We start from the raw sequence: 115,343 nt of genomic DNA on the forward strand, positions 1-115,343 counted from the left end.
AAGATGTTCCGAGGCCTGTATCATGTACAATCGCATGGCTCACCGCCTTCTACAGGGCGAAAGTTTAAGAGCAGCCATCCTGGCCGAGGTGGCGGGAAGTGAATACGAAGGTATTATTGAAGCACATCCGGATTGCCCGCCAAGCGGTTTTGTGGTACATACCTTCCGATGGGTACTGCATATTTTACTTCATGCATCAGATTTTGCAGGGGTTGTGCAGCAGGCGGCTAATCTAGGAGGAGATTCCGATACGATTGGCGCCATTGCCGGCGGGTTGGCAGGCATTCATTACGGATATGAGGGCATTCCTGTCCGATATGCGGAGGAGATCCTGATTAAGGAGAAGCTCGACCGGATAATTTTGCAGCTGTATGCATTGAGAAACGAACTCTAGTGCTCCAGCGTCCGTCCATTTGTGAGCCCAGCACTTCCTTGTTGCCGACCAGGTCAATGCCAATGACCATATAGGCCGCTTGGTTCACAATGGCTCCATCCTGTTTGACTTTATAGTGAATAGCGTCCATATAGACGGTAGAGGTCCACATCGGTCATCCAACCTATGAGTATTTTTATTCGACAGTTTTTATAGCACTATTTTCCATGGGTCAATTGCAACTGAGTTAGTTTGTCAAAGAAAGGCCTCTATTTGAATGCGGCTTCTTAAGTTTCAACATCCCTACGCAAAAATACATCTCCGAATAACCGAAGATGTCTTTAAAAAAGTGAAATGCTACTTTCCACAAATTCCAAGGATCAAATATATAAAGCTTTAACCGCAACAATCCAAAGTATAATTGCTTACAAAACGTTTTAAACAATCGGACTTTTCAGCAATATACATCATTTTATGTGATTTTTGGATAATAAATGCGAAACGACCAGTATGGTTAGTTTTTCCATTCCCACTAAAGCCAACAAATCCGAAGCCTCTTCAAATAGAGCAGTGCTTTTTTTATCGAATACCATATCATTAAATTTATCAGACAGTTCTAATGCTTTTAATGTGTAATGTACCGCCTCTTTATAGTTACCCTCTCTAAAGAGATATAGAGACATTTTATGATAGTATTTCGTTAAATGCCTTGTCATATTATTCTGATTTTCATAGTAAGAGATTGTATTTAAAACATCTGTCTTAAAGGATTGAATAACTTCATCTACATTAAAATTATGTCTTAATGCTGCTTCAAGAATTGTAATTAATCCGGGAAAGAGCTCTTCTGGCCTTGATTCTTTTAGAAATTGTACATAAGAATCTAAAACCTCAAGCTCCCCCTCAAGTAAACATACTGTGTACGAATTGCCTCTGGCGAATAATTTAAAGAATTCTACTTCCTCTTTAGCTTCTTTGCTGCCGTCGTCTAGCCAAGATAGATCAATATATTGTTTGATGCATTCTTTCGATTCTTCGAATCTCTTCATGTTGTAAAGGGCAATGCCTTTTGACATATGACTATAGCCCAAATAATAGACGATATGCCTTTTACGATCATCGAAAACATACCGTTTACCAGCTTCTAAAGCCTTTTTTTGTTTCGAGTATACTTTATTTGCTGATAGAAGGAGTTTATCCGATATTTGAAACATCTTACTCCATTCTTCCAAGAAGAAAGATGCCCGTATAAGATCAACTAAAGAATCAATTCTTAAATCGTCTAAATGCAAATCATCCAATGTACTCCCTCCACCTCGCACCATTTGCTTCGATTTTATAGCCTTACAATTTTTCATCCGTTGGTTTTCTCGCTTCCTCGCTACTCGATATGGGTAAAATAGCCTGCGATTTTATATGGAGGGGCGGACATTGATAAGCTGGTTAGCATCGCGATGACCTTGTGCTTCGCGACTTTCGCGAGTACTCATGCCCGCAGAGGCTACATGTCAAATCGCTCTATAGCGAAGAGCCGTTTTCTCATTGGTGTCTAATAAGGTTTAGTGTCCAACACCATGAGAATTGGTTGTAACTGTGTTAGTGTTTACGGGGACCACTAAACTAATTAACCCGAATGTGATCATCACTGATAAAAGTATTTTTTTCATTTTCCAATTCCTCCTTTAAAATATTGCTCATTAGGGCTACGTATCGTTGTTGCTGATCTACGCCTGCATAGCCCCGAAGCGACTCAAATAACGCTACACTTTTTCTAAACACTATTACATCGTTAAAGTTACCAGAAGCTTCTAAAGCTTTCAATGTATTATGTAATGCAGCTTCATACTGCCCAGTTTTAAAATAGTAGATTGAAAGCTTATAATAGAATTTTGCTACATAAATAGCTTCACCTTTTTTACTACAGATCTCAATAGCTTTCTCAATGTCGTTCTTAAATCGATCGAGAACCCCATTCGCGGAGAAACCATGGTCAATTCCTGACTTTAGGATAGTCTCCAAGCCAGGCAACAATTCTTCAATTCTGGATTCTTCAATGTACTGTACATAGGGGGCAAGATATTCCTGCTTACCGTCAAGAAGTGAAACAGTAAGGCTATTGCCCTTAGCAAACATTTTGAAAATATTAATCTCTTTTTCAGCCTCTTCTGTTCCATCATCCAGCCAAGAGAGATCAGTGTAAAACTTAATACACTCTTGTGCTTCCGCGTATCTTCCCATTTTTTCAAAGGCAGTTCCCTTCATCAGTTTGCTAAATCCAAAATAATAAACAATGTGCCTCTTCCCGTCTAAATAAATGTAGCGTTTCCCTGAATCTATTGATTTTTTCTGTTTTGAGTACACCATTTCGGCTGATAGAAGAAGTTTATCAGCAATTTCAATCATTCTACCCCAATCCTCAAGAGAGTAAGCAGCTTTTAATAAATCTACTAAGGAGTCAATTCTTAGATCCTCTAAGTATAAATCATCCAAGATCACTACCCCCACCTCACACCATTTACTCCAATTTTATAGCATTATTTTCCATAGGTCAATTACAAAAATTCGTAATATATTATTTTCGCAATATTATTGAAACTTATTCGAAAATGTGGTAAATAGATTTCCAATATGAAAGCGTGAAGTATGGGAACGGGACGGATAAATCTGTACTAGAATAACGGGAATCCTGGAGAAAGAACGCTAACTAATAGTCTCGTATATGAGTTATAGTGAAAAAATAAATCCGACTTTCTCCAGTCGGATTTAAAATGTGTTTCTTCCCTTTCGGATTATTCTTTTGGATTGCATGTACTTCTTAAAAGCAATCACGTTGATGATCGCAATGCCATACGAAAAAGAAAAACCGTTCCAAAAAAACGGAATTTAATGTGCTTGCTTACGCCACTCTTCAATGGTTTGGATAGAAAATCCGGTAGCCTGTGCAATAGATGAACTATCCATGCCCATCATGATTAACTGTTTAGCTACGGCTTCTTTGCCCTCTAGCTCACCGATTTGCTTGCCTCTTTGTTCGCCTCTGCGCTCAATGTCATCCAAGATCTTTTCCAGTCCCATGAACGAAACATCTCCTTTCACGTTTTGGATAAACTGCTGCAAGCTCGGTTCATTTTCCGGAAACTATCTAAATTATACGATCTTGCCCTTTTCTAAACAATGAATGGAAGGATGACGCAGCAAGCCGGATCAAACCGGCTGCATCACCTGCATAAATTTTCCCATCCGCTCCAAGGCCTTCTCCAAGTCGACAAGCGAGGTTGCATAGGAGCAGCGAATAAAACCCTCTCCCCCCGATCCGAAGACATGCCCCGGTACGACTGCCACCTTCGCTTCTTTCAACAGGCGCAGAGCGAATTGCTCGGATGACATACCGCTCGAAGCAATGGACGGGAAGGCATAGAAAGCCCCCTCAGGCTCGTGACAGGCCAGACCGATGGCATTCAAGCCGGCAACAAACAGCTTGCGCCGCTCATTGTAACTCGCCATCATCTCATCCTTGGCAGCAAGGCCGTGACGCAAGGATTCGAGCGCGGCGATCTGTGCAATGGTAGGAGCGCACATGGTCGTGTACTGGTGGACTTTCAGCATGCCTGCGATGAGCTCGCGCGGGCCGCAGGCATAACCTACCCGCCAGCCTGTCATGGCGAACGCTTTGGAAAAGCCGCTGATGACGATCGTATGCTCCTTCATGCCCGGTAAAGATGCGATACTGACATGTTTTCTCCCATAAGTCAGCTCAGCATAAACTTCATCCGAAATGACCACCAAATTATGCTTGATAACGAGCTCTGCAATCGGCAGCCAATCCTGCTCTGTCATCACTGCTCCGGTCGGATTACACGGATAATTGATCATCAAAACCTTGGAATAAGGCGTAATCGCCGCTTGCAGCGCTTGTGGGGTCAGCTTGAACCCCTCTTCGGCCGTAGCTGTCACCTCCACGATGTTACCGCCATGCAGATGGGCGATCGGTTCGTAGGCAATATAGCTTGGCGCCGGAATCAGCACCTCATCGCCGGGATCGATCACGGCCCGAAGCGCCAGGTCAACGGCTTGACTGCTGCCCACCGTCACGATGATTTCCTGCTCAGGGTCATAGGAAAGAGCGAAGCTGCTGGCAAAATAAGCCGAAATCTCTTCCCTCAGCTCCATCAACCCGGCATTTGAGGTATATTTCGTCTGACCTTCACGCAATGCCTGGATGCAAGCTTCACGTACCCTTTCCGGTGTAACGAAATCCGGTTCTCCGACGCCAAGGGCGATAGTATCTCCGCCAGCCGCATTCAGATCAAAAAAAGCGCGAATTCCCGATGGCCGAATCTCCCGTACACGAGAGGACAAAAACTGGCCTTTTCCCTCTTTACTAAACATATTGCACCATCCCCCACTCCCGTTTTCGTTCATGGAGCGAGCTGGCAATAATACGATCCAGCAGCTGTGTAAAAGTCATTCCTGCAGCAGCTGCGCTCTTCGGCAGCAGGCTGTTCACGGTCATTCCCGGCAAGGTGTTTACTTCCAGTACAAAAGGTACATCCTGACACAAAATCATATCAACTCTTGCATAAATCTTGCACTGCAGCAGCCGATAGCTGGCCAGTGCCGCCTCGCGCACACGCTGCTCAATAACGGGAGGCAGCTGAATCACCTTCTCCTCGGCTCCGCCGTCCTCATACTTTGCTTTATAATCGAACCATTCAGAATGCGCGGAGCGAATGCCGATGATTGGCAATACTTCGCCATCCACAATCGAGCAGGTAAGCTCTGTCCCTTTAATATAGGGCTCAATCAAGATCGTTTGATCCAAACGGCTAGCCTCCTTCACAGCAGGCAGCAGCTCTTTCTCATGCTGCACAAGCTGGATGCCGATGCTGGATCCCCCCATATTCGGTTTTACTATAACCGGGTAACCCAGCTGCTCCACTGCCTGCGGATCATAATCGTCCATCCCCTGCCAGTAAAGGCCCACAGGCGTATTCACACCCGCTGCCTTCAGCAGCATCTTGGAGAGCTGCTTATTCATGCATAGGCTGCTGGCCAGGACACTGCTGCCCGTATATGGAATGCCCAGCGTCTCCAGCGCTCCCTGCACCGTGCCGTCCTCGCCATATTGGCCATGCAGCGCCAAGAGCGCGAGATCGATATCTGCCTGCTGAACCTGTGTGATTAAATCCGCCCGCTGATTGATCACAATTGGAACGACCTCATAATGGCTGCGGTCCAAATGATGAATCATCTCTTGCCCTGTCTGCAGCGAAACCTCACGCTCAGTGGAAATCCCACCCATAATAACGCCAATCTTCATGATGACACCTCATTTTTCTTGAATTATCGTTGTACGGCCGCGGATTGCGTTTCCCGTTATGCCTTGAGAAAGCTGCGCGCCTGTTGGCCGATGATCCGAATCCCCCGCTCGATATGTTCATCTGTTACTCGTGAAAAACCAAGCCGAAATGTATTCGTCCCTTCGCCTTCCTGAATGAAAAACCTGTCTCCTGGTGTGAAAATAACCCCCTGATCTGTGCAAGCTTCCAGCAGTCGGCGTGTATCTACGCCTTCCGGGAGGGTAAGAAACAAATGCAAGCCCCCGTCGCCGGACAGCCGTGCCTCAGGGAGATGCGCTTCACAGCATGCTTTCGCAAGCTCATATTTGCGCTTATATTCCATACGTGCTTTTTTTATATATTTATCAAAGTTTCCGTTGAGCAAATATTGATATAATACGGATTGATCAAGTGTTGAAGTATGAATGGAACGTGCACGCTTAATGCTTTCCAGATGGTCGATCAGTGCCCGGTCTCCAAGCACCCAGCCCACGCGCAAGCCAGGGAACAGTACTTTGGAGAAGCTGCCGATATAGATGACCCCGTTCCCTTGCCCTGCTGTTGCTATTAGCGGCGCAACATGCGCTCCCGAGTAGCGCAGCTCCTCGTTGAATCCATCCTCGATCACTGGAATCTGATAACGCATCATCAGTTTCATCACCGCGCTTCGTTTCGCGGGCGACATGACGATGCCAGTAGGATTGTGATAAGACGGAGTTAAATAGGCCAGATCGAAGCGGTGCGGCTGCTTCTGCAGTACCGCCTCAAGCTGATTCACACCGATACCGTCGCGCTCCATCGGAATGCCAGTGACCTCATATCCTTGCAGCTTCAAATTTTTGATCGCTGTATGATGGGTCGGATTTTCACAAATTGCCGCTCCGCGGCGGGCAGATGGGCGCAATGCCGACAGCACAATATCAAAGCCCTCTGTAAACCCGCTTGTGATCAGCATATCCTTGCCGCTGATATCGACACCCTTATTTTCCATATAACGCATCAGGTAATCGATCAAGGGTTTGTAACCCTTGGCATAGCCATAGTTGAGCAGCACCTGCCCTTCGATGGCCATACGGTCCAGAAAGGCGCGCCTTACATCTCCCAGATCAAACAGCTGCTCATCCGGAGCGATGCTTGTGAACGAGATGGTTCCTTTTTTGGCGCGAATGCCCTGCTTCATCATATCCAGTTCTACAGCCGATACGGCATACTCGTTCATTCTTGTCTTCCAGTCGATCTGCCATGCGGCGGCGGAGCCATCAGCTCCTCCGTTATTTGGAGCCAACTGGCCGGACATAACAGCCACATAACTCCCTTTTCCTGGAATCGCATACGTAAATCCGTCGTCTTCAAGGCCTTCATAGGCTGCAATGACTGTATTGCGGCTCACCTTGAGCACATCGCTCATTTCCCGTGTGGAAGGCAGCTTCTGATCCGCCTGAAGCGCCCCTTTTATAATTAAACGTTTGACGTATTCTTTCACTTGTATCGCGACCGGGCGGTCACCGACAAGCTTGAAATCCTGAAACATCCTTGATCGCCCCCACTTGTAATGATGACACGGTAGACAAAAGAAAAAAAGAACCACCCTGCTGGATTTTTCATCCTGGGATGGTTCCTTCGTTTGGTTTAAATTTTCGCGTCCGATTGTTCAACCTCGAACAGATCCAGGAAAAACATAAAGATAGGAATACCGATGATGAGTCCCCAAATCCCCAGATAATGCTGGGAAAAGATAAGGACCATGAACGTGTAAAACATCGGGATCTTTGTTTTGTGTGCATACAGCCTGGGATTGAGAAAATACGTTTCAAGCGCATGAATGGCCAGAATCATGACGACCGTCCAGATGACAAGTGTTATGCCGCCGATCTGGAACCCGATGATACCGATGGGGATGAACGAAATGACTACACCCGCTACCGGAATGAGGCTAAGCAGGAACACCATGATCGTCAAAGCGAACAAATACGGGAATCCCATAATCCACAGTCCGATCATTGTCAGCACTGTGTTGAACAGCGCGATCAGCAGCTGTACTTCGATGACCTTGCCAAAAGAGGAGGTGAACTTGCGGCCAAAATATTCGAATTCCTTGTAAAGCCAGCTGATTTTGCTTGTGCGGAATTTTTCCGTGAAGGCAATGGTTTTCTTCCGCTGCAGCAAATAGAAGAAGCTGAGGAAAATGACAAAAAGGATGATCTCCAGCCACTTGCCCAATTTTGCAAGGTAGTCGATGACATTTCCCAGATAGTCCTCGTACTTGACATCCCCTTTATGGAGTGCATCGATCAGCCACTGAATGACTTGATTGTCGTTGGGAGTGGCAAGAAAAAGGGTGATGCTGTTAATCACGTCACTAACCTGGCGGATGAGCTTCGGAACGTAGTTTGAAATGCCGGTGACCAGCCCTGCCACGAGCAGCGCATACAAAATGATGACGACGACGGTCGGCGAAACGGGAAAAAGGCGGTTCAATTGCTTGGTGATGAATCCCTGCAGGCGTCCCATGACAAAGGTGACGAGGAACAGGAGAAGCAAAAGATTCAGCATATGCCGAAGACTGTACAACAGCACAACGACAAGCAGAAAAAACGAGATTCTTCGAACCCAGGTCTGGGCAAAAAAAGTGCGCAATGCTTCCATGAATTCCCCTCTTTACATTCATTCAAACCTCTATTACGGTGGTGAGCATCCTGGGTTGCATTTCTGCTCAAATTATTCCATCCGTTCTATGTTTGTTTAAGAATACCCCACTTCGAAACAAGAGGCAAGCCCGCCCTGAACTCCCGCAGAATTGAGGTCGGGTAAACCGAATCGGGAAATCCGTGACTGAGTGTAAAAAACATCGCCAGCAATTTGGCGATGTTAAAATTACAGCGTATCTGATATCATACTTCCATCGGTGCCCGTTCATTGGAAGCATCGAACTTGCGCACTTCATTCCTCATTTTGCTGCCCCATTTTGCAAAAAGTGCTTCTACCTTAGGTGTAGCCAGGTATGCGCTTAAGGCTTCCTGATCACGCCAGCGTTCCAGCATGATCATACTGCCTTCTTCAGGATCGTCAATGGCGCAGGAAAAGAATAAACAACCATCAGCAACAAGAGCATCCGGAATGGTCGCACGTGCCTCAGATACGAATGCCTCCAGTTCATCCGGGTTTACGTATACATGTCCAGCAATAATAATCATTAAATTTCAGCTCTTCTCACTATTTATTTGACTCATTAACTGTCCTTGCGCGGAACTTAATAGAGTGTTTTCAGCGCATCGGGCGAAAATGGACTCAACTCGTCGATACGGCCATCACGAATTTTACTTACCCAGGCGGGATCGGCCAATAATGCCCGACCAATGGCTACCAGATCGAACTCTCCCCGCTCCAGTCTTTCGATCAAGCCATCGATGTTGGTAGTACCCGCTCCCTTTCCTTCGGTCAAGAGAGCCATAAATTCACTATCCAACCCGACCGATCCAACGGTGATTGTCGGTTTCCCTGTCAGCTTCTTGGTCCATCCGGCAAGATTCATGTCAGAACCTTCGAATTCAGGCTCCCAGAAGCGGCGGGTGGAGCAGTGGAAAACATCTACTCCTGCAGCAGTCAACGGTGCCAGAAATTGCTCCAGTTCAGCCGGCGTTGTCGCCAATTTGGCTGAATAGTCGCTGCCCTTCCACTGCGAGAAGCGCAGCACGATGGGGAAGTCCGGTCCGACGGCACGGCGGCAAGCTTCGATGACCTCCACCGCAAAGCGGGTGCGTTCCACCAAATCACCGCCATAACGGTCGGTGCGAGGGTTTGTTTTATTCCAGAAAAATTGGTCAATCAAATATCCGTGCGCACCGTGAAGCTCGATCCCGTCAAAGCCGACCCGCTTCGCATCGGCTGCCGCCTGCGCAAAAGCTTCCACTATCTCGGCAATTTCTGCTTCCGTATAATCGCCGACATGGCCGCGGGCTCCCATATGCCAGATCTGCGGTATGATCCGTCCGCCCGCTTTATGTACCTCAGCCACTACGTTGGCCCAGCCGTTTAATGCCTCTTCCCCATAGAAGTGTGGCACATTTTCCTGATTGGACGAATCCGGATGATTGATGATCGTGCCTTCGGTCACAATAAGTCCGACTCCGTTTTCCGCTCTGCGGCGGTAATAGGCGGCTACATCATCCCCAGGCACACCTTCAGGAGAAAATTGCCGGGTCATCGGCGCCATCACGACGCGATTGGACAGAGTCATATTATTGATTGAAAATGGCTGGAACAAAGCCTGAACGGAATTAGAGTTAGTCATAACAACCTCCAGATATATTTTGTATGTTGACGGCAGCTTTTTGAATCTACAGTCAAGAAAATCCTAAAAAAATTTAATACGTTCTATATTCTTTAAGTATCACCTCCCTCACAGAATTATTGCATACGCACCTTTTTAACTACAATATCAGTTATTGACTACCTAGTCAATTATCACATGTGTAATTGGAAAATTCCTTTACAAGCATAACTGGCACCACGATCCTTCTCGCCTCGTATCCCCCTTCGATCTGCTCCATCAGCAGATTTACGGTCAGCCGGCACATTTCTTCCTCGTCTTGACGGACAAACGGTACGTTTGGCAGCTCCGGCGGATCGAAGCTAATCAACTCCAGATCGTCCGGTACCCGCTTGCAGATTGCAGCTGCCGCTTCATAGGCGCTTCTGCACAGCTCTGTATTGGCCATAACGGCACCGGTAATATCGGGGTTGTTTTCTAAAAATCCTGCGATCTTAACGACGGATTGACCCGATGCAATCGTTTCCAATGGAAGGAGACACCATAAGCTTTTGTCGATCGGCAAGCCGCGTTCAAGGAAGGCCTGCTCGAACCCTTGAGCCCTCTCGTCGGTTACCGTATTCGTAATTTCCGGCGAAATGAACGCAATGGCCGAATGGCCTTTGTCGAACAAATGCCTCACCGCTTCCTTTGTGCCATTTACGTTGTCTGAGCTTACACTGTAGGTCTTGATCTCTTTCAAAAAACGGTCGATCAGGACAAAAGGGAAACGGTCCAGCGACAGACGCAGAATGGAATCGTTGTACGTCTCGTTTTCAACCGGGAAAATAATCAATCCGTCTACACCCTGCTTCAAAAAAGACGAGATTACCTTGGTCTCTTCCAGTTGGGACTCGCGCGTAATTCTCACCATCACCTCATAACCTGCAGCCGTTGCATATTTCTCGATATAGTCCAGAAATCGCTGGTCCACTTTCGTTTTCATCGTTGGCAGCACCAGCCCGATACGTCCGCTTCTGCCCGGACCTGCAGTCCATTCGCCCAATTGCTCAAGCGTGGAAGCGTTCTCGGGTCTGCTCATGACAAACGTGCCCTTGCCTTGGATCCGCACAAGCAGGCCTTCCTCCCTCAGTCCGATCAGTGCGTTTTTGCTTGTAATTTGACTGACACGGTAACGTTCGGACAATTCCTTCTCCGATGGAACCCGGTCGCCTTCCCGCAGTTTGCCAATGGCGATCAGCCGCTTGATATCTTCCTGGATTTTTCTGTATAACGGCAATGATTTCAACGCCCACCACCACCTTTTAGAGGTAGTTCAAAAAGTCATCTTTTGATCACGAAGGAAGTCAGGGAGCGGACTCGACATCGAATCTTGAATTCAGCCGGGCCTAAGCTGATGCTTACGAAGCATGTTTCCTTCGGAAACATTTCAGGTGCTCACGTACCCTAAGTACGCTCCGCTCCTCAGTCCCTATCTTCATCCAATCTTCTCGGTGCTGAAAACCTGACTTTTTGAACACGCACTTTTATGATGAAAGTTATCATAATCATATTATTATAAGATGATTTTCCGCTTGTAAATATGAAAAACGGTCCGAACCAAGTCCAGACCGAGGGTTATTCCGTTTCGTGTTTTGAAGAAACGGCTTAAAGACTTAAAAATATCCTAAATTTAGTATATCTTATTTTGTACCGACTCGATACAATTCAATCTAGAAAGCGTTTTCTAAATCAGATTGGGAGGTACATTGCATATGAAACGGAACAAACGCTTATGGTTTAAACCGCTTTCCTTTGTCGTTATACTCGCGCTGGCTTTAACGGCAATTCCGCTGCCGGCGGCTTACGCCGCATCATCCGGTATAGCGTGGCCCTCGCAGCAGATTGCCATCTTCACTCCGCCTTCAGGAGGCGCATGGTACCCGAGGATGCTCATGCTTTCGCCGAGCGAGTGGCTTGTATCCTTCGACACCAACGCCGGTGGAGGCAATACGCGCGTTGCGGTTTCCAGAACGCAAAACGGCGGCTCCACCTGGAGTGAACCGGTCACGGTCGTCTCCAATGCGAGCGGCAATACGGCGAATGGCCAAATGCTCAAGCTGCCGAACGGCGAAATTTGGTTGGCCTACCGGCTGGTTGTGCAGAAAGGCTCAACCTATGAAACTCAGCTGAACGTTCGCAGAAGCACCGACAACGGCCGCACCTGGAGCGATTTGCCGGGCGGATTGATCGGGAGTTCGACCGCCGACAGCTTTAAGGGATTGTGGGAGCCGCACCTGGAAATGATCAACGGCAAAATCGTTGTGTTGTATGCGGATGACAGTCCTGCCACGGCCGGAACGACCGGGCTGCAAAATTTGTACATGAAGACGTGGAACGGAAGCGGCTGGGACAATCGTATCACAGTCAGCGACGGAGTCGCCGCCGGCTCCCGCGACGGCATGCCGGTCATCACGCGGATGAAGGACGGTCGTTATATCACCGTATTCGAAGCCTCGGATGTACCCGGCCACCCTTTTGTTATCAAATATAAAATTTCGCCGGACGGCTTTAATTGGTCGGGTCCCCGCCAAACACTGTACGTGCCGGCAGGCAGCGGCAAAAAGGCCGGCGCTCCATTCGTCGTGAAGCTCGCTGACGGTCGTCTTATGGCCTCCTTCCAGACGGATGAAAGCAGCGCTAATACGGGAGATGCCTATAGCTCGATGCATACGATGATCAGCTCCGATAACGGCGCGACATGGCAGGATAAATACAATGTATTCCCGGTCTCCGATACGAAGTCCGCCAATTGGAACGCCCTGATGACCATCGATTCTACCCGTGTTGCAGCCGTTACCAGCGCGAATTATCCATCGACCGGCATTTATTTGCGTTTTGGGTATGCCATGACCCCATCACAGACGAATCTTGTCAACAATCCCGGCTTTGAAACGGCGAATGTGGCGGGCTGGACCACGTACGGGGACGATTACCCCAACCGCATTCTTATCCATGGCGCAAATGATGGCGTCGGGCTGCCCGCGGCGGAAGGCTCCTACTTTGTCGGACTCGCGGGCACAAGCGGCCCTTCAACCGCATATGTCGGCCAGACTGTCACCGGTCTGGATAACGGTACATATACCATGCGGGCCCGCTTGCGCAGCAGCGGCGGCCAGAACAGCTGCGTTATGGAAGTGAAGGATTATGGAGGCAGCACGCTGCAAACGGCCTTCCCGGTTACGACTTCATGGACGCCTGTGACGATTCCGAATATTCAAGTGACAGCCGGCAAAGCGACGATCGGATTTTACGTATCCAACTCCTCCCCTTCCCAATGGGCGGATATCGATCAGGTCGAGTTTATCCGGGAATGAACGGGACTACATTACGGTGATTTCCGGTGACCGCCATGTTGCAGCCTTTGTGGAGCTGTATGCTGGCCGTTTATAGCTTATGGTATCTTTCCTCCCTTGGCACCTGAACCAAGGAAGCCGCGATTTCCGCGGCTTCTTTGCCGTATCACATATGTTTTGCTCACCGTCATTCCTCTCATTAACCAACATCACCAATTATCCGCCTATAAAAGTAATTCGTAAATCATTGTTGGCTTCTGCGTTTCATTTCCATAGTTCCTGTTAAATCGTCGAGATGACCCGCATTAAACCATAACGTTAGCTGCAAAGTAAAACTTTATTATAATTGGGTCTTATTACCTATTCACGTGGAAAATAATCCCTGGTAGATTCTTCTTAGATCAAAATTATTCAAATTTTCAACATTGAACGACAACAGCGGCCCATGAAAAGTGGGTACGCAAAGCTACACGGCCAAGTTGGCATATTAGGCCAAAAGGCCGCTCAGTTTCGGAATACGACGGAACCTCCGTCTATTCATATTACTTCACGATAGACAGGGGGGCTTGCGCAGATAAAAGCGGCATTCAAATTGCTGGTGAAGACGTTAAGCAGACATCCTTACGAGAGCTTTTGTTAAGAGACCGACATCTATGAAGGAGGCTAACAATGAGTATGGAAAGAGGAAATTACATCGACTCAACGGAAACGGTGAGCCTGTCTGAGCCAGTAAAGCCGTACAGCCAGTATGCGCCGGACATGCATGTATCGGTGGGCTGTATCCCTTGTACCAGAGCCCACTTGTCGGCGGTTTCTGCCGCGCTCAAGGCGGGCGATGCAGAGACAGCCCGGGAAGAGATCTCCGCTTTGCTGGAGTATGATTTGACACCGGACAAGCTGGCCGCCACTCCGGAGAAAGACCGTGAAGTTTTAGCCAAGTATGCAGAAGCTATTTCCTCTATTCAGCAAAAGCTGGCCGAACCCGTACCAGAGCTGACAGCAATAGCGGCATCCCTCAAAGAAGCGCTGCGCTTCGCCAGGGCAGACGGTATAGAGCATCCCGAAGTTCAAATACGGCTTGAGCGTTCGGAAGAGCATGCGAACGGATTGGAAAGAATTCGTTACGCCCCTGAAAATCTGCAGCAGTTAGACGAGAAGATGCGTGAGGAAATTAAACAGGTGCTGCCTGAGCTCCGTGAAGCGCGCCATAAACTTATAAATGGCATGGTTACACCGGATGATCTTGAATGGGTGGCAGCCCGTTATGCTCAAATCTCGCGTAGAGTCAATGGAGATCCGGATGCGGAGACCTTGGAACTCGCTCAGAAGGAAGCGACAGAACTGAACTCAAGATTTCGCAGGGATGTACTGAAAGCCTGGGGAGGCCAATCGTATGAGTCAACCAGACAATGAGAAAGTATATGAATTGGGTAAGGCCTGCAGTCTCGACGATCATCGCCAATGCCAGCTTTCCACGGTTGTCGGCATGGCGGCTGACATCAGTCAGCAGGAAGGCCTGAAGCTGCCGCCGCAGCTTCAGAGGATCGTGGAGACACAGACGGTGACTGTGAGTGGTTTGCAGTCGGCTCTTCGGGAATGGATGCATACCATTCCCGAGGATCAAAAGGAAGTTGCCGCAGACCTGCTTGATCTCGCTGTAAACGGATGATGTTTAAATCCGACAATAAAGCGACCGCTTAGGTGCGCAAAGCGCTGCACTGACTGGTTATAACGAACGCCAGATTATCATTCAGCCGCCTATTACTATGGAGGGGGCCGCCCCCCTCCTCCATTTTTTCTTATGTTAGACATCTGTTTTTTGCAGATCCATTAGTTGCTGTATAGTGAGCAGAACTCCATTTTCTTCATTGGACTTTGTAATAAAACTTGCCGCCTTCTTGGTATTTTCACATGCGTTGCGAACTGCAAAACTATACTTGGCAATATTCATGAGCTCTACATCGTTTTCCCCATCTCCAAAAGACATAGTTTCCTCAAAGGTTACGCCGAGCATGCTCTGAAGTGTTTTGACCGTCTCCCCTTTATGTGTATGAAGAGCCGTAATATCCAGCCATTTGGGCTCGGAATCTACAATATAGATTTGTTCCAGCAATGTAATTTCAATATATTTTCTTAGCTCAGAGCTTCTGCTTTCCGGGTCGAAGACCGTAATTTTAATAAAGTTACTTTCAATCTGGTGAAACGAGTCCATTTTAATCACTTTTTCATAAGAATGTTTAACTATGTTGAAAAGCTCATCATTTATTGCCGTAAGCACATAAGCAGCTTCGCTTGTACAAGCAATAATGGTGATTTCCGGATCAAATTGCTGGATGATGCTAATGGATTTTTGTGCCAAATTATTGTCAATTGTAAACTCCTTTATGAGCTTTCCGTCTTTTTTTATTTTTGCCGCACTGTCCCCCAATATCCAAATGCCTTTGCCATGTTCTGCAAACAGCTTCTCTACCCGCTCACACTGCTTCCCGGTACATGCTGCAAAAGCAATATTTTGCTTCTGCATATCAGCATACACCTGTTTAAATAATTCCGTATCAAATGTACCTTTGTTATTCAGAAAAGTTCCGTCCAGATCAGTTACGACGAGTTTAATCATATAAATCCTCCGTAATGTATTTAATATTGTACTGGTCAAATCGAAGTTTACTGTATGATATATCTCAGCTCTGATGCTCGATTGTTTTTATCCATTTGAATCGATTTACTTTAACGATCGCTACAAAGCATTTCAGGATCTGATCACTCTTAAGAATGATAAAGATGATGACGGGTGAAAAATCAAATACGAATGCTGCTATTAAAGATAACGGCAATATGAATAGCCACATAAAAATAAAATCATTATACATCACAAATGTTGTATCTCCGCCGCTTTGAATAATCCCCGATAATGCCGGCATTTGATAAGACGTTCCGATCACGGTTATGGATAGTATGGTCATAAACGCTACCGCAAGATTTTTTGCCTCATCAGAAATGGAATACAAAATAAGGAAGTAATCTTTTGTAATAAATAATACGATAGCGCTGCCTACACCAATCAAAATATATAGTACCTGAAGCGTTTTGCTATAAGCCTTAACTTTTTCCAAACTGCCCTCGCCTACTGTTTTCCCCATAATTACCGCTGAAGCGCTTGCAGAAGCATAGGTTATCACCGTAACAAACTGGAAGATCGTCGCTGCTACACTATTTGCTGCAATGGCTGCAGTCCCCATATGACCCAGAATTCCAGTTTGCACAGCCATGGCCCCAGCCCATGACAGACTGGACAATAAGATGGGAAAAGCAATTTTTACATACGGTTTCAGAATCGACATATCCAGCTTCAAAAAATCTGTTATCTGAAGTCGCAAAGTTAGTTTGGCTTTTAACATATAGGTAATGACGATGATACTTTCGATAATACGTGAAATAAATGTTGCTATGGCCGACCCGTTTTGCCCCAATTCAGGCAACCCCAAATACCCATAAACCAATAAATAATTAAGAGTGACATTAATAACCAGAGTACAGAGGGAAACCATTAGACCAATTTTTACAATTTCCATACTGCGCAGCGTAGCCAATAAAATATTGCTGATGGCGAAAAAAACATATGAACATGAAATGATCCTTAAAAACGCAGCCCCTTCTTGGATAATAACCTCATCTGTAGTTAGTGCTGATATAAGCCCTGAAGAGTAAAACATGGCCACAAACCACATGAGACAACTGATCAAAAGAGATACTGCCATACCGGTGCCCGCGACTTTTCGAATTGAATGTATCTCTTTGGCGCCCCAGAGGCGTGATGCCAAAATAATGACGCTTTGCGAGCAGCCTATGATCAGAAATGTTGCGATAAATTGAACCTGATTGGCAAGCGCTGCTGCCGAGAGAGCGGTCTCGCTATATCCACCAAGGATCAGGTTATCCGAAAGATTGACTCCTATTGTAATGATGTTTTGGAGGCCGATGATCAAAGTCAGACTGAAGAAGGCTTTATAAAAACTTTTTTCTTCAACCAAAAGCTTCATGGTTGTACTCCTTTACCCTATGTTTTGGGAGAGGAGGCTCGATCGCGCTGTGTCATCCTTATCACCTTCCCCCTGCTTTATTGATATTCGCTTTCTTTGTTTTTATAAATTATGAGGAAGTTTCGTTTCATTATTTTCTTTTCCAAGCCCGATAGGCTTTGCCGCTGGAGCCAGCAAACCAGCGATGGTTACAGCGATAAGCACAACAATTAAGGCACGAAGCAGGCCGACCGATTCGCCGATAACTCCCAAAAAAGGCGGTCCGACAAGGAATGCGAGGTAGCCGGCTGTTGATACTGCGCCTACCCTTGCTGCTACTCCGCGCGGGTCATCTCCAGCCGCGGACAGCCCCACTGGAAAGCCGAAGGCTGCGCCAAGTCCCCAAAGCACAATCCCAACCGTTGCAAAAGCGTAACTCTGCCCGAATATAACAATGAGCAGTCCAGCTATAGCAAAAAGCGCGGATCCCCGCAGAATGACAACTCTGCCGAACTGGTCAAGCAGCATACCGCCTGCTGCGCGGCCAATCGTCATGGCGGCCACAAATAAGCCAAAAGCGAATGAACCCATGGCTGGCGTAACCTTGTATCCGTCCACCATGACAAGCGGAAGCCAGTCGTTTGCAGAGCCTTCCGCAAAAGCCATGCCAAGCACAATGATGCCAATCAGAACCGTACGCGGCTCTTTCCATACGGCCATGCGTTCTCTGGCACTCATTGGCGGATCATTCGAATCCTGGCCAGTTTCTTTCCCGGTGCCCGCGGGCACGAGCCGCACTAAAAATATCACCGATAACAAGATAACAGCCACGACAAGCCCCATATGGACAGTTACCGGTATACCAGCTTTAATCGCAGCCGATCCTGCGACGGCGCCAAGCAGCGTACCCACGCTGAACGCGGCATGATAGCCGGTCAGGAGCGATTTTTGGACAGCTTTCTCAACTGCCGTCCCTTCCACGTTCATGGCCACATCACATATCCCGTTCCCGAAGCCGAAGACTGCCAATCCCCAAAATACCGTGATACCGTTAATCAGCCATGAGCCGCCAATACCTACAATGACAAGTCCAATCGTACTGACTGCCAGCCCGGCAGCCATAACAAAACGTCCGCCTTTATGTGCAATAAGATGACTGGCACTCAAGAGACCGATAATAGAACCCAGGGCCAATCCAAAAATAATCCAGCCCATTTGTGACGTTGAAGCTCCCAGCGCATCCCGAATCGTTGGCGTACGCGATACCCAGGATGCCATGGAATATCCGGGCAGTGCAAAAAAGAAATAAATAGCGATACGCCATAAATAAGTTTGATGACTGTTTAACGCTTGATTCATACATGTCCTCCTACGTCGAAGTGTTAAAAGCGCAACTTTGTAAATCTATTTTATAAAGTATATTTATTAAGTATGCAGCATTTTCTATCTTTGTCAAGAAGTCAATCAACAGAATGGCAAAACGAAACCCCTTGAATCGAATCAAAGGGTTCCGTTTTGGTGAACTTTTTGTAAAAGACCGTTTATTGACGGTCAAATTGCACCTGCATCTCTTGCCGAATAGAACGACGGATAAATCGGTCGATAATTTAATTCTTCTCTGATCCGTGTTGTATCGACAACCTGGTCCCATGGATGAAAATCCTGCTGCAGCGCATCTGGCGAAATTTCGCTATTATGAAGTTGAAGCAGCTCCGCAACGGAGATCGGCGCATCGTCGGCAACATTGTAGATTCGGCCGTCAATACCTGGTGCGGCAGCTGCAAGCATCAGAGCCTGACTTACATCCGCATGGTGTGCCATATGGATTCGTTTGGCCGGATTCCAATTACGAAAAAACGGCAGACTTTCCGTGATGTGAGGATCCCGTTCGCCATAAACAAATGGAAGCCGGACGATGCGTACTCCCAATCCCTGTTCACGATGAAGCTGCAGCAGCGCCTCTTCGGCATCGGCTTTCGATTGAGGATAAGGATGATAGGCAGGCCTCAGCTCGTCATCTTCACGGTTTGGTCTCGAATGATCCCCCGCACCGTATACATTATTGGTGCTGGAAAAAACAAACCTCGGAACATCCGTCTGTAACGCAGCGTGTGCCAGGGCTATGCTGCCATCGAAGTTTGAGATTTTGGTGGTATGCTCGTCTACCCCTCGGAACTGTGCTGCCAAATGAATCACAGCATCAGTGCCCCGGAGAGCACCAACATAATTGTCCGGCTGCAAAAGATCGCCTTCTAAAACTTCAGCCCCTTGCTGGTGAAGCCAATCCGCTTTTGCAGTGTCCCTCACTAACAGTTTAACGTGATGACCACGCTGTAACATACGCGGAACAAAACGGCTTCCTACTTTACCTGTCGCTCCTGTTACAAAAACGTTCATTCTTTCAGTCCTCCCAAGTTTTATTGATGTTATACGGGAAGTATAATAGAATGTGCAAACAGCTTCCCTCCTGCGTTTATCGTAGGATTGGGAGTGTCAGGATAAGGAGGAATTATAAGTGGAAGAGATTTCTTCCAGAGGTTCATTAGGTGAATTTTTGCGTTTGTGTCGAGAACGTCTTTCTCCGGAAGATGTAGGATTAGTATCTTATGGACGACGGCGGACCCCGGGGCTGCGAAGGGAAGAAGTAGCCCAGCTTGCCCATATTGGAACATCATGGTACACCTCTTTGGAACAAGGCAGAAGTGTCAATCCGTCGGAGGATGTACTGAACAACATAGCCAAAGCGCTGCGATTGACTGAAGATGAACGTCACCATCTCCATCATCTTGCAAGACCGTCTCAACAGGAGAAAGCAGAAGATCAGCAATTAAATGCAGGCTTGGAACGGACAATTAGAGCTCTTGAACCTCATCCGGCATTTGTGATTGGGAGGTATTGGGATATACTGCTTTGGAACAAAGCAGCTGAGCTAGTTTTCCGATTACCGTCATTTTCAACTCATATGCAGCAGAGGCTCAATTGGATGAGACATCTTTTGACAGGCGCCGGGCCAGGATCAGACATACAGGATTGGGAAGCCAGAGTACAAATTTTAATTGCACAGTTTCGTGCGGATTATGCGCACTTCCCTAATGATATGAGATTTAAGGAGCTTATTGAGGAATTTATGCAGAACAGCCGGCTGTTTCGCGAGATATGGCCGCTGCATCACGTTCAAGTCGTAACAGATCGCCATAAACAGCGGTACGATCCTCGTATCGGAGTGATGGAGTTTGAACATGTAACCTTGCAACCGCCAACCAACCCTGATCTGAAGATCATGATTTATACTGCTTCAACGGATACGGCTGCGCGTTTGCAAAGTTTAATAAGCATTGGAGAGCATTGATAGTCACTTATGACCTGCTCGACTTGTCATCCAGACCGTGTTACATGGCCCATTCAAAGTGGACCCTGTGGGAACCCTGTCCCATGACGAATCAGGTCGGGGTCCACGTGGTTCAGAAATGGGACAGAGCCGGCTCCAATTCTTTGAGTGTCAGCCAGCGCATGCCTGCTTCAAAATCCTGCTGAAATGTCTGCTGCAAAATCACATCAGGATAGGACGGCATGGGCTGCCGAATCTGATAAGAATCCCATGCGGGATTCCAGGTATCTGCCTCCACTGTGTCCTGATAGATCACTATTTTGTCCGGCGCGAGAACGGCATTGACGGTTTGAATGATTTGACATACCGTACCCGCAAACGTTGCCTTGTCCATCCCGCCATTCCAATCCAGATCCATGGGGAGAAACTTGATTTCACCGGCCATGCCGTTTTTGCCTTTGACTATTTTTCCATCCAGATAAATCCCCATCCCGGGCGGGTATTTTGTGGGGAAATAGATGCCAAGCACTATTTGTCCGTCATCCATTTCCTGCTGTGCACAATATCCAATAACCGCAGCATTCACGTCATTCTCCACCATCACAGGCAATCCAAATCGGGATTCAATTTCCTCAATCATACGAACACCCGTAAGCTCCCGATGACTGGTCACGGTTATTTCTCCATTGACTGCCTGCCCGGGAATGCCTATGCCAATCACTTTAATGGAAGGATACAGTGTGAGGAAATGACCGATAATTTCATAGAAGTGCTGCCGGTTAAAAACCGGCATTAAGTATTCTTCTTTTACCAAAATATGATCTTCCAAATTCACGACTGTTACGGAAACAAGCTCCTGTTCTTGTTTCTCCTTGATATAAATGACGAGCGCGAGACTGAAGTCATAATTATAACGATAGGTAAGCGCGGGTCTTCCCCCGTTCGATGGAACGATCTCATCTTCAAATAGCTCTCCAAGATCATGGAGCTCCTTCACAAGGGAATTGACTGTAACTACACTCAGATTGGTCAGTTTGGCCAGCTGTGGTTTGGTTGCTGTTTCGACTCGTTTCATCACCTGGCGCACATTGTTTAAATTGATTTCTTTCATTAGAGTAGCATTTGCTCTTTTCATGGTCCACCTCTAATGCAATACTATAACATGACCGAAAGATAGATCAACCAATCAGGCTTGGCTGACCTATCTTTCAGTCGCGAAAGTGCAAAATGAAATGACTTATGATTTACAGCGTGGATGCATCAATAACGAAGCGGTAACGCACATCACTGCGGAGCACCCGCTCATAGGCTTCATCTATCTGGTCGGCATGGATGACCTCGATTTTAGGGGCGATGCCGTGCTCCGCCGAGAAATCGAGCATTTCTTGAGTTTCGCGAATCCCGCCTACAAGGGACCCGGCGATGCTGCGGCGGCCCGTTAGCAAGGAAAACACATTATACTGATCAGGTGTGCCTGGTGCGCCGACATTGACAAGGGTACCGTCTATGCGAAGGAGCGATAAGTAGGCATCAACGTCAAGATTGGCAGACACGGTGTTTAGAATAAGATCAAAGCGGCTGGCGAGCGTTTTGAATGTTTCCGGATCGCTGGTTGCAAAGTAATGATCTGCGCCCAGGCTCAGTGCTTCATCCTTCTTATTCATGGAGCGGCTCAGGACCGTTACTTCAGCTCCAAGGGCATGCGCATATTGAATTGCCAGGTGGCCCAGCCCTCCAACGCCCAAAATGGCTACTTTTTTACCGGGACCGGCATTCCAGTGCTTCAAGGGAGAATACGTGGTGATCCCTGCACACAACAGCGGACTTGCTGCGTCCAGTTTCAGAGCGTCTGGAATTCGGACTACAAACCTTTCCGTAACCACAATTTTTTGGCTGTACCCGCCGTAGGTTGGATTACCATCGTAGTCCAGTGAATTATAGGTCTGCACTACGCCTTTTGTACAATACTGTTCCTCACCCTTAAGGCAATATTCGCATTCTCCGCAAGAGTCAACAAAGCAGCCCACACCAACGCGATCACCAACTGTAAATTTCGTAACTTCAGGGCCTACTGCTGCCACCACTCCGGCGATTTCATGACCGGGAACCATCGGGAAAATCCCCTCCCCCCATTCACCGTTTACGCTGTGAATATCTGAATGGCAAATTCCGCTAAACTTAATATCGATTAATACGTCGTCTGGCCGCAATGCTCTCCTTTCCATCGTGGTCTTTTCGAAGGGCATCTTTACGCCTGGGGCGCTAAGTACGCGTGTTTTACACATGTTATCTCTACTCCCTTGCTTGAAATTTGCTTGCCTTTACAGCATAAATGTTAAAGTGAACTTGAAGTCAAGGGTGTTTTTTTCTAAGATAAATCAAGTATAATTAAATAGGCTTCGGCTCTATATCGGTTAACCGCGAATATGAGCATTGTTCCCTACGTTCTTTATTGTCAATATTGTTTGGAACTATGTTAAAGTTTACTTTAATGAAAGCGGGGAGAGAAAAACATGCTAAGCATTAAAGAAGTCACTGAGATAACAGGAATATCTGCCTCCACACTTCGGTACTATGAAAGTGAACAATTGCTTCCTCATGTAAAGCGTGATGAAAATGGAAAACGTCTATATGACCAAGAAGATCTAAGCTGGATTGATTTTATTACCGCACTTCGGGCAACAGGAATGCCCATTGCCCAAATTCAGGAGTATGTATCTTTGTATAAAGAGGGAAACCAAACAATTTCTGAACGTAAAATGATGATGCTTAACCACAAAAAAGATATTGAGAAGAAAATCAAAGAACTCTACTATAATATGGATAAAATCAATTATAAATTAGCATTATACGATATTCTTGAGGCGCAAATAAACAATATAACAATTAAAATTTGATGAAATGCCCCGTATGTGCAAGCCCTTTTTGCATGATGTAAACGAAAAATCCCAATCTCTCAATATATGCTGAGAAATTGGGATTTTTATAAGCTTGGAACGCTTAAGTGTTACCATTATTTACACTCGTCAGCCCGCTGCGGAACGCGGCATCATCGCCATGCTCCAGACCGAACAGTACCTCCTGTAGGGCGAATGTTCCCGGCGACCCTCTTCAGAAGCTCCGCCTCCTTCCAGTAATAACATTTTAATCGAACCATTCATATATTTTAAGACCAAGAGATGAATGGTAATCCGGGAAAAAATGCTTCCCAACGACCAATAGGAGCGTGTTGCCTTCATGAATCCCAAAGAAATTCTATTTTCAAATTTATGCCCCATCGGAAAGGGGCGGTCTTAATGACCTCTAATCCGGACTCGAAAAGGCGGTTAAAAATTGTTCAGGTCATATCTCCGAGTGCGCAGCCGCTTCCCTCCCATAAAGGAGGGACAGAAAAGGCTGTTTATGAATTGACCGAGGAGCTGGTGCGGCGCGGCCATGATATTACGCTGTTTGCTCCGCCTGGCAGCAGAAGCAGAGCCAAGCTCATCACCTATCCTGCAAATCTGACACATGAGGGGCTTGCCGATTTTGTTTTGAATCGCCTTCCCAGAGACGTTGACGTCATTCATGACCATTCCTTCCGCTCATCGCTTGGGCTGAGAAAACCGAGCGTGCCTACCGTATGTACTATTCACCTCCCCGTCAAACAGCAGGTTGAACATCCTGTTTATGTGAGCAAGAGAGCGCGGCAGCTTATGGGAAACAATCGCGGATACTGCGTTTACAACGGCATCAACCCTGACGAGTACGAATATAGTGCCGAAAAACACGATTATCTGCTGTTTTTAGGACGGATCATCCGTAATAAAGGCATATTGCAGGCCCTTGATATTGCCGAAAAGACGGGAAAACGTTTAATAATAGCCGGTCCGATAAAAGCCCCCTCTTTTTTTAAAAAAGAGGTTGAACCCCGTATAGCGAGGAACCCGAAAATACGCTTTGTCGGGGCAGTGAACGGAAAAGAAAAACAGAAACTGTTGAAGCATGCCCAGTGTCTTCTGTTTCCAATTTTGTGGGAAGAGCCTTTCGGCTTCGTCATGGTCGAGGCGCTGGCATGTGGTACACCCGTGCTTGCCTTGAAAAAAGGGGCTGTATCTGAAGTATTGTCCGGTTTTCCTCAATTGATATGCAATTCGGTGGATGAAATGATTCAAAAGATTAAACGCCCAGACTACCCGGCACCTTCCGCCCTTCGGAAGTATGTAGTCAACCGGTTTACGAACAAGAAAATGACGGATGAGTATTTGAAAATATACCATGAAGTGATGGCCGGACGAAATGTGACAGCAAAACGGAGATTGACAGCAAAACGAAAAATAACAGCAAAACGAAATGTGGTGTCCAAGCGAAAGTTATCGGCAAAGCGAAGTATGAAAGTCAATCGAAAAGTTCCGGTAAGCCGGAAGCTAAGGACAAAACGGAAGTTATCGGACAAATTAAGTATGACAGCCAGACGGATAAGATCGGTAAGATGGAAGCTGACGGCAAAACGGAGGACAAAAAGATAAAAGATAAGCAGTGACCAAGTATCTCCGAATATTTCAACTGTAAAATTGATAAGGCAGTCTGATGATCAAAGTGATGTAGAAAAGCTGACCGACTGGTCAGCTTTTTTAATTGTTGTTTATTTGCTGAAATAGTGGCCCTGTTCAAGGTCCGCGATCAGTGCTGGATGCTCTGGACGCCAGCCCAAAAGCTCCTGGGTCCGTGCGCTTGACGCCGGGTTATCGGCTGGCACGAAGGAGCCAAGGAAGCTGAAATGGGCTTCCGCTTCCTCGGGGGAAATGCTGACCACCGGTACGTTCAGGTGGCGGCCGATGACTTCTGCAATATCGCGGAATGGCACACCCTCGTCGCCGACCCCGTGCAGCCGTGATCCTGCAGGCGCGGATTCCACCGCCAGCCGGAAGAGACGAGCCGCATCGAGACGATGCACAGCCGGCCAGCGGTTGGAGCCGTCGCCCACATAGGCTGAAACCCCCTTGGTGCGGGCGATGTTAATGAGGGTCGGCACGAAGCCCTGATCTCCTACGCCGTGCACGGATGGAGAGAGACGGACAACCGATGACCGCACTCCGCGTTCAGCCAGCGCAATAACCGTGTTCTCCGATGCGCCCCGAGGTATATCGGAGCTGATCAGGACTTCTTCCGTTCCGAGCTGCCCTGGGAGCGTCAAAGCGAGCATCAATGTACCCGAGGTGTTAACGAACGGTTTGCCAGTGCCCTCGAGTACATCTCCCATTGCCTCCACTGCACGTAAATCGGCTTTGAGCCCGTTGGCGAAATCTGAGAAGTCATGCTTAAACGCCAGATGAATAACGCCGTCCGCTGCGGCCGCACCGCTGCGAAGGCTGTCGAGGTCGTCAAGGCTGCCACGGTGTACCTCCGCGCCGGCTGCTGTTAAAGCCTCAGCGGATGAGTCTGAACGGGCAAGCCCGACCACCTGATGCCCTGCCCCGAGCAGTTCGCGGACAACGGCGGTTCCGACGAAACCTGTCGCTCCTGTTACGAAAATACGCATACTTATAATTCCTCCTTTGATTTTCCGGTATAGGATACTTGCTACAGGACAGATTATAGTACGAAAAGTTAACTAAGTAAACTATATTATATAAAATAGTTAATTATTTTTTTTATGTTAATTTGGTTTCAGTTATCAGCAATTTTCGATATAATAGGAATAATGAGTTTTGAAGGAGGCTTCAATCGGTGAGAAAACCCGTAAGCGAAGAAAAGTATCTGCAGAAAATTAAACCCGTTATAAGAACAATCAGGTTTAGTCAACTTAAAATAGATGAAATCGCAAAATATATGGACATTAGCAAAGTGACACTCTATAAGCATTTTTCATCCAAAGATGAAATCATCCAGAAGCTTGTAGATTATTCCATTAACTTCCTGGCAGAGGTTGATGATGTGGTGAAAGATGATTCCCTTTCTTATATCGAACGGTTTCAAAAAACGTTTCTGCAATCGCTGATATGTGTGATCTATCTATCTGACATATTCCTGCAGGACCTCAAGGAATTTTATCCTCCTCTTTTTGAGAAGCTTGCTGCTGCGCAGCAGAACAGAAACACAAATTTACAGGCTTTTTTTGAAGCGGGGATGGATCAGAACATTTTCAACAGAATGAATGCCGTATTGTCTATGGTGCAGGATGACGCTGTGCTGCGGCGCATCATGGAGCCGGCATTTTCTATTCAATATGATGTTACCTTGAAGCAGGCCATTTTTGATTATTACAAAATGAAACAGTATCAATTGCTTAAACCGGAATATCTGGATACTGTGGACGATTCCGTTGTTGAAAAAGAGATCGTCAAAATTCTGCAAACGATCCTGTAAGAAAAACGTCTATCGACGTACATTCAAGGAAGACAGACCGCACTTAGCGGAGGTTTTTCTTGAGATTATAGAGTTGTTCAGCTCCGCTGAAAACTTATAAACTCTATAATCATAAACACAAGATGGGTCAGCCAATTAAGCTTGGCTGACCCATCATTCTTTTGAGCAAATGTAAAATGTGTTCGAAATCTGAATGAATCAGATAACGCCCTGTGCAATCATGGCATCCGCCACTTTTGTGAAGCCGGCAATGTTCGCCCCAACGACCAGATTGCCGGGATGGCCATACTCAGCCGCTGCATTAACGGACGATGTGTAAATGTTTTTCATAATCTCATGGAGCTTCGCATCCACTTCTTCAAAGGTCCAGGAGTATCTCATGCTGTTTTGCGCCATTTCAAGGGCGGAAACAGCGACCCCTCCCGCATTTGCGGCTTTGGCGGGCCCAAACAGCACATTCGCTTTGTGGAATACCTCAATGGCCTCAAGAGTGGAAGGCATATTGGCCCCTTCTCCGATAGCCTTGACACCGTTCGCAACCAATATGTTAGCTGTCTGCTCATCAATTTCATTTTGTGTGGCACACGGGAGTGCGATATCACACGGAATGGACCAGATTTTTTCACAGCCTTCCACATAAACAGCACCCGGATGCTCCTGCACATATTCACTGATCCGTGTTCTTTCCACTTCTTTCAAATGTTTGACCGTTTCGAATTTGATCCCGTCCGGATCATAGACATAACCGTTCGAATCACTGCATGCCAGCACTTTAGCGCCCAGCTGCGTGGCTTTCTGCATGGCATAAATGGCAACATTGCCGGAACCGGAGACGACAACCGTACTTCCCTCAAAATGCAAACCTTTGGATTTCAGCATTTCGTTTACAAAATAAACCGTACCATAACCGGTAGCCTCCGTACGGCCAAGGCTGCCGCCGTAACCGATTCCCTTGCCCGTCAGAACACCGGCTTCATTGCCGCCGCGAATTCGTTTATATTGACCAAACATATAACCGATCTCCCGGGCTCCTACACCGATGTCGCCTGCAGGCACGTCGGTATCAGGGCCGATATATTTGTACAGTTCCGTCATGAAGCTCTGGGTAAACCGCATAATTTCCCCGTCTGATTTACCTTTCGGATCAAAATCGGAGCCGCCTTTCCCCCCGCCGATCGGCTGACCTGTAAGCGCATTCTTGAAGATCTGTTCAAATCCGAGGAACTTGATAATACTTGCGTTTACGGAAGGATGGAATCTCAACCCGCCTTTGTAGGGTCCGAGAACGCTGTTAAACTGCACGCGGAAACCCCGGTTTACTTGCACATCGCCCTGATCATTTACCCAAGGTACCCGGAAGGTGATCACTCTTTCCGGCTCAACGATTCTTTCCAAAATACCATGCTGCATGTACTTCGGATGCTTGGCAATAACAGGAACCAGCGATTCAAGAATCTCTTTAACCGCCTGGTGAAACTCATTTTCGTGAGGATTTCGTTTAACTACAGCTTCATATACATTCTGGATATACTTGTTTGCTGTCACTTCTGCTTGCTGCAGCGTTGAACTATGGGCCACGATCTTCATCCACCTTCGTCATCAAATTGTAAAAATTCCATACTCAATCCAAACCATGCACCACTATTTAGTTCAACATATTAATTGAAATGCCAACGAATTGGCAACTATTATTTACAATGGATGTTAAGTTTTTATTTTTTCAGGGTGATAAAACTTATTTATTGGAGTACCTCGCAATGACTCGAACGAGCTTGGCCGGGAACTGTTTCAGATTCGTAATATCACTGGGCGGCTGATAACGATCGGGTCGCGGATATAGACTTAAAAAATAAACAAGCCGCAAAAAATGCGACTTGTTTAAGGAGACTTAGCGGGCCTACGCTATCTTCTAAGGCTGGTGATTCCTGGCTTTCTCTTGCAAAATGGTGCGCAGCTCGTTCATCTCCTCCTCTGTTATCGACTGCTCCTCGAAAAACTGAACGAGCATCGATTTCATTGTCCCGCCATAAATTCGATTGAGAAAAGACTTCGCCTCGGCGATTTGACATTCGTTTTGCGTGTACAGCGGAATGAAGGCATACACCTTATAACTCTGGTTGACGCCAACCACCTCTTTTTTGACCAGCCGATCCAACAGAGTGCGAATTGTTTTTGGCTTCCAATCCGTCTTTTCCTGTAAAGCGTGAATCACCTCGCTTGCCGTTCGCGGAGCTTTTTCCCACAGCACGTTCATAACTTCCCATTCCGCTTCCGATATTCGCGGCACCTGGTGAGACATCTCCATCACTTCCCATCTCCATAAATACCCTTATCCTGCAAAATCTTTAATGTAATATCCGCCGCCGTACTTCCGTTTGAGCGATCCGCATTTTGGATATTCGCTGCAAAGAAGTAGGTGTTCCCATGGTTCTCTACAAAACCGATAAACCAGCCGTTCGTATTTTTATGATTTACAGCGCCTGTACCTGTTTTGCCGTAAAGAACCGCGTCCCCCTCTTCTTCCAGCTTGATTGCATTCTTCACGGTCTGAATATGTTCTTCCCCGAATCCGATTTGATTCGTATACATTGCCTTCAGCAATTGCACCTGTTCAACCGGCGATATTTTTAACGAAGAAGACTCCAGCCAGTACGTACCCGGCCCGCTGGAAATATCTGCGTTCCCGTAATGAATTTGTTTCACATATGCCTGTAAGACGCTGTGGTCAAGCTTGCTCTCCATCGACTGGAAATACCAGTTGACCGAGCTCTTCATCGCTGTAAACAAATTTTGATCCTTGTTCCACTCCTTATATGGATACCTTTGGCCGTTCCAAGCGATCGTGGAATTTTTGTTCGAAATAACGCCTGACTCCAGACCGATCAAAGCGCTGTAAATTTTGTAAGTGGAAGCAGGCGGCACCCTCCATGTGCTTTTCCGTTCATTGTAGATGTGATATTGATCCGCATGCATATCGTATAATACAAAGGCTCCGTCATAACCGGAGAAATAATCGCCAAGATCCTCATAGACGGTACGCTCTTCGTTAAAGGAATAACGTTGATCGCCGTCGCGGGCCAGCGCTGAAACGACCGGAAGCTGACTTGCAACCAGGGCGACTGCAAGCAGGACTACAGTAATGCTCTTGAACTTTAGCCCTTTTGATTCAGGACGAAAGCTCGCAATCGTTTCGATGCGTTTTTTGAGCTGGCTGGCTGGACTGACAAGCTGACTTGCAAGGGAGTAATTCGCGGGCCGTAACGCTCTGTCCGCAAAATTGATAATCGTATGGCCATATTCAATATGGCAGCGGTCATCCAGTAATTGCAGCACGGCGATATCGCAGGCGATTTCCCTATCCAGTCTCATTCTTCCAAATGCGATCCAAACAAAAGGGTTGAACCAGTAGATTATTTGAAATGCCACGATCGCATAATTCGTGATATTATCCTTGCTTTTCAAATGACTCAATTCATGCAGGAAAATATATTTGATTTCAACTAAAGAAAGCCAGTCCGAAAATCCGGCCGGAAACACAAAATACGGCTTGAACAAACCGGCCATCATCGGCGATTTGACCAACGGTGATTCCAGAACAACCAAGTTTTTATCGATGCCCAGCTGCCCCTTGCACTGCTCGAACAATTCTAAAACCTCTTGATTTGTTACCCGCTGGGAACCGGTCTTCAAGTCTTTGATTTTAAGCCAGGTGCGCATGGTCACTATAGCAAAAACGAGCATCCCGGCTGTCCAAATTCCGGCTGTTATGGTCTGAAGAAACGGCGGAGCGGTCCGATTTACTGAAACCGTAAAGTCCTGCAGCCAATTTGTATTCGCGGTCACCAGATCTCCCGAATCGTTAACAGCAACACCTGTTCCATTGGGCAAAATGCCATCCAGGCCGGAAAAATACGTTCCGAAATGGAAAAAATGAACCGGTAGTAGAGGAACCGTTAATGCAGCGAGCAGTACAAACCATATTTTATAGTGCCACTTCACAGTCAGCAGCTTGCGGAAGACGGTTTTGATCAGCATAATTCCGGCGGCGGAAATAGAAGAAACGATGAAGCTTGTAACCAACAGGGAAAAAAACATGCTGCTCCTCCCCTCCTTCCATCTTGTACAACCTCTTCTGAAGAATGACTACGTATGTAATCTGTTTTCAATACTACATTTGTAATCTATTAGTGTCAAATTTCAATGCCAACTTAGGTTTGGTAACGCAAAAGCCCCGCTCCAAGTTTGAGGGGGCAAAGTGAATATGCAGGAAGTTCCTTGTTAATTCGCTGGTTCAGTGACCTTTTCTTTTGTACGGTTTGTGCGAAAATTTCCCGACAGGTATAATCCCAGAAGCACAACAACGGTAGCTATAACGGCGTACCAGGTGATGGGCTCACCCAGTATGATGGCAGCCAGAATATAACCTGTGACAGGATTCAAAAGCAGCCAGTTATTCGCTCTGACGGCATCCTGCTTCAGCAAATAAAACCAGAGGCCCATACTGAAAATCGAGAGACCGAAAACTGACCAAAGAAGAAATACTGCAAGATGAAGATCCAGATGGACCGGTGTTCCCGACTCCAAGAACAAAGTTGGGATCAACAGAAAAATACCGCCGATGAACCCCTGCCACGCGTTTATTACAAGATTGGGCAGCTGCAGGTTGGCCTTTTTGTAAACCAGACTTCCGACAGCCATGGAGATCATTCCAAAGGAAAGGAACAAAATACCGGCTAGCGTGGCGTGACTATTTGCCAATGACGGGTAGGTCGCAATGAAAAGTCCGATGACGGACACCGCCATACCGAGCCATTCTTTCGCTCGAATATGTGTGCCCATGAAAAATAAGGAAAAAAGAGCAAACACAAAAGGACTTATGGGGAGAAAGAGATTGAATATCCCGGCAGAAATCGTTCGAATGGATAAGCTGCCGAGGCCCAGAAACAACGTGGTGTTCAATAAACCCAATAAGAACAAAATTTTCCATTCCCTTTTGTTAGGCAGGGGATATTTGCTTTTATTAAATCCGTAAATAAAAATAAGCAGCAGCAGGCCAGCGATAAGCAGACGCATTGTTACTAAAGTTAATGGAGGCGCCGACAGCAGGCCGATTTTCATTATAATAGCCCCCGATGAATATAACACAGTAAAAAGTAAACCGATTAATAATCCTTTCAAATTCATAACTTTGTACCCTTCTCTCTCTTAGTAGTTGTATTCCCCACTCCCAAATGGATGGTGTTGGTTACGGATTGATATTATAATGTATATTAAATTCTGAAAAGTACGCAGAATTTTATTATATAGTATTAAAAATAGAACTATTGGAGGGATAAGGGCTGTGGGCAACCGAGAGAATAAGAACGATGTCATTTCGGGTATGGAAGGACGCGGATGTCCTATTGAAACTACATTGGATGTGATCGGTGGGAAGTGGAAAGGAATGCTTCTGTATCATCTGATCGACGGTCCGCGAAGATTTAATGAATTTCGCCGTCTCTATCCGAAAATTACGCAATTTATGCTCACACTGCAACTCCGTGAGCTTGAGCGGGATGGCATTATTCATCGCGAGGTTTATAAACAGGTGCCGCCTAAAGTGGAGTATTCGCTTACTGAATTTGGCAGAACGTTGGAACCGGTCATTTTGTCGATGAGGAATTGGGGAGAGACTTATCAAAATACTGTTGAAGATATTCGATTACAATCGCAGCAGTCGGAAGAAGCTGAACATAATAACCAGGGCTGAAGCTGACGATCAATCTTTAATTGCCAATAATTTTATAGACCATTACACAAAAATTGATATAATGGATTGATTGTTCACGATGAACATATGTCAAGTCAACTGAGGGGGAGTTTAAAAGGAATGGCTGAGAAAAAGGTCACCTGGCTGGAGCTATTTTATGATCTTTTGTTTGTAGCAGCAGTCTCAAAAGCAACACATGTCTTATTGCATGCAGAGCATGGAATCATTCCCATGGAATATTTGTTTAAATTTATTTTGATTTTTGTTCCGATCTGGTGGGGATGGGTGGGACAAACGCTCTTTATCAACAGATTCGGACAGGATACTTTCATTCAGAGGATACTAATTATCCTGCAGCTGTTTTTTGTGTTAATCATGACAGCGAGTCTGTCCCCTGATTTTGATCAATACTATATCCCCTTCTTTATTGGATACATAGGTTCAAGAGCGCTGACAGCCATCCAATATTTTTGGGCACACAGAGCAAAAGCCGCTCATCAACAAGTGACGGCTTCCTATTTGGGCAAGCACTTTTTGTTCGGAATCTTGATATCCACCTTTTCACTTTTTTTTGATTCCTGGATTCGGTATGCCATTTTGTATTTGGGAATTGCCGTAGACATTGTACTTCCCTTGATTGGACGCCGGCATCTGGTGAAAACACCAATCAATACGCATCATTTATTTGAACGTTTTGCCCTGTTTACCCTCATTCTTTTAGGTGAATCCGTGATCAGCATCCTTGCTGTGCTGCAGTTCAACAACTGGGAGATGTCATCTGTTTTATTTATTGTATTTACAGCTTTGCTAGTCATTGCAATGTGGTGGCAGTATTTTGACAATATAGAAACCAAGGTGAGCAAAGACATACAAACTGCCGGGCAAACGATCATTTATGGTCACCTGTTCGTCTATTTATCCTTGAGCATGATCGCTGCTTCCATTCAATTGCTCTATCTAGAGCAGCTGGATTATTCATTTATGCTGATTTTTGTATTTGGATCTGTGCTGCTGTACTTTCTCTCTACATCTTTGGTATTTCACCGGTACAGGCACAAACATCTGCGGCTCAAACCCTATCATTGGGCGGTATTCGTGGGGATCATCGCTTGTTTTATCACGTTTGACTTGATTTATCATGTACCTAGCTATGCAATCGTAGGAGAAATCATGGTGTTCTTTGTCGCGTACGCGAAGTTAACAGCATAATGACCTGACAAACCATCCAGGAACGTTGAAATTTCCAGGATGGTTTTGTTTTTTTATGATGCTTAACCTTCTGTCAAATCAGCCCTCAAATCACTTGCCACTTCAATCATTTTGGGGATGACCGCTTCGTCGTAAATGGCTACATACAGATCCCCCATATAATGCCGAAAAGGAATTTTCATATCGCCGTGGCTCCACATGAAAAAGTCTCCATCGATGGACATTGTGCTAGTAGGCCCTGACACCGTATACACCGTTGAGTATGTAAAATCGGGCTTGGATGCAAAGTAATCCTTGCATTCTTCCAAAGTTATGGTTTGTTCCACTGAATTTTCCTGAAATGACCTGGTGATGCGAAACCGCTGGCTCATTAAGACTCCTCCAATATGAAATTTGTTATATGTTTTCCCTGCACATCATAATACTTGATTAAGTATTGGATTTGTGTCTATTATTAAAAAAAAGTGCTGAAAACATGCAGCTAAATAAGCTAAAGTCCATTGTACACTATTTCAGGAAAGTTTGGTGTTATTGCGATGCCTAAAGTGGATCGAAGAATACTTAAAACGCAAGAAGCGCTGAAGAAAGCCGTCATTGAACTGATGACCGAAAAAAGCTTTGATGAGATCACCATACAGGACCTTTCCGACCGTGCCAATGTGAGCCGAGGAACCATTTATCTGCATTATCAAGATAAATATGATTTGCTGGATAAGCTGATTGAAGCTCATATGAATGAGCTAAGGGAAATATGCTTGTCCTCAGCGGATTTGGAGTATGTTGAAGCCGAGCTCTTGTGGTTTGAATATTTTGAACGGCATTATTTGTTCTTTTCAACGATGCTGGCCAGCAAAGGCGCTCCCTTTTTTCGGACCCGGTTCCTTGAGCTCGTCGTCAGTGTCCTTCATGAAGATAGCTGCCAAACGGAAGGCAGAAATGAAGAGTTTCATTCAGATCTTGTTATAGAGTTTTTCGCCTCTGCGATTGTGGGAATCGTGGAATGGTGGTTCAAGAACGAAAAGCCTTATTCTCCCCAGGTTATGGCTGAACAGGTAGGCAAGCTTCTGGAGCGAAATCTCTAATAACAATTCAAAAAAGGATCAGCCATTGTTTGGCTGACCCCTCCTTTTGAAGATCATAGAATTTATAAGTTTTCAGCAGAGCTGAACAATTCTATGATCGCAAGAAAAACTTCCGCTAAACGCGGTCTGTCTTCTGTGAATTACGTCGATAGACGTTTTTCTTATTTTGTACTCAGTCATTACCGGCTTTGGCCTCGCTTGTTTGCGCCAGCTTTTCCTCAACCAGTTTCATTGGGGTCACATCATTTCCTTCAGGGTCGACGACGGATACGCTTAACAGGGTATTTTTAAATTGCCCCCGAATGATCTGTAAATAATCCTGCCGCAGTACAGCTTGTTCGGACTTCTCGTGTTCAGTCAGCCCTTCCCCACGCTGTTTTCTGCTCAGCTCATTGATTCTATCGAGTATTTGGATCATGGTAATGCCCCTCTTTCATAGTAATGTAGAATGCGGAAAATGTTTTATGTTTAATTATCTTGATATAAAGATATATGAATTTCATTCAATTGTCAATAGGTAAAGAGCAGCTCCCATGATTACATCTATTACACTATCGCACAACAATGTGCGTTCTTGTGAGGACATCGGAATTAAACTATGATTGATTCCACGGCAAGAACGTTATTGGGACTTTTCCCTGTAGCCGATTTATATTAAAGGAGCTGGATTTAATGAACCACAGTATAAAAAAAGAAGACGTATTGGCAGCCTTCGAATTTAGACATGCCACCAAGGAATTTGATCCAACAAAGAAAATTTCCGTCGAAGATTTTGATTTCATTCTGGAAACGGCCCGGCTCTCTCCAAGCTCGGTTGGCCTTGAGCCCTGGAAGTTTGTCGTTGTCCAGAATGCGGATTTGCGTGAGAAGCTGCGCACTGTAAGTTGGGGAGCACAAGGGCATATGCCTACAGCCAGCCATGTCGTATTAGTTTTGGCGCGCAAAGATGCAAGCTACAAGTCCGACTACTTCTGGCAGCAATTGACCGGGGTCAAGCAAATCCCTGCGGAGAACGTCAAAAACATGATGGGCCGCTACCAGTCTTTCCAGGAAGAAGATTTCAAGCTGATGGAGTCGGAACGCGCGCTGTTTGATTGGGCTTCCAAGCAAACCTACATTGCTCTCGGCAACATGATGACCAGTGCCGCCCTCATCGGCATTGACTCCTGCCCGATCGAAGGCTTCGATAGAGACGCAGTGGACGCCATTTTACGCGAAGAAGGGCTGCTGGAAAACGATCAGTACGGAATCAGCGTGATGGCTGCGTTCGGATACCGTGTCAAAGCTCCGCGTCCTAAGACAAGAAGAGAAGCGACTGACGTGATCCGCTGGGTTGAATAAGAAAAATAAAAGGAGTACAACAATTATGTGTAAAACTCATGTTCTGAGTGTTCCAGGTGCAAAAGCACCCTTTGAAAAAACAACTATAGAGCGCAGGGAATTACGGCCAGACGATATCCTGATTGATATTAAGTTCAGCGGTATTTGCCACACTGATATTAGCAACGCCCATGATGAATGGGGCGGCGGTATTTTCCCCATGGTTCCAGGGCACGAAATTGCCGGAATCGTTGAAGCGGTGGGATCAGAGGTTACCAAATTTACTGTCGGCGACCGTGTTGGCGTTGGCTGCTTCGTTGACTCTTGCGGAGAATGTGAATATTGCCTCAAGGGTGAGGAACAGTATTGTGCAAAGGGCGCAGTACAGACCTACAGTTCATTGGATTACGATGGCAATCCAACCTATGGCGGATACAGTCAAAAAATCGTTGTTAAGGAAGGGTTCGTAATCCGCATTCCGGATTCGCTGAAGCTGGATGAGGCAAGCCCTCTTCTATGCGCAGGTATCACGACCTACTCTCCATTGAAGCATTGGAACGCTGGTCCGGGTAAAAAGGTAGCCATTCTCGGAATGGGTGGGCTTGGCCATGTAGCGATCCAATTTGCCCACGCACTGGGCGCTGAGGTAACGGTCTTGAGCCGTTCTGCAAACAAGAAAGAGGAAGCTTTGAGTTTTGGGGCGGATCATTACTTGCCCACCAGCGATCCTGCAACATTCACTGAATTGGCTGGCCGTTTCGACCTCATCTTGAACACGGTGTCTGCCAACCTTGACATGGATGCGTATTTATCCCTGCTTCGCGTAGATGGAACCCTTGTAAATATAGGCGCACCGGCCGAGCAGAGTAAATACAGCGTGTTTTCCTTGCTCTTGGGTCGCCGCAGCCTTGCAGGCTCACTTGTTGGCGGTATCCGTGAAACACAGGAAATGCTCGATTTTGCAGCGGAGCACGGAATTGCCCCTAAAATCGAGGTCATCCGCGCAGACCAGGTAGACGAAGCATACGAGCGTGTACTGCGCAGCGATGTCCGTTATCGTTTTGTCATTGATATGTCTACTTTATAAAAACGGTCAAGTAAAAAAGATCAAACTTCCAGCGCGCACCGATTCTCTATTGGTGCGCGCTGTTTGAGTTTACCTGCTTTCTTTTTTTAATCTTTGGCCGTGTTAATTCGAAGCTATGGTTCACCATTTCATGAATTTCTTGCTCCGGTAGTTCGCCATCCAGGATAAGAGTATTCCAATGTTCTTTGTTCATATGGTATCCTGGCGTCACTTCTTTAAAGAGGGTGCGCAGAAAATCTGCGCGACTGGGTTCGCATTTAAGGTTGACACACAAATGACCGTCATGATGAAAGATCAGCGCAAATATTTTCTTATTTCCTTTGTGACGCATTACAGTCCACTCTTCTCCAAAAGGGTGGTCTTCATAAGAGCCTGGATATGACAGACAGTATTCAATAGTTTCATCTTTAGTCAATCGTACACCCTCCATAGACGAAATATGCCGTTGTTCCTCTTATAATAGCACATATGTTCGCTTTGAAAAAGTGGCGTGTGATTCAAGAATTACCCTCCCCTAACAAATCAAGCGCTCCCGTTTTACAAAACTCATATATGATCATGTTGTAATATACTCTACACATTGGAGTGTGAACTTAGTGAACAAGCGTGCTGATGAACCTCCCCTACTTACGCTTGTCTTAGAAGTAGGGGTTTCTTACCAGCCACACCGTTACTTTCTGCAAACAAATAGGTTGGCTATTTGCTTTCGCTGCCAGCAGCGGAAATCTAGCGGGGTGGTTCAGTAAGCAACACTTTTGCAAGTGGGTGGGAACTCACCGTCTACTACTTCTCGCTACACTACGCGATCCGTAGATACTTGATCGTTTTCGTTTCGCCCAAATATCGGATGTCTCCATGCAGATATTTGGACAATATTCCTTTGCTTCCATGTACGTCCCGATGTTCTTTATAGCCGCAGGAACAGGTATAGTTTCTTGTAGAAGTTTTTTTCCTTCTACCGCAACAAGGACATTGTTGACTTGTGTAGCTTTCATCCACCTGTTTCACGCTTGTTCCATGGGCTTCAAGCTTGTATTCGAGTTGTTTCCGGATCTTGCCGAAGCTCCAATTGGATAACTTTTGCGTGACAGTCTTGCTTCTCTTCTTTTTCGTATGGCGTTGGACACCCTCCACTTGGCCAATCACGACTTCCTTGACGCCATGTTCCGTACACCACTGCACAAATTGCTTGGTTGTTTTATGAATGACATCCTGGAGTTGGTGTTCGCTTTTGCTGAGGATGTAGGTTTTGGCTTTCTTGTACTTTTTCCATTGCCGACTGCCTTTTTGGCATTTGCTCATCCGCTTCTGGATTTCAGCCAGTTTCTTGTTGCGAAGCCGATGAATGCTTCTGGCTTTTCTTCCCGTGATCAGGATCGACTGGTTTGCGGTGGTTGTTGCCGCGATCGAGTGAATCTCTCCCAAATCCACACCTGCAACCTCGCTGCCCTCGTTGACTTTGGCCTCTTCCCCATCCTCATAGCAAAGAGAAACCATCAATTTTCGGTCATACACCAGTTCGATTTCTTTGATCTCGGCATCAGGCAAGTCAGCCACGACGATCTGAATCGGTTGTTGGCGCTTACCGTTCTGGATGCCTAAGCTTAATTGGATGGTGTTGCCCTCGATTTTGAACGATTGGTCTACCCATTTCGTGTTGAAAACCTTCTTCTTTTTATAGGGGTATTTGGTCTTCAGGCCTTGCCTCTTCGCTTGCCTTGCACTCTCACGGGCAAACAAATATTTATGACAAACAGCCTGTATAGATTGTGAATGCAGAGGGAACTTATTTTTTATTGCGGCTTGAAGTTTGGTTTGTCCAATCCATTTTCCATCGTGTTGCAGAAAATAGTTCTTGGCGATGGACAGACACTCATTCCAGACTTCGGCGGAAATCCGGTTGCACGCAAACAGTCGGTCCAGATCGGCTTTGGAAGTTCGGAATGCGGTTTTGACACAGCGAATCACTCCACTTTCACCTCCTTCCCTGGATGTTCAATATAGGTTTTCCATACTTCCAGAGGCGCGCCGCCCACGGTAATCAGACAGTAACTTTACAACCAGAAATATTCTTTCCACAGTTTCTTTTTTTACATCGGGGCGAAGGGTTACCGCCTTGACGAGAACGTATATTCCCATCATACCATACAATTACTCGACTAGAAAGCACGAGCCTTATACAATAGACAAGTGCATTTAGGCTTCGCCTAACCGAGATTCATCCCCTACTCAAAGTTTTGTGAGCGCTGCTTCCTGAATAAGCTTCGAACAAAACTCGCTTCGGAAGTATAGGCTCAGAGGAAGGGGACTTCTCACGGAAACATGTTAAATGAACATACAGGAAGTCAATGGGCGTCGGTAGTATACCGGCGTCCTTTTTCAATAATTATTACGGCAGCAATCCTCTTCCCTCCTTTTGACCCCTCCCTATCTCCTTCTGAACGTATGGATACAAAGTGGACAATTAATCCATCCTATCATACACTGTGAGTTGACTTTCGGTTTTAAAAAAACAGAAATTAGAAAGGTATCCCATTCATGTATAAAGTGGCCATATGCGATGATGAGCAGCAGCAAAGAGAGCTTGTAAAAAATATGCTGATTTCATTATCGGTCAAGACGAATTTAAACTTTGAAATTGAGATGTTCAGCTCCGGAGAAGAACTGGCTGCCTATTATGAGAACAATAACCCCTCCTTCCATATTTTAATCTTGGATGTTGAAATGAATGGCATCAACGGCATTCAAACCGCCAGAAAAATAAGGAGCTTGAAGAACGTGGATGAGCAAATTATTTTTTTGACCAGCTACCCTGAGTATATGCTGGAAAGCTTTGATGTGGTGACCTATCAGTATTTAATCAAACCGGTAGCACCCCATATTTTTGAAGAAAAAATAGTAAAGCTGCATCAGTACTTTCAATCTCTGGATCAAAAATTTCTTGTCATTAAGTCCGCTTATGAAGAAGTGATTTTAAAACATGATGAGATTATTGCCATTGAAGCTGCCAAAAGCTTAACGATAAAAAATAAATTGCATTTTGTAACCCAGAATCAAACCTATGAGAGCAAAGGCATTATTTCGAACTATGCTTCAGCACTCAAGGATTTTCATTTTCTGCAAATTCATCGCTCCATTATTATCAATCTGCTTCATGTCAAAAAATTTGCCGGAGGCAAGGTATTCATGTCAAATGCAATGGAATTGCCCATAGGGCGCTCGAAAATCAAGGAAGTAAAAGATACCTATACCAAATTTATGGTCACTGAGATGAGTTGATATGATGGATTACGGATTATTGCTGCTGAATTTTCTTGTTTCACTCATCATGTGCTGGCAGCTGAATTATTATTATAATTCGGTTTTGGGCAAGTCCAACAAGAAGGCCAACAGTATGGTGTATCTGCTTATTTTCGGGATACTGGATTTGCTGTACTTATGTATCGAATTGCCTGCTATAGTCTCTTCCATTTGTGCATTAATGATTATCTTCACTCTGGCTCAAGCTTATCATGTGGAATTAAAATTAAAGATCATTTTCTCAACACTTTACGCCGTATTGTTTACTCTGGTTAACTTTATATCTTCTTATATGCTATACGATGTGGAAGTTATATTCAGCAGTCTGCATAACATGAAAGAAGGACGATTGCTGTTTTCCAAAATTTCGCTGATCAGCAGCATTTTTATGTTTCCTCTTGTTCAGATCATACGCCTGATTGCCAAACGAAGAAGCTTCCCCATCCATGCCCGTTATTACCTGTTATTTCTGATCGTTCCGCTGGTGAGCATTTTCCAGGGCAATGTGTTGTCATTTTATAGTGAAAAAAACATGTATTATTTCATATCCATTCTCGGGCTTTTGTTATTAAATATATTGATTGTATATATATTTGATAATATTGTAGAGAAATTCCAATTGATTCACCAGAATGCCCAACTGCAAAATCAGATGGATTATCAGGATGCCAACTATGAGAAAACGGTGCACAGCTTTAAAAACATTAAAAGAATCATTCATGATACGAACCAGCAGTTTTTGTATATCGAGGAATGTATCAAAAGAAACGAGCTCGAACAGGCGCGTGAGCACATTAAAGTTACATTAAATAAAATTGAAGACGCCTATCATAGAGTGAATACTGGCAATCTGGTGATCGACGCCCTGGTTACGAATACGCTGAATATCGGACAGGCAAACGGCATTAAAATAGATACAAAACTCAGTTTAGCCATGCAAGATATTCATATTGAACGGTACGACTTATGTGTCGTTTTGGGCAACATGCTGGATAATGCGATAGAAGCATCCAAAAAGATCAAAATCGCGGATGACAGGTATATGCTTATTAAAATCCATTCCAATGAGTCTGCCCTCTTCCTTCACATCCTCAATCATGTGGAAAAAGAGGCCGCCCCTTTGCAGAGCCAAAAAGCAAATCCGGAATTTCATGGACTTGGCTTGACCAATATATCAAGAATATGTGATAAGTACGGCGGGAACATGACGATTGAGGTGAAAAATAAAGTATTTAATAACATGGTTGTACTGCCTTTTCATACGAACAATCCCTAAGCCTTCTGTCGTTTGGGGATTGTTTTTTGCGTTTGAGGGTCTTCTTGCCCTTCCTGCTCCTTGTTGAATGTATGCTGAAAGCAGCTATTCATTTAAGAGCATACAAGGAGGAAAAAGAAATTGAAAAAAATAGGGATTACACTTATCGCTGTAATGCTTGTGCTGCTGCAGGTGCCCTGGGCTTCTGGGGCTTCGGCCGAAGGCAATGATGATACGGTTGCAGAGAAAGCCCGCAAGCTGGCTGCGGCACTCATATCCGATTATGGGGTTAGTTCCGTTCAATATGCCATACTGGATAACGGTGCAATTACCTTATCCGATAGCGCAGGAGTAAATGGCAAGGAAGCCGATGATTCCATTAATAAAGATACGATGTATGCCATTGGTTCTGTCAGCAAGATGTATTCAGCTGCCGCAACGATGATGCTGGTTGATGCCGGCAAGGTCGATATTGATCAGCCGCTTACGACCTATATCAAGGATTTTAAAATGGCGGATGAAAGATACAAGCAGATTACACCGCGGATGCTGCTCAATCACTCGTCAGGTCTTTATGGTTCCCATTATAAAAACAGTATGTTATTCGATGACAATTCCACAGAAAAGCATGATGAGCTATTGGCAAAGCTGCAGTCTGAGCGTTTAAAATCGAACCCTGGTGAATACTCCGTTTACACCAATGACGGATTTCAGCTGCTGGAACTTCTGGTTGAACGTGTGAGTGGGTTGACATACAGCGAATTCCTAGCGACTCATATCAGTAAACCGTTGAATTTAAATTTCACCAAAACACCGCTTGATTCATTTGACAGACAGCAGCTGGCCAAAACATATTTTCCTGGAATTGAGGGTCCCCTGCCTGTTGAAAATCCCAATATTCTCGGGACAGGCGGTCTTTACTCTACAGCAGAAGAGTTGACCAAATTTTCTGAAGTCTTAATGGGCCAGAAGCCGGATATTTTATCCAAGCAATCGGCGGCTGCCATGGGAAGTCCCGAATACCGGAAAGGAGTCTGGGTTCCTGAAGAGAGAAATATTTATAATTACGGGCTCGGCTGGGATGCGGTTGAATTGGCTCCGTTCAGTGATTATGGCATCACTGCTTTAAACAAAGGCGGGGATACCATAATGTACCACTCTGCCCTGATTTCCTTACCCGAGCATCATTTGTCAATAGCAGTCATTTCTGCCGGCGGATCTTCAATTTATGATACGATATTTGCTTCTAATATTTTGCAGGAGGTTTTAAAGGAGAAAGGCATTATTAAAGATATCACTCCTCCAAAAACAGCTACACCTCCTGTAAAAGTGGATATGCCCGCAGATTTGGCCGCTAATTCAGGCTTATACGGAACCGTTGGTGCAACCATACATGTGAATATTCAAAACGGGGAGTTTGAGCTGCCTGGTCTGATGAGTGACATGATACCAGCCCAGAAATATGTTTATACAGGCAACAGCCGCTTCACCAGCAGTGACGGCAGTGCTGAAGTAAGCTTTGAGAAACAAACCAATGGAAAAACCTATATCAAAGCGAATGTGCTTTTGGACTTCCCGGGTTTGGGTCAAACTGAAGCGGTGTATTATGAATATCAAAAGCTGGACGATAACCCTGTAAATGATTCTGTGAAAAAGGCATGGGGAGATAGAAATAATAAGAAATACTATGCCCTGGATGAAAAAATAAATTCACTATTTTATTTGGTGCCTACAGCAATTTTAATAAAAAATATAGCTGTTGATACAGGTTATGCCAGCGGTACTAGAATTGTAGATGAAAACCATGCTGTCAATGCCGTCGAAATACCTGTGATGAACGGGAGAGATACATTTGATTTGAATTTTTACAAAAAAGATAACTCGGAGTACTTGCAGTCGGGTGATCAACACTTTATTCGTGAGGATGCTATTAAACCGCTGCCTGCTGCGGAAACATCCCAATATACAGTATCGTCCAATGGATTTGCGCAATGGTTTAAAATAGACGAAAGCACGGCGAATAAGACGATGACTGTTGACTTTTCAAAAACCGGCGGCTTCGCCGTCTATGACGAAAACGGAACGGTTGTACACTTATCAAGAGTAAGTTCTGAGCATTCCGTAACCCTTCCAAAAGGCGGTTTGATCGTATTTGTCGGCAATGCGGGAGATGTCTTTAAAGTGAAGTTGAACAATTAATTAGTTAAACGGGCGAACCGCCAACGCTTTCTTCCGCGTTGACGGTTCGCCCGTCTTTTGTCCTTTTGCAAGATGCACTTTCCGGGATATTTAGTTAAACCCGCCGTTTACACGAATCGTCTGTCCTGTTATCCAACGGGCTTTGTCGCTGACGAGCAGGTCGATCACATTAGCGATGTCCTCCGGTTCCCCGAGTCTTCCAAACGCGTTCATTTTGCGGAACGAATTAACCAGCTCCTCTGATTTGCCGTTCAGGAACAGCTCAGTCGCCACTTGTCCAGGCGCAACACAGTTAATGATGATGTCCTTCGGACCGAATTCCTTGGCCAACTGACGGGTCAACTGCTCGACCGCCCCTTTCGTTGCGGCGTAGACGCTGTACCCCGGGAGCATCGCACCTGACACAGAGGTCGAGAAGTTGATGATCGTCCCGCCTTGTGCCATATGCTTCATCGCTTGCTGGCAGGCGAAATAAGTTCCCTTCACATTGATCTCGAAATGGCGGTCAAACATCTCCTCTGTCACGTCAGGGATCGTCACGGTTTCCATAATGCCGGCATTATTGACCAGAATGTCCACGTGCCCGAGACGCTCAAGCGTTTCCGAGAATAAAGCTTCTACCTCACTTATCTTGCCTACATTGGCGCGAATGGCAACGGCGTCGCCGCCGGATTGCTCAATCTCCTTTACAACCTCGTCCGCTTTCCCTTGATTCGAGGAATAGTTGACGACCACCTTCGCTCCGGCTTGAGCCAGTTGAAGGGCGATTTGCCGTCCGATACCACGCGATGCACCTGTTACGATTGCAACTTTTCCATTCAAACTCATTATTGTTCTCTCCTTTATCTTCTCATTTCGGCCGATCAATTACCGCCGTGTTCGACCTTGCACATTCATTGTATTAAATACCGGAATGAATCTGTTAGAACATATCTGTTCGATCCTTGCCTAATTCTCTTCGGTTTCGTTAATATTAGAGTAACTATTACTTCTCCTGAAAGGAGTCGGCAAACATTGGACAATACGAATGAATCACTTCGCATGGAACAGGCCTTGCAGCAGTTGGCGCTCCTGATAAGCCGCCATGCTCCTTCGAACGGCACGCATCAAACAGCCGTGCCTTCTTTGAAGCTGATGTATGCTGCACAGCCGTCAGAGCCCATGGAATCTGTATATAAACCATCCATTTGCGTCGTGGCGCAAGGGGCGAAAATGGCTCTGTTAGCTGACGAAACCTATCGCTATGATCCTTCATCTTATCTGGTCACTTCCGTTGAACTGCCGATCATCGGCAGAATCATTGAAGCCTCCCCGGAAATCCCGTATTTAAGCTTGAAGCTCAGCTTCGACGCCGACGTCATCCTGGACATCGTGAAGGAGATGAATGATCCCGAACTCATTCCCGTGGAAGCCAGCCGCGGTATCACCGTGAGCAGGACGTCTCCCGAATTGCTCGAAGCCCTCGTACGGCTCATACAGCTGCTCGATGCACCCCAGGACATTCCGATCATTTCGCCGCTCGTCATCCGCGAAATTCTGTATCGGGTGCTGCAAAGCGAACAAGGCGTGCTCTTTCATCAATTCGCGATCAGCGGCAGCCATGCTCATAACATCGCTCAAGCGATCCAGCTGATTAATCGTCAGTACAACCGGCCGCTTCTGGTCGAGCAGCTTGCAAAATCCGTAAATATGAGCACGTCTGCGTTTCATAAGCATTTCAAGCGCGTCACGGCGATGAGCCCGCTGCAATACCAGAAAACAGTGCGCTTGCAGGAAGCCCGGCGCTTGATGCTGACGGAAAGCGTGCAAGCCACCGAGGCGGCCTACCGTGTAGGCTATGAGAGCCCGTCCCAATTCAGCCGGGAATATGCCCGCATGTACGGACGACCGCCGATGGTGGATGTTCAGGAGCTTCGCGGCACGATTGCAGGCACCTATGTGCTAGGCTGATTTTTTCAATGAATAACAGCCGGACCAAGCCTGCAGAGACAAGAATAGGGCTCTGACGATTGGCGTCGAGTCCCTGTTCTTAATATGTCCTGTTTATGTTCATTTACGCCCCAGTACCGAAACTACAGCTTTACGAATTTCTTCGTAACCGGTGCATCTGCAGATGTTGGACTGCAGCCAATCCGTAATCGTTGTCTGATCGGCATCAGGATGAATTCGTGCAAGTGCATGGATATTCATAATAAAACCCGGGGTGCAGTAACCGCACTGGAAAGCGAACTTTTCCACAAATTCTTTTTGAACCTCCGTATCGTGAAGCCCTTCAATCGTCGTCACTTTTTTGCCTGCTGCCTCGACAGCCAGCATAAGACATGATTTCATCGGCAGGCCATCGACGAGCACCGTGCATGTACCGCAGTCACCGTTCCGGCAGCCCGGTTTGGCACCGGTAAGACCAAAGGATTCCCGCAATGTATCCAACAGCAGATCGGCAGAACGGATGGTGGCGGTCCGCATTTCCCCGTTCACGTCCAGATCCAGCACAATGCGGGAACGATTCATATCTGTCATCTTATTCCGCCCCCAATGCTCTCAGCGAATCTTCCAAAGCAAGTTTCAGGATCAGCTCCCGATATTCCGCTGAAGCTTTAATGTCACTTAAGACAGGTGCCGGCAGCAGCGTGCTGACCTGATCAATCCTTTCTTTCAGAGGTATTCCACGTTCATTTAACCGGCCTTCTATGGCTGCGGAACGGAAAGGAAAAGCGCACACACCGCTGAATGCGACACGAATTCCGGAGTTTACGCGAATGGCAGCTATGGTTACGATCGGATAATCGATGGCTGCGACTTTTCGTTTTTTTATTGTTATATGGGGCAATCTCGCATAGCTGTCATCCGTGACCGATTGTACAAGAAGTTCTCCCCTTCGTAGCTGAAGAGTACGATCAAACACTTGAGCGATCGGCGCTTGCCTGATCCCGGCGGGACCGGCGATACGCACTTCGCTATCGGTCAGCAATAGAGGAAGCACTGCTTCACGGTATATGAACTGTCCGCAAATATTGCCGCCAAACGTAATTTTATTACGTGAGGTGCGGTCGGCAACACCGGCCCCTGTCTCTCCAAGCAGTGGAAACACCCTGGAATCGTAAAGCTCGGACAGCGTCAGCGCTGAACCGAGAATCAGCTTATGCTCCTGAACAGACATGGCGCGGCATTCGGGAATGCCTTTTAAATCAATCACAGCTCCGGTTACCGTTTTGTTGAGTCTGCCCATAGTGATGATTTCCGTTCCGCCGGACCAATAAAGCGGCATTTTACGCTGTATGTCCAATTGCTGAAAAAGGGTGACAGCTTCATGAATGGAAGCCGGCCTATAATATTCAAAGTCATAGGGGATCATTCGCAGCCCTCATTTTTGTTCTCCAGATCGTTTCCGGGAAAAGAGGCAATTGATTCAGCTGCACTTCTGTGGCTCGTGATAAGGCGCTGGCCAATGCGGCCGGTATTCCGATCAACCCGTGCTCGCCCAGCGCACGGCTGCCGAATGGTCCATCAAGGCACGGATTCTCGATAAATTCAACAACATACTCAGGGTTCTCACCATAACGGATTAGTGGGTAATCCCGAAGCGTAGGGTTATAAATGGCGCCGCTATCGCTGAACAGATATGTTTCCCGGTTGGCAAAGCTTAGCCCCATGGACATCGCGCCCATCACCTGGCCTAACGCCCCTTTCGGATTCAGCACCTTGCCCGCATCATTAACGGAAATCGCTTTGAGGAGCTTGTAGGAATAATCCCTTGTATCAAGCTCAATTTCCACAGCTTGGGCCCCCACGTTCCATTCCGGACCCGGCGTACCTTCACCGGTTACCGGATTCATATGATTCATTCGCCGCTGGATATAATGTCCTCGACCTATGATTTGTCCGCCGATGGAATTTCCGTTTGGATACGTGTAGCCATAACAAATGTCTCTTACTTTGACGTTAATACTCGGATCAGCCCGGACATACACATGCTCCCATCCAAGTTCCAGATCGTCCGGGTCTGCCCTCAGCACACAAGCAGCAATGTTCAGCAGCTGCCTGATCGCATCATCCGCTGCTTTGAGGACCGCACGGCCTGCCAGAAAAGTGCCGCGGCTTCCCACCGTTTTCCAATGCTCAGGGGTGATTTCGGTATTCACCTTGAATTTCACGTGGATTTTATCCGCACTCATCTTCATCCGTTCCGCCAGCATTTGCGCAAGAACTGTTTTAGTGCCGGTGCCAATCTCCACAACTCCCGTTTCCAGATTCAGGCTGCCGTCCGGATTGAAGGAAATGATCGCTCCCGAGGTGGCATTGGGGTCAAAAGAGGAATTTTTCCAAAAGCAGCTGATGCCCTTGGCCCGGATCTTATGCGCATCCACCTGCCTCACCTTCCATTCATCCCAGCCGGAAAGCGCATGCAAGCGCTGCATGCAGGTTTTGATATCCCCCAAATTGCTGCTAGTCAGCATATCTCTGGTGGGAGCGGTATCGCCGGGGACAGCGATATTGCGCATCCGCAGCTCCCAGGGGTCCATGCCCAGCTTTTCCGCCAACGTATCTATCGCTCTCTCTATCGCAAATGTCAGTTCTGCATGCCCGTATCCCCTGAATGCCGAGGCATAGGGATGGTTCGTGTAAAGTGTAAAGCAATCGCAATGCAAATGTCTGATCGAATATGGTCCCGAGCAGTCTGCCAAAGCAGCACGAGCAACGTCGCTTGATTTATCGTTATAGGCACCGCCGTCAAACCGGTATACGATATGGGCCGCGATGATTTTGCCTTGCAGCGTGCTGCCCAGCCTGATCGTGGCGTCAAGCCCGATATGTCCCGGCGAGGTCAGCATGTCTTCTTCCCGTGTGTTGATGATTTTGACTTTGCGGCCACCCACCGCCCGTGAGGCCAAATAAGCGATCAGCTCCAGCTGAATGGCAGCCTTGCCGCCATAGCCGCCACCGACCAACGGAGCGGTGACCACGATCCAACCGGGATCAATATTGAAAAACCTGCCCAGGTATTTCTTGATTGCAAAAGGGGCCTGAGTCGATGATTCGATATGTACGTGGCCTTCTGGCCTGATTTCTGCGATAGCGCTCCGCGTTTCCATCGCCGCATGGTCCGATGGCGTAAATGAAACTGAATTTTCGATAATCACTTCACTCGTTCTCCAACCCTCATTCAGGTCACCCTTGCGAAGCTTGTTTATACAGGCTATGTTGGTTCCAGGGATCGGTATAACCCCTTGAGCTTTTTCATACTGGGCTAATCTTTCGTGAATGAGCGGAGCATCTTGCCGTAAAGCATCCGCAGGGGAGTTCACCACCGGCAGCGGCTCATATCGGACCCGGATCGAATCCGCCGCGCGTTTGGCCTGCACTTCGGTATCGGCGATCACCACAGCCACGGCTTCTCCGTAAAATCGTACTCGGTCTCTGGCGAGGATAGGCCGATCGCGGATTTCTTCTCCTGTAAGAACATCGCTGGCCGCACCGGTCAAAATGGCCCGGACGCCCGGTACCTGCCTGGCTTCAACCGTATCTATGCCGATAATCCGCGCATGCGCGTACGGGCTGATTGCCATCCGGGCATGAAGCATGCGCGTATCCGTACGATCCCCCGTATATAAAGCGGCCCCCGTCACTTTATCCCATGACTCTTTTTTCGGAACACTTTTACCGATCACCTCCAAAGCTCCCGCTCCTTTCGAAGGCTATCCTGTGCAGTTTCCACAATACTGAATTATACGAACCAGGAAGATTCGTTATGCTCCTGAACGGAAAAAAGGCACTCCAATATGGAATGCCGGGAATTAAGACAATCGATGAAGCTGCTTAAGAAAAGCGGACGTTTCGGTATATATTGCTGCTGAATATCGTTGAAGTTCGTCTAGCTCAATTTGCATTGGCGGCGGCTCAAGCGAGGCAGCGGAAAGATCAGCCGCTTCCGGGGTTGGGCTGCTCCAATATGAGCCAATCCTTCTTAGGAAGTTGGCCCATTGTTTTCGCTCGGGTTCCAATAGCGTTCCTGTGGAGTTCCATTCTGCAGCAATAGTCACTGTTCTTTCCAAGCAGTCAGCTCCCTGCTTCATCAAGGCGACTCGATTTTGATTATTCTGCAGCAAAGAATGGCTAGATTGTGCAGTCAGATTGATCTTGGTGCTTTCATCTGCCTTCTCCATTTGTTTTTCTGCCTGGAACAGCTTTTTTTGAAACATTTGCAGCTCTGATTGAACAGCATTTTTTTGATCTTCCGGACATCCGTTCTGTATCCAGGCAGCCGCCTCGGTGAACCGCTCCGATAAACTTTTCATTAAAACAAGCGTCCTGCTGTCCGCCTGTTTGACCAGATTCGGCGGGTAAATGATCATATGCACGGCGAGTCCAACGGCAACACCAATAAACGTGTCGCGGATTCGGTCCAGCCCGTAATGGTCTGATTGCTTTTGCAGCGCAAAAACGAGCAAGACACTTAACGCCACTTGTTGAATAACGCTTTCTTTCCTATCGATCAGCAAGGAAATTGCGGAAACGAGGGCAAGCAGCAAAGCAAGTGTCCAGCCATTTAAGGCCATCCTGTCGGCGGCCCATAAGGTCAATGCAACGCCGAGAACAGTCCCGAGCAGCCGGTGAAGCGAGAAACGGATGGATTGAAAAATAGTCGTTTGCAGACATAAAATAGCCGACAGCGGCGCGAGGTAAGGATGCTTTGAGCCAGCCAGTTTTGCAATCTCCCATGCGATTCCGGAAGCTGCAGACATTTTTATGATGAACACAATAAGATTGCCAATGGTTCGTACTTTTACCTTGGTTGATTGGGTCAATACACGCACTCCACTTCGCTAAATTTTGACAAATGTAGAATGCGGCATCTGCTTTGTTTTTATGTATAAACATTCCATGGCTGGTTTGTTGTTGTAACCTCTTCCCCCGACTCGATAGCCCTCTGCATCATGATCGATAAATATTGATCCTGCAGCGCCTCCTCCAAATCATAACAGGGCGGTCCGCCCTGCACGTAATCTCCCATCTTCATCATGCTTGTCGCAATGGCAATCTCATCGTCGGACAGACGCCCGGGAACGAACGGATTTTCATATATCCATTCATCGTTGGCTGTAATTCCGCGGTGGTAATAACCTTCCAGGTTACCGTTATGACCTGTATCGACTCTGCGGAACTCACCGTACAAAGGTGTCCGGAAATCCCTCAGATACCGGAACGTTTCGTCCGTCACTTCTCCGTGGCTTCCGCGTACGACCACACGGTTTTTGCGAATCCATGAACGATACTGCTCCCCGGTAAAATCAAACAGGGCGAGCTTGTCACCGAAGCGGAGTGTTGCAATATCCTGAACTGATTCGCCAATTTCTTCACTTTCCGAAAGCCCGTTACGGCCCGGTCCTTTCACGATCCTGGACGTAAACCGCTGCCCCCGGATGGTGGCTTTCTCCCAGCCAATCCCCAGCAGCTGCCGGATCAGACTGATGCCATGGTAGCCATGAGCAGCCGATACCTGCACCTGAGAAACTTCACCCAGTTTGCCTGAATTCACAAAGGAGATGCGTGCGGCATGCATTGGCTGATACAAATATTGCTCGGCCACCTGTACACGCCCTTTCAGCTCGCGCAGCGACTCGTACAGGGCAATCATACCCGGGATATCCGGTGCCGGGGGTGTTTCCGTCAAGACCGGAATCCCCCTTTCCGCCAGCTCCAGTATGCAAAGCGGAACGGCCTCTTTTGAAACAGAAACGACCGCAAAAGCAAGCGATCCGCTTGATGCAAAAGTATCCATATCACGATAGGTTTTTACGCCCCATTCGTTTTCGATCTCTCGTCCGCGTTCCTCGTCCCGGACAAGCATTGCCCGAACAGCAAATCGCTGTGGCAGCGCTTTCGCGATCCGTAAATAAAAATCGGCCCTCCATCCTCTGCCGACAATCCCAAATTCTATTTTAGACATAACCTCTCTCTCCTTCGCCTTCTCTTTCTTTTGTTCTGCCCATCTTAAAGGCAAGATTTGTTGCTGTAATTCAGATCACTCTTACATTATCATTCTGTGTTGGAGCTTTTCAAGAACACTCTACTTATTGTCGAACGTGCTGTCTATCACGCTGCTCTATTACGTGAATACGTAAAAAAAAAGCCTCTTGTTTGAGGCTTTTTTTACGTAAAGCTTCAAGCGTATCTCTTCCTGAGAAACATCAAGTAAACATACTTTTACTCTTTGACATTGCAGCGTTATACTAAAGCACCCGTAAAAGTGATGGCTCCGATCGCATTCGCTGTACCTGTCACCGTCAACGCAACTAGTGAATAACTAATATTTCCTGTACCGGGAGTCAAATCTACATGATTGGCACTGCTGTTAACAAAGGTGTTATTTGCGCTTGCATGATGATTGATGCTAAATATAACAGTTGCTCCTCGGAGGATTTGTAATTGAATGGCCGAATCACCCGCTGTTGACTGCCAGCCGACAATTCCGGTTAACCAAACCCTGGTTCCTGCTGTAACTCCTGTTATTGTGATCGTTTTTAATGTTGTTGGGGTCGCGGTCAACGCAATTGCTGAACTCCCCGTAGTGTTTGGCGAGTTCTCGGATACTTGAAATTGGCTAAAAAGTCCAGCCGCCCCGGTAGCTCCTGTAGATCCAGTCGCGCCTGTTGGTCCAGTCGGTCCGGTTGCGCCTGTTGATCCGGTCGCACCCGTCGATCCGGTTGGCCCTGTTGATCCGGTCGCACCCGAAGGTCCAGTTGGCCCTGTTGATCCGGTGGCGCCTGTTGGTCCAGTCGCACCCGAGGGTCCAGTTGCGCCTGTTGATCCGGTCGGCCCTGTTGATCCGGTCGCACCCGAGGGTCCGGTCGGCCCTGTTGATCCGGTTACGCCCGAAGGTCCAGTTGCGCCTGTTGGTCCAGTCGGCCCCGTCGGTCCAGTCGCGCCCGAAGATCCGGTTGGCCCTGTTGGTCCGGTCGCGCCCGAAGGTCCGGTTGGCCCTGTTGGTCCGGTTGCGCCTGTTGATCCGGTTGCGCCTGTTGGTCCGGTCGCGCCCGAAGGTCCGGTTGGCCCTGTTGATCCAGTCGCGCCCGAGGGTCCCGTTGCTCCTGTTGATCCAGTCGCGCCTGTTGATCCGGTTGCGCCTGTTGATCCAGTCGCGCCCGTCGGTCCGGTTGCCCCTGTTGGTCCGGTCGCACCCGAGGGTCCGGTTGGCCCTGTTGATCCAGTCGCGCCCGAAGGTCCAGTTGCTCCTGTTGGTCCAGTCGGCCCCGTCGGTCCGGTTGCGCCTGTTGATCCGGTTGATCCGGTTGCGCCCGAGGGTCCAGTTGCGCCTGTTGGTCCAGTCGCACCCGAGGGTCCAGTTGCTCCTGTTGATCCGGTTGCGCCAGTTGGTCCAGTCGGCCCCGTCGGTCCGGTTGGCCCCGTATCTCCCGTCGCGCCCGTCGATCCAGTCGGCCCAGTTGCTCCTGTTGGTCCGGTCGGCCCTGTTGATCCGGTCGCGCCCGAGGGTCCAGTTGGCCCTGTTGGTCCGGTCGGCCCCGTCGGTCCGGTTGCGCCTGTTGATCCAGTCTCACCCGTCGGCCCCGTACCCCCAGTTGCTCCTGTCGTTCCGGTCGCTCCCGTATCTCCAGTTACGCCTGTTGGTCCCGTCGCACCCGTTGGCCCAGTCGGCCCAGTCGTGCCGGTTGGCCCTGTATCTCCAGTGGCGCCTGTGTCTCCAGTGGCCCCGGTCGCTCCGGTCGCGCCTGTTGCTCCGGTTGCTCCGGTTGCTCCCGTCGGCCCCGTACTTCCAGTGGCTCCCGTTGCGCCTGTTGGTCCCGTTACGCCCGTATCTCCAGTGACTCCCGTAGATCCTGTCGCTCCGGTCGCACCCGACGGTCCGGTCGGTCCCGTTGCTCCGGTTGGCCCTGTTGGTCCGGTACCGCCCGTTGGTCCAGTATCCCCCGTAGCACCTGTTTCTCCCGTATCTCCAGTCGGCCCGGTGGCACCGGTTGCTCCAGTCGCCCCTGTCGAGCCCGTTGGCCCAGTCGCACCCATCGTGCCTGTTGTCCCCGTGGCGCCTGTGTCTCCAGTCGGCCCTGTTGATCCGGTGGCGCCCGATGGTCCCGTTGCCCCCGTCTCGCCCGTTGAGCCGGTCTCTCCAGTGGCTCCCGTCGCCCCTGTTGGCCCTGTAGGTCCAGTCTCGCCCGAAGGTCCTGTTGGTCCAGTCGATCCAGTTGCCCCTGTCGGTCCCGTTGGCCCAGTCGCTCCCGTCGCGCCTGTTGTCCCCGTGGCTCCTGTGTCTCCCGTCGGCCCCGTACCCCCAGTTGCTCCTGTTGATCCGGTTGCTCCAGTCGGTCCCGTATCTCCAGTTACGCCTGTTGATCCAGTTGGTCCGGTCGGTCCCGTACTTCCAGCGGCTCCCGTTGCGCCTGTTGGTCCCGTTACGCCCGTATCTCCAGTGGCTCCCGTCGTTCCTGTCGCTCCGGTCGTACCCGACGGTCCTGTCGGTCCCGTTGGCCCTGTTGGTCCGGTATCGCCCGTTGATCCAGTAGCTCCCGTCGATCCGGTCACTCCGGTCGGCCCCGTATCTCCAGTCGTACCCGTTGGTCCATTTGGTCCGGTTGCGCCTGTCGGTCCCATCGGCCCTGTTGCGCCAGTTGCCCCAGTTTCTCCAGTCTCGCCCGTTGGTCCGGTCGCCCCTGTCGAGCCCGTTGGCCCAGTCGCTCCCGTCGCGCCTGTTGTCCCCGTGGCTCCTGTGTCTCCCGTCGGCCCCGTACCCCCAGTCGCTCCTGTCGTTCCGGTCGGGCCCATATCTCCCGGTGATCCAGTCGGCCCTGTTGATCCGGTAGCACCCGACGGTCCGGTCGCTCCAGTTGCGCCCGTATCACCAACTGGTCCAGTTGCCCCGGTTGGTCCGGTAGCTCCCGTCGATCCAGTCCCGCCCGTTGGCCCTGTATCTCCAGTGGCACCTGTTGACCCAGTCGATCCTGTTGCTCCGATCGGGCCCGTATCTCCCGGTGGTCCAGTCGGCCCTGTTGATCCGGTGGCGCCCGATGGTCCCGTTGCCCCCGTCTCGCCTGGTGAGCCGGTCTCTCCAGTGGCTCCCGTCGATCCAGTTGCCCCTGTTGGTCCGGTCGCTCCCGTATCTCCAGTGACGCCTGTTGGTCCCGCCGCACCCGTTGGCCCAGTCGGCCCAGCCGTGCCGGTTGGCCCTGTATCTCCAGTGGCGCCTGTGTCTCCAGTGGTCCCCGTCGCTCCGGTCGCGCCTGTTGCTCCGGTCACTCCGGTCGGTCCCGTATCTCCCGTAGATCCTGTCGTGCCGGTTGGTCCAGTAGCTCCCGTCGCTCCGGTCACTCCGGTCGGCCCTGTTGATCCGGTCGCACCCGAGGGTCCAGTTGCTCCTGTTGGTCCAGTCGGCCCTGTATCTCCAGTGACGCCTGTTGACCCAGTCGCACCCGCCAGCCCAGTCGCTCCTGTTGCTCCGATCGGGCCCGTATCTCCCGGTGGTCCAGTCGGCCCTGTTGATCCGGTGGTGCCCGATGGTCCAGTCGGCCCCGACGGTCCGGTTGCGCCTGTTGCTCCGGTTGCTCCAACATCACCTGTTGGCCCAATCGGTCCGGTGACTCCAGTTGCTCCAGTCGGTCCCGTACTTCCAGTGGCTCCCGTAGATCCTGTCGTTCCTGTCGCTCCGGTAGCACCCAACGGTCCGGTCGGTCCCGTTGGCCCGGTTGCGCCCGTATCACCAACTGGTCCAGTAGCTCCCGTCGCTCCGGTCACTCCGGTCGGCCCTGTATCTCCAGTCGCACCCGTTGGTCCATTTGGTCCGGTTGCGCCTGTCGGTCCCATCGGCCCAGTTGCGCCAGTTTCTCCAGTCTCGCCAGTTGGTCCAGTCGCCCCTGTCGAGCCCGTTGACCCAGTCGCTCCCGTCGTGCCTGTTGTCCCCGTGGCTCCTGTGTCTCCCGTCGGCCCCGTATCTCCCGTCGCACCCGTTGATCCAGTTGGTCCGGTGGCTCCTACTGCTCCAGTGTCTCCCGTCGTTCCCGTAACTCCAGTTGCGCCCGTCGCGCCTGTTGGTCCCGTCGATCCAGTAGGTCCGGTTGCCCCGGTTGTGCCCGTATCACCAACTGGTCCCGTTGCCCCCGTCGATCCCGCTTCACCCGTTGGTCCAGTCGGGCCAGTAGGTCCGGTCGCCCCAGGATCGCTTGTCACCCCGCTGGCATCAGTCATTCCAGTCGCCACTGGATCTCCCGTAACGCCGGTTGGAGCGATTCCTCTTATTTCTTCAGCTTCGATCCTTGAATCCGCAACTCTCATCCCCTCTGCCGGTCTGATGCTGCCCGTCACCCCAGTTGAGTCTGTTACCTTTGCTGGTCTGGTTGAGCCGTGTCTTACCTCGATTGGACGCAAGACTTCAATGATTCTGGTTCTCCTGATTCCTTTCCTGCGTCTTGCAGCATCAAGTTTATCGATGTACTTTAATGCTTGATTAAGGTAGATTAGAGATTCGGCGACTTCTTTTCCAGCCGAATTTGTTCTTCTCTGTTTTATTAATCTTTTGGCGGCCCGCAGCAGTTTCATCGATGCTTTTATTTTTCTTAGACTCTTGTATTTTGGTCGTTTCGGTCTACTCATTTTTGACTCTTCCCATGTTCACTCTGTGCCTGACTTCCGTGAAACGGTCTAATTTCACGAGCACATGACCGAGCAGGGTCATCGAGCTTACAATATTTTTTTTCGCTCGTTTATACTTCCCTTCTACCAGAAGGCGCCGTGCCTTTTTCAAGCTCCGGCCAGCATCATTTAACAAAAGAATGGAACTGTGCCGTGTACTCACCTATCATCGCCCCCTCGTGTTGAATTTCCGTTTCCATTCAAAAGCGTACTGCATCCCCGAATTCACATGTATCACAATAGACTATGGTGAGGAGGCTGCTATCTACACGGCGTTTACCCTAATTTACATTTAAAAATATCTTTAGAAGCTCTAATCCCTGAACGTGCAAAGCAATCAATAACTTGAACATTGCCATCGAAAAATATGACTGGCGAATGACTTTGAGCAGACATGTCATTTAATTCCACTTTTTTGGGCAATAAAGTCATCTCACTGCCGGAAAAACTCTTTTAAAATAATAGTGCAAGCGTTTGCATAAGAATAAAAATTTCTCATTAAAAGGAGATGATGATGTTGCACTCCCAGGCCCGTATTTGGAAAAAGGTCGGTTTATTTCTGCTAAGCTTTATTCTGGGCATTACAGTTTTTACAGGATCTTTCGGGAGCAAAGCCGAGGCAGCGGTGGCGAGCGATTTTCAAGTGTCCGTTATGGGACCGCTCGCCAAAGTAACAGATTGGAATTCGTTCAGAAATCAGCTTGCAACGCTGAAGAACAACGGTGTGTATGCCATTACAACCGACGTCTGGTGGGGATATGTCGAGAGTGCGGGTGACAATCAGTTTGACTGGAGCTATTACAAGACCTATGCCGATACAGTGAAACAGGCCGGATTAAAATGGGTGCCAATTATCTCTACCCACAGATGCGGCGGCAATGTCGGCGATGACTGCAACATCCCTCTGCCTTCCTGGCTTTGGAGCAAAGGAAGCGCGGACGAAATGCAGTTCAAGGATGAAAGCGGTTATGTGAACAATGAATCCCTTTCTCCTTTTTGGAGCGGCATCGGCAAGCAATATGATGAGCTGTATGCTTCCTTTGCCCAGAACTTCTCATCTTACAAAAGTATGATTCCGAAAATTTACCTGAGCGGTGGGCCGTCCGGCGAGCTGCGCTACCCGTCCTACTATCCCGCAGCAGGCTGGAGCTATCCCGCCCGCGGCAAGTTCCAGGTCTATACGGAAACCGCTAAGTCTGCTTTTCGTACGGCGATGACCGCTAAATACGGTTCACTTGAAAAAATCAATGCCGCCTGGGGAACGAACCTCACCAGTATGAACCAGATTAGCCCTCCCACCGACAGCGACGGTTTTTATACAGGGGGCGGATACAACATCACGTACGGCAAGGATTTTCTTTCATGGTACCAGAGTGTATTGGAGAATCATCTGGGCGTGATCGGAGCTGCGGCACACAAGAACTTTGACCCCGTATTCGGCGTGCGCATCGGAGCCAAAATCTCGGGCATTCATTGGCAAATGAACAATCCGTCCATGCCTCACAGCGCCGAGCATGCAGGCGGCTATTATGATTACAACCGTCTGATCCAAAAATTCAAAGTTACAGATCTGGATCTGACCTTTACCGCTCTGGAGATGTATGACAGCGGAACGGCGCCCAACTATTCCCTGCCGTCCACCTTGGTGGATACCGTTTCTTCCATTGCGAACGCCAAGGGCGTCCGTTTAAACGGGGAAAATGCGCTCCCGACCGGCGGCAGCGGCTTCCAGAAAATCGAAGAAAAAATAACGAGGTTCGGTTACAATGGCTTCACCTTGCTGCGTATTAATAACATCGTAAACAATGACGGCTCGCCAACTGCCGAAATGAGCGGCTTCAAAAATTATGTAATCAAGCATGCAAATCCTGCGGACGACGGCGGGGGCAATCCTGTAAATTCAGTCACCATCTACTACAAAAAGGGTTTTAACACCCCTTATATTCACTATCGCCCCGCAGGCGGAGCATGGACGGATGTGCCCGGCATTAAAATGTCGGACTCCGAAATCAGCGGTTATGCCAAAATTACGCTGGATATCGGTTCCTCGTCCCAACTTGAGGCTGCATTCAATGACGGGAACAACCAATGGGACAGCAACAATATGAAAAATTACTTTTTCACTCCAGGCACATCCACCTATATACCAGGAATCAACGGCGCAGCCGGTTCCATTCAAGCCGGACCGCCTATAAGCAGTTCCGATTTCCAGGCCCCGTCTGAATATGAATTAAGCGCTTAAAGTGTCACAAAAAAAACCTGAGCAAAGCAAACCAACTCCCATCAATCCCAGGTGGGAGTTGGTTGCTTGGTGAAGATCATCCAATCATATTGGCATCATTGCTGAGACCTTATTTCCGCTAGTTCATGTTAAAACATCATCTGCCCAAAACAGCAGTATAATAAATTGTTTAATTGTCTCCTTGGTGTTGACATGCTACCATGGAGTCAAAATGACTGGAGGGATTATTATGAATAAATTTACAAATTCTGTGAACATAAACCGCCGTATTTTTGAGAAGAGTGAAATGATAAAACGAAACGTATATTGGAGGAGTAGTTCTTGGAAAACCTGAAAAAGTTTTCAGCTTACTACAAGCCTTATAAAAAGCAGCTGATCGCTGACTTGTTCTTTGCATTGCTGGCTTCGGCAGTGGTGCTCGTCTACCCTATACTGATTAATCAAGTAACCGAAACCGCAATAAGCCCTGATGGTATCGATTCGGAATTAATAATAAAAATGGCATGTATCTTTGTGTTTCTGATGGCCGTGGAGTATGTCAGCAACTTCTACACCGACTATTTTGGCCATGCCATGGGCGCAAAGATGGAGTCCGATATGAGGAACGATTTGTTCCGGCATGTGCAAAAGCTGTCGTTCCGGTATCATGATAATACAAGTACAGGCCAGTTAATGTCACGGATCACTGCAGACCTGTTCGATATTTCGGAGCTTGCCCATCATGGTCCGGAGGATCTCGTGATCTCTTTAACGAGAATCGTGGGTTCATTTATTATTTTGGCCAATATTAATGGGGCACTCACTTTAACTATTTTCTTTATCTTATTTTTTATGTTTGTCTTTGCCCATCACTATAGTAAAAAAGTGAAAAACGCGCTCAAAACAAATAAGGAGCGTATGGCTGACATTAACTCGCAAGTTGAAGACAGCCTTTCCGGAATTCGGGTTGTACAATCTTTTGGCAACGAAGACATCGAAATGCAAAAGTTCAGGAGCAGCAACCGCGGTTTTTTGCAAAGCAGGAAAAAAGGTTATTGGGCCGAGGCATTGTTCTATAATGGTGTAACCGCCTTCATTTCATTTATGAACATCACGGCTGTAATCGTTGGCGCCATTCTGATCAGCTATAACCAGCTGCTGCTGACTGAGCTGATTACCTTTTTATTATATATCAATACTCTGATTGATCCTGTGAAAAGGCTGATGAACTTCAACAGCAACCTGCAAAACGGGATTGCCGGCTTTGAACGTTTTACGGAAATGATGGCTATTGAGCCGGACATTACGGATAAGCATAATGCAGTTGTGCTGAGCAATGTAAAGGGCAAGGTGGAATTTGTAAACGTAGGTTTCCAATATGCCGACGATTCGCATTATGTGTTCCACAACATCAACATTACGGCAAATCCAGGTGAATATATAGCGCTTGTTGGTTCATCCGGTGTTGGTAAAACGACACTTTGCAGTCTGATCCCCCGCTTCTATGACACCAGTGAAGGTGCTGTTAAAATAGATGGCATAAATATAAAAGACGCCACACTTAAATCGCTGCGTGACAACATCGGGGTCGTTCAACAGGATGTGTATCTATTTGCAGGAACGATTAAAGAAAACATATTGTACGGGAAGCCTCTCGCGACAGATGAAGAAATCATTACAGCCGCCAAACACGCGAATGCACATGAATTTATTATGGGACTGGCGGATGGATATGACTCCTATATCGGCCAGCGCGGAGTAAAGCTGTCCGGCGGTCAAAAGCAGCGTTTAAGCATTGCACGAGTATTCTTGAAAAACCCGTCCATTCTTATATTTGACGAAGCGACCTCCGCCCTGGATCATGAGAGCGAGAAAGTGATTCAGGAAAGCTTTGAAAAATTGGCCAGAAACCGTACCACCTTTGTCATTGCGCACCGGTTGTCCACAATCAAAAATGCAGACCGTATTTTGGTGCTTTCGGAGCAAGGCATTGCCGAGGAAGGCACACATGAGCAGCTTATAGCCAAGAACGGAATATATGCGAAGTTCTACGAGATGCAGTGATCTAAGCGTAATCAAAACAAAACCCCGAGCAGCCTCCAGGGCCAATCGGGGTTTCATGCTTTTTCCATCCAATTGAACTTAACGTTTTCGGCGTACCATGCCTGTGTAGCAGAGAACGGCACCCAACTCACAGACTGCGATGACGATGCCGAGCGGCAGGGCCGTCTCCTCTCCCCCCAAACCGACGAGCGGAGCGGCAATTCCACCGATAATAAAAGACAGCAGTCCGAGCAGCGCTGAAGCGCTGCCTGCATTATGCCCATGATTGCGCAGTGCCAGCGTCATGCCGGATGTGCTCACAATTCCGACGCTTGCGATCGTAAGGAACAGCGGTGGTAACACCAAATACAGTTCCCCTCCCGCCGCCAGCACACCAAGCAGCGTAATTCCTCCGATCACAGCCAGCGTCACCCCGGCCGGGAACAGCTTCGCTTCCTCCACTTTACCGGCAAGCCGCCCGGTAATCTGGGATGCGGCAATAATGCCAAGCGCGTTTATTGCAAAAATAACACTGTAAATCTGCGGCGATACGCCATAGATGCCCTGAAGCACGAACGGGGAACCGGAAATATAAGCAAACATGCCTGCCATAATGAAGCCCTGGGTCAGAGCGTAGCCCATAAACACCCGATCCTTCATCAGATTGCCAAACGTTGTGAACGTCCCGCGAATGCCGCCTGTTGAGCGGCGCTCCGGCGGCAGCGTCTCCTTCATGGCCGCAAATACGGAAATGAGCATCAGAAGCCCACAGACGCCAAGCACGATAAAGACCACCGGCCAATCTGCAAAGAGCAGCACCTGCGCACCGAAAATCGGGGCCAGTATAGGGGCTGCGCCATTGACAAGCATCAGCATGGAAGAAAATTTGGTCAATTCTGTTCCTTCATACATATCCCGCGCCATCGCGCGTGAAATGACGATACCGGCGGCTCCTGCCAATCCCTGAATGAAGCGCAGCGCGAGAAACAGCCAGATATTGCTCGTCACGACACAGAGCACCGATGTCACCGTGTAGATCATGAGACCCGCCAGCAGTGGACCCCGCCTGCCCCGCATATCACTTAAAGGACCTGCCAGCAGCTGGCCCAGTGACAGGCCAAGCATACAGGCCGTCAAGCTCATTTGAGCAAGCGAAACGGTCGTATGCAGATCGTCGGCCAGCTTGGGAAGCGCCGGCAAATACATATCCAGCGACAGCGGCCCGAAGGCCGACAGGCTGCCCAGCAGCAATGCGATCCACAGCTTTCTCTGTTTTACTGCGGGGGCTGATTCATTTTGATTCGTTGTTATGGATTCCATCTTTTTCCTCTTCTATCCCGAATGATAATAGCCAACATACAGGCAAGGCTAACATGAGCAATACGAACCTGTCAATCGTTACACATGTAATGGTTCAGCACAAATAAAGCAGCCTCTGTATGGCGGCAGAAGCTGCTTGGTCTTGTCTATCTTAATAGGCAACAGAACTACTCCCTGTTTAACAAATCCTCGCGGAGCGGTGTAAAGCAGTCCAGCAGCACCGACGCTTCCTTGGCAACTACGCCGTGCCTGGCTCCTCCAGGAATGACGATGGTATCGCCCTGCCTGACAAGCCGGGTCGTTCCGTCAACCGTAAATTCCAGCTCGCCCCGGATACAGTAACTCATCTGCTCATGAGGATGGCTGTGCTGATAGCCCTCCGCTCCGGCTTCAAAGTGCACCTCCATCATCATCAGCTCTGTACCGGGAGCAAAAATTTTACGCTTCACTCCCGGCTCCGCTTGTTCCCATACTCCAAAAGCCCTCATACTCATGTACTCCTCTCTCAGGCAGGATGCAGTCTTTTCCGGTATTCGCTGGGAGATGTCCCCGTCTCTTTTTTGAACGTATTGCTGAAATAAGCCGCATCCGCAAATCCGAGCCTGTCGGCAATTTCCGTGATGCGAAGGGCTGTGTGCTCAAGCAGTCTGGCGGCTTCCCGCATGCGGACCGATGTCATATAGTCGGTAAAGGTCACACCTTTTTGCTGCTTGAACAGCTTGCAGAAATAACTGGGATTCAGATGCGCGAGTGCTGCAGCTTCAGCCAGCATCAGATCAAACCGCTGGTTGCTTTCGATGTAGTGAATGACCTGCTCAACCGGCGTTCGGTACTGCTCCCCAGCCTGCTGTATTGTTGAGACGGAAGCAGCCGTCTTCTGACGCTGCAGCCAATTCCGGAAGCATTCCGTCATCTCCTCCGCTTCGACAGGCTTGAGAAAATAGTCAAAGGCGCCAAGCCGTATCGCCTGCTGTGCGTAAGCAAATTCATCGTGGCCGCTGACGATAATAATATCCGCCGTGTTGCCTTTGCCTTTATTTCGGATTTGCTTAAGCAGTGTCAAACCGTCCATAACCGGCATCCGGATATCCGTCAGCACAATATCCGCATGACTGCGCTCCAGCCATTCCCAAGCTTCCATCCCGTTGGGGGATTCATGTACAACAGCGAACGGCAGATTGATTTTTTCGATCACCTTGCGAAGCGCAGTCCTGACCCATTTCTCGTCCTCAACCAGCAGAATCTGATAGGTCATTCCATACCTCCCTCCATCCCTTTTCATGGAATGGCTTCGATTCCTCATAAGGCAGAATCATTTGAACAGTGGTCCCTTCTGACGGCCTGCTCTCGATCACCAGTCCGAACTGTTCTCCAAACAAGTAGCGAATACGGCGGTTTACGTTATCAATTCCAATATGACCAGAGGAACGGGGGTTCGAATGCTCCAGACTTTGGCGAACGCTCTCCAGCCGCTCAGGGGGCATGCCCGGCCCGTCATCGCCAACGGCAAGCACATAGGTTTTGCCGATGCGGTGTGCGGATATGGTAATGCTTATTCCTTTCGTACTTGGTTCCAGACCGTGCACGATGCAATTTTCCGCCAAGGGCTGCAGGGTGAATTTGGGAAGCTGCTGCTCGAGTACCCAATCGGGCAGATGAAAGCTGTATTCCAGTCTCTCATCAAAGCGGTACTTTTGAATACGCAGGTACATGTCCACAACAGCCAGCTCCTGACGGACCGTGACGACAGGTTGATCTTCTTTCACGTTGTAGCGCAGCAGCCGCGACAGTGCGGCGGACATATCCGCAATCTCTTCCCGCTCCTCCGCGAGTGCCATGCCCCGGATCGTCTCCAGCGCATTATAGAGAAAATGGGGATTGATTTGCGCCTGCAGCATCCGCAGCTCCGTTTCCTTGCGCCTGAGATGGCTTTCCGCTTCTTTTACCCTTGAGACATATACTTCTTCCAGCAGCTCGGACAGCCGCTTCACCATCCGGTTGTAATCGGCTGTCAGCATGCCTATTTCATCCGCGTTTTCCACTTTGATATGCCCTTTGAAATCGCCGATCTCCACCCGTTTCATATGCAGATGCAGCTTCTTGATCGGCCTGATCAGGCTTGCGGCCAGCCCCAGACTCAGCACAAAAGCAATCAGCATAAACCAGGCGGTCGTAGCAAAAATGGCATGCGCCATCCTTGTTCTGCTCTCCATGAGCTCATCGTACGGAATCGAGGTCATAAGATGCCAGCTCAGCCCCTCGCTGCGACTGAAAGTAAGCAGGCGCTTTCCGTTCTGCTCGAAAATAAACGAACCGCTGCTGCGATACTGCAGCTGCCGTACGATCCTGTAATCCGTCAAGGTTCCGATGAGCTTCGGGTCCGGATGATATACGTATCTGCCCTCTTCATCCAGAATCATCAGGTAGCCGTTTCCGGACTGACCGAGCCGGACCTTGCGGGCGGTATCCTCCAGGCGCCTGTAATTCAGATCAATGACAAGCATGCCAAACGGCTTGAGATCCTGCGGACTGGCAATGCGTTTGGCGACAGACACGACAGGCTCCGCCTCGCCTTTCCAATGAATAACCCGTGACAGCACCTTCGGCTTGCCCGTGACCGGCACGGTATCAAACCACCTCTCCCGCTCCGCATCCCGTACAGATGTTATGCCAGGCTGATCATTCGAATCAATGATCCGGTCATGGTCAAGGATCAGGGAGATGTTCGCCACATCCGACCGGGAGAAGGCTGAATTTTGCAGTACGTTCCGCACCCTGCTTTCATGTTCAGCATCCGCCGGTTTGCCGCTCGTGTAAGCGCGCAGAAATGCTGTCGTGTCGGGATGGTTAATGATTTTCAGTGTGCTGATTTCAAAGTCGCGGAAGTAATCCTCGACGTAATGCTTTACCTGATCGATAATCTGCCAGCTGTAGCGCCTTGCTTCACTTTCCAGTGTCAGCGATGACTGCCTGAAGGAGATATAACCGGCAAGCAGCATGGGCACGAGCACAAGGATGGCTGAATATACGGTCAGCTTGGTCATCAGTGACCGGTCACGGAGCAGGATGGTTCGCAAAAGGCGTTTGAATGGCATCTGGTTCAAGCACTCCCCTACATTCCTTCCGGATTGTAGAACGATTCTGCATGCTGTGTGTTATATCCTCTATTTATTCGGCTTTGGCCTGTTCGATGGCATCCAGTATTTCGCCATACTCGCTGCGGTATTTTTCGATGACAGGTTTCACGGCATTTTTCCAGGCATCCGCATCACTGATTTCCGTAATGACGGCTCCGCCCGCCCGAACCTGCTCTTCCGACTCTTTCTCATATTTGGCCCATTCTTCCCTTTGGAAAGCCGTTGATTCGACAGCCGCTTCCTTCAAGATGGACTGGTCCTCCGGGGACAGCGTATCCCATACCTGCTTGGAAACCAGCAGTACTTCCGGCACCCTTTGGTGGGCGTCCAGAATATAATTTTTGGCGATCTCAAAATGCTTGCTTGAATAATAGCTCGGATAGTTGTTCTCTGCCGCATCAATAATGCCGGTCTGCAGCGCGCTGTATACTTCCCCGTAGGCCATCGGTGTTGCATTTGCACCAAGCGCTTCCATGATTTCGATATTCAGCTTGTTTTCGATCACCCTGATTTTCATTCCTTGCAAATCCTCAAGCTTCGTCAGCGGTTTTGTCGAATAGAAATTGCGGGAACCTGAGCTGTAATACGTAAGGCCTTTTAAGCCTGAGGATTCAAGACTGTCCAGCAGCTTTGCTCCCGCATCGCTCTGCAGGAATTTCCATACATGATTGTCATCATTGAAAATGTACGGCAGGCTGAATACTCCGAAATCCTTATTGAATTCAGCCATCGGTCCGGTGCTGACTCTGGTGAACTCGATAGCGCCAAGCTGCACCTGTTCAATGGCCGATTTTTCTTCCCCTAGCTGGGCGGACGGAAATACATCAATCGTGATGCGTCCGTCTGACTTTTCCTTCACGAGCTCCGCGAATTTCATGTCGCCTTTCGTTGTCGGATAATCGGCCGGATGAGTCTCGGCCAGCCGGAAATTGTATGTTGGGCCGCCTCCCTGCTCCCCAGCCCCTGCATTCTCGTTCTCGGCTCCTCCAGCAGAGCAACCGGCAAATGATACAGCGGCGGCAAGCAGGACGAACAGCAGGCCTGTTCGTTTTTGTCTTTTCATCATATAAGGACCTTCCTCTCATTATATTTCGTGCACACATCTTACCTTTACAGGACTAAGAGCCGTTCACCAAATTCGGCAGCCACATGGATATGGACGGTACATACGTAATGAGCATCAGAACAGCCACCATCACGAAGAAAAACGGAATCAGCGCTTTTGTTCCCTCTTCAATCGTAACCTTGCCTATCGCACAGCCTACGAATAATACCGTACCGACAGGCGGGGTAATCAGACCGATGCCCAAATTCAGGATCAGAACGATTCCGAAATGAACCGGGTCCATGCCAAGCGCCGTCACGACCGGGAACAGAATGGGTGTCATAATCAGAATCAGCGGGGCCATATCCAGCGGTGCGCCAAGGATAAGCAGCAGGATGTTGATGATCAGCAAAATAATGAACGGTTCGTCCGAAATGCCCAGCAGCAGGTCGGTCAGCATGGTCGGAATTTTGAGGTAGGTCAGAACCCAGGCAAAGGCATTGGAGGCGGAAATGAGAAACAGCACCATGGCTACCGTACGGAAGGTGCGCAGGAAAATGATTTTGATCCGGGAAAGCGGAATATCACGGTATATGAAAAATGTCAATATAAAAGCATACACACAAGCGATCGCTCCCGCTTCCGTAGCGGTGAACCAGCCGGTGAAGATGCCTCCCAGAATGATGACCCCGGTCATCATCGACAGGAATCCGTCCCTCAGGATCTTCGGAACCTCTTTCAAGCGGACAGGCTCGCCCTTGGCGTAACCTCTTTTGCGGGCGATGAAATAGGAAGTTGTCATCAGTGCAGCAAGCAGAACAAGACAAGGCACAATGCCGGCCATAAAGAGGCTGGAAATGGAGACACCGCCCGCTGCGAGCGCGTACAAAATCATGTTATGGCTGGGCGGCATAACGACCCCTTGAATGGCCGCAGCCGAGGTGACGGCGACCGAATAGTCGGCATCGTAATTTTTCTTCTTCATCATCGGGATCATGACCGATCCGACGGAGGATACATCCGCAGCGGCCGATCCGCTGATGTTGCCGAAGAGCATGCAGGCAACACAGTTCACCATGGCAAGTCCTCCGCGAATCGCCCCTACCGTAAGCTGCGCCAGATTGATGAGACGAAGCGCAAGTCCGCCTTCACTCATAATTTGACCTGCCAGAATAAAAAACGGAATCGCGAGCAGCGAAAAAGAGTTCATGCCCTGAATCATGCGCTGGCCGATCACCGCAAGCGGAATGTTCAGCGTCATGGCTGTCAGCAGGGAGGATAAAGCCAGCACCAAGGCAATGGGAAACCGGAACAGAATCAGCACGACAAAACTGACCGTCAGCACAATAATGGCGGTTGTTATCATTCCATCAACTCCTCGTCAAGCTCCTTGTGCCGAACGATATCGATGCCGAGCAGCTGCAGCAGCGAGTAGATACACACAAGCACTCCCGTGATCGGCATCACGACATACATGACGCTGCTGGGCCATTCCGTCGCGGACATGCGGTTGGGATGCATCAATTTTGTGAAATCCCAGCCGTATTTGATTAAATACAGGCCGAAGGCAAACGTAGAGAGGCCGATTACAATATCCAGCACCCGATTAGCCCCGCGGGATAACTTGCTTGATATCACATCCATCGCCAAATGGAGCTTTTCCCGGAAGCCGATCGCGATGCCCAGAAACGAAAACCAGATCAGCAGCAGCAGTGTCAGCTCCTCGGACCAGAAAAATACAAATCCGAACAGCTTGCGTGTGATGACCTGTACGGTTACGATCAGCGTCATGAGCGCGACGGCGCTTACCGCAAACGTCTCAATGGCCCGATCTATGCCTAAGGCAGTTGATTTCAAGCCTTGCATCATTCGCTTCAATGTCCATCCCTCCTTCACATGGTTAACGGCCTTCGCCAATTGTAAGCGATTGCAAAAATGCTGAACAGGGGAATGGATTGTGATTTTCTTGTAATATTTTTGTTTTTCGCAAGTGAGGCCCCGCCCGGTTCATTACCGGATGGAGCCTGCAGTTGGCGCTTTGTATTTGATTAGCTGCGATGCTTAATTTACCAGCAGTTGGTTATGTTATAAAAGAAAAAACGATCAAATTAAATGGTCTCGTAACTGTACAACTCATTCGATGGAGGTAAATATATGCTGAAATATACCTACAATTCCAATATTATTAGCATCAAGGAAACGAGCGAAGGCTCGGATGTGGTTTTTAGTATCAAAATACTGGATGATCGTTATTTGGAGCAGTTTAGACTGGTCATGGACTTTTTTAATATGAACCAGATCTATACAGATGTATTATTTTACCCCTATGAGGGGCGGGAATACAAAGTCATTGTACGAAATGATTACTACAACGATTTTCTTGCCGAATTGTTAAAATCCCGTTTGCTGCAAAGCTTAAGGTGGAATGATCTTGTGCTTTAACGGAGTTGCAGGCAGCCAAAACAGCCCTGGACGCGGAAAACCCCTCCAAGGCTGTCTGATACATTCCGTCGGTATTTGATTTTATTACAGTTCTACTACCTTAGTGGCAATATTGCCGCAGAACTCCCGATCATGCTCCACAAACAAGATGGTCGGCTCATAATCCAGCAACAGCTCCTCGATCTGCATACGGGAAATGACATCGATAAAATTCAGCGGTTCGTCCCATATGAGCAAATGCGCCTGCTCGCAAAGGCTTTTGGCGATAAGCACCTTTTTCTTTTGCCCGCCGCTGAAATCCGCCATGTCCTTCTCGAATTGCAACCGTGAAAAATCCAGCTTGCGCAAAATCGCTTTAAACAGGCTTTCATCAATGCCGTGGTCCCGCGCATAATCCGATAAATTGCCCTGCAAATGCGAGGTATCCTGCGACACATAGGAAATTTGCAGCTGGCTTCCCCTGCGGAATGTGCCCGTATAGCTGATATCCTCGCCGCAAATCAGTTTGATGATGCTGGATTTGCCTGAGCCGTTTTTGCCGGATAATGCGATCCGGTCCCCCCGCTCGATCGTAAAGCTGACGTCCCGGCAAACCTCTCTCTCCCCATAATAAATCGAGACTTGCTCAAGCTCGGCGAGCTGAGGTTTATGGTAGCTCAGCTGCGAAATTTTCAAGCTTTCCGAGGTCTCGATATTTTTCAAAAGCTTGGACTTATCCTCAATTGCAGACTGCTGCCTTTGTTCCATGGATTTGGAGCGTTTCATCATTTTCGCAGCCTTATGGCCCACATAACCTTTATCCACCTTGGAGCCGGAGTTTCTTGTCCCGTTCTTGGTTTTCTCAACCTGATGAGACCAGCCCTCCGTCCGTTTGGCAGCCTCTGTCAAGCGCTTGATGTCCTTGCGGAGCCTATCGTTTTCCCCAAGCTCGAAGTTGTCCTGGCGCTGTTTATTCTCCCACCAGTCGGAGAAGCTGCCTTTTTGGATTTCAATGTTGGTCCTGTTAATGGACAGAATATGATCTACGCAGTGATCCAGGAAAGCCCGGTCATGGGATACCAGGATAAATCCGCTTTTGCCGTTCAAATAATCGCTGACGAGCCTTCTTGCCTCCATGTCGAGATGGTTGGTCGGCTCGTCGATTAACAGAAAGCTGTTTTCCTTGAGGAATAAAGCCGCCAGCATCACCTTCGTTTGCTCACCATTCGACAGGGAATTGAACGGCCGGTATAACACGTCATCGGATACTTTCAGCAGCGAAAGCTCGCGCATCAACTCCCAAAGCACGTAGTCCGGATAAATTTCCTCCACGATGTCGAGGGTTTGATTTTCCGTATTTTGCACCTGGAAAGGGAAATATTCAAAGCTGACATCTGCGGAAATATGGCCGCTGTATTCGTATTTGCCGAGCAATAGGTTCAGAAAGGTCGTTTTCCCCCGCCCGTTTCTGCCCGTAAAGCCCAGCTTCCATGAGGTATCGATTTGAAAGCTGACGTTCTCGAAAATATTGTCATAGCTTCCGTCATAGGCGAACGTCAGATTGCTTACATTGATTAATGACATGAGTGGTAACCTCCTGCAAAAAAATAAGGGCTGCAAGAAAGTTACTACTTTCCTGCAGCCCCAATATACAGCAAGCCCTACCGACCCACGTATGGCGTCAGATAAGATATACCGCAGAGATGAAAGGATGAAGTAACTTTCTTGCATAAAGAATAAAACATGCGAACCTGTTCGCATTATTGTTTTATATCCTTAGCAAGAAATATCCATCCGTTTCAGCTCCTGTCGTTTAAGTTGGTAATATCTTAACACATACTTTAGGTAGCGTTCAACCCCGGGAAATATGCACATCTAATTTAAACAAATGATCGCATCTTTTTTCCTTTTTGTAACATTTTCTCAGCCGATTTCGTTTATGATGAAGAACATGAGAATAATCAACTTATCTACTGCAGTTTTGCTAATGGCTCTTTGCAGTCTGCCTCTGCAGGGATGCAGCCAAAATTCTGCATCCAAGGATGCCTCGCAGCAGCCATCTATTTCTATTAGCACCTCTGATGCAGATCCAGCTCATTCATCTGCACCTACGCCGGAGTCCGACTCTGCTGCTGCGACTGACACCGGTGCTGATTCAAGCCCAGAACCCGAGAAGACGCTTCTGCAAATTTACAATGGAAATCTTCAGGACGAGGAGAAGGTTCCGGCCCTTGTTGATCTGCTGGGCGGGTTGGACTGGCATAAGCTGAATGAAGCTTCCGAATCTGGCAAGTCTCTTGAAATTATAGAGTACTTGGGTAAAAACAAGAACTATATCACTCCGGAGCAATATCCGCTGCTCTTCCAGGCAACCGAAGGCCTTGATGGAGCTTCAACTGAATCGTACTCCGCTTTAGTTGGTGAGCTGTACTACAAAAACAAAGAAGACGTTGTCAGGACGATTGCCCAGATGAATGACCAGGCCAAGCAGCAGCAGATCATAGGGCCTATTGCTTATTATCTGACATACAAAGACATTGACCAGGAAAAGAGATCACTTCAAACCCGGCTGGATTCCGGGAAGCTTGAGGCCGAGGAAGAACTGATTGTCACGGCATTGCTGGACCGCTTGAATCATCCTTATTGAGAGAAAGCCAGCCACATTCGGTCTGCATTCCGCGACTGAAATGTGGCTGGCTTTCTTAACTCAACTTTCGCAGCATGAAATCGGCAAACTTGCAAACAAACTTGCAAGAAGTGGATTCGAATTCCTCAGAACCCAGTAGCCACACAGGTTTAAGTGGATTCAGCTCTGCGAAAGTTGAGTTATTAAGAAAGAATTTTTTTCACAACAGGATGCTCAAATTTTGTATGCGCAAATCCTCGTACATGCGATCCGCGGCGGTTGAGCAGGAATAAGTAATTTGGGCATGCACATCAAGCAAAGTCAGCCGACAGCCATGCTTGGCGCCGGTATCGATGCCGATTTTCCGGTTTGCCCGCCATAGCTCCCCGGGACTTGCCCCCATCCGGAACGTCGGTGTATGACCGAAGATGACCGTTCCCGACTGGTCAGCGACTGAATCACTTTCTCCCCAGAACTCCTCACGGATCTCGGTCATATCTTTAAGCGACTGTTCTTCAAGCGGCACCCCTGGCCGGAAGCCGGCATGCACAAAGAGAAAGCCATCCTCCTCTATGTAAGCCGGAAGAGTATTCAGCCAGTCAATCAGGGTACGGACAGTTTTCGTCTTCTCTTTGGGCTGCTTCATCAGCTTGGTTTCCTTATTGCCAAGGATGGCCTGCGCACCGCTCTGCACCAGCGCCTGTATGGTCTCAAGCGTGTCCCAGGTGTCAGGTGTGTCATTAATGTAATCTCCGCCCAGAATAAGGCGGTCTTGACGGGGGTTATAAGCAGCTTCGGACAGCAGTAAAGACAATCCGTGCTTATGCCCGTGGATATCTGAAATGACCAAAAGGCGGCCCGCGTTTTCCGTTGGATTCAACAAATTATCTACGGCCTTTCTGCTTTAATCTACGATCAAGTTGAATATAGAAGCGCAGCTTCACGAGACAATTTCAAGCTGACCAAATCTCCCGGCTGCAGCGCCCCTCCGCTAAGCATATACAGCCGGCTCCCTTCCCCGCATTCCAGCAGGGAGCGCCAATTGCTGCCTTCAAACGTACAGTGAATGACCCGTGCTTCAAGCAAACTGTAGTTGTGCAAGTCATGCGAATTTGCCATTTGCGACTCATTAGCTGTGTGTACAGTCAGTGCTTCAGGACGAAAGCGGACCTCGCCTGCCATTCCTTCCCGGGGAGCATTTCCGGGTTCACAATGAACTCCATGCAGTATCCCGGCTGGCGTCCTGAGCGCCAGGCCTTGCGGAGCTGTTATGAATTCACCGGACAGATGATTGATCGCCCCCAACAGCGAAGCGGCCTGCCTGCTGGCCGGACGGTTATAACATTCGATTGGTGACGCGAACTGATCGATTGCGCCGCTGCGCATAATGAGCAGACGGTCTGCCATGGCGAACGCTTCCTCCGGATCATGTGTCACGTGAAAAACGCTCATTTTCAGGCGCCGGAACAGAACGGCCATTTCCGATCGCATTTCAATACGCAGTCTCATGTCCAGATTGGACAGCGGCTCATCCAGAAGCATCAAGCGCGGTTCGGTCACCAGCGCGCGGGCAATGGCGACACGCTGCTGCTGTCCACCCGACAGCTGGGGAGGCAAGCGGTGTTCAAAACCTTCGAGATGAAGCATCTCAAGCGCTTCCTGTACCTTTTTCCTGATGGCGTCGCCACCTAATGGCTTTTGCTTTAACCCGTAGGCAACATTGTCATACACATTCATATGCGGCCACAGCGCATAATCCTGGAAAACCATATTCACACCGCGCTTCTCCGGGGGAACCATTTTGGTGGATGAAGCAATCTTCTGCCCGAGCAGACGAATCTCGCCTTCATCCGGCTGGGAAAGCCCTGCCACCAGCTGCAGCAGTGTCGATTTGCCGCAGCCCGAAGGGCCGAGCACGCTGATGATCTCTCCCTCCTTCAGATCAAGACTGACTCCGTTTAGAGCCTTGACCTCCCCGTATCTTTTAACAATATTGCTGATCTCAAGCAGTGGACTCGCGGTTTGGGCAGCTGATGTTTTCATATTTATTTCTTCGCCCCTTTTCTATAAAAAATACGTTCGATTATGATCATGATACATACGATGATGCCCCCGCCGGTGATGGTCGCTGCGGCTGCATAGCCAAAACGCATGTCCTCAAAGGCATCGTCAATGGCGACAGGCAGTGTTTGAAAATTGGGCGGGAACAGGATCGAGTTCACCGCCAGGTCGAACACACTGGAGCCAAAGGCGGCAAGACCAGCGGATACCAACGCTCCATGCACGAGCGGAATCAGGATCATCCTCACCCGGCTTAAGAGCGAGGCTCCCTGCATTTGCGCCGCATCGAGCAGACTTTGCGGCACTTTGGCCATTGCCCCGCTCATCACTCTTGTAATGATGGGGATGGCCCCCGCGATCGCTGCCAGCACCAGAATCGCTGGTTGGCCATATAACCGGAGTCCAAGCGGCTCCAGCCACTTTTGGTTCCAGACGAATATGTAGCCGATCCCGAGCACAACACCCGGAACGGCGAAGGTAATCAGTGACGCCGTTTCAATAAGCCGTTTAAACCGGAATCTGGAATAAGCGAGCACAAAGCTTGCCGCAAGTCCAATGAGCAGACCGAATAGGGCTGCAGCTCCTGCAATCAAGAGCGACCTGCCAAGTCCGGGGAACAAGGCTGCACCCTGCTTGAACAATTCCAGATAGTTATCGAGCGTAAGATTTCCCCCGGACAACCCGTCTGTCTGAACACGCAGCAGTGACATGACAAAGCTTGATCCGATAGGAATCCCGAGTACGATCAGAACAAAAAGCAGATTCCCGCCCGCAAGCAGCCACCCGTAATGACCGGCCGTTTTCGGTACGGACGGCACTGCACGGCCGGATAAAATATCGTATCGAGCCCTGCGCAGCACATAAAACTGCAGAGCCATCGCCGCCGCAATGATCACAACCAGATACAGGGAAAGCACACCCGCCATGTCAAAACGGATCGGTGACGTGTAAATGGCGGAGTAAATGGAATAAGGCAGTGTCGGAAACTTATAGACGACAGCGATCGCCGACGGAAGGCCGAAATCACCGATAGTGTCCATAAAAACAAGCGCAGCTCCCGAGCAAATGGAGGGCAGCAGCAATGGCGCCTGGATCGTTCTCCATACCCGGAAAGGAGAAGCCCCGCATAACCTTGCGGCATCAGACAGCATCTCCATTTTCCATTCCATCGCCGCACGTACCGTGAGATAAGCGAGCGGGAATTTGCTTAAGGTCATTACTGTGATCAGTCCTGTCGGTGAAAAAACAGCTCTCGTCACCCACTCCCACCCGAGCACGGAAACAGCAAGTCCGTTGCCTGCAGAAAACATGATCCATCCCTGGGCAAGAATAAAGGATGGCATGATGAGCAGTATCCAGGCAGCGGCATCCAGCAGCCCCGCGCCCGGAAACCGCCAACGGGTACGCGCCATCGCCAGCACGGTACCGAGCAGCGTGCCGAAACACGCAGTCCCGATCCCGAGCAGGAGCGAATTCTCCAGCGATTTCCTCCATAGCGGTCGGGTAAACACATCCCCCAGCAAAGAGATATCCCCTAAATTCAGATCACCAAAAAAGATACCAGGGAGCAGCACCTGGATGATAACCGCTCCCAAGGGAAACAGAACCAAAATGGCTAACAACAGGCTGACTGCCCAGCCCAGCCGATTCACACTTAAACCTTTCATTGTCGATTACTGGACAGACTGGTCGGCAAACCATTGCTTGATTTCAGCTTCATGTTCGCTTGCCCAGGCAGCATCGGCAATATTCAGCTTGGCATTCGGGTCACGGTCCGGCTTTGGTTTGGCACCCTCTGCGGAAGGCTCGAAAAAGCTTTCGTCCCCTTCATCCACCAGCTGCTGCTGAACCTTCGGATCAAGAAGGAAGTTCACGAATTCCTTGGCTGCTTCGATCTGATCGGAATCCTTCTGAATGGCAGCCACCCTTACCGAAGCAGGCGCCCCTTCCTCTGGCCATACCAGCTTCACCGGTTCTCCATCTGCCAGCATGCCGTACGCATTTGATTCCTGCAGTGCAGCTACGTCAATCTCCCCTGAAGTCATGGCCTGAACGACCTGCGGATTTTTCGGATACACATGCAAACCTTGCTTCATGAGGCTGTCGAAATAGGCTTGTCCGCCTTCCATGCCCTGTTGATTGAAAAACCAGGACACGAACGGGTAAGCCGGTGCTGCTACAGCCGGGTCAGCCATACCGACACGCCCTTTATATGCGTCTTTTTTCAGATCATCCCATGTCTTGGGAGCTTGCTCTTCAGAAACTTTATCCTTGTTATATACAATAATTCCGGCAGCGTGTGCGCCTGTCGGGTAATATGCGCCATCTTGCGGGATCACGGATTTGTACGCTTCCTTCAGGCCTGCGGCGTTATCGGGAGTCCAGCCCTGCAGCAGCTGTCCGTTGGCGTCAAGACCATAAATCGAAGGCATGGCATCGATCCAGACCACATCCCATTGCGGATTGGATTTTTCCGCTTCAATCCTGGACATGATTTCCGCTCCGTTGCCGGAGACGATATTAAGTTTAATGCCTGTTTTTTCCTCAAACATTTTGCCGATTACGGCATCAAAATCATTCAGATAAACCGTAAGCTCTTGAGCCTGCGCGGGCGGTGTGTCAGCTTTCCCCTGCTCCTCACCCGCCGCAGTCTGTGATTGTCCTCCGCACGCCGTGACCGTCATTAAGGCCAGCGCGCTGAAGGCGATGCCTGCTTTTTTCATCCATTTGTTACCCACGATATTTTTCCCCCTCATTTGAACTTGGCTATGAACTAAAACGCTGATGCGCTATTTCAAACTTTAACGAAACAATGTCACCACGAAGTTAAAGTAAATGCCCTTTTTTATTAAATTTATCTATATATATTGTTAGTAACCAAGAAATCATCTATATTTCAAACAGAAAGCGAGGGTTGTCCATGAATGTGCAACAGCTTAAAGTGTTTGTGGAAGTGATGAAAAGAGGAACGCTGCAAGGCGGGGCGGAGCATTTGGGGCTGAAGCAGCCTACGGTCAGTTTTCATCTGCGAAAATTGGAGGAGGAGCTGGGCGTCGAGCTTTTCCGCAAGCATTCCAGAAACCTGCGGCCAACCAAGGCGGCTGAAGAACTGCTTCCCTATGCACGCCATATTCTGTCCCTGATGGATGAGGCTGCCGAGCGGATGAGCATGCATGCAGCCCAAACGGGCATCAAGCTGAAGCTTGGAGCGAGCTATACACCTGCCACCTACTATTTGCCGCCTTATCTGGCCGAATTCCGGCACAGATATCCATCTGTTCAACTGCTGCTGAATGTAAAAAAGGCAGAGAGCATGCTGCACTTGCTGCGAAATTATGAAATCGACGTGGCGATCGTCTCTTTGCCCCAAGATGAAGAAAAAGGGCTATGTGTGATTCCGCTGCTCGAAGATGAGCTGCAGCTGGTCATGAGCCCTCAGCATCCCCTGGCCAATATGGAGCATCTGACAGCAGATGATCTGCAGGAGGAAACCTTTTTGCTGCATGAAAGCGGGACAACCTCAAGACGGCTGGCGGAAGAATGGGCGTCCACTATTGGATTGGAGTTCAGATCCACTATGGAACTGGGGGCTATTGAGACAATAAAAGAGTCTTTGAAATACAGTATGGGGATAGGTGTGCTGCCTCTGCGCAGTGTGCTTAGGGAGACAACAGCCGGGGAGCTTGTGAAACGGTCCCTCCCGGGAGGCGGGTATAGCAACCGCAGGTATATCTGTCTGGTGTACCGGGACGAGCCCATTTATTCTCAGCATACTAAAATGTTTATCGATTATATGCAGGCTGCAGCGGAGGTTAATTTGAATCCGTAAATATCAACGAAGGGCGGATTGCACGAAAGCCGACCGAAGCCTGTTTGGCGTAAAATATTTGCGGGAACAGGCCTTCAAAGGCGATCTAAATATGTTCTTTTATATAACTGCACAACTTGCGTTGCTACAGCTTCAATATCACTATCTATTTCCCCCAGTACGTAAGATTCCAATACTCCCATGGTTGCCGTTCCTAAAAACTTCAAAAAGATATGCTTATCGATAATCGGATGCGAATCCTCATTAATCTTTTTATTGATTTCGCCCATAGTAAAGGACAGCAGCTTCTCGCGAAATGATGAAGCGCCTTTACTTTTAAACAACGCGGCAAAAAAAGATTTATGCTGTTCAAAATAAGTGAACCATAATATCGCCCCTTCTATCATCCCCAAGTCTTTTTTTTGCTCACATATTTCTCGTAATTGTGCTATATGGTCATCCACAATCCTATCTAACAGATCATACTTATCCATGTAATGCAGATAGAATGTTTTTCGGCCAATGTTGGCTTTTTCCGTAATATTTCTAACCGTAATCTCGTCAAACCCATCTTCAGCTAACATTTGCAAAAAAGTCGTTTGAATAGCCTGCCGGGACTTTAAAACTCTTCGATCTGTTTTATCCACTCAGAAGTCCTCCTCTATTTTGTACACAAAGAAAAGAATATGAGTATTAACACGCATATTGCGTGATGTGGTTATTGAATTAGCTGTATCTTTTTATTAATTTAAATATACACAAGAAAATTATTACTCACAAGTGCATTAAAACATGAATAAAGGTGGTTTTAACTGTGACAGTTACGAAAAAGAATGTAAAATTTCGTGCACATGGTCTGCAAGTGGCAGCGATTCTAAATGTGCCTGAGCAAGCTGAAGAAAAGAAACAAAATCCAGCAATTGTATGCGTTCATCCGGGCAGCAGCTGCAAAGATCAGACGGCGGGCATTTATGCGGAGAAACTTGCAGAGCTGGGATATGTAACAATGGTGTTCGATGCGTCTTATCAAGGAGAAAGCGAAGGCGAGCCCCGTTACGCGGAATATCCGGCTGCACGCGTTGAGGATATTAGGTCTGCTGTTGATTACCTGACTACACTGGATGATGTCGATGAAAATCGGATTGGGGTGTTAGGTGTTTGTGCAGGAGGCGGATATGCGGTAAATGCTGCAATGACTGAGCGCCGCATCAAAGCAGTCGGCACTGTCGTTGGTGCGAATATCGGCCGTGGATATCGTGAAGGCGATCCTGTCAAAGTTTTAGAGGAGGTTGCTAAACAACGCACGGCTGAAGCGCGTGGAGCCGAACCTATGGTTACACAATGGATTCCTAATAGTCATGCTGAAAGAGAAGAAGCTGATATGACGGATATAGATATGGTAGAAGCGGTTGATTATTACCGGACGCCAAGAGGTCAGAGTCCCAACTCCCCAAACAAACTGAAATTCACCAGCATAGGCTCGATCATCGGCTTTGATGCTTTCCATTTAGCAGACAGTCTGCTGACTCAGCCTTTGCAAATTATTGTCGGCGGCGTACAAGGGGCGTTTGGTTCATATAAGGATGGTCATGAGCTTTATAACCGGGCTGCCTCTCAGAAAAAAGATTTATTTGTTATTGAAGGGGCAAGCCACTATGACCTGTACGACAAGCCGGAGCCAGTTCGTAAAGCTGTTGAAAAATTAGGTGCTTTCTATAGCGAAAATCTTTAGGATAACGCACGGAGGGTGTCTCAAAGACATCCTCTCAGTAATTCCCTTCTGATTTCTTTCATTTTCGAAAATTCGGAAAATCTATCATTTACAAAAAACTGGTTGTACATGGATTAAATTTCCACTATACTTGGGTTGTAAGCGCTTCATTATAAAAACCTATCAGCCTTCCTACTTCATGTGCTGTCCAAAAAGATAAACTATAAAGCGAGGTGATCCCCTGCCAGATAGTCCAAACCGCTTGATATCGGCTGATGTTCCGGAAGTGTCCAAGATCCAGGCTTTCATATTTTTTGAGGAGGGAACAAAATGTTAAGAAAAGGAATATGTGCGGTTGTGCTGCTCAGTCTCCTGATCACTCTGTTTCCCGCAAAACAAGCAAGCGCAGCGAATTGGACTCTGATTTGGAGCGATGAATTTAATGGTAATTCATTAAATCGGTCCTATTGGACCCCTGAAATCGGTACCGGAAGCGGCGGCTGGGGAAACAATGAGCTGCAGTATTATACCGACCGTCCGCAGAATTTGAAGGTTGCCGACGGCAACCTGGTCATTACGGCCCAAAAAGAAGCTTACGGCGGAATGAATTACACCTCGGCCCGGATCAAGACGCAAAACCTGCAAACCTTTACTTACGGAAAAGTGGAAGCGCGGATCAAGCTGCCGTCAGGCCAAGGGTTATGGCCGGCATTCTGGATGCTGGGCAGCAACATCAACTCCGTCGGTTGGCCGTACTGCGGAGAAATCGACATTATGGAACGGGTAAATAATAATCCTTATGTAAACGGCACTGTGCATTGGGATGCAGGAGGCTATGCTCAATACGGGCGGGAGTCGAGAAATCTCGATTTTTCCCAATACCATGTATACAGCATCGAGTGGGACTCCAAGTATATCCGCTGGTTTGTTGATGGACAGCAGTTCAATGAATTTTATATTGAAAACGCAACAGGCAACACCGAGGAATTCCAGCGTCCGTTCTTTATTCTCCTGAATATGGCAGTTGGCGGAAACTGGCCTGGTTCTCCTAATAACTCAACGCCGTTCCCGTCGCAAATGCTGGTCGACTACGTGCGCGTCTATAAAGCAAGCTGACGGTGAAGGATCGTCCATAAAACCGAGGGGTTGTCCCAAAGTCATATTGCTGGCTTCGGGGCGGCCCTTCTTCTCTTTCCCGCTTTCGTCAGCTCCGTTTCTGTACTGTAAAGCCAACTTTCCAAATATAATCTAATAGTTCGTGTTCAAAAAGTCAGGTTTTCAGCACCGAGAAGGTTGGATGAAACTAGGGACTGAGGAGCGGAGCGTACTTGGGGTACGTGAGCACCTGAAATGTTTCCGCAGGAAACATGCTTCGGAAGCATCTGCTAAGGCCCGGCTGAATTCAAGATTCGATGTCGAGTCCGCTTCCTGACTTCCTTCGTGATCAAAAGATGACTTTTTGAATTACCTCTAATACACGATAACTTCTTCTAATTGCAGGGGAGGGAGATTCAGGCTATGGCGATACGTCCGCCAATATTGCAGAGAGGCGACACCATTGGGGTTGTAACCTTGGGCAGCCCATTGGATGCAAGTGTCATTAATGCACGGATTGAAACTTTGAGATCCATGGAGTTCAATGTCGTTTTAGGGCAATATGTATATGCACGAAACGGATTCCTGGCCGGCACAGACGAGCAGCGGGCATCCGATCTAATGATGATGTTTCAAAATCCGCAGGTGAAAATGATCCTGCCTACAAGAGGCGGCACCGGCGTGGCCGGCATTCTTCCCTACCTTGATTATAACGTGATCCGGAATAATCCCAAAATCGTTACAGGCTACAGCGATATAACCGTGCTGTTAAACGTGTTGTATCAATTTGCGGATTTAATCACATTTCATAGTCTGCTGCTTATAGACTTCAAGAACGAAACGCCTGCTTATAATTTTGACCAGTTTTTTGCCGCGACCTCCTTATTCTCATTGACCCGCCCAATGCTGAATCCGCCAGGAATCCCGCTGGTCAGCAGAGTTCCGGGCAATGTTACGGGTCCGCTGGTGGGCGGCAATCTGACATCCTTTGTTGATACTCTGGGTACTCCCTTTGAAATCGATACCAGGGGGAAGATTCTTGTTCTTGAAGAAACCCATGAACCGACCAATACGGTTTACAGGTACTTGAATGATTTGAAGCTGGCCGGAAAATTCAATGACTGTATCGGCATTATTATAGGGGAATGCACGGGGTGTCAGGTGGCGTACGGCACATCCTATGAAGATTTGATCAACCAATTCATCGTGCCTCTCGGCAAACCGCTGATCACAAATCTTGCAACAGGACATGGACAGTACAAAGCGGCATTGCCGATCGGAGCCATGGTGAACCTCAACTCGATCAATAATTCCATTACGGTGGTGGAACCAGTCATAAGCTTAGTTTGAAAGCATAATTGAATATATATATTAGATTTTTCTAATCATTTTACATTATTATGTATAATGGATGTTCTAAAGCAACATTCACGCAATGATTCGAGTAATCGCCAGAGGTGGTATTTCCATGAATAAAAACAAAACACTATGGATAGCACTAGGTGTTGTTGCTGCTTTAATTATCTTCTATTTTGTTATTCCTATTGTACTTTACCTTTCTACTACGTCTTCTTCTCCGTAAATCTATAAGTATAAGTTGTACATGTGTGTATGTTAAAGAACCGCACCAACGTTCCTGTATCCGCAAACTTCTTCTCCCATATCGTACTCGGCGGTCGCTGATGCGCTGTTGCACCAACCGCATCAGCTTCTCGTGCGAGATGTTGTCCAAGTAAGTGCGGATGTCGATGTCCACCACCCAGTGGACGACCTTCTTCACCGCACGACGGATATGCCGAATGGCCTCGTGCTGATTGCGCTTGGGTCGGAATCCATAGGAATCTTCCTGGAGCATCTTTTGAATCTTCGCTGCAAATGTCTCTTCTCCGATTACTTCCACGATGTCTACCGGACTTGCACCGGCTAGTTGTGCCTAGCTTGGCTAGGCGTGCAAATGCAAAAAAGCCCGCGTTACACGCGGACTCTGCCTGGTGATAAACCCATCGTGGCTGCAATTTCGTACTGGCTCTTCTGGGGGGATTGTTCCAGGACTGTACATCTTATTTTAAGCCGATTCACCGTCAGCGTCCGGGCGCGCGGAAAAGAAATTTCGGTCATCTGTGACTATTCTTTCTTCTTCGGATTCAGGGATGTTTCAAGCAAATAGTCAACGACCCAAGGTCCAATATTAGCACCGGCGGCGGCTGAATGAACGAGATGAGCAAGGTGATCAGCAGCATTCCCGATCGCCCATACTCCTGATCGACTTGTTCTTCCATAAGCATCGGTAACTGCGAAACCGGCTTCGTCTGTTTCACAGAGAGAGGCAGCTAGTTCAGACGCGGCTTTGAAAGGGGCCGCCACAAAAACGGCTTCACATGGCACTTCCGTGCCGCTCGCTGTGGCGATGGAGACGAGTTGGTCCCCTTCCCTTACCAGAGCGGTCACCTCGTCTTGAACGGTTTTAACTCCGAATCCGTCAAGCCTTGTTAGCGTTTCGGAGTCGAACTCGTGTGGGCTTACGATTGTTACGGATGAAGACCACGCGGTCAAGAACTTTCCAAGCTGGGCAAGGCGCTCCGGTAGTCCAAAGGCTACGAGAGGTTTGTCCCGAACTTCATATCCGCTGAAGCATGGGCATAGATGAACGTACTTGCCCAACCCCTCTTTTAAGCCAGGCACCATTGGAAGCACATCGACCAACCCTGTGGCCAGCACTACGGCCCGAGCCATGATCTTCATCTTGCTGCCCCAGACATCAAAGAGCCCATCGGACCTTTCTTCGATCTTCAATACGGTCTCACTGCGAATTTCTCCGCCGTAGCTTACCACTTCGGAACGCCCACGTTCCAGGAATTCTACCGGTGTACTTCCTTCATGCCCAAGGTATTCATGAATCTTTGGGATCATTGAATTGCGAACGGGGCCTCCGTCATAAACGACCGTTCGGCGACGGGCTCGAGTGAGAAACAGTGCTGCGCTTAGCCCTGCAGCTCCTGCCCCTACCACCGCCACATCGAAGATATCATCAAAGTCTTCTGAAGTTTTGTGATTCATCATATTCTTTCCTCCTTATAACGATCTTTTAGTGAAATGAGTATAACTACATAATGGATATTATAAGTCCATAATAACTTTGATTTTCGAAAGCTGTCAAGAATTTTTTTAAGGGGTAACGTCAGGAAAATGTCGTTTTACACCGCCTTGTTAGGCTACTATATTTATACATATTAACGCGGTGATTAAATAAATAATAAAACAAAAAATAGCCTGTTGAGGGTTTCTCAACAGGCTGAAGCCCGCATTACACGCGGACTTTCATTTTTCTCCCTCTAAAAATCATGCTGTCAGCGCGGCCAACGCTTTTGCGCAGACATCAATTTTTCGTAGGGTGTATGCGGTTCGGTCTGATACCAATAGGCAACAGTGGCCAGATCATCCTGCCGTTCAAACAAGCCCCGGTTGCAGACGCCAATCTGCTGAATCGTCACCTTCAAATCGCTCTCAAACCGGATCGGGTCCATAATATGCCAGCGGTAGAAGCTGCGCATCGGCGGGCAATCTCCCAGGAATTGATCATTATAATCCGTTTCGTGGTTGGAATAGAACGGATATCCGAGAAATGGCGTCGAATACGTATTTTCAACGGCTCTTCCGCCTGACTCTTTAGTAATGAATCCCCAGGCGCCTCCGAAATAATCCTCCATTCCCGTTCCGCAAATTGTCGGATAGTCCTGATCGCCGTCCATGAAAAACTTCATTTCCCCTTCTCCCCACCAGTATCGCTCCAGGGCTGTCAGGGCAATATATGTCCCCACATAATGACCTTTACCTTGGACACCATCCAGAATGACATAATCCTCCGCTAGCGTGGTGATATGCTGACGTCTCCACTGAGCATGGAAATACGCCGCTTCCTCGGGGATCGAGTCATACAGTGTGTAATCGAATTGATAGAAAAAGCCTTCAATATCTCCAGGGTGCTGATTCTCAATCGTCACCCGCACGCTCTTCCGAAACGGCATGGGAAAGTAACAGTTAAAACCGCGCGTAGGGTTAACGACAATTGGCATGGAATTGACCACATGGGTTGCGGCAAAACCGCTGCAGAAGAAATCGCCTAGCGGGGACTCCACCGACGGCGCTTCCTCATCATCCCAGTAAATTCGCAGAACGAGATCACGAAGGACAAAATAACCGGCTGGTGTCGAATTCGTCACAGTTATCCAGAAGTGCTGCAGCACGCCCGGACCAGCCATTTCCGCCAGCACCGCGGTCTCTCCGGCCTTGAGCGTAATGCAAGGGCGCCCTTTGCGGGATGGACCCAGGTGGCTGGCCTCCTTTCCGCCAGCACCTTTATCTCCATGCGGGTTTTCCGCCGTGATCGAACGGCTTTTGCCGTTATTCATCAAAGGGAGGCTTGCGAGACTGTTCGTAAATGGACTGTTTAGCATAGGGTCATCTCCTTGTTTTCAAACTTTATAATATTACTGCTTCACGCCGCCTGCCATAATGCCATCCATAATGTTTTTTTCAAAGATTAAAACGAACAGAATGATCGGCAGAATGATAAACCATCCCATCGCGCTGATCATATCCCACGGCATTTCGAAGTTACTGGCCCGCGGAATCAGCGTAATGCCCACACTCAGTACCTTGATATTGTAGGAAAAAAATAATGGCGTGAAAAAGTCATTCAGACAGGTAATAAAATTGATAATGCTGATCGTGGCGATGGCCGGCTTCATCAGCGGAAAGACGATCTGAAATAAAATCTGCATAAAGTTCGCCCCATCCACCTCAGCTGCTTCCTCGATGGTGATGGGAATCTGCTTCAGAAAATTGTGCAGGATCATAACCGAAAATGGGAGCAGTGCACTAGTGTACAAGATGGTAAGTCCCGTGTAACTGTCGATTAATTTAACAGATTTCATAAAATCATACAGCGGTCTGGCCGTGATAATGCCAGGGATTAATGTTGAGAACAGAAGCAGTTTATAAGCGAGACCCAGCCCGCGGGAGTGCTCATTCCTTGCAAAAGCGTAAGCAGCTGCAATACCGAACACCACAGAGGCGATCAGTGAAAATAGGGTAATGATCATTGTGTTATACGTCATCTCACCGATGTTCATCTGGACAAAGAGATCGCGGTAATTACTGAAAGTGACGCTCTTGGGCAAATAATGAATCGGTGAGGCAAAGAGAGAGCCTTTGGGCGTAATGGACGAAATGAATATCCAGTACAGCGGCAGGAGCACGATCACCGCCATGATGGCCGTCATGCTCCACCTTAAAGCAAAGGGGGCTATTTTCAAGCTCTTTGAATTCATGGTCGCCTCCTATTGTTCAGAGCGCTTGATCGCAAGCAGATTCAGACTGCTGAACACCATCATCAGCACAAATAAACAGACTGCAATCGCCGAGCCATACCCGATATTCAGATTGGTAAAAGCTTCAATAGCGATCCGGTACGCCAGCAAGCTGGTGGAATCACCGGGCCCCCCGGAAGTCATGGCATATACAATGTCGTAACTGACGATTCTCCACAAGGTGAAGAAGATGCATAACGTTAACAGTGTCGGCAGAAGCAATGGCAGCGTAATTTTGAAAAACGACTTCACCGTGCCCGCACCGTCCATCCTGGCTGATTCATACAGCTCTTCGGGAATAAATTGCAGACCGGCAAGCAGCAGGATGGCGAAGAAAGGCACATCCTTCCACAAATCGACGGCGATTACAGCAGCTTGTGCGGATGCCGAATGAATGAGCCAATCAAAGTGAAACCCGGGAAACACCCTGCGGATTAAATCATTGACGAGACCGTACGAATCATTGAAGGCCCACTTGGCTGCAATCCCCGTTACGATCATGGGCATGGCCCAGGGAATCAGGGTGATCGTGCGGAGAAACTTTTTCCCTTTAAAGTTCAGGTTCAGCATCAACGCCATCAGAATGCCAAGGATGATATGCAATACCATGGACACCACAGTAAAAGTGACAGTAAATTTTAATGAAGTGATGACTTTATCATCCCTGAAGACCTGGATGAAATTGTCCAACCCGACGAAAGTATGCTGGCCGCCCTTGAACATATTGATTTCGAAAAAACTGTTATAAAGCGTCACCAGACTTGGGTACAGGGTCGTAAACCCCCGGATCAGCAGTACGGGAATGATGAGCAGCCATGCCAATTTTAATTTGGCGGATGACCTTGCGGCCGGCGTCTTCAAACCCGGATTTTGTTTTGCTGTATATGCCGTTTTCAAGGCCATTCTCCTTTCTTGACGAACTGGCCGTTTCTTAACTCAGCAATGGTTGCCGGTTCCGAATCATCCGGGTTATTTAATGCCGAGCCGCTCAATTTCCTTGTTGGCCTGCGCTGCGGCTTCGTCCAGACTGATTTCATCGGAAACGTATTTTTGGAAGATGGAGCCGATGCTATTGATAAATTCCATGGATTGCGGAACAATGGGTCTGCCGCGGAGGTTACTGGTTTTAATATATTCCCTCACCTTATCGACCCCCTCGCCTTTAAAGGCAGGATCATTGATCACATCAAGCCTGGCCGGCAGTCTGCCGGACATTTCACTGTAAGCAATCTGCCCCTCTTTACTGGCAACATAGGAGAGAACCTTCTTGGCCGCTTCTTTCTTCTCCGAGGATTTGTTCAGCACATAGTGCCAGGAAGCCATAAAGGCGTCATTGGTTTCAAATTTCGGCATGGGCACGATGTCAAGCTGTTCCGGGCCGTATTTGCCGGACTTCTGAAAGGTGGGAATGGCCCCCGTATACATAAACAGCATGCCATACTTGCCGTCGATAAACTTCTGGATCATCGGGTCATAAATGTCTGCGAGCTGCGAGAGCGGAGTTACTTTATCCTTTTGTGCGAGATCATGCATGAATTGAAGAGCTTCCCGCGTTTTCGGATTACTCCAGTCATAATAGTCGCCGCCGAACAGGTTGACGAAGGTTCCGATCTCGTTAAAGACATAGCTCTTTTCCCACGCTCCTCCGTAACCGTATACATCCCCTTTCGTCACCGCCTTGGCAAACGCGAGAAATTGCTCTTTATTTGTCGGAACGTCCATCCCCGCTTCCTTCAGCTTTTCATGATTGACCCAGAACGCCAAAACCTCCATATAGCTCGGCACCGAGAAAATACTGCCGTTATACGTGATCATGTCCTTAACGTACTGCTCCGAGAAATTGGACACGACTTCAGGTGTCATGACGTCCTGCTCCAGCGGCTCCAAATAACCGGCTCTGGAGAAGGCCGTGATCAGCTCGTCGTTGGTGTGCATTACATCGATCGTATTGTCGCCTGATGACAGGATCGTGGTCATCTTGGCCACCATATCATCCGGATTGGTCGGGGTGGCGACTACATTGATCTTCACGCCCGTTGCATCCTCTATTTTTTTCTGATAAGCAGCCCACCCCGCCTGAGTTGAATCATTGGTCATCAATGTGATGCTTGGGCTGGCGCTGCCCCCTTGATCTGTGCCTTGCGGCTTGCCCTGCGACGAATCAGCGCCTCCGCAGCCTGCAAGCGATAACGAGAGCAGTGATATGCAAGCCAGAATGGAGATTACGAATTTTCGCTTAGGTTTGTTCATCTGCAGAAGTCTCCCCTTTTCTTGTCTTGATGAGCCGGCCGGCTGTACAGTACCCATTATAGATTTCAAATGAAAGCGGTTAAATACAATTATCCTTGCAGAAAATATAAAATTTCACGAACTCGGATCGGGGCTGCTTAAAGCTGGGGGATTGGACAAGCAAAAGGTTTCAGGGACATTGTCAAAGCAAAATGTTTATGATATAACCGTTTACAATGATTTCGAAGCATGACTAATCCCTGATTGTAAGCGTTTGCAGTTTAATTATGACTTCGGTGGTGGTCTCTTTGCTCCTGATATCGAAAATGCACAAATTTCTCCGTTTTCATTTCAGCAGTTTCCGGAACAAGCTCATATTCGGTTTTTTCTTGATTGCCATCATCCCTCTTGTAGTGATCAGTCTGCTCTCTTACCAGCTGTCTTTCAAAATTGCCAGGGATGGCATACTGGAGTCCGTAACCTATTCCAGCAATCAGCTGAATTCTTCACTCGCCAATCGTTTTGAGCAGATGGAATACGCCGCAAACGCAATGCAATATTACATGTACACGCTGGTGCTTGAGCCAAGCCACTCCATTACCAGCCAACTGGACAAATACAGCTATATTAAAAACAATATTTCCAATTTGAACTATACGTTTCATTTCGTGAACATTAATGTTTACACCCGGCCTGATTTACTGTTCAGCAATCAGGGCATTAACTTTTTTAAGCTGGATGAGCTGTCCGGCCGTGGGTTGTCCCAGGCAGATTTGCAGCAGCAATTAAACCGCATGCAATGGCGGCTGTTTCCCGGGCAGCGGGAACCGTTTGTTAAATCGGGCTCCACGGCTTCCCGCGATTATCTGTCCGTATTCAATGCATTCAAAAAAAAGGCCAGCAGCCAGCTGGAGTACGTCTATTTCATCGATATTGATGAGCGGGAAATCGCCAGGCTGCTCGCTGACAGCAGTCCGGATCCGTCGGTGCAGACCTACATTGTGGACAGCAGTGGATATATCGTATCCCACCCGGATCTCACCAAGCTGGGTACAATGATCGGGACGGACATGATGCACACGGTGCTGAACAATCCCAGCTCACCGGTTTCCTTCAACAAAACCCAGCTGATTATCCACCATAACGACATTTCAGGCTGGTATGTCATTACTGAAGTTCCGGACACGTACATTCGGCACCATACCAATGTGCTGGTTAATATTTTGCTGGTCATGATTTTGCTTGTGGTCATGATTGCATTGTTCGCCAGCCTCTTCATTTCCAACAGCCTGAGCAGCAAAGTGAGGAGAATGGCCAAAGTGATGTCATCCTTTCGACTCAATGACACTCATCATCAGATTCTGGAATTGCATATGCCTGTATCCACAGAGAAGGCTTATCTGGATGAGCTGGACCAGCTGTCTCTTGTTTTCAATTCCATGATTCATAGGATAAATGACAATTTCCGTACGATGCTGGTCATGAATTTGCAGGAGGAGAAGCTCAAGTTTCAGCTCCTGCAGTCGAAAATCAACCCCCATTTTCTGTATAACATTCTGGAGTCGATCAAGACCTGTCAGTCTCTGGGGAGGATTGATGAAGCGAATGCTATGATCACGAGGCTCGCCAAGTTTTACAGACTTATCCTGAAGAAGGGCGACGAACTCATTACAATCCGGGATGAGCTCGAAATCGCGGTATTATATCTTGAATTGGAGAAGGTCAACCACAGCCGGTCATTGACATGGAATATTGTACAAGCGGAGCAATCAGAGCATTTTCTGATCCCCAAATTTACCCTGCAGCCTCTGATCGAGAACAGCATCCGGCATGGTCTGCGCAGTGGAGAGGTATTAGATATTCAAATTTCCGTCGAATACGGGGATGAGGATATGATCATCAGCGTCCGGGACAATGGAACCGGTATGCCGGCAGCGAAACTTGCCGATATCCGCACCTCTCTGGGGCGAAAAAACGCCGATACCAAACGATACTACGGAATCAATAACGTACACAAAAGGCTGTCCCTCTATTCCAATGGGCGAAGCGGTTTACACATAGACAGTGCGGAGGGGCACGGTACAACGGTGAGCGTCTTTTTTCAACAGATGCTGCCTGATGATGAAGAATTCTAGAGCAGAGGAGATTGGGTTCCATGGACACAAAAAAAGTAATCATTGTAGACGATAATGAGCTTTCAGTGGAAGGCATTTATAAAAATATCGATTGGCATGAACTGGGAGCTGAGGTGAGCTATATAACGACCAATGCTTCAGAGGTGGCAGACAAGATTCATACGATGGAGATCGACCTTATCATATCCGATATTTGCATGCCGGGAATGAACGGGCTGGACTTGTCCAAGGCTGTCCTTGGCAGCAAGCCTTACACCAAAATCATACTGATCAGCGCATACGACGATTTTGAATTTGCAAAAGAAGCGATCCGGATCGGAGTATGCGATTATGTGGAAAAGCCGGTTGATTACGCCTACTTGCAGCAGGTTGCCGCCAGGGTGCTGAAAGAATCGGAGCAGGAAAAAATGATTTTGCAGCAGCTGCAGCAGAGCCGTCCGGCCATGATCCGCAAATTTTATAGCGAGCTGCTTGAAACCAGTCCCGATGATGCCGAGTTTTTTCTTGCCGATCAGGCGGCATATATGGGCCTCGACATCGATGAGGATGAATATATTTGTGCCGTTATTCAAATAGACAATTTCATCGAGGCCAAGAACATGTTCGGAATTGAACGCTATCATGTGCTTGTCATGAGCCTTGCGGCTGAAGTGGAGCGGTCGTTTTCCCGGTATGGGCTATCTTATACGTTAACCCAGGGGAATAACCTGATGGTGATTTTGGGGAACAAAACTGGCACCGATGACAGCTTCTATTCGTCAGTTTATAAGCAGTTTTCGGACATTCTCGACAAGCATGCCTCCTCTCCCCTATCCCTTACCATCGGAATTGGTGATATTGTGCCGTGCGTCTGGCAGGTATCCACCTCTTACCGCAATGCTAAAAATGCGACGGGATACCGGTTCATATTCGGGGAAGGACATATTTTTAACATCCATGACATACGCAGAAACCGTACCAGGTCTGCTTTTTTCACAGCAGGCACGGCAGGTGACGAAGAACGGCTCGTCCGGTTGATTTCGCAGAAGGATTTATCCGGCTTAAGGCAGTTCACGGACTCTTTAGCGGTTGAGCTTGTGGACCATTATATCGATAAAAATGGCATCATTGCTTGCATATACTCCATGCTGGCCCGGCTCAACCGCTTTCTCTACGATACGGAAGTAGATACGGCACAGTTGCAGAACAGCATAAAGAGCATGTTCGCGGATCTGGATCAGTTCCAGACCTGTGCACAAATATGCGACCGGTTGTATGATATTTGCGCGGAATGCTGCAGCCAGCTGCAAGAGTCCGTACAGTCCCAGCACAACCAAATTGCAGGCCAGGTTGTAAGTTACATCGAAGACCACTATATGAACGCGGACATGAGCATTCATGACATTTCATCCCATTTAAACATTAGTGCAAATTACCTGGGCGTTCTATTCAAAAAGGTTAAAGGGCACACGATATCCGATTTCATCACCACCGTTCGGATTCAAAAAGCCCGGGAGCTGCTCTCCTGTACCCAGCTAAAAATTATGGAAATCAGCGAAAAAGTCGGCTACGCCAACCCGTACTATTTCAGCGCCAGCTTTAAAAAGCGTACAGGCCAGACTCCTTCGGAATACCGTTCCGCAGAACAAATAGGGCCGTGATAAATTTTGTGTATGCCTAACTTACAGCAGCTTGTCTCAGCAATCCCTCCTGAATATTGATGATCAGTACGTTGGATAAACCAGCCCGATATCATGTTTCCGGCGAAGAGTCCCTTCCTGGAGTTCAAGCAATTCGTTGCCCTTGACGGAGAACTCCAGCTCTGCGCCTTGGTATAAAATGCTTCCTTCAACCGTTCTTGCACTCATTCCGAGCACTCCCTTCAGCTTACCGCTTCGGTCTGTAATCAGCCGCACTCCTGCCGGAAAGCGAGCATAGCTTTCCCCGCCGCGCAAAACTTCGCTGCTCTCCGGCAGGTTAATCAGCTCAAATACTGCTCCGTCAACGCTGCGTGCATAAGCCGTATACGGTGCGATCTCTTCACCGTGGTCGAAATCATATGGCACCAGACCGGTAAACCACAGCTCGCCGTCAGGAGTCGGCATAATGCCGCACAGCCTTTCAACGTAATCCAGCACGCACAGGATTGCTGGCGAGTATGCTTCCGTAAAGCCTTCCTCCCCGGTCCATGGGCTTAAGCACTGTGCGAAACGCTTCATTTTGGCTATCGCAGCCAGGATCGGGAACATGACCCACGTCAGCTCCACATGCCGGTCATGATGCTCGAAGGCGTGCGGAGCGCGGATCAGGCTTAAAAAGTTGGACGGGCCGCTCCAGCTGTTATAGCTGGAGAACGGGTCGAAGCGCGGATCGTCCATCGCCATGGAGGTAAACGGATATTTGGCAAAAAATTTACGTGTGTTCAGCAAATACTTCTGCAGCATCGTATCGAAAAATGCCCGGTCACCGACCTCACATGCCATTACACGCAGCAGCACATCGGACTGTACGCGGACAAACCGGTCATGTCGGTCCCGGTCATAGAAAAAGTAGTCCTCGGTATCGAAGCACTGCGTAAACAAGCTTTGCAGGCTCTCCTCCGCTTTAACACGCCATTCTTCTCCGTTCTCGCCAAGCGTTGCGGCGATCCGGGCCAAATAGGTGCGCTGGCAGTAAACGTTGGCCGTTAAATCCGGCGCGATGAATGGAAGAAGCGGGGAGTCAGGGTAACAGCGCGCCGGATCCCCAAGATGCGGCGTATCCGGCACATGCCAGAATCGCGGTGACAGATCATGGCCGGTATCAAACGTGCAGAACGCCTCGACACCACCTGTACCGCGGGTATCCCGGTTTTCGGCCAGCCACTGGTCATGCCTGCTCATCGCGGAATACATCGTGCGCAGGAAATCGTCGTTCCGGCCATGCAGCGCATCATAATTCCAGACGCTGCGGGCCAGCGGCGTGACCATTTGAATTTGGCGAAACATCGGACCGTCTGCCGTTACCTTATAGGGCAACAACCCGTCCTCGCGCTGGTGAACCGCAAAAGCGCGGTATGTCGCCTCCGATACCGATGGTATGAACCGTGCCAGCAGTTCGGCATTAATCGTGCCCGTGCTTTCCAGCCAGCAGCCAAGGTAAACACCGCCCTCATGCAATATCGGCTGCGAGCCGCCGGTCGGAACGATACAATCCAGCAGCTTTCCGAGCGCATGGTAGTACACCGTTTCCAGCCGGCCTGTTGACGCGAACCGTACGCCGGACCGCTCCCATTCAGCCAGAACGGCGGCATCCGACTCCTTCTTCATTGGGCCGACCTTTTGGGCCATGTCTATACTGCGCAGCCGTTTCAGCAACTGCTCTCTCATCCGATTTCCTCCTCGTTTGTTACCGGTTCCCCGGCGCAAGAACGTCAGTTATTTATTACTTTCGAAAATTTTGACCGTCCCGCTATAAAAATCGGCGACTGCCTGCTCGACTGTTTTCTTGCCAAAGCCAATTTCCTGAATGGTCGTCTCCGCCAGCTTTGAAAATTCGGAAAATCCCGGCAGATTGTAACTGACCGCAAACGGTTCGCTCTCGGCCTGCTTGGAAACCCTGCTCGTATAGTCGTAAATGATGCTGTCCACCTCGTTCGCATCGCTTTCGAGCAGCTTGCGGTTGGCAGCCGTTACCGGTACGCCGCGGTCGTTGCCAAGGATCTTCGCCGCATCCGGATCATTGACCCAGAAGCTCATCAGCCGGGCGACCTCAGCCGGATGCCCGGTTTTGGCATAACCGGACATGCCCTGGCTGGATTCGAACACAACGCCGGTTCCCTTCTGGCCCCGCGGCACCTGCACGAGTGTCAGCTTATCCTGTGTCATGCCCTGCATCGCGGCAAGCTGGTTGGAGGCGGCCAGCGTCATTGCGACCTTGCCTGTAATGATCAGCGACTTGCCCGTATCGGTCGGCGGATTGGATACCTGCAGCTCCGGTGTGGCAACGCCGCCAGCTTCGGCAGTCTTTTGCCAGAAATCAAACCATGGACGAATATCCGCTTCCGTGTAGCCTAGCTGGTTGTTCGGCATATCGTACAGCTGTTTTCCGTGCTGCTTTAAGTAAATATCCATGCCGTCGAAGGTGAAGTTATATGTGCCATAATAACCTTTGCCAAGCTTATCGGAAATTTGCTTGCTGACCGCCGCATAGTCGTCCCATGTCCAGCCGTCCTGCGGAACAGGAATGCCCGCTTTCTCGAACATCGACGTATTGATGATGATGCCTCTGGCGTTGGCGCCTGCCGAGATATGCTGCAGCTTGCCGTCAAATGTGCCGTATTCCACCATGGCTTTATCCACATCCTTCAGGTCGAGCTCCTTGCCGACGTAAGGGCCAAGATCCAGCAGCACGCCCTTCTTTGCATAATCGACAACATTGCCGCCGAGAAAGAAAACGTCCGCTGCCGTGCCTGATGCAAGTTGCGTATTCAGCTTATCGAAATAACCGGAGTTCGGCGCGAATTCCCCGATTACCTTAATGTCGGGATTTTTCTCCATAAACAGCTTGAGTGCCTCATTCGTACGGTCAGCACGGGCTTGATCGCCCCACCACATCACGCGGAGCTCAACCTGCCCGGCTGCTGCGCCATCACCTTCGGGGGCTGATCCGGTATTCGCCGTTCCGCTGTTAGCGTCTGCTCCCCCGGGCGGTCCGCCGCTCGTTCCTCCCGAGCATGCCGCCAGTACTGTCATCAGAAGAGCCAATGTGAATGCCAACATTGTTTTTTTCATGCAACTGCTCACCTCTGTTTTTTGTATTGGTATAAAGCGCTTACAATTACGTTTTGCCAGACCGTTTACTTCTCATTTTGAGCAACTTTCATTTCAAGCCTGTTGTCGCAATCCCTTCCAGAAAGTACTTTTGGAACAGGAGGAAGACCGCCGTGATCGGCAGCAGTGACAGTGCGGACATCGCCAGCAGAGCGCCCCAGTCAGACTGGCCGGAAGGGTCGAACAAGGAGCGGATGCCAAGCTGTACAGTGAAGAGCCGGATATCGCTCAGGTAGATCATTTGACTGAAGAAATCGTCCCATGACCAGATGAATGTAAAAATCGCCGTCGTAATAAGCGCGGGTACAAGCAGCGGCAGCATAATCCGCAAATATATTTGCCGCTGGCTGCAGCCGTCGATCGTCGCGCTCTCATCCAGCTCGCGCGGAATGCCGCGAATGAACTGCACCATCAATAGGATGAAAAAGGAATCATGCGCCAGCCATTTGGGCAGGATCAGCGGATAATAAGTGTTGATCCATTGAAACTCATTGTAGATCATGTACTGAGGCACGAGTGTAACGTGGTAAGGCAGCATAATCGTTACCAGCATAAGCGAGAACCACAGCTTCTTGAACCGAAATTCGAGCCGTCCGAAGGCGAAAGCCGCGAACGAACAGGTGATGACATTTCCGAGCACACTCATAACTGAGATCAGTGCCGAGTTCATGAAAAAACGCCCGAAGGATACACCGTTAAGTCCCCGCCAGCCATTGATGTAATTGTCGAGCGTGAACTGTGTTGGCCAAAGTCCCGTATTTGTGAAAATCATCGTATTCGGCTTGAAGGAGCTGGAAATGAGCCAGAGGACCGGATACAGCATGCCGATGCCGATCAGGATGATCACGACATGTCTGCCCAACCGGGTCAGATTTTGCCTGCTCGTCATGGCACGTTACCTCCCTTCTCTGCCATCGCCGTAGAACACCCAATATTTTGAGGTGCTGAACACGATAGCGGTGAATATTCCGATAATGATGAGCATAATCCAGGCCAGTGCGGAAGCGTAACCCATGTCGAAGAAGGAGAAGCCCTTCAAATACAGGTAAAGCGTGTAAAACATCGTTGCATCCAGCGGGCCGCCGCGTCCGTCCCCGATCATGAAGGCAGGCGTAAACGCCTGAAACGAGTTGATGATGCTCATAATGAGATTGAAGAAAATGACCGGTGACAGCAGTGGGAGCGTAATCCGGAAAAACTGCCGCATTTTGCCCGCCCCGTCCACCTGTGACGCCTCGTACAGATCGGCCGGGATTTGCTTTAAGCCAGCCAGGAAAATGACCATCGCCGAGCCGAACTGCCAGACAGACAGTGTCACGATCGTGTAGACGACGTAATCGGGATGGGATATCCAGGATGGCCCTTCGATGCCCAGTCCGGCCAGCAGCCGGTTGACGACCCCGGTTCCTTCAAACAATTGCCGCCATACGATCGCAATGGCGACGCTTCCTCCGAGCAGGGATGGCAGATAATAAACCGTACGGTAAAAGCCGAGCGCCCTGATGCCTTTGTTCAGCGCCATCGCTACAAGCAGCGCGAAGATCAGCCGCAGCGGAACCGACAGGAATACGTATTTGAAGGTGACGGCAAGCGAGGCGGTGAACGTGCTGTCTTCGGTGAAAATCGTGACATAGTTATCCAACCCGATCCAGACAGGCGGACTGAACAGATTGAACCGGGTCATCGACAGGTACAAGGAAGCGAGCATGGGACCAAGTGTCAGGCAGAAAAAGCCGATCAGCCATGGCAGCAAAAACGTATACGCGGTCAGATTGTCCCGTGCTCTTGGCAGTTTGCGCATGCGGTGTACACCCTCCTTATGGGCGAATAGTAGTGGTATAGGTTTAGCATACCCGTGATACGCATGCGCCGGAATTCTATTTCTTCGGGTCTTCGCTCTTAATTTTTTCGGGTTGTCGCTTGGCGGTACTCCGATGGGTTCATGCCGTACATGCGCTTGAACTTGGTGCTGAAATAGCTCGCATTGGAGAAGCCTGTCAGCTCCGCAATTTCCCACAAGCCCAGCTTCGTCTCCTTCAGCAGGCGGGTGGCATGCACCATACGGATGTCGGTCAAGTATTGAATGAACGTCTTGCCAGCTTTTGCTTTGAACATCTCGGAAAAGTACGACGGATTGTAGTTAAACCGTTCGGAGATCATCGTTAAATTCAGGTCGTACATGTAGTTATCGTCTATGTAGTGCTGTACCGCTTCCATAAGCGACGGCTCGCCCCTCCCTTCAGCTGATGGTTGGCCCTCAACCACATGTGCTGCTATCCGTTGCAAAAATGTTGCCGCTTTGCGGACCGACTCAAGCCCGAGCACCATCTCGGGACGAAGCCACAGCTTTTCGCTGCCATCCAGATGTACACGGGAAGCATGCGCGAGTGTTTCCAGCATCAGATAAAGCTGAAAAATGACTTTGATGAACCGTGAACGGGAAATATCGAGCGCTTCAGCCAGCTCTCGCCACATCGCCTCTTCAAACGAAGACAATTCTCCCCGCTGTAGATAGCTGCGGAGAATTTTAACCGTATCCTCCGACAACGCCGCTTGTCCCTCCGCTGCCCCTCGTGGCGCTTCGGGCATTCCTCTGTCTGACAAATTCCACGTGAGCAGCGCAGACAGATACCCCTCACCCCATTGCTTGAATCCAACGACGGAATGACCAATGCCTACAAACGGCTCATAACCGATGTAAGAGAAAACACTTCTCTTCAGCATGCATGTCAGAGAGGCGAGCTGTTTGTCGTCCAGCGTCGATACAATGTGCATCAATCCCGGAAAGTTTGGATCGCGAAACACGCACGCCGCTTCTGCATAAGTGTTCACGTTTTCGCGACAGACGAGCTCGAACGGCAGACGGAGCTTCTCTGGAGTGCGTACGGATTCTTGCCCATCCTGGCCGGATGACCGCTCCCGAAGTCCGGCAGTCAGGAAACGGACAGCGCGGGCATCCCAGTCATCCAACCGGAACAGCCTGGCCCGCTCCAGCATATCGCGCTCCTGACCAAGTTTCTCCTTAACAAGATGCACGATGAAATGTTCTTTCATCTCCATGTAGTATTGTGACATTCTCCATTGCATGATTGATGCCTGATCCTGCTCAACCCGTTCAGCGTCAAGCTCTTGACACAGTCGAGTCAACGCCTCGGTCAGCTCGGTTCTGGCAACAGGCTTGAGCAAATAATCTCTGGCCTGGTGCCGGACGGCGGCCTTCGCATAATGAATATCCTCGTAGCCTGTAATGATGAGCAACCGCAGCTCTGGGTGCTGCTCACGGCATGCCTTCAGCAGGGAAACGCCGTTCATGAGCGGCATATTCATGTCAGTGATGACGATATCAAATGCCTCAGTGGCAAGCTTCTCCATCGCTTCGGCACCATTCCTCGCTTCCCCGGCAATCGTCAGGCCAAGCTGCTCCCAATTTATTTTCAGCTTTAGGCCCTGGCGGATTTCCGGCTCATCATCCACGATCAACACTCGATACATGCGCAATCTCCTCCCGGAATGGCAATATAAGTTCAATGATGGTCCCTTCTCCGGCAACCGATTCAATCCGCAGTCCAAACAGCTTTCCATAATACAATCTGCAGCGGGCAAGTACGTTGCCAAGTCCGATCTCCCGGCTGCGGCTGGCAAGGATATGGTCAAGCTGGGCATAGGCAGCCTGGTCAGTCAGCTTGCGCAGCAGCTCTGCAGGCATGCCCGGTCCATGATCAGCGACCGACAGCCGGACGCGGTCTTTCTCTCTCTGCACCCGGATATTTACATAGGCTTCAGGCGATTGACGGAAGCTGTACTTGACAGCGTTTTCAATTAAAGGTTGAAGAATAAATTTAATGATCATGGCATCTTCCAATCCTTCATCCACCTCCATGGTCAGGTGCAGTTTGTCCCCGAAGCGGACTTCGAGGATGGACATATAATCCCTTACATATTTCAGTTCCTCTGCGAGCCGGATTACATCGTCGTTAATGCGGAGTGAGAAGCGCAGCATTTTGCCAAGCGATTCAATCACCTGCACCGTATCATCCGTCCGCTGCTGCATCGCTAGGGAGCTCATCAGCTCCAGCGTGTTAAACAGGAAATGCGGATTGATCTGCATAAGCAGTGTCTTGTATTCCGCCTGCTGGCGCAACAGCTTCAGCTCGAACTCGGTTTTGATGTGGCTGCGAAGCTGGCCGACCATGTTACGGAACGTTGAGGTGACAAAACCAACCTCATTGCGCACATTGCTGCCAGCGGGGATCTTGGCTTCGGCGCCCGCGAAATCGCCGTGCTGGACGTGGTGCATAGCCGACACAAGACGTGACAGCGGCCTCGTAAACCCGTGCGACAGCCAGATAGCGATGAGGACGGACACAAGCAGCAGAATAACCGCGAACGTCATCATACTGTCCCGCAGCTTGAAGAGCTGGCCGTATAGATCCGCTTCCGAGACGAAGCCTACCAGCATCCAGTCGGTGCGGACTAGCCTTTTATATACCAGGATTTCGTCTCCTTTCTCCTGCCCGGGGGTATACTCCACGCCCTGCTTGTTCGTTCCGACGCGCAGTTCCCTTACCTTGCCCAGCATGTCTGCATGCATGCTGTATTCCTTCTGGGACAGCATCGGCTGCAGAAGCTCATTCACGAGAAAGATCGTGCCGTTCTCTCCCAGATGAATCCGGTTCAGCGGGTCCAGCAAATAGGAGGAGCTAATATTCACCTTCATTACGGTTTTGGCAAGAGACGGCTCGAAATGCCCGATCGGCATCAGCAGGCTGATGACAGACTTGTTATTATACTGTTGCGAATACCGGTCGAGATGGGCAGGCACCCAGCGAATGCTGCGCTCCTTGAAATCCCGGTACCACGCCTCCTCTTTAAAGGAAGGATCGTTGACCACCTCGTTGTTCATGCCGATTCGCAGCCCATCATCCCGGTAAAGAAATACGGAGGAGATGATCGAATAATTGTTTGTCGTCTGTGTCAGAAAGCGGCTGAAGTTGAGGTTCGCGAGACTTTTCTCGCCTGGCGACAGCGTCGGATCGGCCATGGCCAGCTCCCACTGGTGCGTCAGCTCGCTGTTGAAGACGAGCGAGGAGAAATCATACATTTGCGCCTGGGCCATATCGATGAACGAGCCGTATTCGTCCATTTTTTCCAGTGCCGAAGACTCAAGATAGGAGCGGATAATAGAGCGTGATTCATTGAACAACAGCAGTGTCATGACATAGAAAGACAGCACAAACAGCAACACGAACGCCGTGATCAGGCGGCTTTTAAGAGAATACAGCATGCGGGTCACTCCCTCGTCGGCTTTAAAGGAACGCCTTGACTTGGAAGTCTTGGCGTCGAAAAATGATTGACTTACCTGTCTATCGAAAAAAGGGGGGTACTCATGCTGGCGACGCCCATAGTATACCATGACAAATGATGCCTTCAACCCTCACCCATAACATAAATGGGAGGTACGCAAAAAAAGGCCTTGACTAATCGCCAATTGATCATAGCGAGTCGTCAGGCCAAGATGATTATACTGTGTCAAAAAGCTGCGTTGCCCTTTCTGCTCAAAATTGCCAACGAGAGGGGATAAAAAATTACCAGCTTGCCTTTTTAACGCCAGGGATCTGCCCGCTGTGTGCCAGCTCGCGAAATACGATCCGGGATACCTTGAATTTGCTGATATATCCCCGTGGCCGGCCCGTAACCGAACAGCGGTTATGCAGACGAACAGGTGATGAATCGCGGGGCAGCTTTTGCAAAGCCGCATAGTCTCCTTTTTCTTTCAGCTCTCTCCGCTTCGCAGCGTACTTTGCCGCTAATGCCTGTCGCTTCAACTCTTTAACAACCTTCGATTTTTTGGCCATATCTTCTTCCTCCTTTGGTAGTATATTGGGTGCGTGGGCCATACATCATTTCATGGCATTATTCGTTTAACGCCGCCTTTAAAGCCTCAAGATTCTGACGCATGACTTTAATATAATCAAGCCCGTCTGCAAGCTCTTCTTCAGATAAACCTTCAATCGGATTCAGAACCGCGGATTTGGCTCCGATCTCGTTAGCTATCGTATCAGCCACTTTGGAAGACACCAATGTCTCGAAAAAGATCGTCTTCACGTTATGCTCCTTCGCGAACTTGACGATGTCAGCCATCCGTGAAGGCGATGGCTCCTGGTCAGGTGAAAGTCCGGCGATCGGAACTTGGGTCAGTCCGTACTGTTTCGCAAGATAACCAAAGGCGGCATGCTGTGTGATGAAATCCTTGCGCTTGCTGTCCTTCAAGGCTGCTGCAAAATCCTTGTCGAGCGTTTCAAGCTCGGCTACATAAGCATCAGCATTGGCTTTGAACTGGTCTTTATATTCCGGAGCCGCTTCGGACAGTCCCTTTTCAATGTTGCGAACCTCCTGAATCGCCAGTGCCGGCGACAGCCATACGTGCGGGTCCAAGCCTCCATGGTCATGGTGATGACCGCTTTCTGCGTGGTTCTCAGCTTCATGCCCATGTTCATCATGAGTATGTTCCTCAGCTTCATGTGCACCTTCATCATGAGTGTGCCCCTCGTCTTCATGTGCATGTTCGTGAGCGTGTTCACTCTCTTCATGAGACTCTTCGCCATGCTCATGCCCTTCCTCCGCACCATCCATTAGCTCGATCCCTTGGCTGGCTTCAATGGCCTTAAGCCCGGAGCCAGTGGCGCTGTCAAGAACCTGTTCTGCCCAGCTTTCCATGCCACCACCGCTGTACACGAGCACATCGGCATCAGTAATGGCGGCCATATCCTGTGCAGTCGGCTCCCAATCATGTGGCTCTGTGCCTGCGGGGACAAGATTTTCCACATTAGCCAGATCTCCCGCTACATGGCGTGTAAATTCGTACATGGGATAAAAGCTCGTCCTGATCTCCAGCTTTTTTGTCGCTTCTACAGTTGCGGATGCTTCAGTTGAGGTGGACGAACTGTTGTTTCCAGCGCTGTTATTACCCTCCGAACTTGTATTCGAGCCGCATCCGGCTGCGACGAGCATTACAGACAAAGATAACGCAGTTAAACTATGATTCCAAAATTTCATTTTCTTAGGCCCTCTCTTCAATTCATAATTTTCCGGTATGTAATCTAAACACAAACATTTGATAACCGGTTAATTTCGATAAGCAGGTATAGCACCGCATTTGGACGATTAAATCACCCTTTCCTTATTCGTAATTATTACACATTAACAATAAAACATAATATAGTAAAAATTACGATTTGTAAACTGAGTAATGCCAATTCAACCAGAAGTTCCGGGCACCTGAAAAATTTATGCTTTCAACGCAAAAAAACCGTGAGAACAAATTGTGCACCAAAAGTGCACTTTTTCCTCACGGCTTCTCTGATGTTAGCCTAACTTCTCATTTTTTTCGAGGTTTTTTCACCCTCTTTCCTATCTTCGGCCTTTGGCGAAAACTCAGGTAAATAGTACAGAAAAAAATCAAAAAACTGTTCCTTAAAGACTAATAAATCCCCCTGCTCTTGTTCTTCCTTTTTATTTGATTTCATGGCTTCACCATCATCTCTTTTCCATAAATAGCAGTTATCCAGTAAGACCATCTTTCTTATAGCTGCATCCACTTCTCCTTAAAGAATAAATTAAAGACTCGCACCGCAATGATCTTCACGATCATATACAGAGGAATAACAACGATCATCGCGATAATGCCCCCAATATCACCGGCAGCCAGCACAAGGATGATGGTCGTGAGCGGGTGAATGTCCAGGCTTTTCCCGAACACATAAGGGGCGATCAGGTTATCTTGAATCTGCTGGGCTACAAGTATAATAACAAGGGACCATATAGCCGTTGACGGAGACTGTGTCAGACCGACAATGATGATCGGGATCGCGGACAGAATGGCTCCTATAAAAGGCACAAAATTCGCAATCACGGCTACCGCTGTCAGCAAAAAGGCGTACGGCAGACCGATAACAATAAAGCCGAAGTACATCAACACCCCTAACGCCAGATTGATCAGCACTCGCCCGATAATAAACCCGCTCAGCACTTGATCAATTTCTGTAATGATGGAACGGGTATCGTCCTGAAAACGAGTTGGCGCTGCCCCTGTGATCCGCTGTCCCAACTTTCCCTCTTCCTTGAGCATAAAGAACAGGAGAATCGGGAAAGTGAACAGCACGACCGTGAAATTGGATACAAATGAGACAACTCCTCCAACAGAGTTCGTCAAAAGCGTGAGCCCCTTATTCAAGTAATCCGTCACCGAAGACAGCGGGCTGGCGCCTTCCGGAAACAGCGAAGAGAGAAATCCGCTTTGCTCCAGCTCGTTGATTGTCTCCCCCAAGGAATTGAACAGGTTCGGGATGTTGTTCAGAAAGCTGATCAATTGCTCCTGAAGCCTTGGCCACTGGCTGGCGCTAAACCAAACCAGCGCAAGAGCGAAGAGCAAATAAATCAGCAGAATCGAAACGGTTCGATTGATCCTGTATTTTGCCATATACCTGACAAGCGGCCTGATCAGGTAGTAGAAGAATACCGCGAGCAGCAGCGGAACAGCTACAACCTGAATCAATGAAAGCAATGGCTGAAAAACAAAGTTTACCTTCGAGCCTAAATAAATGATTAACAGCACGAAGATGATGAAAAGTGCAAAACGCAGGACTTTGTTCTTTATAAGCAATGACTTCCCTCCAACGGATCAAGTATTATTTTTTCAGGTGTATCCCGTTCATTTTTCTCTCGCAGACTGCTGATATGTACCATGATGGTACTATATTCGTAAACATAATGATCCCCCCATACGGTTTCATATATACACTTACAGGTAATGGAAGCCGCTAACGCCCCTAGTATACCATGCCAAGTCATATAAATAACATTTTATGTACTGATGCACTTTTTCGCCCAGAACGTAAAAAAGCCGTGAGCACAAAATATGCACCATAAGCACACGTTTTTCTCACGTTTTTCTTGTATCAGCCGGATGCTTCACTTTTTTTGAGGTTTTTTTGCTCTCTTCCCCATTCTCTTCCTTATGAGAAAACTCAGGCAAATAGTAAAGAAAAAAATCAAAAACCGGTTCCTTGAGACCTGGATGCTTTTGTTCTTCCTTATGAATTAAATTCAATTCCTCTCCCCCTTTGAGACATTACACATCTCCTGACTTAGATGTTATATTAAAGACCAAATAAAAAAATCGTACAAAAGGGCAAGAGCCTTATGTACGACCGGGCAATATTCCAAGAAGTGCATACTTTCTGATATCTTCATAAATGGAGAATCCCCCGCTCCACGGAAACAGCCACTGCTTCCGAGCGGGAATCGACACCCAATTTATTGTAAATATTCGTGAGATGAGCCTTTACGGTCCTTTCGGAAATGCCCAGATCAAAGGCTATTTCTTTGCTTCGGCAGCCGCGGGCGATCGATTGCAGAATGAACATTTCTTTCTCGCTAATTAAGTTTTGTTCGCGGACTGGAGCTGAGGGTTCCTCTTTTTTCAACCTGTCCGCAAACACTTTTGCCGTAATTTCCGGTTGAAGCAGCGTTTCTCCGCGCAGAGCGGATTCAAGTGTCCGAAATAAATTTTCCCGGCTTGTATCCTTGAGCAAATATCCTTTTGCTCCCAGCGACAGGCCTTTAATCATTAAATCATCTTCGTTATATGTCGTCAGAATAATGACAGGTGTCTTGTTGTTTCTTTCTCTAAGCGCCTCCATGGTTTCAAGTCCGCTCATTCCGGGCATGTTCAAGTCCATCAAGATGACATCCGGGGCCAGCTCCTCAATAAGGCTGAGGGCTGTGCGTCCCTCTTCCGCTTCTCCGACGACTTCATATTGGCTGTCGGTTTCAAGAATAAGCTTTAATCCTTCCCTGACGACCCAATGATCATCAACAATGAGCACTTTAAATTTCATAACGGGCCTCCTTTGCCAATGGCACCTCAATTTCAATAGATGTTCCTTCCCTTGCAGAGCTTTGAATGTTAATGCCTCCGCCAAGCAATCGCACGCGCTCTTGTATACCGATCAATCCGTAATGTCCGGCTTTTCTTCCGATGGTTTGGATGTTAAATCCTTTTCCATTGTCTCTTATTTGCATACGCAGCATCTGTTCCATATTCATAATACGAATGTATACAATCTTGGCTTGGGCATGCTTGGCCACGTTGGTTAAGCATTCTCTTACGATGTGCTTCGCATGCTCCGTAACCAGCGTAGATAATGATGACTTCACTTCAAGTTCCAGGTTAACGGGAATACCAGTAGCCATGGTGAATCGCTGCGCTTCTTCCCGAACAGCCTCCGTAAAATCTACTTCAACAGCGGATTTGGATCTAAGGTCATCGATGGCTCTCCTCGCTTCGGAAAGAGACCGTCGGGCCTGAGACATGGACTGCTGCACGATTTCATGCGCTCTTTTTGCCCCACCTTTTGTCATGTGTGCATCGATGGCTTCCAATTGCATAATAAGCCCCGCCAATCCCTGGGCAAGCGTATCATGAAGGTCACGCGCCATACGCTGCCGCTCATTGGCCAGCGTAAGCTCCTCCACCTTCTGATGGGCGAACTCCAGTTCACGAAGAAAGGTCTGGGTCCTTACTCTGGCATGAACCTGCTGATAGAAAAGCAGTGCATACGCAACAACCACGACAATCAGCATAATAAGGACAGGCATAAGAATGCCGATTTGTTCCCCATTGTGAAACCAGATCACCACAGCACAAAACACAAGATAGAGAGCCAGAAACAGCATTGTTACTTTCAACGGCTGATAATAAACGCCCACCCCCTGCCCAATCAGAACGGGGATCAGGCAAACCAGAACGATCGGAAAGCCGGCGGGCAGCAAATATGAACTCAAAAAAATGATAGCCCCTTGCAGGACAAAATATAGCCAGGGCCCATACCTTACAAACCTGTGCCCAAACCAATACAGCCAAGGCCCGTAACTTACAAGCCTGTGCGAAAACCAATATAAACAGGAATGCGCCGCCATTGCTACAGTAAACAGAATACTCCTTAGAAGCATCGGTTCGCTAAGAAGCTGAAATATCATAACCTCGCTATATATGATGGCCACCCAAATCAGAACCGGAACTCTGGAAGTTAAGATTCTCTCCGTTTCATTTGGAGTGGCAGTTCTTTGATTATCCATCATTCACCTCTATATGCCTATGCCAAAAAGAATGGTCATTCTATACAAGCATTATTATATAATACGGGAAAACGCCAACAAAAAAAACGTACACAAGGGCAGTTCTTGTGTACGTTCGGGCGATATTCGGGCAACCGCTCATTCATCTATACATTGGCTACCATGCCTGTCTAACTTTTCTTCTTTTTTCGAGGATTTTTCACCTTCTTTTCTATCTTCGGCCTTTTGTGAAAACTCAGGTAAATAATATAGAAAGAAATCAAAAAACTGTTCCTTAAAAAGGAATAAATCCTCTTGCCCTTGTTCTTCCTTTTTGTTTGACTTCATTGCCTCACCATCTTCTTTTTCCGTCTAGCATAGCCATGTTTTATGAACGGACGATGAACGGGGAACCACGGGGTAACTAATTAATGAATGTTAACAGTCAATCAAGCGGGTAGTTAATAGATAGTGCAAAAAAAAGGACGCTCCCGCACATTCGTTTGGGCTACGTCCACATCATTATCTTCTCTTTCCTGCAACTTACGCGGGCTTACGAACGCAAATCCTGAATCCCGGTGTTCGCTTTTACGAGAATTTCATCGAATTTCGCGTCATCACGTGCGGATGAGAAATACGTTCCCAGAAATGCGCCCAAAAATCCCAGCGGAATGGAAATAATGCCCGGATTGGTAAGCGGGATCAGGGGCGTGCCCACCAGAATCGCTTTGCCTGCAACCGGGTCCCATACGTTGGGGCTGATCATGACCAAGATGATCGCGCTCACTAAACCAACCAGCATGCCTGTAACCGCTCCTGCGGTGTTAAAGCGCCTCCAGAATACGGTGAAGACAAGCACAGGCAGGTTTGCACTGGCGGCAACGGCAAAGGCGAGCGATACGAGAAAAGCCACGTTGAGTTTTTGCGCAAACAGCGCCAATAAAATGGAGATGATGGCGACTCCGACGGAAGCCAGCTTGGCGGCTCTCACCTGCTCCTTTTCCTCTGCTGCGCCCTTCCGGATAATATGCGCGTAAAAATCATGGGCGAAAGCAGACGCCCCGGACAGTACCAAACCTGCGACGACAGCGAGAATAGTGGCAAAGGCAACGGCAGATACAAAGGCGAACAGAAACTCTCCGCCGAGGGCTTTGGCTAGAAGCGGTGCGGCCATATTGCCTGCAGCGTTGGCTTCCACGATGGCGCTTTCCCCTACGAAGGCGGCGGCTCCGAATCCGAGAAACAGCGTCAGCACGTAAAATAATCCTATGATCCATGTAGCAACAACGACTGATTTTCTAGCAGTAGGCGCATCTTTAACGGTAAAAAAACGGATCAAAATATGCGGAAGCCCTGCGGTTCCCAGCACCAGCGCCAGATTCAGTGAAATCGTGTCCAGACCGTTGGCAAATTTATTGCCAGGGTGGAGAAAGGCTTCCTGAAGCGGCGTGGATGTCCGCATGTCATGAAACATTTGCCCGATATTGTAATCAAACCTGGCGAAGACGATCAGTGAAATGATGAAGGTTCCTGCCATGAGGAGCACACATTTGATGATTTGCACCCAGCTTGTCGCCGTCATGCCGCCAAAGACAACATAAATGGTCATCAGCACACCAACAATGAGCACTGACATTGTATAATCTAGGCCTGGAATCAAAAGCTGGATCAATGCGCCTGCGCCGACCAGTTGGGCGATCATGTAGAAAATGGAGATGACAATGGAGTTCAGGGCGGCGACGCCGCGGATCTTCTTCGTATTGAAGCGGGCGGCAATCATGTCAGCCATCGTGTATTTTCCCAGATTGCGCAAGGGCTCCGCAATGATATACAGCACGACAAGATATGCGACGAGAAAGCCGATGCTGTAAAAAAATCCGTCAAACCCAAACAGCGCAATCATGCCGGCAATGCCGAGGAAGGAAGCGGCCGACATGTAATCACCGGCGATGGCCAGCCCGTTCTGCCAGCCCGTCAATCCACCGCCGGCGGTATAAAACTCACTGGCTGTTTTTGTTTTTTTGGAGGCATAGTAGGTGATTACGAGAGTACCGAGTACGATTACAAGGAACAGGATAAATGCCGTATTCATAATGGACGCGCCCCCTCTTCCTTTTGAGCTGTTTGCGCCCTAAGCTCATTGCACATGGCATCAAACTTGACCGACTGTCTGGTATACAGATAACACAGCACCCAGGTCATGATGAACTGGGCGAAGGCAAAAACCCATGCCCAGGTTACCGAGCCGAAAGCGGGTTGATTCAATACATCGGAGTAGGACGTCAAAATTGGGAGGGTAAAGTAAAACGCCAGAAAAAACACGGAAAGCGGAATAATGAACCTTTTCTTCTTCGCCATCAAATTGCGGAAAGTCTCTGTTTTGGCAGCTTCACTGTATGTCATTCGCTTGTTGTCCAAATAAATTCCCTCCTTGTACCGTAATGTAGTACATCAGAAATCCATTGGTATGTAATCCTTTTCTTACAAACATTCCCACCTCCTTTTTTCTCAGTATACACAAATCGATAATAAAATGTAAGCCCTTTCAAACAAGCCTGCTTTCTTCTGCAGAACCCACTTTTATAAGAAGAGTGTCCCCGGGCACAGGACCTTGTTGGGGACACTCCTTCTCGTATCGACAAATTCAGCTCATATTTAGTTCGGTTCCCATTGGATGCCGCGGTTGACTCCATAGTTCCCACCATTTTTTGATCGCCGTAATAAAAATGACAACTCCCAGTACAAGCATGATGATGGACAGGATGCCATTGAGTACGTTATATCCTTTATTGCCTTCATTCAGATAGACGTTGGTGATCATCCAGCAGCCTGCATAATTGACAGTGACGAATAAATAAACGAGCGGGATGAAACAGGTAAGTGCGTACCAGCGTTTATCCGCTATTTTCAAGATGACGGTAGCGCCGACAATGAGGCCAATGGAAGCCATGAGCTGGTTCGAAACGCCGAACAGCGCCCACACGGAGCTGATGTCTCCGGACAGAAGCAGATATCCCCACATGAAGCAGGCCAATGCACTGGCAAAGATGGAACCCGGCAGCCAATCCACCTTTTTCAGCGGTTTATACACTTCACCGAAAAAGTCCTGAATCAGATAACGGGCCACTCGTGTTCCCGCATCGATGGCAGTCAGAATAAACACCGCTTCGAACATAATGACAAACTGGAAAAAGTATGGCGCAAGTCCATGGAACCAGGGGATGCTGGTGAAAATATACGTCATGCCGACCGCAAGCGTTACGGCCCCGCCTGTTCTGCCCTCCAGATCCAGGCCGATCTCCTGGGCCAGCTGCGGCAAATTGACAACATTCATGCTGAGGGTCTGGAACACCTGCGGTGTCGAGTTAATGGCAAAATAATCGGCAGGCTGCAGCGCCGCTGCGGCGATAAGCGCCATGATGCCGACCAGACATTCCACAAGCATGGCCCCGAAGCCGACGGCCTTGATATCGCTCCAGCGGTTGATCATTTTCGGCGTGGTTCCGGAACCGACGAAAGCGTGAAAGCCGGAGATCGCGCCGCAAGCAATCGTGATGGAGATGAACGGCCAGACAGGTCCGGCAATGACCGGCCCCCCTCCTGCTACAAAAGAAGTGAAAGCAGGGAATTGAATGTCCGGATTAATGATAAAGACACCGATAATGAGCGCGATGAATACGCCGATTTTCATAAAACTGCTTAAATAATCCCGCGGTGCAAGCAGCAGCCAGACCGGCAGCGCAGCCGCAAAGAAGGCATAGGCGGGAAGCATGAAGCCCAGCGTTCGTGCGTCCAATGTCAGCCATTCGCCGAGCACCGTCCCCTGAATGCTGGGTCCTGCGAATACACCGATCATCAGCAAAATAAAACCAAGCGTTGAGGCTAGCTTGAGATTGCTGGTCTTCTTGTAAAACAGACCGACACCCATCGCGATCGGAATCGTAATGGCGACGGCGAACGTGCCCCAAGGGTTGTTTTCCAGCGCATGAAGGACAACCATGGATAAACCGGCCATCGTAATCGTGATGATGAACAGCATGGCAAGTCCCGTGCAGAAGCCTGCAACCGGCCCCAGCTCATCTTTGGCTACTTCGGAGAGCGATTTTCCCTGCTTGCGCATGGAAGCAAACAATACGACGATATCGTGTACGGCACCGCCGATCACGGCTCCGATCAGCAGCCAGAGCAGCCCGGGCAGATAACCGAACTGGGCGGCCAAAATGGGCCCGACCAGCGGCCCGGCCGCCGCAATGGCTGCGAAATGGTGGCCGAAGGTCACCCATTTATTTGTCGGCACATAATCCTGCCCGTCATTTAACGCATGGGCCGGTGTCTCCTTGGCATCATCGAGCTTTAATACTTTGGCAGCCATAAAGGTGCCATACAGCCGATAGGCAATCATCAAGATACATATCGAGCCAATCACAATTGTAATCGCATTCATAAATGCTCACCTCTCTGCTTCTTCATAGCCACATTATAGGTTATGAAAATGAAGGCAGAGCATTTTCAAGCTATTATGCACACCGCTGAATCCAGCCTGCAGAAATAACGGCCTGAAATACATGGCTTCCTCAAAAACCGAGCAGCTGTTTCAATTCTTTCAAATATGTTCTGCTTACAGGCACACGGGATCCGTTTTTTAAAATCAGGTTACAGGTGGAGTGAAACCATGGCTCGATTTCGGTGATGCTGTCCAGATTTACGAGATAGGCGCGATGCACTCTCACGATGGCTGTATTTCCGACCCGCCGCTCCAGTGAAGCTAACGGCTCGTTTACCCGATAAACCTGATTTTCCGTTGCAATGATAGTCCTGCCGTTCTCGTAAGCCATATATAAAATCTGACGGACTGGAAGAAGCAAAATCCGCTCATCCACCGTAATGGCAAGCCGGTCCTTGCGCTCTGCGCTCTTGGCGGCATCCACAGATTCTGCGCTCGCAGACTGCCGGGGGATACCGGCCATTGCCGTAATTTTCTCCACCATTTGCCTGACCCGTTCTTCTTCAAACGGCTTTAAGATATAATCCGCGGCATTAAGATCAAAGGCCTGCAATGCATATTCGTCATAAGCCGTTGCAAACACGATAGCCGGATGGTGTTCCTCACGTTTTGTCATCAGTCCCCGCGCGATCTCCAACCCGCTTTCATGGTCAAGCTGAATATCCAGAAAGACAACATCCGGACAGGAGCTGCGGATTTGCTCGACAGCCTGTTCAAGCCGATCCGCCTCCCCGACGATTTGCACTCTTCCGGTCCGACGGAGCAGGTACCCCAGTTCGTCCCGGGCGAGGGGCTCGTCATCCACGATAACAGCCTTAAGCATATAAATCCCTCCATAACGAATGTTGGATCGGCAGCCGGATGGTAATGGCTGTCCCTGAGCCTGGCTTGCTGCGAATACGGAAATCAGCTTCAGCCCCGAACATCTCCTCAATCCGTTTGCTGATATTGTACAGAGCGGTTCCTGTTCCCCTTGCGGATTGAATCTCCCGCTTTCCGAGCTGCTGCAGAAGATAGGGCTCAATGCCCTGTCCGTTATCTTCAGCCTTGAGCATTATGTACTCACCATCCCGGTATACACTTAGCGTGACTTTTCCTTTTTCGTCCTCCACCTGGGAAGGAAATGCATACCGCAGCGCATTCTCCACCAAGGGCTGCAGCAGGAAGGGCGGCACGCCAACCGTTTTGAGTGAAGGATCGATCTTCGTTTCCAGCGTAAATTTACCGGGAAAGCGGGCCTGCTCAATGGCAAGATACGCATTCACATTTTCTAGCTCCTTGTACAGCGGGATCAACGGCTGCCGCGCTCCCTGCAGATTGCTGCGAAAAAACGAACTCATCTGCAGAAGCAGCATTCTCGCCTTCTCCGGATCGGTACGGCAGAGGGCTGACACTGTATTGAACGCATTAAACAGGAAATGCGGATGGATTTGTGCCTGCAGCGCCTTGATTTCAGCATCCTTTAACCGTTTTCGCTGCTGCTCGGCTTCGGCCAGCTCCAGCTGGGTTGAAAACAATCTGCCGAGCCCTTCCGCCACCTCCTGCTCAACCTGGTCCAAACGGCCGGGATTCTTGAAGTACAGCTTCAACGTCCCGACCGTTTTCTCATGTACTTTGAGCGGCAGGACAATGGCCGCCTCAAGGCAGCAGTCCGGCTGTCTGCACTGGATTTCGTCACGGGATACGGCTTTCATTACAGTCCCTGTTGACAATACTTTGCGGGTTAATCGGGTAGAAAGTCGTTCGAGCGGAACATGATGATCCGAGCCTTCCCCAACATGAGCCAGCACCTGCTGACTGTCCGTAATGGAAATGGCATCGGCATTCGTCCTGCTGAGAATTACAGCGGCCGCTTCCCGGCAGGAATGCGGATTGAGCCCTTGTCTGAAATACGGCAGCGTCTGATCCGCAATCTCAAACACCTGGTGAGTCTGCAGCGCCCGGGTGCGCGACTCTTCCTGCAGCACGGCTTGAATGACCAGCATGAATAGCAGCATGCCAAAACCGTTAATGACTACCATGGGAACGGTAATAATGTTGACGAGCGATAGAGCCGCGGCAAACGGAGGGGCTGTGGCCAAAATGATCCCCATCTGGATGCATTCCATCAGGATGCCGATAATGACTGTCTTCCACAAGGCTGATTTGTCCATAATTCGCAAACGTTTGCCGATGAATCCGGTTACAATTCCGGCCAGGATGCTGGACATCCCGCAGGCAAAGGCCGTAAATCCCCCCAGCGTGAAGCGGTGCAGACCGGCAATGATTCCGACACCTGTGCCAACCAAGGGGCCTCCGAGCAAGCCGCCGACAACAACGCCCATAATGCGCGTATTGGCTATGGCACTGTCCGAGCTAATCCATGTCTGCCATGCTTGTGTTCCCGTCTGACCCGTTCCCTGGATTTCAACACCCGTATAATTGCTGATCATGGCAAACGTGCCAAAAATAAAAATAAGCTTTATTTTATCTGTGAGCACATGCTGCCGGTGGATGATATGCCGGAACGATTTCAGACGGGACAATAAGAAGGCAACGATCAGCAGAATCCCCACCCGCTCCAGCATCAGGGGAAGCAGGTTCATCATTTTGTCTCACCTTTTTCATAATTAAGTAATTTAAATTATAATGCACATGTCTCGATTTCAAAGCCCATATCCTCAATAATTTGGTGATCCATGGATACCTCCTGCCCTTCTGTCGTTAGATAATCACCAACAAACAGGGAATTCGCTGCGTACAGCGATAACGGCTGCAGCGAGCGCAGATTCACTTCGCGTCCCCCGGCGATGCGGATTTCCTTGGAAGGGCAAATGAAGCGGAATAGGGCAATGACCTTCAGCGCTTTTGAGGGCGGCGTTCGGTCCGCCTTTTCAAGCGGTGTGCCCGGAATGGCATTCAAAAAGTTAATCGGTATGGAATCCGCATCCAGCTCCCGCAAAGCAAAAGCCAGCTCTACAATTTCCCGGTCCGACTCCCCCATGCCGATGATGGCGCCCGAGCAAGGAGACATGTCATACTGTTTAACCTGCTGCACGGTTCCCACCCTTTGATCGTATGTATGGGTTGTTGTAATTAGCGGATAGTTCGTTCTGCTCGTATTCAGATTATGGTTATACCGGTGTACACCGGCCTTAGCCAGCTTCTCGGCTTGTCCCTGCTTCAATATGCCAAGGCACGCGCAGATTTTAAGCGGCATCGTCGCGCGGATTTCTTTTACGGCTTCAACCACCTGATCCAATTCTTTATCCGTGGGACCTTTGCCTGACGCAACAATACAGTAGGTGCCGGCCTGCCGGCTCATGGCCTCCCGTGCGCCCGCAAGCAGTGTCTCCTTGTCGAGCATCGTATACTTCTTGATGGGAGCCGTCGAAACAATGGATTGCGAGCAGTAGCCGCAGTCTTCAGGGCAATGGCCGCTTTTGGCGTTAATGATCATGTTCAATTTGACCTTTTTGCCGAAATAATGCTTTCGAACGGTGAAAGCCGCCTGTAAAATGCCTAAAATCTCGTCATTGTCCGCTTCCAGCACTGCAAGGCCTTCTTCAAGTGACAGTCGTTCCCCCAGCAGCGCCTTTTTTGCGAAATCGTTCCAGTCAATTCTTGTTTCTACAGCCATTCCATATCATCCTTTCCGGTTCACCAGATCAATAGTTTGCCAGTTGTTAATTCAACAGATATATTGTCAACCTTTATTGTTTATTTTAGGTTGACAATATATCTGCCATTGTAACAGCTCTTTGTCTGGTCCGTAAAGAATTTCTGACAAGCTTATATCTCTCTGCGCAAAAAAAAGACGGCCGCATCCATTTCAGCGGTCGTCTTATAAAGGATGATTTTTTTACATTTTAGCCTTACATTTTACGAGCCTTACAGCGTCCTGATCTCACGAAGCTCTCCCTTCAATCCGGAATGTATGCCCTGGGCTATTTTTTCGGTCTGCGTTTCATGCACCATAAGGCCATTCAAAAAATTTCATCTTGAATTATATATTATATATTATATATAATTTGATTTGTAACTTATATCTCTCTATATACTGGAGGCTTTATTATGGGAAGATTAACAGGAAAAGTAGCGCTTGTAACCGGAGCCGGCAATGGTCAAGGGGCAGCCGAAGCAAAGCTGATGGCGAAAGAAGGAGCCAAGGTCATAGCGACAGATATCAATTTTGAAAATGTCACAAAAGTCGTTGAGGAAATTAATGCCGAGAACCTTGGAAGCGCTCTCGCATTTAAGCATGATGTTTCTTCCAAAGAGGATTGGATTCAAGTCGTTGAAGAAGGTGTTAAAGCATTCGGGCCTATTACTGTTCTGGTTAACAACGCAGGCATCCTGGCTCCGACTACGTATGACAAACTAACCCATGAACAATGGACCAAAGTAATGGATGTCAACGCATGGAGCCAGTTCGTCGGCATGCAAACCGTTATTCCTTATATGAAAAAAGCGGGCATCGGCTCGATCATCAACATCGCTTCGATGGCTGTTGTCAATTCAAGCGGCGCATTTACGGCATATACAGCCAGTAAGGGTGCAGTAGATGCTTTCTCGAGAGCAGCGGCCATTGAATTGGCTCCCTTCAATATCCGGGTCAATTCAGTACTGCCTGGCACTATCTATACTTCCATGGTTGAGGATGCATTCCCTGATCAAGAATCCATGGATGCAGCCGTGGCCTCCCAACCGCTGGGCCGAATGGGAAGACCTGTTGATGTCGCATACCTGGTGGTTTATTTGGCCAGTGATGAGGCCTATTTCACCACAGGAACCTCCCAGCTGATTGACGGCGGCTTCAATGTGCAAGCCAGCGGCTCCACCGCCAAAATCGACAGATAACCCGTGAATGCAAAAAAGCGCA

Annotated in this window: 100 protein-coding genes and 2 pseudogenes (1 of these 102 only partly in view); 29 read left to right on the forward strand and 73 right to left on the reverse strand. The window is 48.6% G+C overall.

The features are described 5' to 3' along the window. Nucleotides 1–394: the 3' portion of an ADP-ribosylglycohydrolase family protein gene (locus tag ACE5KN_RS09700; RefSeq protein WP_375525332.1), read on the forward strand. 488 nt of this gene lie to the left of the window's left edge; only the last 394 of its 882 coding nucleotides appear in the window; the start codon falls outside the window, past its left edge; the stop codon is at nucleotides 392–394. Between the two features lie 25 nt (nucleotides 395–419). Here the strand turns inward: ACE5KN_RS09700 and ACE5KN_RS09705 are convergent. The 11 genes and pseudogenes from ACE5KN_RS09705 to ACE5KN_RS09755 form a co-directional block, all read right to left on the reverse strand. Further along, nucleotides 420–530, reverse strand: a pseudogene (locus ACE5KN_RS09705) (transposase); the annotation flags it as partial. 310 nt (nucleotides 531–840) lie between these two features. Further along, the gene (locus ACE5KN_RS09710) at nucleotides 841–1,674 is read right to left on the reverse strand and encodes a hypothetical protein (protein ID WP_375525331.1); all 834 of its coding nucleotides are present in this window, start codon (nucleotides 1,672–1,674) and stop codon (nucleotides 841–843) included. Between the two features lie 319 nt (nucleotides 1,675–1,993). Continuing rightward, nucleotides 1,994–2,863 (reverse strand): hypothetical protein, encoded by an 870-nt coding sequence (locus ACE5KN_RS09715; protein ID WP_375525330.1) that lies wholly within the window; start codon nucleotides 2,861–2,863, stop codon nucleotides 1,994–1,996. A 393-nt stretch (nucleotides 2,864–3,256) separates the two neighbouring features. Continuing rightward, nucleotides 3,257–3,490: a hypothetical protein gene (locus ACE5KN_RS09720; protein WP_375533071.1), complete on the reverse strand. Its 234-nt coding sequence runs from the start codon at nucleotides 3,488–3,490 to the stop codon at nucleotides 3,257–3,259. 87 nt (nucleotides 3,491–3,577) lie between these two features. Continuing rightward, on the reverse strand, nucleotides 3,578–4,762 hold the full coding sequence (locus ACE5KN_RS09725) for an aminotransferase class I/II-fold pyridoxal phosphate-dependent enzyme (protein WP_375525328.1): 1,185 nt from the start codon (nucleotides 4,760–4,762) through the stop codon (nucleotides 3,578–3,580). Then, the gene (locus tag ACE5KN_RS09730) at nucleotides 4,755–5,693 is read right to left on the reverse strand and encodes a D-alanine--D-alanine ligase (protein WP_375525327.1); all 939 of its coding nucleotides are present in this window, start codon (nucleotides 5,691–5,693) and stop codon (nucleotides 4,755–4,757) included. The genes ACE5KN_RS09725 and ACE5KN_RS09730 overlap by 8 nt, the downstream gene beginning before the upstream one ends. Nucleotides 5,694–5,749: 56 nt before the next feature. Then, nucleotides 5,750–7,243 carry an aminotransferase-like domain-containing protein gene (locus ACE5KN_RS09735; protein ID WP_375525326.1) on the reverse strand — a complete coding sequence of 498 codons (1,494 nt, stop codon included), beginning with the start codon at nucleotides 7,241–7,243 and terminating at the stop codon, nucleotides 5,750–5,752. Between the two features lie 98 nt (nucleotides 7,244–7,341). Next, nucleotides 7,342–8,358, reverse strand: a complete 1,017-nt coding sequence (locus tag ACE5KN_RS09740; protein WP_375525325.1) for an AI-2E family transporter — start codon at nucleotides 8,356–8,358, stop codon at nucleotides 7,342–7,344. 245 nt (nucleotides 8,359–8,603) lie between these two features. Beyond that, complete coding sequence (locus ACE5KN_RS09745; RefSeq protein WP_375525324.1) at nucleotides 8,604–8,906, reverse strand: putative quinol monooxygenase; 303 nt, start codon at nucleotides 8,904–8,906, stop codon at nucleotides 8,604–8,606. Nucleotides 8,907–8,962: 56 nt separating this feature from the next. Beyond that, nucleotides 8,963–10,003 (reverse strand): NADH:flavin oxidoreductase, encoded by a 1,041-nt coding sequence (locus ACE5KN_RS09750; protein ID WP_375525323.1) that lies wholly within the window; start codon nucleotides 10,001–10,003, stop codon nucleotides 8,963–8,965. Nucleotides 10,004–10,169: 166 nt separating this feature from the next. After that, nucleotides 10,170–11,270, reverse strand: a complete 1,101-nt coding sequence (locus tag ACE5KN_RS09755) for a GntR family transcriptional regulator (RefSeq protein WP_375525322.1) — start codon at nucleotides 11,268–11,270, stop codon at nucleotides 10,170–10,172. 466 nt (nucleotides 11,271–11,736) lie between these two features. Here ACE5KN_RS09755 and ACE5KN_RS09760 point away from each other — a divergent pair, with 466 nt between their 5' ends. The 3 genes from ACE5KN_RS09760 (at nucleotide 11,737) to ACE5KN_RS09770 (ending at nucleotide 14,986) form a co-directional block, all read left to right on the forward strand. Next, complete coding sequence (locus ACE5KN_RS09760) at nucleotides 11,737–13,338, forward strand: exo-alpha-sialidase (RefSeq protein ID WP_375525321.1); 1,602 nt, start codon at nucleotides 11,737–11,739, stop codon at nucleotides 13,336–13,338. Between the two features lie 648 nt (nucleotides 13,339–13,986). After that, nucleotides 13,987–14,730, forward strand: coding sequence for a hypothetical protein (locus ACE5KN_RS09765; protein ID WP_375525320.1), 744 nt, complete (start codon nucleotides 13,987–13,989; stop codon nucleotides 14,728–14,730). Next, the gene (locus ACE5KN_RS09770; RefSeq protein ID WP_375525319.1) at nucleotides 14,711–14,986 is read left to right on the forward strand and encodes a hypothetical protein; all 276 of its coding nucleotides are present in this window, start codon (nucleotides 14,711–14,713) and stop codon (nucleotides 14,984–14,986) included. The genes ACE5KN_RS09765 and ACE5KN_RS09770 overlap by 20 nt, the downstream gene beginning before the upstream one ends. Nucleotides 14,987–15,121: 135 nt before the next feature. On the opposite strand, the gene ACE5KN_RS09775 is transcribed toward ACE5KN_RS09770, so the two are convergent. The 4 genes from ACE5KN_RS09775 to ACE5KN_RS09790 all read right to left on the reverse strand — a co-directional run bounded on the left by ACE5KN_RS09775 (nucleotide 15,122) and on the right by ACE5KN_RS09790 (nucleotide 19,733). Then, on the reverse strand, nucleotides 15,122–15,934 hold the full coding sequence (locus ACE5KN_RS09775; RefSeq protein WP_375525318.1) for a Cof-type HAD-IIB family hydrolase: 813 nt from the start codon (nucleotides 15,932–15,934) through the stop codon (nucleotides 15,122–15,124). A 64-nt stretch (nucleotides 15,935–15,998) separates the two neighbouring features. Beyond that, nucleotides 15,999–17,357 (reverse strand): MATE family efflux transporter, encoded by a 1,359-nt coding sequence (locus ACE5KN_RS09780; protein ID WP_375525317.1) that lies wholly within the window; start codon nucleotides 17,355–17,357, stop codon nucleotides 15,999–16,001. 102 nt (nucleotides 17,358–17,459) lie between these two features. Next, nucleotides 17,460–18,695, reverse strand: a complete 1,236-nt coding sequence (locus ACE5KN_RS09785) for an MFS transporter (protein WP_375525316.1) — start codon at nucleotides 18,693–18,695, stop codon at nucleotides 17,460–17,462. A gap of 192 nt (nucleotides 18,696–18,887) precedes the next feature. Next, complete coding sequence (locus tag ACE5KN_RS09790; protein WP_375525315.1) at nucleotides 18,888–19,733, reverse strand: NAD-dependent epimerase/dehydratase family protein; 846 nt, start codon at nucleotides 19,731–19,733, stop codon at nucleotides 18,888–18,890. Nucleotides 19,734–19,851: 118 nt separating this feature from the next. Between ACE5KN_RS09790 and ACE5KN_RS09795 the strand changes: the two genes are divergently transcribed. After that, the gene (locus tag ACE5KN_RS09795) at nucleotides 19,852–20,685 is read left to right on the forward strand and encodes a helix-turn-helix transcriptional regulator (RefSeq protein ID WP_375525314.1); all 834 of its coding nucleotides are present in this window, start codon (nucleotides 19,852–19,854) and stop codon (nucleotides 20,683–20,685) included. Between the two features lie 112 nt (nucleotides 20,686–20,797). Here the strand turns inward: ACE5KN_RS09795 and ACE5KN_RS09800 are convergent, their stop codons facing one another. Beyond that, nucleotides 20,798–21,799: an ROK family protein gene (locus tag ACE5KN_RS09800; protein WP_375525313.1), complete on the reverse strand. Its 1,002-nt coding sequence runs from the start codon at nucleotides 21,797–21,799 to the stop codon at nucleotides 20,798–20,800. A 109-nt stretch (nucleotides 21,800–21,908) separates the two neighbouring features. Then, nucleotides 21,909–22,949 carry an NAD(P)-dependent alcohol dehydrogenase gene (locus ACE5KN_RS09805; protein ID WP_375525312.1) on the reverse strand — a complete coding sequence of 347 codons (1,041 nt, stop codon included), beginning with the start codon at nucleotides 22,947–22,949 and terminating at the stop codon, nucleotides 21,909–21,911. 228 nt (nucleotides 22,950–23,177) lie between these two features. On the opposite strand from ACE5KN_RS09805, the gene ACE5KN_RS09810 reads away from it, so the two are divergent. Further along, complete coding sequence (locus ACE5KN_RS09810) at nucleotides 23,178–23,561, forward strand: MerR family transcriptional regulator (protein ID WP_375525311.1); 384 nt, start codon at nucleotides 23,178–23,180, stop codon at nucleotides 23,559–23,561. Between the two features lie 399 nt (nucleotides 23,562–23,960). Continuing rightward, nucleotides 23,961–25,172 (forward strand): glycosyltransferase family 4 protein, encoded by a 1,212-nt coding sequence (locus ACE5KN_RS09815; RefSeq protein ID WP_375525310.1) that lies wholly within the window; start codon nucleotides 23,961–23,963, stop codon nucleotides 25,170–25,172. Nucleotides 25,173–25,288: 116 nt separating this feature from the next. Here the strand turns inward: ACE5KN_RS09815 and ACE5KN_RS09820 are convergent, their stop codons facing one another. Next, entirely contained in the window at nucleotides 25,289–26,185 is an 897-nt protein-coding gene (locus ACE5KN_RS09820) for an SDR family oxidoreductase (RefSeq protein WP_375525309.1), read from the reverse strand. Nucleotides 26,186–26,373: 188 nt separating this feature from the next. Here ACE5KN_RS09820 and ACE5KN_RS09825 point away from each other — a divergent pair, with 188 nt between their 5' ends. Beyond that, a complete protein-coding gene (locus tag ACE5KN_RS09825; protein ID WP_375525308.1) occupies nucleotides 26,374–27,012 on the forward strand; it encodes a TetR/AcrR family transcriptional regulator in 639 nt (212 codons plus the stop codon). 198 nt (nucleotides 27,013–27,210) lie between these two features. On the opposite strand, the gene gdhA is transcribed toward ACE5KN_RS09825, so the two are convergent. The 4 genes from gdhA to ACE5KN_RS09845 form a co-directional block, all read right to left on the reverse strand. Then, entirely contained in the window at nucleotides 27,211–28,590 is a 1,380-nt protein-coding gene (gdhA, locus tag ACE5KN_RS09830) for an NADP-specific glutamate dehydrogenase (RefSeq protein ID WP_375525307.1), read from the reverse strand. A 331-nt stretch (nucleotides 28,591–28,921) separates the two neighbouring features. After that, nucleotides 28,922–29,311 carry a penicillinase repressor BlaI gene (blaI, locus tag ACE5KN_RS09835; protein WP_375525429.1) on the reverse strand — a complete coding sequence of 130 codons (390 nt, stop codon included), beginning with the start codon at nucleotides 29,309–29,311 and terminating at the stop codon, nucleotides 28,922–28,924. A gap of 5 nt (nucleotides 29,312–29,316) precedes the next feature. Then, nucleotides 29,317–31,107 carry a BlaR1 family beta-lactam sensor/signal transducer gene (locus ACE5KN_RS09840; protein WP_375525306.1) on the reverse strand — a complete coding sequence of 597 codons (1,791 nt, stop codon included), beginning with the start codon at nucleotides 31,105–31,107 and terminating at the stop codon, nucleotides 29,317–29,319. 183 nt (nucleotides 31,108–31,290) lie between these two features. Beyond that, nucleotides 31,291–32,196, reverse strand: a complete 906-nt coding sequence (locus ACE5KN_RS09845; RefSeq protein ID WP_375525305.1) for a DMT family transporter — start codon at nucleotides 32,194–32,196, stop codon at nucleotides 31,291–31,293. A gap of 196 nt (nucleotides 32,197–32,392) precedes the next feature. Here ACE5KN_RS09845 and ACE5KN_RS09850 point away from each other — a divergent pair, with 196 nt between their 5' ends. Next, a complete protein-coding gene (locus ACE5KN_RS09850; RefSeq protein ID WP_375525428.1) occupies nucleotides 32,393–32,761 on the forward strand; it encodes a winged helix-turn-helix transcriptional regulator in 369 nt (122 codons plus the stop codon). Nucleotides 32,762–32,881: 120 nt separating this feature from the next. Next, nucleotides 32,882–33,970 carry a low temperature requirement protein A gene (locus ACE5KN_RS09855; protein WP_375525304.1) on the forward strand — a complete coding sequence of 363 codons (1,089 nt, stop codon included), beginning with the start codon at nucleotides 32,882–32,884 and terminating at the stop codon, nucleotides 33,968–33,970. Nucleotides 33,971–34,032: 62 nt separating this feature from the next. Here the strand turns inward: ACE5KN_RS09855 and ACE5KN_RS09860 are convergent, their stop codons facing one another. Next, nucleotides 34,033–34,341: a hypothetical protein gene (locus tag ACE5KN_RS09860; RefSeq protein WP_375525303.1), complete on the reverse strand. Its 309-nt coding sequence runs from the start codon at nucleotides 34,339–34,341 to the stop codon at nucleotides 34,033–34,035. A 165-nt stretch (nucleotides 34,342–34,506) separates the two neighbouring features. Here ACE5KN_RS09860 and ACE5KN_RS09865 point away from each other — a divergent pair, with 165 nt between their 5' ends. Then, a complete protein-coding gene (locus ACE5KN_RS09865) occupies nucleotides 34,507–35,052 on the forward strand; it encodes a TetR/AcrR family transcriptional regulator (RefSeq protein WP_375525302.1) in 546 nt (181 codons plus the stop codon). A gap of 172 nt (nucleotides 35,053–35,224) precedes the next feature. Here the strand turns inward: ACE5KN_RS09865 and ACE5KN_RS09870 are convergent, their stop codons facing one another. Next, nucleotides 35,225–35,470, reverse strand: a complete 246-nt coding sequence (locus tag ACE5KN_RS09870) for a DUF896 domain-containing protein (protein ID WP_375525301.1) — start codon at nucleotides 35,468–35,470, stop codon at nucleotides 35,225–35,227. A gap of 254 nt (nucleotides 35,471–35,724) precedes the next feature. On the opposite strand from ACE5KN_RS09870, the gene ACE5KN_RS09875 reads away from it, so the two are divergent. Together ACE5KN_RS09875 and ACE5KN_RS09880 are read left to right on the forward strand one after the other, a co-directional pair. After that, nucleotides 35,725–36,393: an NAD(P)H-dependent oxidoreductase gene (locus tag ACE5KN_RS09875; RefSeq protein WP_375525300.1), complete on the forward strand. Its 669-nt coding sequence runs from the start codon at nucleotides 35,725–35,727 to the stop codon at nucleotides 36,391–36,393. Between the two features lie 25 nt (nucleotides 36,394–36,418). Further along, entirely contained in the window at nucleotides 36,419–37,459 is a 1,041-nt protein-coding gene (locus ACE5KN_RS09880; RefSeq protein ID WP_375525299.1) for an NAD(P)-dependent alcohol dehydrogenase, read from the forward strand. Between the two features lie 46 nt (nucleotides 37,460–37,505). On the opposite strand, the gene ACE5KN_RS09885 is transcribed toward ACE5KN_RS09880, so the two are convergent. Both ACE5KN_RS09885 and ACE5KN_RS09890 read right to left on the reverse strand, forming a co-directional pair. Next, a complete protein-coding gene (locus tag ACE5KN_RS09885; protein WP_375525298.1) occupies nucleotides 37,506–37,874 on the reverse strand; it encodes an MmcQ/YjbR family DNA-binding protein in 369 nt (122 codons plus the stop codon). A 383-nt stretch (nucleotides 37,875–38,257) separates the two neighbouring features. Continuing rightward, nucleotides 38,258–39,427: an RNA-guided endonuclease InsQ/TnpB family protein gene (locus ACE5KN_RS09890; RefSeq protein ID WP_375525297.1), complete on the reverse strand. Its 1,170-nt coding sequence runs from the start codon at nucleotides 39,425–39,427 to the stop codon at nucleotides 38,258–38,260. A 570-nt stretch (nucleotides 39,428–39,997) separates the two neighbouring features. On the opposite strand from ACE5KN_RS09890, the gene ACE5KN_RS09895 reads away from it, so the two are divergent. The 3 genes from ACE5KN_RS09895 (at nucleotide 39,998) to ACE5KN_RS09905 (ending at nucleotide 44,213) form a co-directional block, all read left to right on the forward strand. Next, nucleotides 39,998–40,738: a LytR/AlgR family response regulator transcription factor gene (locus ACE5KN_RS09895; RefSeq protein WP_375525296.1), complete on the forward strand. Its 741-nt coding sequence runs from the start codon at nucleotides 39,998–40,000 to the stop codon at nucleotides 40,736–40,738. A gap of 1 nt (nucleotide 40,739) precedes the next feature. After that, nucleotides 40,740–42,035, forward strand: coding sequence for a GHKL domain-containing protein (locus ACE5KN_RS09900; protein WP_375525295.1), 1,296 nt, complete (start codon nucleotides 40,740–40,742; stop codon nucleotides 42,033–42,035). Nucleotides 42,036–42,155: 120 nt separating this feature from the next. Next, nucleotides 42,156–44,213, forward strand: a complete 2,058-nt coding sequence (locus ACE5KN_RS09905) for a serine hydrolase domain-containing protein (RefSeq protein WP_375525294.1) — start codon at nucleotides 42,156–42,158, stop codon at nucleotides 44,211–44,213. A 90-nt stretch (nucleotides 44,214–44,303) separates the two neighbouring features. On the opposite strand, the gene ACE5KN_RS09910 is transcribed toward ACE5KN_RS09905, so the two are convergent. Continuing rightward, complete coding sequence (locus ACE5KN_RS09910) at nucleotides 44,304–45,041, reverse strand: SDR family oxidoreductase (RefSeq protein ID WP_375525293.1); 738 nt, start codon at nucleotides 45,039–45,041, stop codon at nucleotides 44,304–44,306. 213 nt (nucleotides 45,042–45,254) lie between these two features. Here ACE5KN_RS09910 and ACE5KN_RS09915 point away from each other — a divergent pair, with 213 nt between their 5' ends. Continuing rightward, the gene (locus ACE5KN_RS09915; protein ID WP_375525427.1) at nucleotides 45,255–46,163 is read left to right on the forward strand and encodes an AraC family transcriptional regulator N-terminal domain-containing protein; all 909 of its coding nucleotides are present in this window, start codon (nucleotides 45,255–45,257) and stop codon (nucleotides 46,161–46,163) included. Nucleotides 46,164–46,262: 99 nt separating this feature from the next. Here the strand turns inward: ACE5KN_RS09915 and ACE5KN_RS09920 are convergent, their stop codons facing one another. The 7 genes from ACE5KN_RS09920 to ACE5KN_RS09950 all read right to left on the reverse strand — a co-directional run bounded on the left by ACE5KN_RS09920 (nucleotide 46,263) and on the right by ACE5KN_RS09950 (nucleotide 57,012). Next, on the reverse strand, nucleotides 46,263–46,733 hold the full coding sequence (locus ACE5KN_RS09920; RefSeq protein ID WP_375525292.1) for a (2Fe-2S)-binding protein: 471 nt from the start codon (nucleotides 46,731–46,733) through the stop codon (nucleotides 46,263–46,265). Nucleotide 46,734: 1 nt separating this feature from the next. Then, nucleotides 46,735–47,568 (reverse strand): FAD binding domain-containing protein, encoded by an 834-nt coding sequence (locus ACE5KN_RS09925; protein WP_375525291.1) that lies wholly within the window; start codon nucleotides 47,566–47,568, stop codon nucleotides 46,735–46,737. Continuing rightward, nucleotides 47,555–49,888: a xanthine dehydrogenase family protein molybdopterin-binding subunit gene (locus tag ACE5KN_RS09930; RefSeq protein WP_375525290.1), complete on the reverse strand. Its 2,334-nt coding sequence runs from the start codon at nucleotides 49,886–49,888 to the stop codon at nucleotides 47,555–47,557. Before ACE5KN_RS09930 ends, ACE5KN_RS09925 begins: the two co-directional genes overlap by 14 nt. Before the next feature lie 120 nt (nucleotides 49,889–50,008). Then, entirely contained in the window at nucleotides 50,009–51,019 is a 1,011-nt protein-coding gene (locus ACE5KN_RS09935; RefSeq protein WP_375525289.1) for an FUSC family protein, read from the reverse strand. A gap of 59 nt (nucleotides 51,020–51,078) precedes the next feature. Beyond that, on the reverse strand, nucleotides 51,079–52,161 hold the full coding sequence (locus ACE5KN_RS09940) for a Gfo/Idh/MocA family protein (RefSeq protein ID WP_375525288.1): 1,083 nt from the start codon (nucleotides 52,159–52,161) through the stop codon (nucleotides 51,079–51,081). 278 nt (nucleotides 52,162–52,439) lie between these two features. After that, nucleotides 52,440–56,405 (reverse strand): beta strand repeat-containing protein, encoded by a 3,966-nt coding sequence (locus tag ACE5KN_RS09945; RefSeq protein WP_375533080.1) that lies wholly within the window; start codon nucleotides 56,403–56,405, stop codon nucleotides 52,440–52,442. Between the two features lie 397 nt (nucleotides 56,406–56,802). Beyond that, nucleotides 56,803–57,012 carry a hypothetical protein gene (locus ACE5KN_RS09950; protein ID WP_375526474.1) on the reverse strand — a complete coding sequence of 70 codons (210 nt, stop codon included), beginning with the start codon at nucleotides 57,010–57,012 and terminating at the stop codon, nucleotides 56,803–56,805. Between the two features lie 351 nt (nucleotides 57,013–57,363). On the opposite strand from ACE5KN_RS09950, the gene ACE5KN_RS09955 reads away from it, so the two are divergent. Beyond that, nucleotides 57,364–59,091: a family 14 glycosylhydrolase gene (locus ACE5KN_RS09955; RefSeq protein ID WP_375526475.1), complete on the forward strand. Its 1,728-nt coding sequence runs from the start codon at nucleotides 57,364–57,366 to the stop codon at nucleotides 59,089–59,091. 321 nt (nucleotides 59,092–59,412) lie between these two features. Beyond that, nucleotides 59,413–61,134: an ABC transporter ATP-binding protein gene (locus tag ACE5KN_RS09960; protein ID WP_375526476.1), complete on the forward strand. Its 1,722-nt coding sequence runs from the start codon at nucleotides 59,413–59,415 to the stop codon at nucleotides 61,132–61,134. A gap of 78 nt (nucleotides 61,135–61,212) precedes the next feature. On the opposite strand, the gene ACE5KN_RS09965 is transcribed toward ACE5KN_RS09960, so the two are convergent. The 7 genes from ACE5KN_RS09965 to ACE5KN_RS09995 all read right to left on the reverse strand — a co-directional run bounded on the left by ACE5KN_RS09965 (nucleotide 61,213) and on the right by ACE5KN_RS09995 (nucleotide 68,484). Then, nucleotides 61,213–62,433 carry a multidrug effflux MFS transporter gene (locus ACE5KN_RS09965; protein ID WP_375526477.1) on the reverse strand — a complete coding sequence of 407 codons (1,221 nt, stop codon included), beginning with the start codon at nucleotides 62,431–62,433 and terminating at the stop codon, nucleotides 61,213–61,215. Between the two features lie 167 nt (nucleotides 62,434–62,600). Beyond that, entirely contained in the window at nucleotides 62,601–62,921 is a 321-nt protein-coding gene (locus tag ACE5KN_RS09970; protein WP_375526478.1) for a cupin domain-containing protein, read from the reverse strand. A gap of 17 nt (nucleotides 62,922–62,938) precedes the next feature. After that, complete coding sequence (locus tag ACE5KN_RS09975; RefSeq protein ID WP_375526479.1) at nucleotides 62,939–63,688, reverse strand: response regulator transcription factor; 750 nt, start codon at nucleotides 63,686–63,688, stop codon at nucleotides 62,939–62,941. Continuing rightward, on the reverse strand, nucleotides 63,663–65,528 hold the full coding sequence (locus ACE5KN_RS09980) for a cache domain-containing sensor histidine kinase (RefSeq protein WP_375526480.1): 1,866 nt from the start codon (nucleotides 65,526–65,528) through the stop codon (nucleotides 63,663–63,665). The genes ACE5KN_RS09975 and ACE5KN_RS09980 overlap by 26 nt, the downstream gene beginning before the upstream one ends. 73 nt (nucleotides 65,529–65,601) lie before the next feature. Next, the gene (locus tag ACE5KN_RS09985; RefSeq protein WP_375526481.1) at nucleotides 65,602–66,636 is read right to left on the reverse strand and encodes a TRAP transporter substrate-binding protein; all 1,035 of its coding nucleotides are present in this window, start codon (nucleotides 66,634–66,636) and stop codon (nucleotides 65,602–65,604) included. 52 nt (nucleotides 66,637–66,688) lie between these two features. Continuing rightward, nucleotides 66,689–67,981, reverse strand: coding sequence for a TRAP transporter large permease (locus tag ACE5KN_RS09990; protein WP_375526482.1), 1,293 nt, complete (start codon nucleotides 67,979–67,981; stop codon nucleotides 66,689–66,691). Continuing rightward, nucleotides 67,978–68,484 carry a TRAP transporter small permease gene (locus tag ACE5KN_RS09995; protein ID WP_375526582.1) on the reverse strand — a complete coding sequence of 169 codons (507 nt, stop codon included), beginning with the start codon at nucleotides 68,482–68,484 and terminating at the stop codon, nucleotides 67,978–67,980. Before ACE5KN_RS09995 ends, ACE5KN_RS09990 begins: the two co-directional genes overlap by 4 nt. A gap of 285 nt (nucleotides 68,485–68,769) precedes the next feature. On the opposite strand from ACE5KN_RS09995, the gene ACE5KN_RS10000 reads away from it, so the two are divergent. Next, nucleotides 68,770–69,057 (forward strand): hypothetical protein, encoded by a 288-nt coding sequence (locus tag ACE5KN_RS10000; RefSeq protein ID WP_375526483.1) that lies wholly within the window; start codon nucleotides 68,770–68,772, stop codon nucleotides 69,055–69,057. A gap of 84 nt (nucleotides 69,058–69,141) precedes the next feature. Here ACE5KN_RS10000 and ACE5KN_RS10005 read toward each other — a convergent pair whose 3' ends face one another. After that, on the reverse strand, nucleotides 69,142–70,620 hold the full coding sequence (locus tag ACE5KN_RS10005; RefSeq protein WP_375526484.1) for an Lsa family ABC-F type ribosomal protection protein: 1,479 nt from the start codon (nucleotides 70,618–70,620) through the stop codon (nucleotides 69,142–69,144). A 403-nt stretch (nucleotides 70,621–71,023) separates the two neighbouring features. On the opposite strand from ACE5KN_RS10005, the gene ACE5KN_RS10010 reads away from it, so the two are divergent. Continuing rightward, on the forward strand, nucleotides 71,024–71,683 hold the full coding sequence (locus ACE5KN_RS10010) for a hypothetical protein (protein ID WP_375533072.1): 660 nt from the start codon (nucleotides 71,024–71,026) through the stop codon (nucleotides 71,681–71,683). 199 nt (nucleotides 71,684–71,882) lie between these two features. Here ACE5KN_RS10010 and ACE5KN_RS10015 read toward each other — a convergent pair whose 3' ends face one another. The 4 genes from ACE5KN_RS10015 to ACE5KN_RS10030 are packed head-to-tail and all read right to left on the reverse strand — an operon-like array spanning nucleotide 71,883 to nucleotide 76,461. Next, on the reverse strand, nucleotides 71,883–72,545 hold the full coding sequence (locus ACE5KN_RS10015) for a metallophosphoesterase (protein ID WP_375533073.1): 663 nt from the start codon (nucleotides 72,543–72,545) through the stop codon (nucleotides 71,883–71,885). Nucleotides 72,546–72,577: 32 nt separating this feature from the next. Beyond that, nucleotides 72,578–73,705, reverse strand: a complete 1,128-nt coding sequence (locus ACE5KN_RS10020; RefSeq protein ID WP_375526487.1) for an ABC transporter ATP-binding protein — start codon at nucleotides 73,703–73,705, stop codon at nucleotides 72,578–72,580. Between the two features lie 2 nt (nucleotides 73,706–73,707). Continuing rightward, entirely contained in the window at nucleotides 73,708–75,390 is a 1,683-nt protein-coding gene (locus ACE5KN_RS10025; RefSeq protein WP_375526488.1) for an ABC transporter permease, read from the reverse strand. A 6-nt stretch (nucleotides 75,391–75,396) separates the two neighbouring features. Beyond that, complete coding sequence (locus ACE5KN_RS10030; RefSeq protein ID WP_375526489.1) at nucleotides 75,397–76,461, reverse strand: extracellular solute-binding protein; 1,065 nt, start codon at nucleotides 76,459–76,461, stop codon at nucleotides 75,397–75,399. A gap of 182 nt (nucleotides 76,462–76,643) precedes the next feature. Between ACE5KN_RS10030 and ACE5KN_RS10035 the strand changes: the two genes are divergently transcribed. Then, nucleotides 76,644–77,552: a LysR family transcriptional regulator gene (locus ACE5KN_RS10035; protein ID WP_375526490.1), complete on the forward strand. Its 909-nt coding sequence runs from the start codon at nucleotides 76,644–76,646 to the stop codon at nucleotides 77,550–77,552. Nucleotides 77,553–77,626: 74 nt separating this feature from the next. On the opposite strand, the gene ACE5KN_RS10040 is transcribed toward ACE5KN_RS10035, so the two are convergent. Beyond that, nucleotides 77,627–78,178, reverse strand: a complete 552-nt coding sequence (locus tag ACE5KN_RS10040; protein WP_375526491.1) for a TetR/AcrR family transcriptional regulator — start codon at nucleotides 78,176–78,178, stop codon at nucleotides 77,627–77,629. Between the two features lie 167 nt (nucleotides 78,179–78,345). Here ACE5KN_RS10040 and ACE5KN_RS10045 point away from each other — a divergent pair, with 167 nt between their 5' ends. From ACE5KN_RS10045 to ACE5KN_RS10060, 4 genes and pseudogenes are all read left to right on the forward strand, one after another. Then, entirely contained in the window at nucleotides 78,346–79,263 is a 918-nt protein-coding gene (locus tag ACE5KN_RS10045; RefSeq protein ID WP_375526492.1) for an alpha/beta hydrolase, read from the forward strand. A 309-nt stretch (nucleotides 79,264–79,572) separates the two neighbouring features. Further along, nucleotides 79,573–80,349, forward strand: a pseudogene (locus ACE5KN_RS10050) (glycoside hydrolase family 16 protein); the annotation flags it as partial. 411 nt (nucleotides 80,350–80,760) lie between these two features. Then, on the forward strand, nucleotides 80,761–81,687 hold the full coding sequence (locus tag ACE5KN_RS10055; RefSeq protein WP_375526493.1) for a S66 peptidase family protein: 927 nt from the start codon (nucleotides 80,761–80,763) through the stop codon (nucleotides 81,685–81,687). A gap of 412 nt (nucleotides 81,688–82,099) precedes the next feature. After that, nucleotides 82,100–82,264 (forward strand): hypothetical protein, encoded by a 165-nt coding sequence (locus ACE5KN_RS10060; protein WP_375533074.1) that lies wholly within the window; start codon nucleotides 82,100–82,102, stop codon nucleotides 82,262–82,264. 197 nt (nucleotides 82,265–82,461) lie between these two features. On the opposite strand, the gene ACE5KN_RS10065 is transcribed toward ACE5KN_RS10060, so the two are convergent. The 5 genes from ACE5KN_RS10065 to ACE5KN_RS10085 all read right to left on the reverse strand — a co-directional run bounded on the left by ACE5KN_RS10065 (nucleotide 82,462) and on the right by ACE5KN_RS10085 (nucleotide 87,956). Continuing rightward, nucleotides 82,462–83,397, reverse strand: a complete 936-nt coding sequence (locus ACE5KN_RS10065; protein ID WP_375526495.1) for an NAD(P)/FAD-dependent oxidoreductase — start codon at nucleotides 83,395–83,397, stop codon at nucleotides 82,462–82,464. Between the two features lie 287 nt (nucleotides 83,398–83,684). Then, complete coding sequence (locus ACE5KN_RS10070; protein WP_375526496.1) at nucleotides 83,685–84,791, reverse strand: glycoside hydrolase family 172 protein; 1,107 nt, start codon at nucleotides 84,789–84,791, stop codon at nucleotides 83,685–83,687. 33 nt (nucleotides 84,792–84,824) lie between these two features. Further along, nucleotides 84,825–85,667 (reverse strand): carbohydrate ABC transporter permease, encoded by an 843-nt coding sequence (locus ACE5KN_RS10075; protein WP_375526497.1) that lies wholly within the window; start codon nucleotides 85,665–85,667, stop codon nucleotides 84,825–84,827. A gap of 9 nt (nucleotides 85,668–85,676) precedes the next feature. Then, nucleotides 85,677–86,603, reverse strand: a complete 927-nt coding sequence (locus ACE5KN_RS10080) for a carbohydrate ABC transporter permease (protein ID WP_375526498.1) — start codon at nucleotides 86,601–86,603, stop codon at nucleotides 85,677–85,679. A gap of 72 nt (nucleotides 86,604–86,675) precedes the next feature. Further along, a complete protein-coding gene (locus tag ACE5KN_RS10085; RefSeq protein WP_375526499.1) occupies nucleotides 86,676–87,956 on the reverse strand; it encodes a sugar ABC transporter substrate-binding protein in 1,281 nt (426 codons plus the stop codon). A 368-nt stretch (nucleotides 87,957–88,324) separates the two neighbouring features. On the opposite strand from ACE5KN_RS10085, the gene ACE5KN_RS10090 reads away from it, so the two are divergent. Both ACE5KN_RS10090 and ACE5KN_RS10095 read left to right on the forward strand, forming a co-directional pair. Next, nucleotides 88,325–90,070, forward strand: coding sequence for a sensor histidine kinase (locus ACE5KN_RS10090; protein WP_375526500.1), 1,746 nt, complete (start codon nucleotides 88,325–88,327; stop codon nucleotides 90,068–90,070). Nucleotides 90,071–90,090: 20 nt separating this feature from the next. Continuing rightward, nucleotides 90,091–91,710, forward strand: a complete 1,620-nt coding sequence (locus tag ACE5KN_RS10095) for a response regulator (RefSeq protein WP_375526501.1) — start codon at nucleotides 90,091–90,093, stop codon at nucleotides 91,708–91,710. A 63-nt stretch (nucleotides 91,711–91,773) separates the two neighbouring features. On the opposite strand, the gene ACE5KN_RS10100 is transcribed toward ACE5KN_RS10095, so the two are convergent. The 21 genes from ACE5KN_RS10100 to bioB form a co-directional block, all read right to left on the reverse strand. Continuing rightward, nucleotides 91,774–93,417: an MGH1-like glycoside hydrolase domain-containing protein gene (locus ACE5KN_RS10100; protein WP_375526502.1), complete on the reverse strand. Its 1,644-nt coding sequence runs from the start codon at nucleotides 93,415–93,417 to the stop codon at nucleotides 91,774–91,776. Nucleotides 93,418–93,465: 48 nt separating this feature from the next. Continuing rightward, on the reverse strand, nucleotides 93,466–94,821 hold the full coding sequence (locus ACE5KN_RS10105) for an ABC transporter substrate-binding protein (protein WP_375526503.1): 1,356 nt from the start codon (nucleotides 94,819–94,821) through the stop codon (nucleotides 93,466–93,468). An 88-nt stretch (nucleotides 94,822–94,909) separates the two neighbouring features. Continuing rightward, on the reverse strand, nucleotides 94,910–95,749 hold the full coding sequence (locus ACE5KN_RS10110; RefSeq protein ID WP_375526504.1) for a carbohydrate ABC transporter permease: 840 nt from the start codon (nucleotides 95,747–95,749) through the stop codon (nucleotides 94,910–94,912). Between the two features lie 6 nt (nucleotides 95,750–95,755). Beyond that, complete coding sequence (locus tag ACE5KN_RS10115) at nucleotides 95,756–96,661, reverse strand: carbohydrate ABC transporter permease (protein ID WP_375526505.1); 906 nt, start codon at nucleotides 96,659–96,661, stop codon at nucleotides 95,756–95,758. A gap of 98 nt (nucleotides 96,662–96,759) precedes the next feature. Next, nucleotides 96,760–98,352: a response regulator gene (locus tag ACE5KN_RS10120; protein ID WP_375526506.1), complete on the reverse strand. Its 1,593-nt coding sequence runs from the start codon at nucleotides 98,350–98,352 to the stop codon at nucleotides 96,760–96,762. Then, nucleotides 98,327–100,144: a sensor histidine kinase gene (locus ACE5KN_RS10125; protein WP_375526507.1), complete on the reverse strand. Its 1,818-nt coding sequence runs from the start codon at nucleotides 100,142–100,144 to the stop codon at nucleotides 98,327–98,329. The genes ACE5KN_RS10120 and ACE5KN_RS10125 overlap by 26 nt, the downstream gene beginning before the upstream one ends. A gap of 301 nt (nucleotides 100,145–100,445) precedes the next feature. Further along, nucleotides 100,446–100,715 (reverse strand): 30S ribosomal protein S14, encoded by a 270-nt coding sequence (rpsN, locus tag ACE5KN_RS10130; protein ID WP_375526508.1) that lies wholly within the window; start codon nucleotides 100,713–100,715, stop codon nucleotides 100,446–100,448. 58 nt (nucleotides 100,716–100,773) lie between these two features. Further along, nucleotides 100,774–101,916: a metal ABC transporter substrate-binding protein gene (locus tag ACE5KN_RS10135; protein WP_375526509.1), complete on the reverse strand. Its 1,143-nt coding sequence runs from the start codon at nucleotides 101,914–101,916 to the stop codon at nucleotides 100,774–100,776. A gap of 314 nt (nucleotides 101,917–102,230) precedes the next feature. After that, nucleotides 102,231–102,458: a hypothetical protein gene (locus tag ACE5KN_RS10140; protein ID WP_375533075.1), complete on the reverse strand. Its 228-nt coding sequence runs from the start codon at nucleotides 102,456–102,458 to the stop codon at nucleotides 102,231–102,233. Beyond that, on the reverse strand, nucleotides 102,443–103,522 hold the full coding sequence (locus ACE5KN_RS10145; RefSeq protein ID WP_375526511.1) for an AI-2E family transporter: 1,080 nt from the start codon (nucleotides 103,520–103,522) through the stop codon (nucleotides 102,443–102,445). The genes ACE5KN_RS10140 and ACE5KN_RS10145 overlap by 16 nt, the downstream gene beginning before the upstream one ends. Continuing rightward, on the reverse strand, nucleotides 103,513–103,710 hold the full coding sequence (locus ACE5KN_RS10150; protein WP_375526512.1) for a winged helix-turn-helix domain-containing protein: 198 nt from the start codon (nucleotides 103,708–103,710) through the stop codon (nucleotides 103,513–103,515). The genes ACE5KN_RS10145 and ACE5KN_RS10150 overlap by 10 nt, the downstream gene beginning before the upstream one ends. Before the next feature lie 91 nt (nucleotides 103,711–103,801). Then, entirely contained in the window at nucleotides 103,802–103,969 is a 168-nt protein-coding gene (locus tag ACE5KN_RS10155) for a hypothetical protein (protein WP_375526513.1), read from the reverse strand. A 139-nt stretch (nucleotides 103,970–104,108) separates the two neighbouring features. Beyond that, on the reverse strand, nucleotides 104,109–104,759 hold the full coding sequence (locus tag ACE5KN_RS10160; RefSeq protein ID WP_375526514.1) for a response regulator: 651 nt from the start codon (nucleotides 104,757–104,759) through the stop codon (nucleotides 104,109–104,111). Then, nucleotides 104,749–105,705, reverse strand: coding sequence for a sensor histidine kinase (locus tag ACE5KN_RS10165; RefSeq protein ID WP_375526515.1), 957 nt, complete (start codon nucleotides 105,703–105,705; stop codon nucleotides 104,749–104,751). Before ACE5KN_RS10165 ends, ACE5KN_RS10160 begins: the two co-directional genes overlap by 11 nt. 432 nt (nucleotides 105,706–106,137) lie before the next feature. Further along, a complete protein-coding gene (locus ACE5KN_RS10170) occupies nucleotides 106,138–106,326 on the reverse strand; it encodes a hypothetical protein (RefSeq protein ID WP_375526516.1) in 189 nt (62 codons plus the stop codon). A 205-nt stretch (nucleotides 106,327–106,531) separates the two neighbouring features. Continuing rightward, nucleotides 106,532–108,070, reverse strand: a complete 1,539-nt coding sequence (locus ACE5KN_RS10175; RefSeq protein WP_375526517.1) for a solute symporter family protein — start codon at nucleotides 108,068–108,070, stop codon at nucleotides 106,532–106,534. Beyond that, nucleotides 108,067–108,381, reverse strand: coding sequence for a DUF485 domain-containing protein (locus ACE5KN_RS10180; RefSeq protein ID WP_375526583.1), 315 nt, complete (start codon nucleotides 108,379–108,381; stop codon nucleotides 108,067–108,069). The genes ACE5KN_RS10175 and ACE5KN_RS10180 overlap by 4 nt, the downstream gene beginning before the upstream one ends. Before the next feature lie 241 nt (nucleotides 108,382–108,622). Further along, entirely contained in the window at nucleotides 108,623–110,422 is a 1,800-nt protein-coding gene (gene cstA / locus ACE5KN_RS10185; RefSeq protein ID WP_375526518.1) for a carbon starvation protein CstA, read from the reverse strand. Between the two features lie 130 nt (nucleotides 110,423–110,552). Continuing rightward, on the reverse strand, nucleotides 110,553–111,305 hold the full coding sequence (locus ACE5KN_RS10190; RefSeq protein ID WP_375526519.1) for a LytR/AlgR family response regulator transcription factor: 753 nt from the start codon (nucleotides 111,303–111,305) through the stop codon (nucleotides 110,553–110,555). Further along, nucleotides 111,298–113,070, reverse strand: a complete 1,773-nt coding sequence (locus tag ACE5KN_RS10195) for a LytS/YhcK type 5TM receptor domain-containing protein (protein WP_375526520.1) — start codon at nucleotides 113,068–113,070, stop codon at nucleotides 111,298–111,300. Before ACE5KN_RS10195 ends, ACE5KN_RS10190 begins: the two co-directional genes overlap by 8 nt. Before the next feature lie 35 nt (nucleotides 113,071–113,105). Then, nucleotides 113,106–114,101: a biotin synthase BioB gene (gene bioB, locus ACE5KN_RS10200; RefSeq protein ID WP_375526521.1), complete on the reverse strand. Its 996-nt coding sequence runs from the start codon at nucleotides 114,099–114,101 to the stop codon at nucleotides 113,106–113,108. 434 nt (nucleotides 114,102–114,535) lie between these two features. Between bioB and ACE5KN_RS10205 the strand changes: the two genes are divergently transcribed. Continuing rightward, nucleotides 114,536–115,321, forward strand: coding sequence for an SDR family NAD(P)-dependent oxidoreductase (locus ACE5KN_RS10205; protein ID WP_375526522.1), 786 nt, complete (start codon nucleotides 114,536–114,538; stop codon nucleotides 115,319–115,321). Nucleotides 115,322–115,343: the final 22 nt, after the last annotated feature.

The organism is Paenibacillus terreus (genome assembly GCF_042138595.1).
In the GTDB taxonomy this organism is placed as follows: Bacteria; Bacillota; Bacilli; order Paenibacillales; family Paenibacillaceae; genus Paenibacillus; species Paenibacillus terreus.

Excerpts from the sequence above, each read along its gene's own strand:
- ACE5KN_RS09725 (WP_375525328.1), bottom strand. The coding sequence starts at position 4,762 with ATGTTTAGTAAAGAGGGAAAAGGCCAGTTTTTGTCCTCTCGTGTACGG.
- ACE5KN_RS09730 (WP_375525327.1), bottom strand. The coding sequence starts at position 5,693 with ATGAAGATTGGCGTTATTATGGGTGGGATTTCCACTGAGCGTGAGGTT.
- ACE5KN_RS09735 (WP_375525326.1), bottom strand. The coding sequence starts at position 7,243 with ATGTTTCAGGATTTCAAGCTTGTCGGTGACCGCCCGGTCGCGATACAA.
- ACE5KN_RS09740 (WP_375525325.1), bottom strand. The coding sequence starts at position 8,358 with ATGGAAGCATTGCGCACTTTTTTTGCCCAGACCTGGGTTCGAAGAATC.
- ACE5KN_RS09745 (WP_375525324.1), bottom strand. The coding sequence starts at position 8,906 with ATGATTATTATTGCTGGACATGTATACGTAAACCCGGATGAACTGGAG.
- ACE5KN_RS09750 (WP_375525323.1), bottom strand. The coding sequence starts at position 10,003 with ATGACTAACTCTAATTCCGTTCAGGCTTTGTTCCAGCCATTTTCAATC.
- ACE5KN_RS09760 (WP_375525321.1), top strand. The coding sequence starts at position 11,737 with ATGAAACGGAACAAACGCTTATGGTTTAAACCGCTTTCCTTTGTCGTT.
- ACE5KN_RS09765 (WP_375525320.1), top strand. The coding sequence starts at position 13,987 with ATGAGTATGGAAAGAGGAAATTACATCGACTCAACGGAAACGGTGAGC.
- ACE5KN_RS09770 (WP_375525319.1), top strand. The coding sequence starts at position 14,711 with ATGAGTCAACCAGACAATGAGAAAGTATATGAATTGGGTAAGGCCTGC.
- ACE5KN_RS09775 (WP_375525318.1), bottom strand. The coding sequence starts at position 15,934 with ATGATTAAACTCGTCGTAACTGATCTGGACGGAACTTTTCTGAATAAC.
- ACE5KN_RS09780 (WP_375525317.1), bottom strand. The coding sequence starts at position 17,357 with ATGAAGCTTTTGGTTGAAGAAAAAAGTTTTTATAAAGCCTTCTTCAGT.
- ACE5KN_RS09785 (WP_375525316.1), bottom strand. The coding sequence starts at position 18,695 with ATGAATCAAGCGTTAAACAGTCATCAAACTTATTTATGGCGTATCGCT.
- ACE5KN_RS09790 (WP_375525315.1), bottom strand. The coding sequence starts at position 19,733 with ATGAACGTTTTTGTAACAGGAGCGACAGGTAAAGTAGGAAGCCGTTTT.
- ACE5KN_RS09800 (WP_375525313.1), bottom strand. The coding sequence starts at position 21,799 with ATGAAAAGAGCAAATGCTACTCTAATGAAAGAAATCAATTTAAACAAT.
- ACE5KN_RS09805 (WP_375525312.1), bottom strand. The coding sequence starts at position 22,949 with ATGTGTAAAACACGCGTACTTAGCGCCCCAGGCGTAAAGATGCCCTTC.
- ACE5KN_RS09810 (WP_375525311.1), top strand. The coding sequence starts at position 23,178 with ATGCTAAGCATTAAAGAAGTCACTGAGATAACAGGAATATCTGCCTCC.
- ACE5KN_RS09815 (WP_375525310.1), top strand. The coding sequence starts at position 23,961 with ATGACCTCTAATCCGGACTCGAAAAGGCGGTTAAAAATTGTTCAGGTC.
- ACE5KN_RS09820 (WP_375525309.1), bottom strand. The coding sequence starts at position 26,185 with ATGCGTATTTTCGTAACAGGAGCGACAGGTTTCGTCGGAACCGCCGTT.
- blaI (WP_375525429.1), bottom strand. The coding sequence starts at position 29,311 with ATGTCTCACCAGGTGCCGCGAATATCGGAAGCGGAATGGGAAGTTATG.
- ACE5KN_RS09840 (WP_375525306.1), bottom strand. The coding sequence starts at position 31,107 with ATGTTTTTTTCCCTGTTGGTTACAAGCTTCATCGTTTCTTCTATTTCC.
- ACE5KN_RS09845 (WP_375525305.1), bottom strand. The coding sequence starts at position 32,196 with ATGAATTTGAAAGGATTATTAATCGGTTTACTTTTTACTGTGTTATAT.
- ACE5KN_RS09850 (WP_375525428.1), top strand. The coding sequence starts at position 32,393 with ATGGAAGGACGCGGATGTCCTATTGAAACTACATTGGATGTGATCGGT.
- ACE5KN_RS09855 (WP_375525304.1), top strand. The coding sequence starts at position 32,882 with ATGGCTGAGAAAAAGGTCACCTGGCTGGAGCTATTTTATGATCTTTTG.
- ACE5KN_RS09860 (WP_375525303.1), bottom strand. The coding sequence starts at position 34,341 with ATGAGCCAGCGGTTTCGCATCACCAGGTCATTTCAGGAAAATTCAGTG.
- ACE5KN_RS09865 (WP_375525302.1), top strand. The coding sequence starts at position 34,507 with ATGCCTAAAGTGGATCGAAGAATACTTAAAACGCAAGAAGCGCTGAAG.
- ACE5KN_RS09870 (WP_375525301.1), bottom strand. The coding sequence starts at position 35,470 with ATGATCCAAATACTCGATAGAATCAATGAGCTGAGCAGAAAACAGCGT.
- ACE5KN_RS09875 (WP_375525300.1), top strand. The coding sequence starts at position 35,725 with ATGAACCACAGTATAAAAAAAGAAGACGTATTGGCAGCCTTCGAATTT.
- ACE5KN_RS09880 (WP_375525299.1), top strand. The coding sequence starts at position 36,419 with ATGTGTAAAACTCATGTTCTGAGTGTTCCAGGTGCAAAAGCACCCTTT.
- ACE5KN_RS09895 (WP_375525296.1), top strand. The coding sequence starts at position 39,998 with ATGTATAAAGTGGCCATATGCGATGATGAGCAGCAGCAAAGAGAGCTT.
- ACE5KN_RS09900 (WP_375525295.1), top strand. The coding sequence starts at position 40,740 with ATGATGGATTACGGATTATTGCTGCTGAATTTTCTTGTTTCACTCATC.
- ACE5KN_RS09910 (WP_375525293.1), bottom strand. The coding sequence starts at position 45,041 with ATGAGTTTGAATGGAAAAGTTGCAATCGTAACAGGTGCATCGCGTGGT.
- ACE5KN_RS09915 (WP_375525427.1), top strand. The coding sequence starts at position 45,255 with ATGGAACAGGCCTTGCAGCAGTTGGCGCTCCTGATAAGCCGCCATGCT.
- ACE5KN_RS09920 (WP_375525292.1), bottom strand. The coding sequence starts at position 46,733 with ATGACAGATATGAATCGTTCCCGCATTGTGCTGGATCTGGACGTGAAC.
- ACE5KN_RS09925 (WP_375525291.1), bottom strand. The coding sequence starts at position 47,568 with ATGATCCCCTATGACTTTGAATATTATAGGCCGGCTTCCATTCATGAA.
- ACE5KN_RS09940 (WP_375525288.1), bottom strand. The coding sequence starts at position 52,161 with ATGTCTAAAATAGAATTTGGGATTGTCGGCAGAGGATGGAGGGCCGAT.
- ACE5KN_RS09945 (WP_375533080.1), bottom strand. The coding sequence starts at position 56,405 with ATGACTGATGCCAGCGGGGTGACAAGCGATCCTGGGGCGACCGGACCT.
- ACE5KN_RS09955 (WP_375526475.1), top strand. The coding sequence starts at position 57,364 with ATGTTGCACTCCCAGGCCCGTATTTGGAAAAAGGTCGGTTTATTTCTG.
- ACE5KN_RS09965 (WP_375526477.1), bottom strand. The coding sequence starts at position 62,433 with ATGGAATCCATAACAACGAATCAAAATGAATCAGCCCCCGCAGTAAAA.
- ACE5KN_RS09970 (WP_375526478.1), bottom strand. The coding sequence starts at position 62,921 with ATGAGGGCTTTTGGAGTATGGGAACAAGCGGAGCCGGGAGTGAAGCGT.
- ACE5KN_RS09975 (WP_375526479.1), bottom strand. The coding sequence starts at position 63,688 with ATGACCTATCAGATTCTGCTGGTTGAGGACGAGAAATGGGTCAGGACT.
- ACE5KN_RS09980 (WP_375526480.1), bottom strand. The coding sequence starts at position 65,528 with ATGCCATTCAAACGCCTTTTGCGAACCATCCTGCTCCGTGACCGGTCA.
- ACE5KN_RS09985 (WP_375526481.1), bottom strand. The coding sequence starts at position 66,636 with ATGATGAAAAGACAAAAACGAACAGGCCTGCTGTTCGTCCTGCTTGCC.
- ACE5KN_RS09990 (WP_375526482.1), bottom strand. The coding sequence starts at position 67,981 with ATGATAACAACCGCCATTATTGTGCTGACGGTCAGTTTTGTCGTGCTG.
- ACE5KN_RS09995 (WP_375526582.1), bottom strand. The coding sequence starts at position 68,484 with ATGATGCAAGGCTTGAAATCAACTGCCTTAGGCATAGATCGGGCCATT.
- ACE5KN_RS10000 (WP_375526483.1), top strand. The coding sequence starts at position 68,770 with ATGCTGAAATATACCTACAATTCCAATATTATTAGCATCAAGGAAACG.
- ACE5KN_RS10005 (WP_375526484.1), bottom strand. The coding sequence starts at position 70,620 with ATGTCATTAATCAATGTAAGCAATCTGACGTTCGCCTATGACGGAAGC.
- ACE5KN_RS10010 (WP_375533072.1), top strand. The coding sequence starts at position 71,024 with ATGGCTCTTTGCAGTCTGCCTCTGCAGGGATGCAGCCAAAATTCTGCA.
- ACE5KN_RS10020 (WP_375526487.1), bottom strand. The coding sequence starts at position 73,705 with ATGAAAACATCAGCTGCCCAAACCGCGAGTCCACTGCTTGAGATCAGC.
- ACE5KN_RS10025 (WP_375526488.1), bottom strand. The coding sequence starts at position 75,390 with ATGAAAGGTTTAAGTGTGAATCGGCTGGGCTGGGCAGTCAGCCTGTTG.
- ACE5KN_RS10035 (WP_375526490.1), top strand. The coding sequence starts at position 76,644 with ATGAATGTGCAACAGCTTAAAGTGTTTGTGGAAGTGATGAAAAGAGGA.
- ACE5KN_RS10055 (WP_375526493.1), top strand. The coding sequence starts at position 80,761 with ATGGCGATACGTCCGCCAATATTGCAGAGAGGCGACACCATTGGGGTT.
- ACE5KN_RS10065 (WP_375526495.1), bottom strand. The coding sequence starts at position 83,397 with ATGATGAATCACAAAACTTCAGAAGACTTTGATGATATCTTCGATGTG.
- ACE5KN_RS10070 (WP_375526496.1), bottom strand. The coding sequence starts at position 84,791 with ATGCTAAACAGTCCATTTACGAACAGTCTCGCAAGCCTCCCTTTGATG.
- ACE5KN_RS10075 (WP_375526497.1), bottom strand. The coding sequence starts at position 85,667 with ATGAATTCAAAGAGCTTGAAAATAGCCCCCTTTGCTTTAAGGTGGAGC.
- ACE5KN_RS10085 (WP_375526499.1), bottom strand. The coding sequence starts at position 87,956 with ATGAACAAACCTAAGCGAAAATTCGTAATCTCCATTCTGGCTTGCATA.
- ACE5KN_RS10095 (WP_375526501.1), top strand. The coding sequence starts at position 90,091 with ATGGACACAAAAAAAGTAATCATTGTAGACGATAATGAGCTTTCAGTG.
- ACE5KN_RS10100 (WP_375526502.1), bottom strand. The coding sequence starts at position 93,417 with ATGAGAGAGCAGTTGCTGAAACGGCTGCGCAGTATAGACATGGCCCAA.
- ACE5KN_RS10105 (WP_375526503.1), bottom strand. The coding sequence starts at position 94,821 with ATGAAAAAAACAATGTTGGCATTCACATTGGCTCTTCTGATGACAGTA.
- ACE5KN_RS10110 (WP_375526504.1), bottom strand. The coding sequence starts at position 95,749 with ATGACGAGCAGGCAAAATCTGACCCGGTTGGGCAGACATGTCGTGATC.
- ACE5KN_RS10115 (WP_375526505.1), bottom strand. The coding sequence starts at position 96,661 with ATGCGCAAACTGCCAAGAGCACGGGACAATCTGACCGCGTATACGTTT.
- ACE5KN_RS10120 (WP_375526506.1), bottom strand. The coding sequence starts at position 98,352 with ATGTATCGAGTGTTGATCGTGGATGATGAGCCGGAAATCCGCCAGGGC.
- ACE5KN_RS10125 (WP_375526507.1), bottom strand. The coding sequence starts at position 100,144 with ATGCTGTATTCTCTTAAAAGCCGCCTGATCACGGCGTTCGTGTTGCTG.
- rpsN (WP_375526508.1), bottom strand. The coding sequence starts at position 100,715 with ATGGCCAAAAAATCGAAGGTTGTTAAAGAGTTGAAGCGACAGGCATTA.
- ACE5KN_RS10135 (WP_375526509.1), bottom strand. The coding sequence starts at position 101,916 with ATGAAATTTTGGAATCATAGTTTAACTGCGTTATCTTTGTCTGTAATG.
- ACE5KN_RS10150 (WP_375526512.1), bottom strand. The coding sequence starts at position 103,710 with ATGACTTGGCATGGTATACTAGGGGCGTTAGCGGCTTCCATTACCTGT.
- ACE5KN_RS10160 (WP_375526514.1), bottom strand. The coding sequence starts at position 104,759 with ATGAAATTTAAAGTGCTCATTGTTGATGATCATTGGGTCGTCAGGGAA.
- ACE5KN_RS10170 (WP_375526516.1), bottom strand. The coding sequence starts at position 106,326 with ATGAAGTCAAACAAAAAGGAAGAACAAGGGCAAGAGGATTTATTCCTT.
- ACE5KN_RS10175 (WP_375526517.1), bottom strand. The coding sequence starts at position 108,070 with ATGAATACGGCATTTATCCTGTTCCTTGTAATCGTACTCGGTACTCTC.
- ACE5KN_RS10180 (WP_375526583.1), bottom strand. The coding sequence starts at position 108,381 with ATGACATACAGTGAAGCTGCCAAAACAGAGACTTTCCGCAATTTGATG.
- cstA (WP_375526518.1), bottom strand. The coding sequence starts at position 110,422 with ATGAATGCGATTACAATTGTGATTGGCTCGATATGTATCTTGATGATT.
- ACE5KN_RS10190 (WP_375526519.1), bottom strand. The coding sequence starts at position 111,305 with ATGCTTAAGGCTGTTATCGTGGATGACGAGCCCCTCGCCCGGGACGAA.
- ACE5KN_RS10195 (WP_375526520.1), bottom strand. The coding sequence starts at position 113,070 with ATGATGAACCTGCTTCCCCTGATGCTGGAGCGGGTGGGGATTCTGCTG.
- bioB (WP_375526521.1), bottom strand. The coding sequence starts at position 114,101 with ATGGCTGTAGAAACAAGAATTGACTGGAACGATTTCGCAAAAAAGGCG.
- ACE5KN_RS10205 (WP_375526522.1), top strand. The coding sequence starts at position 114,536 with ATGGGAAGATTAACAGGAAAAGTAGCGCTTGTAACCGGAGCCGGCAAT.